The organism is Nocardioides marmoraquaticus (genome assembly GCF_054777915.1).
In genome coordinates this window covers 1-110,687 of the sequence record NZ_BAAHAA010000012.1, presented here as the reverse complement: position 1 = coordinate 110,687, position 110,687 = coordinate 1, and the positions used below count along the sequence as shown (strand labels likewise).

Annotated in this window: 106 protein-coding genes and 1 tRNA gene; 52 read left to right on the top strand and 55 right to left on the bottom strand. The window is 73.3% G+C overall.

What is annotated here, in order from left to right; translation table 11 throughout:
- Positions 1–105: 105 nt before the first annotated feature.
- Positions 106–1,392, bottom strand: a complete 1,287-nt coding sequence (locus tag ACYU8I_RS11110; protein WP_460840637.1) for a plasmid pRiA4b ORF-3 family protein — start codon at positions 1,390–1,392, stop codon at positions 106–108.
- Between the two features lie 30 nt (positions 1,393–1,422).
- Here ACYU8I_RS11110 and ACYU8I_RS11105 point away from each other — a divergent pair, with 30 nt between their 5' ends.
- On the top strand, positions 1,423–2,172 hold the full coding sequence (locus ACYU8I_RS11105) for an endonuclease/exonuclease/phosphatase family protein (protein WP_460840634.1): 750 nt from the start codon (positions 1,423–1,425) through the stop codon (positions 2,170–2,172).
- Between the two features lie 22 nt (positions 2,173–2,194).
- Positions 2,195–2,710: a hypothetical protein gene (locus ACYU8I_RS11100; RefSeq protein WP_460840632.1), complete on the top strand. Its 516-nt coding sequence runs from the start codon at positions 2,195–2,197 to the stop codon at positions 2,708–2,710.
- On the opposite strand, the gene ACYU8I_RS11095 is transcribed toward ACYU8I_RS11100, so the two are convergent.
- A complete protein-coding gene (locus ACYU8I_RS11095; protein WP_460840630.1) occupies positions 2,592–3,833 on the bottom strand; it encodes an SDR family oxidoreductase in 1,242 nt (413 codons plus the stop codon). The genes ACYU8I_RS11100 and ACYU8I_RS11095 overlap by 119 nt on opposite strands.
- Positions 3,834–3,884: 51 nt before the next feature.
- Here ACYU8I_RS11095 and ACYU8I_RS11090 point away from each other — a divergent pair, with 51 nt between their 5' ends.
- Positions 3,885–4,271, top strand: coding sequence for a hypothetical protein (locus ACYU8I_RS11090; RefSeq protein WP_460840628.1), 387 nt, complete (start codon positions 3,885–3,887; stop codon positions 4,269–4,271).
- Here the strand turns inward: ACYU8I_RS11090 and ACYU8I_RS11085 are convergent.
- Complete coding sequence (locus ACYU8I_RS11085; RefSeq protein ID WP_460840625.1) at positions 4,268–4,747, bottom strand: FBP domain-containing protein; 480 nt, start codon at positions 4,745–4,747, stop codon at positions 4,268–4,270. The genes ACYU8I_RS11090 and ACYU8I_RS11085 overlap by 4 nt on opposite strands.
- Positions 4,748–4,784: 37 nt before the next feature.
- Between ACYU8I_RS11085 and ACYU8I_RS11080 the strand changes: the two genes are divergently transcribed.
- Positions 4,785–5,348: a TetR/AcrR family transcriptional regulator gene (locus ACYU8I_RS11080; RefSeq protein WP_460840624.1), complete on the top strand. Its 564-nt coding sequence runs from the start codon at positions 4,785–4,787 to the stop codon at positions 5,346–5,348.
- A 4-nt stretch (positions 5,349–5,352) separates the two neighbouring features.
- The gene (locus tag ACYU8I_RS11075) at positions 5,353–5,829 is read left to right on the top strand and encodes a cupin domain-containing protein (protein ID WP_460840622.1); all 477 of its coding nucleotides are present in this window, start codon (positions 5,353–5,355) and stop codon (positions 5,827–5,829) included.
- Positions 5,830–5,841: 12 nt separating this feature from the next.
- On the opposite strand, the gene ACYU8I_RS11070 is transcribed toward ACYU8I_RS11075, so the two are convergent.
- Together ACYU8I_RS11070 and ACYU8I_RS11065 are read right to left on the bottom strand one after the other, a co-directional pair.
- Positions 5,842–7,407 carry a peptide chain release factor 3 gene (locus tag ACYU8I_RS11070; protein WP_460840620.1) on the bottom strand — a complete coding sequence of 522 codons (1,566 nt, stop codon included), beginning with the start codon at positions 7,405–7,407 and terminating at the stop codon, positions 5,842–5,844.
- A 136-nt stretch (positions 7,408–7,543) separates the two neighbouring features.
- On the bottom strand, positions 7,544–8,413 hold the full coding sequence (locus tag ACYU8I_RS11065; protein WP_460840619.1) for a nuclease-related domain-containing protein: 870 nt from the start codon (positions 8,411–8,413) through the stop codon (positions 7,544–7,546).
- A 141-nt stretch (positions 8,414–8,554) separates the two neighbouring features.
- Here ACYU8I_RS11065 and ACYU8I_RS11060 point away from each other — a divergent pair, with 141 nt between their 5' ends.
- Positions 8,555–9,343: a hypothetical protein gene (locus ACYU8I_RS11060; RefSeq protein WP_460840617.1), complete on the top strand. Its 789-nt coding sequence runs from the start codon at positions 8,555–8,557 to the stop codon at positions 9,341–9,343.
- 114 nt (positions 9,344–9,457) lie between these two features.
- Here the strand turns inward: ACYU8I_RS11060 and ACYU8I_RS11055 are convergent, their stop codons facing one another.
- Both ACYU8I_RS11055 and ACYU8I_RS11050 read right to left on the bottom strand, forming a co-directional pair.
- Positions 9,458–10,738 carry a cytochrome P450 gene (locus ACYU8I_RS11055; RefSeq protein WP_460840616.1) on the bottom strand — a complete coding sequence of 427 codons (1,281 nt, stop codon included), beginning with the start codon at positions 10,736–10,738 and terminating at the stop codon, positions 9,458–9,460.
- Between the two features lie 14 nt (positions 10,739–10,752).
- Positions 10,753–12,069: a cytochrome P450 gene (locus ACYU8I_RS11050; RefSeq protein ID WP_460840614.1), complete on the bottom strand. Its 1,317-nt coding sequence runs from the start codon at positions 12,067–12,069 to the stop codon at positions 10,753–10,755.
- A 62-nt stretch (positions 12,070–12,131) separates the two neighbouring features.
- Between ACYU8I_RS11050 and ACYU8I_RS11045 the strand changes: the two genes are divergently transcribed.
- On the top strand, positions 12,132–12,734 hold the full coding sequence (locus ACYU8I_RS11045; protein WP_460840612.1) for a TetR/AcrR family transcriptional regulator: 603 nt from the start codon (positions 12,132–12,134) through the stop codon (positions 12,732–12,734).
- A gap of 181 nt (positions 12,735–12,915) precedes the next feature.
- On the opposite strand, the gene ACYU8I_RS11040 is transcribed toward ACYU8I_RS11045, so the two are convergent.
- Positions 12,916–13,554: a phosphatase PAP2 family protein gene (locus tag ACYU8I_RS11040; protein ID WP_460840609.1), complete on the bottom strand. Its 639-nt coding sequence runs from the start codon at positions 13,552–13,554 to the stop codon at positions 12,916–12,918.
- A gap of 93 nt (positions 13,555–13,647) precedes the next feature.
- Between ACYU8I_RS11040 and ACYU8I_RS11035 the strand changes: the two genes are divergently transcribed.
- From ACYU8I_RS11035 to ACYU8I_RS11015, 5 genes are all read left to right on the top strand, one after another.
- A complete protein-coding gene (locus tag ACYU8I_RS11035; RefSeq protein ID WP_460840606.1) occupies positions 13,648–14,373 on the top strand; it encodes a sulfite exporter TauE/SafE family protein in 726 nt (241 codons plus the stop codon).
- A gap of 42 nt (positions 14,374–14,415) precedes the next feature.
- Positions 14,416–15,429 carry a zinc-binding alcohol dehydrogenase family protein gene (locus ACYU8I_RS11030; protein WP_460840603.1) on the top strand — a complete coding sequence of 338 codons (1,014 nt, stop codon included), beginning with the start codon at positions 14,416–14,418 and terminating at the stop codon, positions 15,427–15,429.
- On the top strand, positions 15,426–16,265 hold the full coding sequence (locus tag ACYU8I_RS11025; RefSeq protein WP_460840598.1) for a hypothetical protein: 840 nt from the start codon (positions 15,426–15,428) through the stop codon (positions 16,263–16,265). The genes ACYU8I_RS11030 and ACYU8I_RS11025 overlap by 4 nt, the downstream gene beginning before the upstream one ends.
- Before the next feature lie 324 nt (positions 16,266–16,589).
- Positions 16,590–16,928 (top strand): antibiotic biosynthesis monooxygenase family protein, encoded by a 339-nt coding sequence (locus ACYU8I_RS11020; protein WP_460840594.1) that lies wholly within the window; start codon positions 16,590–16,592, stop codon positions 16,926–16,928.
- Positions 16,883–17,347, top strand: a complete 465-nt coding sequence (locus tag ACYU8I_RS11015) for an EVE domain-containing protein (RefSeq protein WP_460840639.1) — start codon at positions 16,883–16,885, stop codon at positions 17,345–17,347. Before ACYU8I_RS11020 ends, ACYU8I_RS11015 begins: the two co-directional genes overlap by 46 nt.
- Here ACYU8I_RS11015 and ACYU8I_RS11010 read toward each other — a convergent pair.
- Positions 17,328–17,645, bottom strand: a complete 318-nt coding sequence (locus tag ACYU8I_RS11010) for a hypothetical protein (RefSeq protein WP_460840591.1) — start codon at positions 17,643–17,645, stop codon at positions 17,328–17,330. The two genes, ACYU8I_RS11015 and ACYU8I_RS11010, sit on opposite strands and share 20 nt — an antisense overlap.
- Before the next feature lie 263 nt (positions 17,646–17,908).
- On the opposite strand from ACYU8I_RS11010, the gene ACYU8I_RS11005 reads away from it, so the two are divergent.
- Entirely contained in the window at positions 17,909–18,703 is a 795-nt protein-coding gene (locus tag ACYU8I_RS11005) for a siderophore-interacting protein (protein ID WP_460840589.1), read from the top strand.
- Positions 18,704–18,710: 7 nt separating this feature from the next.
- Here the strand turns inward: ACYU8I_RS11005 and ACYU8I_RS11000 are convergent, their stop codons facing one another.
- Complete coding sequence (locus ACYU8I_RS11000; RefSeq protein WP_460840587.1) at positions 18,711–20,174, bottom strand: MDR family MFS transporter; 1,464 nt, start codon at positions 20,172–20,174, stop codon at positions 18,711–18,713.
- An 86-nt stretch (positions 20,175–20,260) separates the two neighbouring features.
- On the opposite strand from ACYU8I_RS11000, the gene ACYU8I_RS10995 reads away from it, so the two are divergent.
- A complete protein-coding gene (locus tag ACYU8I_RS10995; RefSeq protein ID WP_460840586.1) occupies positions 20,261–20,848 on the top strand; it encodes a TetR/AcrR family transcriptional regulator in 588 nt (195 codons plus the stop codon).
- A 125-nt stretch (positions 20,849–20,973) separates the two neighbouring features.
- On the top strand, positions 20,974–21,261 hold the full coding sequence (locus tag ACYU8I_RS10990; protein ID WP_460840584.1) for a DUF1540 domain-containing protein: 288 nt from the start codon (positions 20,974–20,976) through the stop codon (positions 21,259–21,261).
- A 189-nt stretch (positions 21,262–21,450) separates the two neighbouring features.
- On the opposite strand, the gene ACYU8I_RS10985 is transcribed toward ACYU8I_RS10990, so the two are convergent.
- Positions 21,451–22,641 (bottom strand): homogentisate 1,2-dioxygenase domain-containing protein, encoded by a 1,191-nt coding sequence (locus tag ACYU8I_RS10985; RefSeq protein ID WP_460840582.1) that lies wholly within the window; start codon positions 22,639–22,641, stop codon positions 21,451–21,453.
- Positions 22,642–22,717: 76 nt separating this feature from the next.
- Between ACYU8I_RS10985 and ACYU8I_RS10980 the strand changes: the two genes are divergently transcribed.
- The 5 genes from ACYU8I_RS10980 (at position 22,718) to ACYU8I_RS10960 (ending at position 28,684) form a co-directional block, all read left to right on the top strand.
- Positions 22,718–23,866, top strand: coding sequence for a fumarylacetoacetate hydrolase family protein (locus tag ACYU8I_RS10980; protein WP_460840580.1), 1,149 nt, complete (start codon positions 22,718–22,720; stop codon positions 23,864–23,866).
- Entirely contained in the window at positions 23,863–24,723 is an 861-nt protein-coding gene (locus tag ACYU8I_RS10975) for a deoxyribonuclease IV (RefSeq protein WP_460840577.1), read from the top strand. The genes ACYU8I_RS10980 and ACYU8I_RS10975 overlap by 4 nt, the downstream gene beginning before the upstream one ends.
- A 297-nt stretch (positions 24,724–25,020) precedes the next feature.
- Positions 25,021–25,338 carry a hypothetical protein gene (locus ACYU8I_RS10970; RefSeq protein ID WP_460840576.1) on the top strand — a complete coding sequence of 106 codons (318 nt, stop codon included), beginning with the start codon at positions 25,021–25,023 and terminating at the stop codon, positions 25,336–25,338.
- 38 nt (positions 25,339–25,376) lie between these two features.
- Positions 25,377–26,162 (top strand): HAD family hydrolase, encoded by a 786-nt coding sequence (locus ACYU8I_RS10965; protein ID WP_460840574.1) that lies wholly within the window; start codon positions 25,377–25,379, stop codon positions 26,160–26,162.
- Positions 26,159–28,684 (top strand): glycoside hydrolase family 65 protein, encoded by a 2,526-nt coding sequence (locus tag ACYU8I_RS10960; RefSeq protein WP_460840572.1) that lies wholly within the window; start codon positions 26,159–26,161, stop codon positions 28,682–28,684. The genes ACYU8I_RS10965 and ACYU8I_RS10960 overlap by 4 nt, the downstream gene beginning before the upstream one ends.
- Positions 28,685–29,182: 498 nt before the next feature.
- Here ACYU8I_RS10960 and ppc read toward each other — a convergent pair whose 3' ends face one another.
- Together ppc and ilvA are read right to left on the bottom strand one after the other, a co-directional pair.
- The gene (gene ppc / locus ACYU8I_RS10955; RefSeq protein WP_460840570.1) at positions 29,183–31,891 is read right to left on the bottom strand and encodes a phosphoenolpyruvate carboxylase; all 2,709 of its coding nucleotides are present in this window, start codon (positions 31,889–31,891) and stop codon (positions 29,183–29,185) included.
- A 117-nt stretch (positions 31,892–32,008) separates the two neighbouring features.
- Positions 32,009–33,268 carry a threonine ammonia-lyase IlvA gene (gene ilvA / locus ACYU8I_RS10950; RefSeq protein ID WP_460840569.1) on the bottom strand — a complete coding sequence of 420 codons (1,260 nt, stop codon included), beginning with the start codon at positions 33,266–33,268 and terminating at the stop codon, positions 32,009–32,011.
- A 156-nt stretch (positions 33,269–33,424) separates the two neighbouring features.
- On the opposite strand from ilvA, the gene ACYU8I_RS10945 reads away from it, so the two are divergent.
- The 3 genes from ACYU8I_RS10945 to ACYU8I_RS10935 are packed head-to-tail and all read left to right on the top strand — an operon-like array spanning position 33,425 to position 35,796.
- Positions 33,425–34,189, top strand: coding sequence for an ABC transporter ATP-binding protein (locus tag ACYU8I_RS10945; protein ID WP_460840567.1), 765 nt, complete (start codon positions 33,425–33,427; stop codon positions 34,187–34,189).
- Complete coding sequence (locus ACYU8I_RS10940; protein ID WP_460840565.1) at positions 34,186–34,950, top strand: ABC transporter permease; 765 nt, start codon at positions 34,186–34,188, stop codon at positions 34,948–34,950. Before ACYU8I_RS10945 ends, ACYU8I_RS10940 begins: the two co-directional genes overlap by 4 nt.
- Positions 34,951–34,995: 45 nt before the next feature.
- The gene (locus ACYU8I_RS10935) at positions 34,996–35,796 is read left to right on the top strand and encodes a MerR family transcriptional regulator (RefSeq protein WP_460840563.1); all 801 of its coding nucleotides are present in this window, start codon (positions 34,996–34,998) and stop codon (positions 35,794–35,796) included.
- Positions 35,797–35,812: 16 nt separating this feature from the next.
- Here ACYU8I_RS10935 and ACYU8I_RS10930 read toward each other — a convergent pair whose 3' ends face one another.
- From ACYU8I_RS10930 to ACYU8I_RS10910, 5 genes are read right to left on the bottom strand one after another with little or no spacing between them, the layout of a single operon-like run.
- Positions 35,813–38,182 (bottom strand): transketolase-like TK C-terminal-containing protein, encoded by a 2,370-nt coding sequence (locus ACYU8I_RS10930; RefSeq protein ID WP_460840560.1) that lies wholly within the window; start codon positions 38,180–38,182, stop codon positions 35,813–35,815.
- Positions 38,179–39,096, bottom strand: coding sequence for a hydroxymethylglutaryl-CoA lyase (locus ACYU8I_RS10925; protein WP_460840558.1), 918 nt, complete (start codon positions 39,094–39,096; stop codon positions 38,179–38,181). The genes ACYU8I_RS10930 and ACYU8I_RS10925 overlap by 4 nt, the downstream gene beginning before the upstream one ends.
- Before the next feature lie 48 nt (positions 39,097–39,144).
- Positions 39,145–39,783, bottom strand: a complete 639-nt coding sequence (locus ACYU8I_RS10920) for an HAD family hydrolase (protein ID WP_460840556.1) — start codon at positions 39,781–39,783, stop codon at positions 39,145–39,147.
- Positions 39,780–40,199 (bottom strand): PaaI family thioesterase, encoded by a 420-nt coding sequence (locus ACYU8I_RS10915; RefSeq protein WP_460840554.1) that lies wholly within the window; start codon positions 40,197–40,199, stop codon positions 39,780–39,782. Before ACYU8I_RS10915 ends, ACYU8I_RS10920 begins: the two co-directional genes overlap by 4 nt.
- Positions 40,200–40,224: 25 nt before the next feature.
- Positions 40,225–41,043 (bottom strand): sigma-70 family RNA polymerase sigma factor, encoded by an 819-nt coding sequence (locus ACYU8I_RS10910; RefSeq protein WP_460840551.1) that lies wholly within the window; start codon positions 41,041–41,043, stop codon positions 40,225–40,227.
- Between the two features lie 176 nt (positions 41,044–41,219).
- On the opposite strand from ACYU8I_RS10910, the gene ACYU8I_RS10905 reads away from it, so the two are divergent.
- Positions 41,220–41,771: a cysteine hydrolase family protein gene (locus tag ACYU8I_RS10905; protein ID WP_460840549.1), complete on the top strand. Its 552-nt coding sequence runs from the start codon at positions 41,220–41,222 to the stop codon at positions 41,769–41,771.
- Positions 41,772–42,151: 380 nt separating this feature from the next.
- Here the strand turns inward: ACYU8I_RS10905 and ppsA are convergent, their stop codons facing one another.
- The 6 genes from ppsA to ACYU8I_RS10875 all read right to left on the bottom strand — a co-directional run bounded on the left by ppsA (position 42,152) and on the right by ACYU8I_RS10875 (position 50,527).
- Complete coding sequence (gene ppsA, locus ACYU8I_RS10900; RefSeq protein ID WP_460840547.1) at positions 42,152–44,575, bottom strand: phosphoenolpyruvate synthase; 2,424 nt, start codon at positions 44,573–44,575, stop codon at positions 42,152–42,154.
- A 20-nt stretch (positions 44,576–44,595) separates the two neighbouring features.
- Entirely contained in the window at positions 44,596–45,453 is an 858-nt protein-coding gene (locus tag ACYU8I_RS10895) for a pyruvate, water dikinase regulatory protein (protein WP_460840545.1), read from the bottom strand.
- A 30-nt stretch (positions 45,454–45,483) separates the two neighbouring features.
- Positions 45,484–45,624 (bottom strand): hypothetical protein, encoded by a 141-nt coding sequence (locus ACYU8I_RS10890; RefSeq protein WP_460840544.1) that lies wholly within the window; start codon positions 45,622–45,624, stop codon positions 45,484–45,486.
- A 103-nt stretch (positions 45,625–45,727) separates the two neighbouring features.
- Complete coding sequence (locus tag ACYU8I_RS10885) at positions 45,728–47,737, bottom strand: ATP-binding protein (RefSeq protein WP_460840542.1); 2,010 nt, start codon at positions 47,735–47,737, stop codon at positions 45,728–45,730.
- 49 nt (positions 47,738–47,786) lie between these two features.
- Positions 47,787–48,818, bottom strand: coding sequence for an alcohol dehydrogenase catalytic domain-containing protein (locus ACYU8I_RS10880; protein WP_460840540.1), 1,032 nt, complete (start codon positions 48,816–48,818; stop codon positions 47,787–47,789).
- Positions 48,818–50,527 carry an alpha-glucosidase gene (locus tag ACYU8I_RS10875; RefSeq protein ID WP_460840537.1) on the bottom strand — a complete coding sequence of 570 codons (1,710 nt, stop codon included), beginning with the start codon at positions 50,525–50,527 and terminating at the stop codon, positions 48,818–48,820. Before ACYU8I_RS10875 ends, ACYU8I_RS10880 begins: the two co-directional genes overlap by 1 nt.
- Positions 50,528–51,086: 559 nt before the next feature.
- On the opposite strand from ACYU8I_RS10875, the gene ACYU8I_RS10870 reads away from it, so the two are divergent.
- The gene (locus ACYU8I_RS10870) at positions 51,087–52,391 is read left to right on the top strand and encodes an HNH endonuclease (RefSeq protein WP_460840535.1); all 1,305 of its coding nucleotides are present in this window, start codon (positions 51,087–51,089) and stop codon (positions 52,389–52,391) included.
- 56 nt (positions 52,392–52,447) lie between these two features.
- Here the strand turns inward: ACYU8I_RS10870 and hppD are convergent, their stop codons facing one another.
- On the bottom strand, positions 52,448–53,653 hold the full coding sequence (hppD, locus tag ACYU8I_RS10865) for a 4-hydroxyphenylpyruvate dioxygenase (protein WP_460840533.1): 1,206 nt from the start codon (positions 53,651–53,653) through the stop codon (positions 52,448–52,450).
- A gap of 119 nt (positions 53,654–53,772) precedes the next feature.
- On the opposite strand from hppD, the gene ACYU8I_RS10860 reads away from it, so the two are divergent.
- The 4 genes from ACYU8I_RS10860 to ACYU8I_RS10845 are packed head-to-tail and all read left to right on the top strand — an operon-like array spanning position 53,773 to position 58,672.
- On the top strand, positions 53,773–54,276 hold the full coding sequence (locus ACYU8I_RS10860; protein ID WP_460840531.1) for an Lrp/AsnC family transcriptional regulator: 504 nt from the start codon (positions 53,773–53,775) through the stop codon (positions 54,274–54,276).
- Positions 54,277–54,288: 12 nt separating this feature from the next.
- A complete protein-coding gene (locus ACYU8I_RS10855; protein ID WP_460840529.1) occupies positions 54,289–55,179 on the top strand; it encodes an alpha/beta hydrolase in 891 nt (296 codons plus the stop codon).
- Between the two features lie 29 nt (positions 55,180–55,208).
- Positions 55,209–57,485, top strand: a complete 2,277-nt coding sequence (gene treS, locus ACYU8I_RS10850) for a maltose alpha-D-glucosyltransferase (RefSeq protein ID WP_460840527.1) — start codon at positions 55,209–55,211, stop codon at positions 57,483–57,485.
- 23 nt (positions 57,486–57,508) lie between these two features.
- Positions 57,509–58,672, top strand: coding sequence for a Kelch repeat-containing protein (locus ACYU8I_RS10845; RefSeq protein WP_460840525.1), 1,164 nt, complete (start codon positions 57,509–57,511; stop codon positions 58,670–58,672).
- Between the two features lie 7 nt (positions 58,673–58,679).
- Here ACYU8I_RS10845 and ACYU8I_RS10840 read toward each other — a convergent pair whose 3' ends face one another.
- Complete coding sequence (locus ACYU8I_RS10840; protein WP_460840522.1) at positions 58,680–59,876, bottom strand: ROK family transcriptional regulator; 1,197 nt, start codon at positions 59,874–59,876, stop codon at positions 58,680–58,682.
- A 102-nt stretch (positions 59,877–59,978) separates the two neighbouring features.
- Here ACYU8I_RS10840 and zwf point away from each other — a divergent pair, with 102 nt between their 5' ends.
- The 7 genes from zwf to ACYU8I_RS10805 all read left to right on the top strand — a co-directional run bounded on the left by zwf (position 59,979) and on the right by ACYU8I_RS10805 (position 69,264).
- Positions 59,979–61,487 (top strand): glucose-6-phosphate dehydrogenase, encoded by a 1,509-nt coding sequence (zwf, locus tag ACYU8I_RS10835; protein WP_460840521.1) that lies wholly within the window; start codon positions 59,979–59,981, stop codon positions 61,485–61,487.
- Between the two features lie 8 nt (positions 61,488–61,495).
- Entirely contained in the window at positions 61,496–63,343 is a 1,848-nt protein-coding gene (gene edd / locus ACYU8I_RS10830) for a phosphogluconate dehydratase (RefSeq protein WP_460840518.1), read from the top strand.
- The gene (gene eda, locus ACYU8I_RS10825; protein ID WP_460840516.1) at positions 63,340–63,996 is read left to right on the top strand and encodes a bifunctional 4-hydroxy-2-oxoglutarate aldolase/2-dehydro-3-deoxy-phosphogluconate aldolase; all 657 of its coding nucleotides are present in this window, start codon (positions 63,340–63,342) and stop codon (positions 63,994–63,996) included. Before edd ends, eda begins: the two co-directional genes overlap by 4 nt.
- 229 nt (positions 63,997–64,225) lie before the next feature.
- Positions 64,226–65,404 carry an MFS transporter gene (locus ACYU8I_RS10820; RefSeq protein ID WP_460840515.1) on the top strand — a complete coding sequence of 393 codons (1,179 nt, stop codon included), beginning with the start codon at positions 64,226–64,228 and terminating at the stop codon, positions 65,402–65,404.
- Positions 65,401–65,991 (top strand): homocysteine S-methyltransferase family protein, encoded by a 591-nt coding sequence (locus ACYU8I_RS10815; protein ID WP_460840513.1) that lies wholly within the window; start codon positions 65,401–65,403, stop codon positions 65,989–65,991. Before ACYU8I_RS10820 ends, ACYU8I_RS10815 begins: the two co-directional genes overlap by 4 nt.
- Positions 65,988–67,592, top strand: a complete 1,605-nt coding sequence (locus ACYU8I_RS10810) for an amidohydrolase (protein ID WP_460840510.1) — start codon at positions 65,988–65,990, stop codon at positions 67,590–67,592. The genes ACYU8I_RS10815 and ACYU8I_RS10810 overlap by 4 nt, the downstream gene beginning before the upstream one ends.
- 73 nt (positions 67,593–67,665) lie before the next feature.
- On the top strand, positions 67,666–69,264 hold the full coding sequence (locus tag ACYU8I_RS10805; RefSeq protein ID WP_460840508.1) for a peroxidase family protein: 1,599 nt from the start codon (positions 67,666–67,668) through the stop codon (positions 69,262–69,264).
- Here the strand turns inward: ACYU8I_RS10805 and ACYU8I_RS10800 are convergent.
- Positions 69,224–70,126: a sulfite exporter TauE/SafE family protein gene (locus ACYU8I_RS10800; RefSeq protein WP_460840506.1), complete on the bottom strand. Its 903-nt coding sequence runs from the start codon at positions 70,124–70,126 to the stop codon at positions 69,224–69,226. The two genes, ACYU8I_RS10805 and ACYU8I_RS10800, sit on opposite strands and share 41 nt — an antisense overlap.
- Before the next feature lie 95 nt (positions 70,127–70,221).
- Between ACYU8I_RS10800 and ACYU8I_RS10795 the strand changes: the two genes are divergently transcribed.
- A complete protein-coding gene (locus ACYU8I_RS10795) occupies positions 70,222–71,718 on the top strand; it encodes an ABC1 kinase family protein (protein WP_460840504.1) in 1,497 nt (498 codons plus the stop codon).
- Here ACYU8I_RS10795 and ACYU8I_RS10790 read toward each other — a convergent pair.
- From ACYU8I_RS10790 to ACYU8I_RS10740, 11 genes are all read right to left on the bottom strand, one after another.
- On the bottom strand, positions 71,715–71,945 hold the full coding sequence (locus ACYU8I_RS10790) for a hypothetical protein (protein ID WP_460840502.1): 231 nt from the start codon (positions 71,943–71,945) through the stop codon (positions 71,715–71,717). The genes ACYU8I_RS10795 and ACYU8I_RS10790 overlap by 4 nt on opposite strands.
- On the bottom strand, positions 71,942–72,928 hold the full coding sequence (locus ACYU8I_RS10785) for an LLM class F420-dependent oxidoreductase (RefSeq protein ID WP_460840500.1): 987 nt from the start codon (positions 72,926–72,928) through the stop codon (positions 71,942–71,944). The genes ACYU8I_RS10790 and ACYU8I_RS10785 overlap by 4 nt, the downstream gene beginning before the upstream one ends.
- Positions 72,929–72,968: 40 nt before the next feature.
- Positions 72,969–73,697, bottom strand: coding sequence for a hypothetical protein (locus tag ACYU8I_RS10780; RefSeq protein WP_460840498.1), 729 nt, complete (start codon positions 73,695–73,697; stop codon positions 72,969–72,971).
- Positions 73,698–73,763: 66 nt separating this feature from the next.
- Positions 73,764–75,203 carry an ethanolamine permease gene (gene eat, locus ACYU8I_RS10775; RefSeq protein ID WP_460840496.1) on the bottom strand — a complete coding sequence of 480 codons (1,440 nt, stop codon included), beginning with the start codon at positions 75,201–75,203 and terminating at the stop codon, positions 73,764–73,766.
- 51 nt (positions 75,204–75,254) lie between these two features.
- A complete protein-coding gene (locus ACYU8I_RS10770; RefSeq protein WP_460840494.1) occupies positions 75,255–76,220 on the bottom strand; it encodes an NADPH:quinone oxidoreductase family protein in 966 nt (321 codons plus the stop codon).
- A 20-nt stretch (positions 76,221–76,240) separates the two neighbouring features.
- Positions 76,241–77,470: a M15 family metallopeptidase gene (locus ACYU8I_RS10765; RefSeq protein WP_460840492.1), complete on the bottom strand. Its 1,230-nt coding sequence runs from the start codon at positions 77,468–77,470 to the stop codon at positions 76,241–76,243.
- A 60-nt stretch (positions 77,471–77,530) separates the two neighbouring features.
- Positions 77,531–78,355, bottom strand: coding sequence for an ABC transporter permease (locus ACYU8I_RS10760; protein WP_460840490.1), 825 nt, complete (start codon positions 78,353–78,355; stop codon positions 77,531–77,533).
- Entirely contained in the window at positions 78,352–79,368 is a 1,017-nt protein-coding gene (locus ACYU8I_RS10755; RefSeq protein ID WP_460840488.1) for an ATP-binding cassette domain-containing protein, read from the bottom strand. Before ACYU8I_RS10755 ends, ACYU8I_RS10760 begins: the two co-directional genes overlap by 4 nt.
- Positions 79,369–79,443: 75 nt before the next feature.
- The gene (locus tag ACYU8I_RS10750; protein WP_460840485.1) at positions 79,444–80,226 is read right to left on the bottom strand and encodes a thioesterase family protein; all 783 of its coding nucleotides are present in this window, start codon (positions 80,224–80,226) and stop codon (positions 79,444–79,446) included.
- Entirely contained in the window at positions 80,223–80,804 is a 582-nt protein-coding gene (locus ACYU8I_RS10745) for a TetR family transcriptional regulator (protein WP_460840484.1), read from the bottom strand. The genes ACYU8I_RS10750 and ACYU8I_RS10745 overlap by 4 nt, the downstream gene beginning before the upstream one ends.
- 106 nt (positions 80,805–80,910) lie before the next feature.
- Positions 80,911–82,365, bottom strand: a complete 1,455-nt coding sequence (locus ACYU8I_RS10740) for a fatty acid desaturase (RefSeq protein ID WP_460840481.1) — start codon at positions 82,363–82,365, stop codon at positions 80,911–80,913.
- Between the two features lie 169 nt (positions 82,366–82,534).
- Here ACYU8I_RS10740 and ACYU8I_RS10735 point away from each other — a divergent pair, with 169 nt between their 5' ends.
- On the top strand, positions 82,535–83,356 hold the full coding sequence (locus ACYU8I_RS10735; RefSeq protein WP_460840479.1) for a phosphotransferase: 822 nt from the start codon (positions 82,535–82,537) through the stop codon (positions 83,354–83,356).
- A gap of 65 nt (positions 83,357–83,421) precedes the next feature.
- Here ACYU8I_RS10735 and ACYU8I_RS10730 read toward each other — a convergent pair whose 3' ends face one another.
- Positions 83,422–84,423 (bottom strand): alpha/beta hydrolase, encoded by a 1,002-nt coding sequence (locus ACYU8I_RS10730; protein WP_460840477.1) that lies wholly within the window; start codon positions 84,421–84,423, stop codon positions 83,422–83,424.
- Positions 84,420–85,913: a flavin-containing monooxygenase gene (locus ACYU8I_RS10725; RefSeq protein ID WP_460840475.1), complete on the bottom strand. Its 1,494-nt coding sequence runs from the start codon at positions 85,911–85,913 to the stop codon at positions 84,420–84,422. Before ACYU8I_RS10725 ends, ACYU8I_RS10730 begins: the two co-directional genes overlap by 4 nt.
- A gap of 77 nt (positions 85,914–85,990) precedes the next feature.
- Here ACYU8I_RS10725 and ppgK point away from each other — a divergent pair, with 77 nt between their 5' ends.
- The 3 genes from ppgK to ACYU8I_RS10710 all read left to right on the top strand — a co-directional run bounded on the left by ppgK (position 85,991) and on the right by ACYU8I_RS10710 (position 88,910).
- Positions 85,991–86,731, top strand: a complete 741-nt coding sequence (gene ppgK, locus ACYU8I_RS10720; RefSeq protein ID WP_460840473.1) for a polyphosphate--glucose phosphotransferase — start codon at positions 85,991–85,993, stop codon at positions 86,729–86,731.
- Positions 86,732–86,810: 79 nt separating this feature from the next.
- Positions 86,811–87,971, top strand: coding sequence for an acyl-CoA dehydrogenase family protein (locus ACYU8I_RS10715; RefSeq protein WP_460840472.1), 1,161 nt, complete (start codon positions 86,811–86,813; stop codon positions 87,969–87,971).
- A 21-nt stretch (positions 87,972–87,992) separates the two neighbouring features.
- Positions 87,993–88,910, top strand: coding sequence for an oxidoreductase (locus tag ACYU8I_RS10710; protein ID WP_460840469.1), 918 nt, complete (start codon positions 87,993–87,995; stop codon positions 88,908–88,910).
- Positions 88,911–88,920: 10 nt separating this feature from the next.
- Here ACYU8I_RS10710 and ACYU8I_RS10705 read toward each other — a convergent pair whose 3' ends face one another.
- Entirely contained in the window at positions 88,921–89,934 is a 1,014-nt protein-coding gene (locus ACYU8I_RS10705) for a DUF2235 domain-containing protein (RefSeq protein ID WP_460840466.1), read from the bottom strand.
- A gap of 61 nt (positions 89,935–89,995) precedes the next feature.
- Here ACYU8I_RS10705 and ACYU8I_RS10700 point away from each other — a divergent pair, with 61 nt between their 5' ends.
- Together ACYU8I_RS10700 and ACYU8I_RS10695 are read left to right on the top strand one after the other, a co-directional pair.
- Complete coding sequence (locus ACYU8I_RS10700; RefSeq protein WP_460840464.1) at positions 89,996–90,649, top strand: DUF3105 domain-containing protein; 654 nt, start codon at positions 89,996–89,998, stop codon at positions 90,647–90,649.
- A gap of 2 nt (positions 90,650–90,651) precedes the next feature.
- Complete coding sequence (locus tag ACYU8I_RS10695) at positions 90,652–91,263, top strand: DUF305 domain-containing protein (protein ID WP_460840461.1); 612 nt, start codon at positions 90,652–90,654, stop codon at positions 91,261–91,263.
- 4 nt (positions 91,264–91,267) lie between these two features.
- Here the strand turns inward: ACYU8I_RS10695 and ACYU8I_RS10690 are convergent, their stop codons facing one another.
- The 3 genes from ACYU8I_RS10690 to ACYU8I_RS10680 all read right to left on the bottom strand — a co-directional run bounded on the left by ACYU8I_RS10690 (position 91,268) and on the right by ACYU8I_RS10680 (position 92,958).
- Positions 91,268–91,711 carry an NUDIX domain-containing protein gene (locus ACYU8I_RS10690; protein WP_460840459.1) on the bottom strand — a complete coding sequence of 148 codons (444 nt, stop codon included), beginning with the start codon at positions 91,709–91,711 and terminating at the stop codon, positions 91,268–91,270.
- 23 nt (positions 91,712–91,734) lie between these two features.
- On the bottom strand, positions 91,735–92,754 hold the full coding sequence (locus tag ACYU8I_RS10685) for a DUF2235 domain-containing protein (protein WP_460840457.1): 1,020 nt from the start codon (positions 92,752–92,754) through the stop codon (positions 91,735–91,737).
- 120 nt (positions 92,755–92,874) lie between these two features.
- Positions 92,875–92,958, bottom strand: a tRNA-Leu gene (locus tag ACYU8I_RS10680).
- Positions 92,959–93,156: 198 nt separating this feature from the next.
- Here ACYU8I_RS10680 and ACYU8I_RS10675 point away from each other — a divergent pair.
- Genes ACYU8I_RS10675 through pknB form a run of 6 tightly spaced genes read left to right on the top strand, consistent with a single transcriptional unit; the run spans position 93,157 to position 100,481 of the window.
- Complete coding sequence (locus tag ACYU8I_RS10675; protein ID WP_460840454.1) at positions 93,157–93,876, top strand: FhaA domain-containing protein; 720 nt, start codon at positions 93,157–93,159, stop codon at positions 93,874–93,876.
- 4 nt (positions 93,877–93,880) lie between these two features.
- The gene (locus ACYU8I_RS10670; protein ID WP_460840452.1) at positions 93,881–94,360 is read left to right on the top strand and encodes an FHA domain-containing protein FhaB/FipA; all 480 of its coding nucleotides are present in this window, start codon (positions 93,881–93,883) and stop codon (positions 94,358–94,360) included.
- Positions 94,357–95,766 carry a PP2C family protein-serine/threonine phosphatase gene (locus tag ACYU8I_RS10665; RefSeq protein ID WP_460840450.1) on the top strand — a complete coding sequence of 470 codons (1,410 nt, stop codon included), beginning with the start codon at positions 94,357–94,359 and terminating at the stop codon, positions 95,764–95,766. The genes ACYU8I_RS10670 and ACYU8I_RS10665 overlap by 4 nt, the downstream gene beginning before the upstream one ends.
- Positions 95,763–97,169, top strand: coding sequence for an FtsW/RodA/SpoVE family cell cycle protein (locus ACYU8I_RS10660; RefSeq protein WP_460840447.1), 1,407 nt, complete (start codon positions 95,763–95,765; stop codon positions 97,167–97,169). Before ACYU8I_RS10665 ends, ACYU8I_RS10660 begins: the two co-directional genes overlap by 4 nt.
- Entirely contained in the window at positions 97,166–98,653 is a 1,488-nt protein-coding gene (locus tag ACYU8I_RS10655) for a peptidoglycan D,D-transpeptidase FtsI family protein (protein ID WP_460840445.1), read from the top strand. The genes ACYU8I_RS10660 and ACYU8I_RS10655 overlap by 4 nt, the downstream gene beginning before the upstream one ends.
- 25 nt (positions 98,654–98,678) lie before the next feature.
- Positions 98,679–100,481: a Stk1 family PASTA domain-containing Ser/Thr kinase gene (gene pknB / locus ACYU8I_RS10650; protein ID WP_460840443.1), complete on the top strand. Its 1,803-nt coding sequence runs from the start codon at positions 98,679–98,681 to the stop codon at positions 100,479–100,481.
- Here the strand turns inward: pknB and ACYU8I_RS10645 are convergent, their stop codons facing one another.
- Entirely contained in the window at positions 100,482–101,279 is a 798-nt protein-coding gene (locus ACYU8I_RS10645; RefSeq protein WP_460840440.1) for a DUF881 domain-containing protein, read from the bottom strand.
- A gap of 81 nt (positions 101,280–101,360) precedes the next feature.
- On the opposite strand from ACYU8I_RS10645, the gene ACYU8I_RS10640 reads away from it, so the two are divergent.
- On the top strand, positions 101,361–101,840 hold the full coding sequence (locus tag ACYU8I_RS10640; RefSeq protein WP_460840438.1) for a cell division protein CrgA: 480 nt from the start codon (positions 101,361–101,363) through the stop codon (positions 101,838–101,840).
- 79 nt (positions 101,841–101,919) lie between these two features.
- On the opposite strand, the gene ACYU8I_RS10635 is transcribed toward ACYU8I_RS10640, so the two are convergent.
- Together ACYU8I_RS10635 and ACYU8I_RS10630 are read right to left on the bottom strand one after the other, a co-directional pair.
- The gene (locus tag ACYU8I_RS10635) at positions 101,920–102,831 is read right to left on the bottom strand and encodes a rhomboid family intramembrane serine protease (RefSeq protein WP_460840436.1); all 912 of its coding nucleotides are present in this window, start codon (positions 102,829–102,831) and stop codon (positions 101,920–101,922) included.
- Positions 102,828–103,343, bottom strand: a complete 516-nt coding sequence (locus ACYU8I_RS10630) for a peptidylprolyl isomerase (protein WP_460840434.1) — start codon at positions 103,341–103,343, stop codon at positions 102,828–102,830. The genes ACYU8I_RS10635 and ACYU8I_RS10630 overlap by 4 nt, the downstream gene beginning before the upstream one ends.
- A 171-nt stretch (positions 103,344–103,514) precedes the next feature.
- Here ACYU8I_RS10630 and ACYU8I_RS10625 point away from each other — a divergent pair, with 171 nt between their 5' ends.
- On the top strand, positions 103,515–104,159 hold the full coding sequence (locus ACYU8I_RS10625; RefSeq protein WP_460840432.1) for a DLW-39 family protein: 645 nt from the start codon (positions 103,515–103,517) through the stop codon (positions 104,157–104,159).
- A gap of 3 nt (positions 104,160–104,162) precedes the next feature.
- On the opposite strand, the gene ACYU8I_RS10620 is transcribed toward ACYU8I_RS10625, so the two are convergent.
- Genes ACYU8I_RS10620 through ACYU8I_RS10605 form a run of 4 tightly spaced genes read right to left on the bottom strand, consistent with a single transcriptional unit; the run spans position 104,163 to position 106,453 of the window.
- Entirely contained in the window at positions 104,163–104,579 is a 417-nt protein-coding gene (locus ACYU8I_RS10620) for a DUF3817 domain-containing protein (RefSeq protein WP_460840430.1), read from the bottom strand.
- On the bottom strand, positions 104,576–105,337 hold the full coding sequence (locus tag ACYU8I_RS10615) for an SURF1 family protein (RefSeq protein ID WP_460840428.1): 762 nt from the start codon (positions 105,335–105,337) through the stop codon (positions 104,576–104,578). Before ACYU8I_RS10615 ends, ACYU8I_RS10620 begins: the two co-directional genes overlap by 4 nt.
- Before the next feature lie 23 nt (positions 105,338–105,360).
- Positions 105,361–105,813, bottom strand: coding sequence for a GNAT family N-acetyltransferase (locus ACYU8I_RS10610; protein ID WP_460840426.1), 453 nt, complete (start codon positions 105,811–105,813; stop codon positions 105,361–105,363).
- Between the two features lie 25 nt (positions 105,814–105,838).
- On the bottom strand, positions 105,839–106,453 hold the full coding sequence (locus ACYU8I_RS10605) for a hypothetical protein (RefSeq protein ID WP_460840423.1): 615 nt from the start codon (positions 106,451–106,453) through the stop codon (positions 105,839–105,841).
- A gap of 215 nt (positions 106,454–106,668) precedes the next feature.
- On the opposite strand from ACYU8I_RS10605, the gene ACYU8I_RS10600 reads away from it, so the two are divergent.
- Entirely contained in the window at positions 106,669–107,847 is a 1,179-nt protein-coding gene (locus ACYU8I_RS10600; protein WP_460840421.1) for a tyrosine-type recombinase/integrase, read from the top strand.
- 36 nt (positions 107,848–107,883) lie between these two features.
- On the opposite strand, the gene ACYU8I_RS10595 is transcribed toward ACYU8I_RS10600, so the two are convergent.
- The 4 genes from ACYU8I_RS10595 to ACYU8I_RS10580 all read right to left on the bottom strand — a co-directional run.
- Positions 107,884–108,075, bottom strand: a complete 192-nt coding sequence (locus ACYU8I_RS10595; RefSeq protein ID WP_460840419.1) for a helix-turn-helix domain-containing protein — start codon at positions 108,073–108,075, stop codon at positions 107,884–107,886.
- Positions 108,075–108,302, bottom strand: a complete 228-nt coding sequence (locus ACYU8I_RS10590; protein WP_460840417.1) for a hypothetical protein — start codon at positions 108,300–108,302, stop codon at positions 108,075–108,077. Before ACYU8I_RS10590 ends, ACYU8I_RS10595 begins: the two co-directional genes overlap by 1 nt.
- Before the next feature lie 154 nt (positions 108,303–108,456).
- On the bottom strand, positions 108,457–110,067 hold the full coding sequence (locus ACYU8I_RS10585) for a hypothetical protein (RefSeq protein WP_460840415.1): 1,611 nt from the start codon (positions 110,065–110,067) through the stop codon (positions 108,457–108,459).
- Positions 110,060–110,687: hypothetical protein (locus tag ACYU8I_RS10580; protein WP_460840413.1), on the bottom strand; the 628-nt coding region annotated here is incomplete at its 5' end. The genes ACYU8I_RS10580 and ACYU8I_RS10585, both read right to left, overlap by 8 nt.

Below are 110,687 nucleotides of genomic sequence, written 5' to 3'. Positions count from 1 at the left end.
ACCGCGACGACGTCGTCGCGGAACTCCTTGGGGTGGGGAGCGGGCATGGTCGACATCCTTCCAGCGGCGACAGATGTCGCCACAGATCAGATGACAATCGAACCTTCAGCAGTCCCGGACGACGTGGCTCAGGGCGAAGCGACTGATGGGTTCGCCGCCGTTCGACCAGCCGAACTCGCCGAGGATGCGCGCGATGCGGGCCAGCGGGAGCGCGCCGCCGGGGGCGGTGGCGGCGTACGCCAGGACGAGCAGCGACGCCTCGAGGGCGAACCGGTTGCTGTCGTCGGGACGCAGCCGGTCGGCGAGGTGGGCGCGGAGCGCGCCGGGGTCGCGGCGGGCGACGTCGCCGGCCCTGGTCAGCAGCAGCCGGCCCTTGCGCTTGCGCAGCAGGCCGAGCGTCTGCAGCGACTCGCGGAAGGCGAGCAGCGGCGGCAGGTGCACCTCACGCGTCCTCGCGCCCGGGTAGCCACGCACGCCCGGCACGAGGTCGGCGAGCGCCTCGACGTCGGCGGGCCGGAGGTAGCCGGCACCGGTCAGCGGGATGCCGTCGCCGTACGCGCGGTCGAGCAGCCAGCGGTGGGGCCGGTACGCCGCCGCGAGCGCCGCGTCGTCGGGGTCGGGGGCCGACGAGCCCAGAAGCCGCAGCGGCAGGTCGTCTCCCGACTCGGTGCGCAGCAGCCGCTGGCACAGCTCGGCGAGGAGCGGGTGGACGCCGCGGCGACGGAGGTCGAGGTACATCGAGCCCAGCGCCGCCTCAAGCTCGACCAGGTCGAAGCGCGCCGGGTCGGGCAGCACGCCGGCGAGGTCGACGGCGTCGGTCAGGCCGCCGCAGTCCTCCGGCGGCGCCGCGCGCGACCCGCCCGTCGCGACCACCAGCCGCGCGTCGTCAGGAGCGGGGCGCACCGCGACGACCCGCAGCGTCAGCTCGACCATGTCGCCGTAGTCGTAGACGTAGCGCAGCACGTCGCCCGCGTCGCGCACCACCTCGTCGAGCCGCACCCGCCACGCCCCGTCGCCGACGTCCTCCCCCTCGTCGACGTCGAACGGGCACAGGAACAGCTCGCCGCCTTGGTCGAACGGCCCGCCGCCGAGCGAGAAGCGGTGGAGGTGCCGGTCGGCCCAGCCGTACGCCGCCATCACCACCGCGTGCACGTCGGCCAGCACCAGGTCGGAGCGCAGCTCGACCTCGCGCCAGATCGGTGGCTCAGCGTGGTCGAGCTCGAGCCGCAGCGTCAGCAGCCGTACGTCGCGCAGCGGTGCCCGGCGCAGCCGCGGGCGCTCCGCAGCCTCACCCGGCCCGAGCAGCATCGAGGCGAGGTCGCGCAGCCCGACCAGCTCCTGGCCCGACGTCGCGGCGTGGAAGCGCCGCAACAGCTCGGCGTCGTCGCCCATGCCCGCACGCTAGCGGGGCACTGACCGGTCGTGAGCCTTCGCGTCGTCACCGCCAACGCCGCCTCGGGCCGGCTGCTCGACGGCACCCACGACCACGCGTCCTGGGTGTCGGCCGCGGCAGCCGTCGACGCCGACGTGTGGGCCGTGCAGGAGGTCGACCGGCTGCTCCCCCGCTCCGGCTCGGCCGACCAGGCGGCCGACCTGGGTGCGGCGCTCGGGTGCGAGGTGCGGTTCGCGGCGGCGGTCCACGGCTCGCCCGGGTCCCCCGAGGGCGTCGTCGCGGCCACGGGGGGCGACCCAGTGCAGGCGTCGTACGGCGTCGCCCTGGCCACGCGCCGCCCCGTGGTCGCCTGGCACGAGCTGCACCTCGAGCCGTCGAACGCGAAGCTCCCGGTGCCGACCGAGCCCGGGAAGGTGCTGTGGGTGCCTGACGAGCCGCGGGTCGCGCTGGCCGCGGTGCTCGACGACGTGACTGTGGTCAGCACGCACCTGTCGTTCGCCCCGACGCGGGCGGTCAAGCAGCTGCGCGAGGTGGTGCGGTGGGCGGCGCGGCTGCCCGGACCGACGGTGCTGCTGGGCGACCTCAACCTTCCCCGTCCCGTCGCGGCGGTGGCGTCGGGCCTGACCGCGGCGGCGGCCGGGGCGACGTACCCCTCGCCCTCGCCGAAGGTGCAGCTCGACCACGTGCTCGTCGGCCGCGGCCTGACGATCACGGAGGTCGCGACGCACCGGCTCGGCGGATCCGACCACCTCGCCGTGGCGGCGCACGTCGCTGACTGACGCGAGTGGGTATCGCCCTGCGGTGCAGTGGCGACGAGTGGTCTGGCAGGGGCTGACGGCGGGGACCGTCGGCGTGGTGGCGATGACGCTCGGCGAGCGGCTGGAGCAGGCGGTCACCGGGCGGCCCGACTCGTTCGTGCCCGCCCGCACCATGGAGCGCGTCGGCGGGATGCCCGAGACGGAGTCGCGCCGCGAGAACCTGCTGATGCACGCGGGTCAGGCGATTGTGCTCGGCGTGCTGCGCTCGGCCATGGCGCAGGCGGGGCTGCGCGGGCCGTGGTCGTCGGCGAAGTTCACCGTCGTGCGGCTCACCAACGACCAGCTGCTCGAGAACGCCACCGGCGTAGGCGCCCCGCCTCCCACCTGGCCCCGCGACGAGCTCGTGATCGACCTGCTGCACAAGTCGGTCTACGGGTTCGTCACCGGCTGGGTGGCCGACCGGCTCGCCGCGCGTGACGGGCTGGGCCCGGGTCAGCAGCACGCGGCGGTCGTGCCGGGACGGGTGAAGGGCGTCGGGCCGGTGCCGCGCCCTTCGTGACGCCCGCTCGTCCCTCGCGGGCTCCTCTGGGAGCGGGCGGGGCCGGGACGACCTTCTCGGCCTCGAGGGTGTCGAAGAGGTCGGTGAAGGCGTGCAGGGTGGAGCGGTACGCCGCGAACCCGCGCTCGCGGCTGCGGGTCATGTCGGTCAGGCACTCCATGTCGCGGCCGAGGTCGCCGTCGGTGTGCCACCACGACGCGACGCGCGACAGGTCGGCCTCGACGAGCCCCTCGCGCTCCGCAATGGCCGACCAGGTGCCGTCGGCGTCGTCCAGCGCGGCGACCTGCTCCTCGAGCGGGCGGGGGGCGTCGGCGTACCCCTCCCAGTCGACGCCGAGCCGCTCGGCCAGCCGGGGCCACAGCCAGCGCCACCGCACCACGTCACCGTTGGCGATGTTGTACGCCGTGTCGGCCGCCTCGGTCGTGGTCGCGGCCCACACCATCTGCTCGGCGTTGATGCCGGCGTCGGTCAGGTCGGTGACGCCGTTCCACTGCGTCTCCGAGCCCGGGAAGGTGAAGGGACGGCCGGTCTCGCGGCAGAGGGCGGCGTACGCGGCGAGGGTCTGCCCGATGTTCATCGCGTTGCCGACGGCGTGGCCGATGATCGTGTGCGCGCGGTGGACGCTCCAGGTGAACCCGTCGCGCTCGGCGGCGGCGAAGAGCTCGTCCTCCTGCGCGTAGTAGAAGTTGTCGTGCGGCAGCCGCTCCTCGTCCTCGTGGAACGGCGTGTCGGGCACCTCGCCCTGGCCGTAGGCCTCGAACGGCCCGAGGTAGTGCTTCAGCCCGGTCAGCAGCGCCACGTGCTGCACGCCCGTGCCGCTGACGGCGGCGAGCAGGTCGCGCACGAGGCCGCCGTTGACCTCGATGTTCTGCTCCTCGGTGTCCTGCCGGATCCAGGCGGTGACGAACACGTGCGTCGGCTCGTACGGCGCCAGCGCCTCGCGCAGCGCGTCGGCGTCGGTCAGGTCGGCCGAGACCGGCTCGACACCCTCCACCGGCACCCGGCCGCTGCGCGAGAGCCCGAGCACCCGCCACCCCTCGTCGACGAGCTGGTGGCAGAGCGCGGAGCCGGCGATGCCGGTGGCGCCGACGACGAGGGCGGTGCGGGGGTCTGGGGTGTCCACGCCCCTGGTTACCCCCCTGGCGCGACGTCAGGCGTGTGATGTGGTGGGCGCATGGTGACCTGGCTCGGTCCGCCCGACAGCCGGCTGCGGCGTACCCGGTCGGTGGTGGCGCTCGCGCTGGCCGTGCTGCTCGTTGTGGTGGTCGTCTGCCTCGCGCTCGGGCGGGTGCTGCCGGCCGTCTGGGCGGTCGCGTTCGGCGCGACGCTCGTGGCCGGCCACCTGCTGACCTGGCCGCGGGGGGAACCGGACGCCGACCTCACCTTCTCGGTCCCGGCCGCCGTGGCGACCGGCGTGACGGTGGGGGTGGCGAGCGGGTTCGCACTCGTGCTGCAGGGCGGCGAGACCGTCCAGGGCCTCGTCCAGTCCGCCGTCACGGTCGTCGTCGCGGTGCCCCTGCTCCTCGCGGTCACCTGGTGGCAGCGGCGACGTACGCCCTAGGCGCGCACGCGCTCGACGAACGCGAGCAGCCGCTCCCGCAGCTCGGGCACCCGGGTGTCGGGGCGGCCGGTGACCGAGACCTGGTGCTCCTTGCGCCTGGCCCGGGCGCGCTGCGCGCAGGCGAAGTCGGTGCAGACGTAGAGCCCGACGCTGTCGCCCGCCTTGCCGCGCGCCCCCGCCCGCGGCGCGACCACGAGGCGGGAGCCGTCGGGTGCGTCCTGGGTGCGGCACAGGTCGCACATCGTCTTCTTCGCCGAGGGCAGGCCCCCGGTCAGCCGCAGCTCCAGCGCGATGGTGGCGCCGACCAGCTCGGGGTCGGGCACGAGGTAGGCGCGCTGCGGCGCCTTCGGGTCCTCCCACGCGACGAGGTCGTCGGCCACCTCCGGCCACGTGGGCGGGAAGTTCGCCGCCGCTGCCCGGCTGCGCGTGCTGTTGACGAACGCCTTGCGGACGGTCGTCTCGTCCGGGACCTGCATGATGTCTCCTAACACTGTTAGGCGTTAGACTAACAGTGTGCCGCTGAGCCCTGACCGCGTCGTCGACGCCGCCGCCGACCTCGCCGACGAGATCGGCTTCGACGCCGTCTCCGTCAGCGAGCTCGCGCGCCGGCTCGGCGTACGCACCCCGAGCCTCTACTCGCACGTCGGCGGCTCCGAGGACCTGCTCACCCGCGTCGCGCTGGCCGCACTGGCCGAGATGGCCGACCTCGCGGCCGACGCCATGGCCGGTCGCAGCGGGTACGACGCCCTGGTCGCGCTGGCGGGCAGCTACCGGTCGTACGCCCGCGCCCACCCAGGCCGCTACTCGGCCAGTCGGCTGCGGCTGACCCCGTCGCAGGCCGCCGACAGCGCCGGCCCCCGCCACGCCGCCCTCGCCCGAGCCGTGCTGCACGGGTACGGCGTCGCCGGCGACGACGCGACCCACGCCGTACGACTCATCGGAGCGACCACCCACGGCTTCATCGCGCTCGAGTCGGCCGGCGGCTTCGACCACTCCACGCCCGGCTCCGAGGCCTCGTGGCAGCGCGCGCTCGAGGGGCTCGACCTGGTGCTGCGGGCGTGGGGTCACGCAGACTGACGCGATGTCGATGCCGCGCAGCTACCCGCCCCCGACGTACGACGGCGAGGTCAGCGCATGGTTTCGCGCGACCGACGCCGAGCCCGACGTCGTCTACCGCACCGGCGGGACGTGCGAGTACCTCGCGACGGGCGACCAGACCCGCGAGCGGTTCGGCCTCTACCGGTGGAACTTCGGCGACGACGAGACCGGCCCCGACGCCCACTTCCACCGCACCATCGCGGAGCAGTTCTACGTGCTGTCGGGCGAGGTCAGGCTGTACGACGGCCGCGGCTGGACGCCCGCCCGGGCGGGCGACTTCCTCTACGTGCCCGAAGGCGGCGTGCACGGCTTCCGCGGCGGCGACCGCGCGTCGATGCTGCTGATGTTCGCCCCCGGCGGCCCTCGCGAGGACTACTTCGAGACCCTCGCCCGCGGCGAGGAGATGACCGAGGAGCAGCGCGCGGCGTTCATGCTGCGCCACGACACGTACTGGGTGTGACGCCGACCCGCCTCACCCCGCGGCCAGGGCCTCGAGGGTGATCTCGGGGTGGTCGCGCTCGGTCTTGGTGGCGCGCCACTGGTCGGGGAAGAGGGCGAGCAGAGAGCCGTCGGCCCGCTCGAGCACCTCGACGCCGCGGATGGTGGCGAGCACGTCGAGGGCGTCCTTGTCGGTACGCCGCGCCAGCTGGAAGGGCAGCGGCGAGAGCCGGACCGGGCAGTTGAACTCCGCCTCCATCCGCGCCTGCACCACCTCGAACTGCATCGGCCCGACCGCGGCCAGCACCGGCGAGCGGTCGCCGCGGAGGTCGGAGCGGAGCACCTGGACGACGCCCTCCTGGTCGAGCTGGTCGATGCCCTTGCGGAACTGCTTGTCCTTGCTGATGTCGGTGGCCGTGCACGTCACGAAGTGCTCGGGCGCGAAGGTCGCGATGGGCGGGTAGGTGACGGGGTCGCCGACGTACACCGTGTCGCCCACGCGCAGCGCGTTGGCGTTGACCAGGCCGATGATGTCGCCCGGCGCGGCGGTCTCGACCGAGGAGAGCTCGCGACCGAAGACCGCCTGGGCGTACTTGGTCGCGAACGGCTTGCCGGTCGGCGCGTGCGTCACGACCATGCCGCGCTCGAAGGTGCCGGAGCAGACCCGGGCGTAGGCGAGGCGGTCGCGGTGGGCGGCGTTCATCCCCGACTGAACCTTGAAGACGAACGCGCTGAACTCGTCCTCCGGCGCGCGCGGCGGCCCGTCGACGGTCTCGAGTGCGTGAGGGGCGGGAGCCAGCTCGAGCAGGCGCTCCAGCAGCTGGGCGACGCCGAAGTTGAGCAGCGCGGAGGCGAACATGACCGGCGTCGTCCTGCCCGCGAGGAACGCCTCCTGGTCGTGGTCGGCGCCGTCGGCCGCGAGCAGCTCGTGGCCGTCGACCGCCATCGCCCAGTAGTCGCCCTCGACCTCGAGCGCCTCGTCGGAGCTCATCCGGCGCTCCGGCGCGATGGTCGCGCCGCCGGCGGTGCGGGTGTACTGCACGAACTCGCCGGTCGTGCGGTCGAGCACTCCCTTGAAGTCGCCCGACTCGCCGACCGGCCACGTGATCGGCGTCGGCCGCAGCCCGATCTGCTGCTCGATGAGGTCCATCAGCTCGAGCGGGTCGAGGCCCGGACGGTCCCACTTGTTGATGACGGTGATGACCGGGATGCCACGCAGCGCGCACACCTTGAACAGCTTGAGCGTCTGCGGCTCCATGCCCCGCGCCGCGTCGACGAGCATCACGGCCGAGTCGACGGCGGAGAGGACGCGGTAGGTGTCCTCCGAGAAGTCGCTGTGGCCCGGGGTGTCGACCAGGTTGACGACGTGGCCGTCGTACTCGAACTGCAGCGCCGCCGACGTGATCGAGATGCCGCGCTGCTGCTCCATCTCCATCCAGTCGGAGACGGTCCCCTTGCGCCCGGCCTTGCCGTGCACCGCCCCCGCCTCCTGGATCGCGCGCGCGTGCAGCGCGAGCGCCTCGGTGAGCGTCGACTTGCCGGCGTCGGGGTGGCTGATGACCGCGAAGGTGCGTCGTGGGCGGCGGTCGGGGGTGCTCATCTGCGTGCTCCTGGTGCTGGGCGTGGGCCGCCCGCCAGGGTACGGCGTCGAACGACGGGCACTTCGCCCGCGTACGCCGCCCTCCCCCGCGCCGGCACTGGGCCATGCTCGGCGGAGGTGCGAACTGCCAGTCGCCCTACGGCCGCCAGGTGGTGGAGCGGCGCGCGGCGCCGTAGATCGAGTCGATCCGCTCGTCGTCGAGGATCTCGCCGTGACGCAGCAACCAGGCCACCAGCTGGAGCCGAGGGACGACCTGCACGTCGACCGGTTGCGCCTTCACGACGACGTCGCGAGCGTTGACCGGCACGACGACGCCCTTGACCGGAACGGCATGCGCACACACCGCACCGAGCAGCCGGGCCGCCCGGTCGGCCTCGAACCGGGCGTTGCGCACGTAGGGCTGACGTTGACCGTTGACCATGACGGTGTTGCCGCCGACCCAGATCTCGGCTCCGCGGTGGTGCTTCGCGTTCAGCGTGAAGACTCCGCCCGGTCCGATGACCAGGTGGTCGATGTCGGAGCCCTGGCTCCCGACGTCGATGGCGTGCAGCACCCGCCACCGCCGATCCTTGCGGCAGAGCTTGGCCAGCTGGCCGCCGACCTTCTCCTCGCCGACGGCGCCTTGGCGCCACGTCGTGGCCTCGGTGCGCACGCCGAGCATCCGGCCGAGGGCGGTGCGCACCGGCGCTGCAGCCTGGAACGAGTCGGCGACCTTCCTGACCGACTCACCGGGACGGTTGCCGGCGAGGTCGACCCACGGACGCTCGACAGCCTCCTCCACCCGCGGCGGAGCTGCGGCCGCAGGTGCCGGCCGCCCTGCCCAGGCAGCCGCGGCTGTCACCACTTTCACGCGCCAGCGCTCCTCCGACGGGTGGGCCGTCTCGCTCGCGAGGTCCCAGTAGCCGAGGTCGGCACCGGCCGCGTCCTTGACGTAGAGCCGGTCGTGGCCGAAACGTCGCCACCGGACGACCGTGGTCCCACCTGACGGCACCGCCAGCTCGCTCATCCCGACCTCCCCCGTCGACGTGTCGAGGATGGGCGAACGGGGTGGGACGTGTCAGAAGAACCGACAATTCGCCTCACAACCCCAGCGGCGGGTCTCCGTCACGACCGGACGCGGCGGGCGGGCGGCTGGGAGGGTGGGCACGTGACGAAGACGTGGTGGATCGGGGCGATCCTGGCAGCGGTGTTCGTGCTCCTCGGCGGCATCTTCCTGGCGGTGTCGTTCACCCTGGGTGGCGAGGACCGGGCCACCATGCTTGTCGCCGGTGCCCTGTGCCTGCTGATCGGCCTCGGGATCGGGTCCGCGATCCCGGGGATCAAGCGCCAGCAGGACATCGGCGACGACGACGACGCGATGCGCGAGGTCGAGCCGCGGCCGGCGGGCGACGCCCCGAAGCCGTGGACCGAGGAGCAGCTGGCCGGCGATATCGCCGCCCGCGTCGTCGAGGCGCCGTACGTCGTGCTGCACGTGCCGGGCCGGATCCGCGTGCGGGCCGACCTCGCCGACGCACGGTTCCTCGGCCCGATGGGTGCCCGCGGCGTCAAGGAGGTGCGCACGCACGACGTCGTCTCGACGACGCAGGGCCAGGCCGCCGTGGTCGACCGCACCCTGTCGGTCTCGTGGTCGGCGGGCGTCGACGGCGCGCTGCGGCCCCGGGTCAGGGGCACGGCCAAGGCGTTCTCGGGCCAGGCGTTCGAGGTCAGCTTCCGCAAGGAGTACGGCGTGGGCGCCGACGGCTCCGTCGGCGAGCAGGTCGACTGGACCTTCGACCAACGCGAGCTGCAGCGGCCGGTGCGCGAGGCGTTGCAGGCGGCGGGCTGGAAGCGCACCTGGTCGGCCGAGGGCCGGCTCGGGCTGGTCATGGCGCTGGTGGGGGTCGGCTCCGCCGTGGCGGCAGGGGTGGCACTGCTCGTGCGGTGGCTCGTGGGCTGAGCCCTTCGAGACGGTTGCTGCGCAACCTCCTCAGGGAGCAGAGGAGACGGCTGCGTGCCTCCTCGCCCCGGTGGTCGAGGAAGGACGAGTCCTGTCACGAGACCCCGGGCCGGGTCAGGCGCGGACGCTGAGGCGCTGGAGGCCGCGGATGACCGTCGTCGAGCGGGGGACGGGGCGGCCGGCGAGGCGGAGGTCGGGGAAGCGCCTCAGCAGCATGCCGAGCGCGACCTCGCCCTCGAGCCGGGCGAGCGACGCACCGACGCAGTAGTGCGCGCCGCCGGAGAAGGCGAGCGTCTCGGGCTCGGGGCGCGCGACGTCGAAGGTGTCGGGGTCGTCGTGCTTCGCGGCGTCGCGCCCGGACGACCCGATCAGCACGAGCACGACCTGGTCGCGCTTGATGCGGTGGCCGGCGAGCTCGAGCGGCTCGTGGGCGACCCGGCCGGTCAGCTGCACGGGCGGGTCGTAGCGCAGGGTCTCGGCGACGAGCGCCGCCGGGTCACGCCGCGCCGCGGACAGCTGCTCGGGGTGGGCGAGCAGGTGGCGCAGCGCGTTGCCGATGAGGTTGGTGGTGGTCTCGAACCCGGCGAGCAGCAGCAGCTGGGCGAGCGAGACCACCTCGTCGGCGGTGGTCTCGACAGGCTCGACCAACGTGGGATCGACGAGGCGGCTGAGCAGGTCGTCGCCGGGCTCGCGACGGCGCTCGTCGAGCAGCCGGTCGAACAGCTCGCGCAGGTCGGCCTGGGCGGCGTACATCTTCTTGGCGTGACCGACCGACGACACCCCATCGAGCGCGGCGCCGAGGGTGCGGCCCCAGGCGGCGAGCCGCTGCTGGTCTGCCGGCGGGATCGCCATCAGATCACTGATCACGGCCACGGGCAGCGGGGTCGCGAAGTCGGTCATGAGGTCGGTCGTGCGGGAGAGGTCGAGCCGGTCGAGCAGCCGCGCGGCCGTCGCCTCGACGGTCGGCCGCATCGCCGCCACCCGCCGTGCCGAGAACGCCGGGGTGGCCAGGCGTCGCAACCGCGCGTGGTCGGGGTCGTCGAGGCCGAGCAGCGAGAGCTCGAGGGTGTTGACCTCGGCCTGGGGGTCCATGGGCCCGCCGGTGACGTCGAAGGGCTGCTGGCCGTTCGACAGCTGCACCCCGAACCGCCGGTCGCGCACCACCGCGTCGCAGGTCGCGAAGTCGGTCGCCACCCAGATCCCCGAGCGGCTCCACACCAGCGGCCCGCGGGCGCGCAGGGCGGCGTACGTCTCGTAGGGGTCGTAGCGCCACGGCGCCTGGAACAGCCGCGCCACCGGGTCGCCCAGCAGCGCGAGCCCGACCGTTCCGGCGCGCAGCAGCGCGAGCCGGCGGGCGAGGTCGAGGTCCTCGCGGGAGGGCAGCAGGCTCAGCACCCCTCCAGCATGGCTCAGGGGGCCAGGCGGGCGGGGAGGGCGGCGTACCCCCGCAGGATCCTGGTCGTACGCCGCTGTGCCCCGGGCTGCAGCGCGAGGTCGGGGTAGCGCTCGAGGAGCGTGCGCAGCCCGACCTCCCCCTCCATGCGGGCGAGCGCGGCGCCGAGGCAGTAGTGGCGACCCGACGAGAACGACACGTGCTGGTCGGCGTTGGCCCGGCCCACGTCGAAGCGGGCGGGGTCGTCGAAGACCTCGGGGTCGCGGTTGGCGCCGGCGAGCAGCGTCGTGACGACCGACCCGCGGGGGACCTCGCGGCCGCCGAGCTCGGTGTCGCGGGCGGCGGTGCGCCCGGTCAGCAGCACGGGCGGGTCGATGCGCAGCACCTCGTCGACGGCGTTGCCCCACAGGTCGGGCTCGGCCTGCAGCCGCTCGAGCTGCTCGGGGTGCTGGCGCAGCAGCGCGATGCCGTTGCCGAGCAGGTTGACGGTGGTCTCGAAGCCGGCCGCGAGCACCAGCCCGGCGGTGGCCTTGAGCTCGAGGTCGTCGAGCTCGACGCCGTCGTCGTCCTGGGCGGCGACGAGCTGGCTCAGCAGGTCGTCGCCGGGGTTGCGACGCACCTCGGCGAGGTGCTGGTCGAGCCACCGCTCGAAGGAGCGCAGCGACCGCTCGACCCGGCGGAACTCGCCCCAGCCCAGGCCCAGGTCCAGGCTCGGCGCTGCGCCCTCGCCGAACTCGAGCACCCGGCCGCGGTCCTTGTCGGGGACGCCCAGGATCTCGGCGATGACGGTGACCGGCAGCTGCGCGCAGTAGCGGTCGACCAGGTCGACGGGCTCGTTCGGGTCGAGCTCGGCGATGAGCTTGTCGGCGATCTCCTGGGTGCGCTCGCGCAGCTGCTGCACCGCCTTGACGCTGAAGACGCGGGTGACGAGCTTGCGGTAGCGGGTGTGCTCCGGCGGCTCGACCGCGAGCAGCGACGGCGGCGTGATCGGCCCGATCGGCACGTCGCGCTCGGCCCAGCGACGGATCGGCGTCAGCAGCCCCTGGCCGCCGAAGTCGATGCCCGCGCGCACGTCGGGGCTGGTCAGCACCTGCTTGACCACCGGGTGGCTCGCGGTGATGAAGGCGAAGGCCGAGCGGTGCAGCGGACCCTGCGCGCGGATCTCCTCGATGAGGTCCATCGGCAGCGAGCCGTCGGGGCTGGGCTGCGCTGTTGCCTCGATGAGGCGCGCCTGCAGGTCGCCGCGCCGGGCGCCGGCGCGGACGCCGTACCGCGGCAGGGCGTGCCCCAGGCCCCAGCGGGTCGCGGACGCGGCGTGGTCGAGCAGCTGCACGGTGGGCCTCCAGTCAGTTCGATACCGCACGGTATCCAATACTTGTGAGTATCGTCCCTCACGTGTCAACCCCCGCTGCCCGTCGCCGCCCGCCGCGGGCCGAGGTGCGCCGTACCCTCCTGGACGCCGCGGCCCAGGTCTTCGCCCGCCGCGGCATCGACGCCGCCTCGCTCGACGAGGTGGCGGCCGAGGCGGGGCTGACCAAGGGCGCGATCTACTCCAACTTCGCCGGCAAGGCCGACCTCGTCGAGGCGATGGTGGCCGAGAACCTCCGCACCAACCTCGACGTCGGCCTCGCCGCCGTCGAGTCGGGCGGGTCGATGGCCGAGCGGGCGCAGGCGCTGGGCGACGAGCTGAGCCGCAGCTACCTGCAGCAGCCCGAGTGGCACCTGCTCTTCGTCGACCTGTGGCAGCGCGCCGTGCGCGCCGAGCAGCGCGACGGCACCCTGCTCCGCCACCGCCAGGAGCTGCGCGACACCATCACCGCCGCCATCGTCGCCAACGCCGACGAGACCGGTACGACGCTCCCCCTCCCGCCCGAGCAGCTCGCGACCGTGCTCCTCGCGCTGTCGCACGGCTTCTCGATGGAGCAGCAGCTCGACCCCGCCCACGTCCCCGACGACCTGTTCGGTCGGGTGCTGGCGCTGCTCGTGCGGCCGGAGTAGCGGGCGGCAGGTACCGCCCCCTGAGGAGCCCGCGAGGGACGAGCGGGTGGCAGTACCGCCCCCTGAGGAGCCCGCGAGGGACGAGCGGGTGGCACGAAGGGGCGCGCCCTTCGTGGCTCGCTCCGCTCGCACCTCAGGGAGCGGAACAGGCTCGCTCGCACCTCAGGGGGCGGGTTCGGCCTCAGGCGGCGCGGGCGTAGGTGGGTTCGGGGGTGGGGCGGGCGAGGCCGGTGGCGAGCCAGGCGGAGGCGGCGACGCCGGTGGCGAGCAGGAGGGAGGCCACGACGTCGCTGGGGCGGTGCCACTGCAGGGCGACGGTCGCCATCCCCGCGAGCCAGCCGAGGGAGCCGGCGACGAGCCAGGCCCACGCGCGGCCGTGCAGGCCGAGGGCGACGACGAGGCCGGCGGCCAGGCCCGCGACGGCGGCGGTGTGGCCGCTTGGGAGGCTGTTGGAGCCGTACGCCGACGACACGTCGAGCAGGGCGGGCCGCACCAGCACCTCCTTCAGCACCTGGGCGCCCAGCACGGCGCCGACCACGGTCAGGCCGCCCGCCGCCGCGGCGCGGGGACCGCCGACCACGAGGCCGAGCAGCACCACGAGCACCGTGCCGAGCAGCACGCTGGTCGGGGAGACCAGGCCGAGCACCTCGGCGGGCAGCGTCGAGGAGCCGACCAGGTCACCCAGGCGCACCATCACGGCGGTGTCGAGCGCCTGACCTGCGGCAGTGCGCACCGCCGCGGCGTACGTCGCGACGAGCGCGGCGGCGCTGGCCACGGCGACGCCCAGGGCGACGCCGAGGCGGGTGGTCGTGCGCGACATGGGTCTCCCTCCCCGGTGCGAGCGTCCATGGTGCCGGGTGGACCTGAACGCAGCCCGAGAACGCGCCGAGAGCGTGCCGTGTGAGGGTGGGGCGTGCTCGACGTCGCCACCGGCTCCCTCGTCGCGATCGCGCTGGCGGTGCTGGTCGGGTCGCTCGTGCAGGGCGTGGTCGGGATCGGCCTCGGCCTGGTCGCCGCCCCCGTGATGACCCTGGTCGCGCCCCAGCTGATGCCCGGCACGATGCTGCTGCTCGTCTCGACGTACCCGCTGATCACGCTGGCCCGGGAGCGCGACGACATCGACTGGCGCAGCATCGGCTGGACCTTCCCCACCCGCGTGGTCGGTACGGCGGTCGGCGTCGGGCTCGTCGCCGTGGCCGACGACCGCCAGCTCGGCATCGCCGTCGGCCTCATGGTGCTGCTGGCGGTGCTGCTGAGCGCGCGCACCGTCGCGGTGCCCGTCAACCGCGGCACCCTCTCGCTCGCCGGCCTCGTCAGCGGCGTCACCGGCACCACCAGCTCGATCGGCGGGCCGCCCTTCGCGCTGCTGCTCTCGCACCGTCCGCCACGCCAGCTGCGCACCACCCTGGCCGTCTACTTCTGCCTCGGCTCGGCGATGAGCCTCGTCGGGCTCCTGACGACCGGCCAGCTCGGCTGGCAGCAGGTGCAGGTGGCCGCGCTGATGGTGCCGGTGCTGCTCGTCGGCACCACGCTGACCGGCGTGCTGCGCCGCGGCCTGAGCCCGGGCGTCGTACGGCCGCTCGTGCTGGTGGTCTGCGGCGCCTCCGCCCTCGTGCTGCTGGTGCGGTCGCTGGCGTAGGGGTACATCCTGGCCGCACCCGTCCCGTCCCCAGGAGGCTCCATGCGCGCGATCGGCTACCGCTCCCCCGGCGAGCCCGACGTCCTCGACGACGTCGAGCTGCCCGACCCCGAGCCGACCGGCCGCGACCTGCTCGTCGAGGTGCGCGCCATCTCCGTCAACCCTGTAGACACCAAGCAGCGGCGCAAGGCCGAGCCGCCGGAGGGCGCGACGCACAAGGTGCTGGGCTGGGACGTCAGCGGCGTGGTGCGCGCCGTCGGCCCCGACGTGACGGGCTTCGCCGAGGGTGACGAGGTCTGGTACGCCGGCTCGGTCACCCGCCCGGGCGGCAACAGCGAGCTGCACCTCGTCGACGAGCGGATCGTCGCGGCCAAGCCCGCGAGCCTCGACTTCGCGCAGGCGGCCGCGCTGCCGCTGACCTCGATCACGGCGTGGGAGATGCTCTTCGACCGCTTCGGCGTCGAGCGCGGTGGGGGCACCGGGCAGACCCTGCTCGTGGTGGGCGCCGGCGGCGGCGTCGGCTCGATCCTCGTGCAGCTCGCCGCCCGCCTGACCGGCCTGCGCGTGGTCGGCACCGCGTCACGCCCGGAGACCACCGCGTGGGTCGGCTCGCTCGGCGCCCACGACGTGGTCGACCACAGCAAGCCGCTCGGCCCGCAGCTCGAGGAGCTCGGCGTCACCGGGGTCGACCTCGTGGCCTGCCTGACCCACACCGACCAGCACTACGACCAGCTCTGCGAAGCGCTGGCCCCCCAGGGTGCGCTGTGCGTCATCGACGACCCCGGCACGCTCGACGCCAGCCCGCTGAAGCAGAAGAGCGGCACGCTGCACTGGGAGTTCATGTTCACGCGGTCGATGTTCGAGACCCCCGACATGGAGGAGCAGGGCCGGCTGCTCGCCGAGGTCGCCCGGCTCGTCGACGACGGCACGCTGCGCACCACCACCGACGACGTCTTCGGCGGGATCGACGCCGCCACGCTCCGTCGCGCCCACGAGCACGTCGAGTCGCACACCGCAGTGGGCAAGGTCGTGCTCGCGGGCTGGCCCGCTGCGTGAGGACCTTCTTCGCCTCCCTGCTCGCGCTCGTGGCCTGCCTGGTGCTGCCCGTCGCTGTGGTCGCGGCGTGGCTCGGGACGGTCGTCGACGACACCGACCGCTACGTCGAGACCGTCGGCCCGCTCGCCACCGACGCCCAGGTCGTCGACGCCCTCGAGCAGACGCTGACCGACCGCACGCTGAGCACCGTCGAGCAGAACCTCCCCCTCGACGCCGGCTCCGCCGACCTCCGCCCCGCCATCGCCGCGGGCGTCCGCACCGTCGTCACCAACCCCGAGTTCCGGCCCGCCTGGGAGGCCGCCAACGCCGACGCCCACCGCCAGCTGCTCGCCCAGCTGCGTGGCGGTGGCCGCGACGGTGACGTCGTGCTCGACCTCGGCTCCGTCGTCGACAGCGTGCTGCGGGAGGTCAGCGGGTCGCTGCCGATCCAGGTGTCGGCGCCCGAGGTCTCCGTACCGGTCACGGTGCTCCAGGGCGACCAGGTGCAGCAGGCACGCTCGGCGTACGACGTCCTCGACACGGCGCGGGTCTGGGCCCCCGCCGCGTGGCTGGTGCTCGTGGCGCTCGCGCTGCTGCTCTCGACCCGTCGCGGCGGCACGCTCGCCCTGGTCGGCGTCACCAGCGCCGTCACCCTCGGCGTCACCCTGCTCCTGCTCGGCTTCGCCCGCGACCGCGTCGTCGGCGCCGTCGCCGCCGCCGACCGCCCGCTGAGCGGAGCCGTCTGGGACGGCGTCACCGCCAGCCTCGACCTCCTCGTCCTCGTCGGCCTCGGCCTCGCCGCCCTCCTCGTCGTCCTCGGCCTCGCCGTCTCGTTCGCCTCGCGTCGCCGGGCCTAGCCGCGGCCGCCCCTTCGTGGCTCGCTGCGCTCGCACCTCAGGGACCGGCGGCGGGACGAAGCGGCGGCCCGCGCCCTCATCGGTCCACGCCTCGCAGGGTTCCCGACCGCCCGGACCTGCGAGGCGTGGACCGAACCACCGTCCCGTACGGTCGATGCGCCCTTCGTGACGCCCGCTCGTCCCTCGCGGGCTCCTCAGGGAGCGAGGAGTACGAGCGGGTGCGCCGGTCCCTGAGGTGCGAGCGGAGCGAGCCGGTGCCCCGCTCCCTGAGGTGCGAGCGGAGCGAGCCACGAAGGGTGCGCATCCCCCACCTAGGCTGACGCCATGAGCGTCATCAAGATCAACGCCATCACCGTGCCGGCGGGGTCCGGGGACGAGCTCGCGCACCGGTTCGCGGCGCGCGCGGGCGCGGTCGACGACGCGGACGGGTTCGAGGGCTTCGAGCTGCTCAAGCCGACCGACGACCGCGACCAGTGGCTGGTGATCACCCGCTGGCGCGACGAGGACGCCTTCCAGGGGTGGTTGTCCTCGCCCGGCTTCGCCGAGGGGCACCGTACGGCGGCCGAGCGCGCCGGCGGCGAGGCGCCGCAGCGGCCGGTCTCGACCCACAGCGAGGTCTGGAGCTACGAGGTCGCCGGCGGCTCGAAGCCCGAGCGGCCCTGACCCGCCACTGGGTTGTCCAGGGCAACCCCGCCCGCTGGGACGACCCCGGCCGGCTCTTCACCGACCCGATCACGCGCTGGTGCGTGACCGGCATCCAGCGGCGCATCGCCGCCGGTGACGAGGTGCTGGTCTGGATGGCGAACCGCGACCCTCGACGCCGCGGCGTCCACGCGGTCGCCACGGTGACGAGCGACCCGCACGTCGAGCCCGACGCCAAGCCCTGGGTCGACCTCGCGGTGTCGGCGTACGTCGTGCACGACCCGGTGTCGGTGCTCGAGCTGCGGGAGTCGGCGTTCGCCAGCCACCCGATCCTGCGGATGGCCCGCCGCACCGCCTACCCGTGCACGCCCGAGGAGTTCGCGGCGGCGCGCGAGCTCGTGCGGGAGCACGGGCCGACGCTCAGACCTCGATCCCCTTGACCCAGCGCTCGCCCTCGTCGCCGCCCCACGCGTCCCAGGCGACGCGGCCGGGCGAGGGGAAGCCGTCGTCGCCGTTCGTGAAGCCCTCGGCGTCCTTGTCGACGGAGTGCCGCTTGAAGTAGGCCTGCATCTTTGAGACGTCCTCGTCCGACAGGTCCTCGCCGTTGGCGAGCTGCTCCGCTCGGTGGCGGCCGGTGTCGGTGAAGCCCTTGCCGGCCTTGCCGTCCTCGATCCACTTCACGGCACGCTTGCCGTTCTCCTGGACGCCCTTGGGTGGTGTGTGCTTGCCCGATGCCATGAGGGCGCCGTACCCGGGTCCGGGGGGCCTCAGCCGGTGCTGCGGGTGGGCGCCCTTCGTGGCTCGCTGCGTTCGCACCTCCGGGAGCGGAGGTTCGAGCGGAAGGCCGAGGGAGCGGAAAGGCCGCGAGAACGGGCACTGGGATGGCGGTGCGGGCCCCGCCCGTACCCAGCCCAGGACGGGCGGGACCAGCACCGCGTACAATGTAGGTAAGGCTTGCCTAAGTGCGCAAGCCCCTTCTCGAGACTCAGCATCGGAGACCCATGCACGGCCGCGTTACCCGCACCTCCTGGCTCACCCCGAGCCTCGTCCGCATCGTCCTCGGCGGCGAGGGCCTCGAGGGGTTCACGATGCCCCCGAAGACCGACGCCTACGTCAACGTCGCGATCCCGCCGGCGGGGGCGCCGTACGGGCCGGTCTTCGACCCGAGGGCGGTGCGCGAGCAGCACGAGCGACGCTGGTGGCCGACCCGCCGGCGCTACACCGTGCGCTGGTGGGACCCCGAGGCGCAGGAGCTCGCCGTCGACTTCGTCGTGCACGGTGACGAGGGCGTCGCCGGGCCGTGGGCCGCGCGGGCCGAGGTGGGTGACGTGCTGGTCTTCGAGGGGCCCGGTGGTGGCTACCACCCGCGTCCCGACGCAGCGGCGTACCTCATGGTCGGCGACGAGTCGGCCCTCCCGGCGATCGCCGCCTCGATGGAGGCGGTGCCCGCGGGCAGGCGACTGGTCGTGCTGCTGCTGTGCGACGGCCCCGACTGCGAGGTCCCCCTGTCGACCGACGCCGAGCTCGACCTGCGCTGGCTGCACCGCGACGGCACCGCCCAGCGGCTGCTGCGCGAGCTCGAGACGGTCGAGCTGCCCGGGAGCGACGTGTGCGTCTTCGTGCACGGCGAGGCCGACGAGATCCGCGGCATCCGCCGCCACCTGCTGCTCGACCGCGGCCTGTCGCGGGCCGACATGTCGTGCTCGCCCTACTGGCGCCGCACCATGACCGACGAGGCGTGGCGCGAGATGAAGAAGGAGTACCTCATCTCGATGGAGGCCGACGTCCCGGCCTGAGCGGCGCTCAGGCGGCCCGCGCCGGCTCCTCGACGGGAGCCGGGCGTCGCACCAGCAGCGAGATCAGCACGACCGCCGCGGCGATGACCGCGCCCCAGCCGAGCGCGTCCTGCACGCCCATGGCGACGGCCGCCTCCGGCGACGCGCCGGTGGCGCCGGCCGCGGTCGCGCCCCGCGTCATCACCGTGATGAAGAGCGCGATGCCGGCCGCACCCGCGACCTGCTGCAGCGTCGAGACGATCGCGCTGCCGTGGCTGTAGAGCTGCTGCGGCAGCGAGCCCAGCGCCGAGGTCAGCAGCGGGGTGAACATCAGGGCGACGCCGATGCTGAGGCCCACGTGGGACGCGACGACGGTCCACACCGCGGTGTCGACGTCGAAGCGGCTCATCGAGAACAGGCCGAGCGTCACGATCACCGCGCCCGGCGTGACCAGCGGGCGGGGCCCCACCCGGTCGTAGAGCCGACCCACGAACGGCGCCATCAGGCCCATGGTGGCGCCGCCCGGCAGCAGCACGAGCCCCGTCCGCATGGTGCTCAGGTCGAGCGCGTCCTGCAGGTAGATCGGGATCAGCGTCAGCGAGCCGAACATCGCCATCATCGCGACGATGACGAGCCCGACGGCGACGGAGAACGAGCGCGAGCCGAAGGCGCGCAGGTCGAGCAGCGCCTCGTCACCGAGCCGCAGCTGGCGCCAGACGAAGACGACCAGGGCCAGGGCACCGACCACGAGCGGCACCGCGGGCGGCACCGGCGCGCCGCCCTCGACCGCCTCGCCGATCGACGACAGGCCGTAGATGACGCCGGCGAAGCCGATGGCCGAGAGCACGACCGAGACCGGGTCGACCTTGGTACGCCGCGTCTCCGCGACGTCGCGGACCCAGATCCGGCCGGCGACCAGCGCGAGCACGGCGATCGGCAGCACCAGCCAGAACATCCAGCGCCAGCTCAGCTGCTGCAGCACCACGCCGCCGACCGTGGGGCCGATGGCGGGGGCGACGGAGATGACGATCGAGATCGTGCCCATCATCCGGCCGCGCCGCTCGGCCGGCACGAGGTTGAGCACGGTGGTGATGAGCAGCGGCATCATCACCGCGGTGCCGGAGGCCTGCACCACGCGGCCTGCGACGAGCAGCCCGAAGCTCGGCGCAACCGCCGCGAGCAGCGTGCCGAGGGTGAACAGCGACATCGCGACCGTGAACAGCGTGCGCAGCCGGAACCGGCTGATGAGGAAGCCGGTCAACGGGATGACCACGGCCATCGTCAGCATGAAGCCGGTCGTGATCCACTGCGCCGTCGACGCCGTGATCCCGAAGTCGGTCATCAGGCGCGGCAGCGCGACGCTCATGATGGTCTCGTTCAGGATCACCACGAACGCCGACGCCACCAGCAGCCCGATCAGTCGAGCTCCTCCCGGGGGGAGGGTGGGGGTCGTCGCGGTCGTGGCGTCCGGGCGGGCGGGTGCCTGGGTCACGGTCGTCCTCGTTCTGATCGGAAACTTGTACGGCGTACAAGTTTGTATGGTGTCCAGAAATTCCCGGATCATGCGAGGTGTCCACCGTGGGTCTGCGCGAGGACAAGAAGGCCGCGGCCTGGCACGAGATCCGCGACGCCGCGTGGCGGCTCTTCGAGGAGCGCGGCTACGCCGAGGTCAGCGTCGAGCAGATCGCGGCGGCGGCCGGCGTCTCGCGGAGCACGTTCTTCAACTACTTCGCCGCCAAGGAGGCGGTCGTGCTCGACCCGTCGCCCGAGGAGCGCGAGCTCGTCGAGCTGCTGCTCGAGCAGCAGCCCGAGTCGGCGGGGCCGTGGGAGGCGGTCGTCGCCGTCGTGGAGGCCCTGGTCGACGAGACCCCCGAGCGCATCGTGCTGCGTCGCCGGCTCACCGCGAGCGAGCCGGCGCTCGAGCGGCGCGCGACCGAGATGGGTCGGGAGTTCGCCGACCTGCTGCGCGCGTGGCTGCGGACCCGGTTCCCCGACGACCGGCTCGGAGCCGACCTGGCCGTCGACGTCGCCCTCACCGCGGCGGGCACGGCGTGGTCGGCCTGGTCGACACCGCCCGACGGCGCGGGCGTGGCGGCGTACGTCGACCTGGTGCGGGAGTGCCTCGCACGGGCCGGCCGGCTCGCCTCCACGGCGGCACCGAGTTAGGCCAGCCTCACCTGAAAACCGCCTCTGACCTGCGGTTTAGGCAAGCCTTCTCTTGCTGGAACCATTCCCAGAAGTCGTGCATGGTGTTCTCAGACCGCGTTCCCCAGCCCTGCCGGAGGCCCCTGATGAGCACCATGTCGCTCCCCATCGTCAGCACCTGTAGCGCCACCAGCTGCGCCTACAACCACGACACCGACTGCCACGCCGGCGCCATCACCGTGACCGGTGACGCCTCGAGCTGCGGCACCTTCGTCGAGGCCGGCGACAAGGCCGGCACCGACTCCACCGCCTCGGTCGGCGCCTGCCACCGCAGCGAGTGCGTCTTCAACTCCGCGCTCGAGTGCACCGCCAAGGACGTCGCGATCGACTCCGCCGGCGACACCGCCACCTGCCAGACCTTCCAGGCCGCCTGAGCGACCTGACCGCGTCGGGCCCACCAGCCCGGGACCGACGCCCCCGAGAGCCGGACACCCCGCGTGGGTGGCCGGCTCTCGGCGCGTCCGGGGGTCCCTGTCGCTCCCTGAGGAGCCCGCGAGGGACGAGCGGGCGTCACGAAGGGGCCCGTCGAGGCTCGCTGCGCTCGCACCTCAGGGAGCGGGGGGCTACAGGGTGCGGCCGGCCCAGGTCCAGGCGTAGCCGGGGTCCTCGGTGGCCAGGGCGGCCTCGCCGAGCTCGAGGGGCTTGAAGGTGTCGACCATGACGGCCGACTCCTCGAAGTACTCCGCGCCGATGCTGGCCTCCACCGCCGCGGGCTGCGGGCCGTGGGCGTGGCCGCCGGGGTGCAGCGTGATCGAGCCGACGTCGATGCCGGAGCCCTTGCGGGCCTCGTAGTCGCCGTCGACGTAGAACATCACCTCGTCGGAGTCGACGTTGGAGTGGTAGTAGGGCACCGGGATCGCGCCCTCGGCGTAGTCGACCTTGCGGGGCAGGAAGTTGCAGATCACGAAGTTCCAGCCCTCGAAGACCTGGTGCACCGGCGGCGGCTGGTGCACCTTGCCGGTGATCGGCATGAAGTCGTCGACGTTGAACGTGTAGGGGTAGAGGCAGCCGTCCCAGCCGACCACGTCGAGCGGGTGGGTGGCGTACGTCAGCCGCGTGCCGACGAGGCCCGACGGCCCGTGGCCGCGGTGCTTGACCAGCACCTCGACGTCGGTGCCCTCCTCCACGAGCGGCTCGGTGGGGCCGTGCAGGTCTCGCTCGCAGTACGGCGCGTGCTCGAGCAGCTGCCCGTAGCGCGAGAGGTAGCGCTTGGGCGGCGCGACGTGGCTGTTGGCCTCGATCGGGTAGAGCCGGCTGACCTCGCCGTCGACGTCGCTCGGCACCCAGCGGTGCGTCGTGGCGCGTGGGACCACGACGTAGTCGCCGGCCCGGTAGTCGACCGAGCCGAAGACGGTCTCGACGGTGCCGCGACCGTCCTCGACGTACACCACCTCGTCGCCCACGGCGTTGCGGTAGTACGGCGACGGGGCGTCGGTCACGACGTAGGAGATCCGGACGTCGGCGTTGCCCAGCAGCAGCCGACGGCCGGTCACGGGGTCGCCGCCGGCGGGCAGGTCGTGCAGCGTCAGGTGGCGCGGCTTGAGCGGGTGGTTGGGCGTGGTGGTGAGGTCGGGCAGCTCCCAGACCTCGCTCGCGACCACGGCCGAGGGCACGCCGGAGTGGTAGAGCAGCGAGGAGTCGGACGAGAACCCCTCCTCGCCCATCAGCTCCTCGAAGCGCAGCCCGCCCGCCTCGTCGCGGAACGCCGTGTGCCGCCGCCGCGGCACCTCTCCGACCTGCCGGTAGTACGCCATGCCCGCCGCTCCTCGTCGCGTCGCGTGGTGAGGGTCACCACGCTACTGCCGGGTCACCGGTGGGTACCTTCTGCCGGTGACGACCTCGCCGCCGACCTGCTGGGTGCCCGGCGCCACGGGGTCGGGCTTCGACGTCGACCACCTGCCGATCGCCGAGGTGGCGTCGCTCGACCGCGACGACTGGTGGATCGGCGTACGGATCGGCGACCAGGTCCTCGACGTCGCCGCCGTGGTCGACCACCCGATGCTGCGCACCGCGCGCATCCACCTGCTGCTGGCGGCGGGCCCGCGCTGGTGGAACGAGCTGCGCGCCCGGCTCACCCTGATGCTCACCGACGAGTCGCAGCGCAGCAGCGTGGAGCCGCACCTGGTGCCGATCGAGACGGTCGAGCCCGACCTGCCGTTCGCGGTCGCCGACTACGTCGACTTCTACGCCTCCGAGCACCACGCGACCAACGTCGGGGGCCTCTTCCGACCCGACGGTGAGCCGCTGCCCGAGGCCTGGAAGCACCTGCCGATCGGCTACCACGGTCGGGCGGGCACCGTGGTCGCGAGCGGCACCGACGTACGTCGCCCGGTCGGCATCCGTGGGCCCGGCGACGTCGGGCCGACGCAGCGCCTCGACCTCGAGGCCGAGCTGGGCTTCGTGGTCGGCCGTCGTGCCGAGGAGCCCGTCGGCGTCGACGACCTCGCGCAGCACGTCTTCGGCGTGGTCGGTCTCAACGACTGGTCGGCGCGCGACCTGCAGGCCTTCGAGAGCCGCCCGCTCGGCCCGTTCCTCGGCAAGTCCTTCGCCACCAGCATCTCCTGCTGGATCACCCCGCTGGCCGCGCTCGACGCCGCCTGGGTGCCGCTGCCCGGCCAGGACCCCGAGCCCGCGGCCCACCTCGGGCCCGGCCGCACCCGGGGCCTCGACATCGCGGTCGAGGTGCTCGTCAACGGCCAGGTCGTCAGCCGGCCGTCGTACGCCGCGATGTACTGGTCGCCCGCGCAGATGCTCGCCCACCTGACCTCCAACGGGGCCACGCTCCGCACCGGCGACCTGCTCGGCTCCGGCACCATCTCCGACGCCGACGAGGTCGGCTGCCTGCTCGAGCTGACCCGCAACGAGGGCCCGTGGCTGGCCGACGGCGACCTGGTCGAGATCCGCTACACCGCGCCGTCGACCCGCGGCGGGCACCTCGAGATCGGCACCGTGTCGGGTCGGGTGCTCCCGGCTCGATGACGGTCAGGAACCCGGTCGGCTCGCACCTCGCGGTCAGTAGGGGCCTCGCGAAGGGTGCGCTGGCCACCGCCGTCGAGCGGGGCCACGAGACGCTGCAGGTCTTCGTCGGCAACCCGCGCGGCTGGGCGCTGTCGGCCGGCGACCCGACGGAGGACGCCGCCTTCCGCGACGGCGCCGCCGCAGCCGGCGTGCGGACGTTCGTGCACACGCCGTACCTGGTCAACCTCGGCTCGCCCACCGTCACCACCTACGAGCGCTCCGTCGCCTCGGTCGCCCACAACCTCGCTCGCGCCGCGGCGATCGGCGCCGAGGGGGTGGTCGTGCACACCGGGTCGGCGGTCGCCGACGGGAGCGTCGAGACCGCGATGCGGCAGGTGCGCGAGGGGTTGCTGCCGCTGCTCGACGCGCTGGGCGACACCGGACCCGACCTGCTCGTCGAGCCCACTGCCGGCCAGGGCCGCTCGCTGTGCGGCCGGGTCGAAGACCTCGAGGCCTACCTCGCCGCCCTCGACCACCACCCGCGGGTCGGCGTCTGCCTCGACACCTGCCACGTCTTCGCCGCCGGCGACCCCCTCGACGAGCCCGGCGGCACCACCGCCACCGTCGACCGGCTGGTCGAGGTCGGCGGGCACGAGCGGCTGCGGCTCGTGCACGCCAACGACTCCAAGGACGTGCGCGGCGCCCACCTCGACCGCCACGAGAAGCTCGGCCAGGGCCACATCGGCCTCGACGCCTTCGCCGAGCTCCTCGCCCACCCCGCCACCGAGGGCGTTCCCTTCGTGCTCGAGACCCCCGGCTGCTCCCGCGACGCCGACGACCCCGACGTCGAGATCCTCCGCCGGCTACGGGGCGACTGACGCGGGTCCGATCGAGGGGCGAGAGACCCCCGCACCACGGGCCTCCTCGGGGAGCGGAGCAAGAGCGCCCCCCCTGAGGTGCGAGCGCAGCGAGCCACGAAGGGGCGCCCCGCGCCGGCTGGCGCTCGCCGTCGCCGTGGTCCGGAGCCCCGATCTGCTGCTGTCGACGCGCCCGCCGTACGACCAGGGGGATGGAACCGCCGAAACGGGTGTACACAGGACACACGTCTCAATACCCGGCGTCCCTGGGTCAGCGCGGTTGAATGGGACACGACCCCCCGTCACTGGAGCACGCCCATGCCCGAGCGCCTCGTCCAGGCCCGCCTCGCCGCCTCGCCGGCGGCGGTGCTGGCCGCACTCACGGCACGGCTTCACGCCGAGGGCGACCAGCTCACCGGCATCTCCGGCTTCGGCTCGGAGGTCACGTGGAACGCCTTCGACGGCACCCTCGAGCTGGTCGAGCTCCGGGCCGAGATCACGCCCGACCCCGCCGAGCCGGGCGTGACGCTGCTCGTCGTACGCCGCTGCGACCCGGCGCTCGAGTCGGCGCTCGACCTGGCCGCCCGGCCCGCGGAGACCGACGCCGACGACGAGCACGCCCGCCGGACGGGTTGACACACGCCCGACACGTGCGGCCTCTAGGCTGGTGACCCGTGAGTGGACACTCGAGCAACCGGGTCGACTGGTCGTCCTACGAGGCCGTGCTCTTCGACCTCGACGGCGTCGTCACGCCGACCGCCGAGGTGCACATGCGCGCCTGGTCGGAGATGTTCAACGAGTTCTTGTCGGACTCCGCCGACGGCGGCGGTGACCGTGCGCCGTACACCGATGCCGACTACTTCGCGCACGTCGACGGCAAGCCCCGCTACGACGGCGTCCGCGACTTCCTCGGCTCGCGCGGCATCGACCTGCCGGAGGGCGACGACGCCGACTCCGGCGACCAGCCGACGGTCAAGGGGCTCGGCAACCGCAAGAACGACGCCTTCAACGAGGTGCTCGAGCGCGACGGCGTCGAGGCCTACCCCGGCTCGGTCGCGCTGCTCGACCACCTGCGCGACCTCGGCCTGCCGCTGGCCGTGGTGTCGTCGAGCGCCAACGCGCCGGCCGTGCTCGAGGCCGCCGGCCTCGCCGACCGGTTCCGCACCGTGGTCGACGGGGCCGTGGCGAAGGCCGAGGGCCTGCCCGGCAAGCCGGCCCCCGACACCTTCGTGCGCGCCGCCGAGGTCCTCGGCACCACCGCCGCCGGTGCCGTCGTGCTCGAGGACGCCGTCTCGGGCGTGCGGGCGGGCCGGGCGGGCGACTTCGCGCTGGTCGTGGGCGTCGACCGGGGCGCCGGCGAGCAGACGCTGACCGACGCCGGCGCCGACCTGGTCGTGCCCGACCTCGCCGACCTCGTGCCGTTGGTCGAGCCTGTCGAGACCAGCGAGCCCCCCGCGTGAACCGCCGCGGCTCGGTCGTCGACCCGCTCGACCGGGGACGCTTCCCGGCCGACCCGTGGCGGCTGGTCGAGACGTCGTACCGGCCCGACGACCTCGGCACCACCGAGACCCTCTTCTCGGTCGGCAACGGCTACCTCGGCATGCGCGCCAACCCCGAGGAGGGGCGCGACGCGATCGCGCACGGGACCTTCGTCAACGGCTTCCACGAGACCTGGCCGATCCGTCACGCCGAGGCCGCGTTCGGCTTCGCGCGCACCGGGCAGACCATCGTCAACGTCCCCGACGCCAAGCTGATGAAGGTCTACGTCGACGACGAGCCACTGATCCTCGGCACCGCCGACCTCCTCGACTACGAGCGCGTGCTCGACTTCCGCGAGGGCATCCTGCGCCGCCGGCTGGTCTGGCTGACCCCGTCGGGCAAGCGGGTGCAGGTCGAGTCGACCCGCATGGTGTCGATGACGCAGCGCCACCTCGCGCTGCTCACCCTCGAGGTCACCATGCTCGAGGGCGACGCCCCCGTGGTGATCTCCTCGCAGCTGCTCAACCGGCAGGACGGGCAGGACGAGTACCACACGCCGTACGAGGCGATGGGCGAGGGCACCGACCCGCGCAAGGCCGCCGCCTTCGACGAGCGGGTGCTGCTGCCGCGGCGCCACCAGGCCGACGAGCGCCGCTCGCTGCTCGGTTACCAGTGCGCCCGCTCGCACATGACGATCGCCGTCGCCTGCGACCACCGGCTGCACACCGACGACGACGTCGAGGTCGTGGTGCGCGAGGAGCAGGACCTCACCAAGACCGTCTTCCGCATCGAGGCCACCGAGGGCCGCACGCTGCGGCTCGAGAAGGCCGTCACTTACCACACCTCGCGCGGCGTGCCCGTGCGCGAGCTCGCCGACCGCTGCGAGCGCACCCTCGACCGGGTCGGCAAGCACGCGTTCGCGACGTACCACGACGAGCAGCGCGCCTGGTACGACGCGTTCTGGGCCGACAGCGACGTCGAGGTCGAGCACGACGACGTGCTGCAGCAGGCGATCCGCTTCAACCTGTTCACCCTCGCGCAGGCCAGCGCCCGCGCCGACCGCCAGGGCGTGCCGGCCAAGGGCGTCACCGGGTCGGGCTACGAGGGCCACTACTTCTGGGACACCGAGATCTACGTCGTCCCGTTCCTGTGCTTCACCCAGCCGCAGGTGGCCCGCAACCTGCTGCACTTCCGCACCCGGATGCTGCCCGCCGCCCGCACCCGCGCCCGCGAGATGGCCCAGAGCGGCGCGCTGTTCCCCTGGCGCACCATCAACGGCGAGGAGGCGTCGGCCTACTACGCCGCCGGCTCCGCCCAGATGCACATCGACGCCGACATCGCCTACGCGCTGATGCAGTACGTCGGCGCCACCAACGACGTCGGCTTCCTCGTGCGCGACGGGGTCGACCTGCTCGTCGAGACCGCTCGGATGTGGGCCGAGCTCGGCTTCTGGCGCACCAATGGCGGCGACCCAACGTTCCACATCCACGGTGTCACCGGGCCCGACGAGTACACCACCGTGGTGAACAACAATCTGTTCACCAACCTCATGGCCCGCTTCAACCTCGAGCGCGCCGCCCTGGTGTGCCGCCGCATCGAGCGCGACCAGCCCCGCGACTACAGCAAGCTCACCCACCGCCTCGGGCTGCTGCCCGGCGAGGTGGAGAGCTGGGAGCGGTGCGCGACCGGCATGACCGTGCCCTTCGACGAGGGCCTCGGCATCCACCCGCAGGACGACTTCTTCCTCGACCGCGAGGTGTGGGACCTCTCCCGCACGCCGCACGAGCTGCGGCCGCTGATGCTGCACTACCACCCGCTGGTGATCTACCGGTTCCAGGTGCTCAAGCAGGCCGACGTCGTGCTCGCGATGTTCCTGCAGAGCGACCGCTTCACGCCGGAGCAGAAGCGCGCCAACTTCGAGTACTACGACCCCATCACCACCGGCGACTCCACGCTCTCCGCGGTCGTGCAGTCGATCATGGCGGCCGAGGTCGGCTACCACGAGCTCGCCCTCGACTACTTCCGCCAGGCGCTCTTCGTCGACCTCGGCGACCTGCACGGCAACACCGTCGACGGCATGCACATCGCCAGCGCCGGCGGCGTGTGGAGCGCGCTGACCTTCGGGTTCGCCGGCATGAGCGACCGGGAGGGTCGGCTCTGCTTCGACCCCCGCCTGCCCGCCGAGTGGCCGCTGCTGCGCTTCCGGCTCGCCTGGCGCGGCTCGCGCATCACCGTCGAGCTCACCCAGGAGCAGATCACCTTCACCGTCACCGAGAAGGGCGAGGACGCCGTGCACGTACGGGTGCGCGGCGACCTGCACCACGTGCGCCTCGGCGAGCCGGTCACCGTGCCCCTCGACAGTCAGGGCCTGCGCCTGCCCGGCCTGCTCGGCGACCGCCCCCACCTCGGCGGCACCCGCGCCGACGGCACCAAGATCACCGCCGGCGTCCCCGAGCCCATGGTCTTCCAGGAGGACGTCCCCCCGGAGCTCGAGCTCTCGTAGCCCCCACCGGGTCTCGAGGCTCGTCGCAGCCGCTCCCCGAGGAGCCCGCGAGGGACGAGCGGGCGTCACGAAGGGGCGATCCACTGCTCCGTCCGACCACGCCGCCCCTTCGTGGCTCGCTCCGCTCGCACCTCAGGGAGCGGGCCACACCCCGCTCCCTGAGGAGCCCGCGAGGGACGAGCGGGCGTCACGAAGGGGCGGAGCCACGGCCGCGGATCCGGTCCGCCCGATGGCCGAGATCCGCGGCAACAACGCCAGCCGCCTGGACGACGCCGCCCCTTCGTGGCTCGCCGCGCTCGCACCTCAAGGCGGCGGGAGGTCGCCCCGCTCGCACCCCAAGGAGCGGGAGGACGCCCCGCTCGCACCTCGAGGAGCGGGAGGTCGCCGCGCTCGCACCTCAAGGCGGCGGGAGGTCGCCCCGCTCGCACCTCAAGGCGGCGGGAGGTCGCCCCGCTGGCACCTCAAGGAGCGGGAGGTCACCCCGTTCGCCACGCAGGATCAGCCCGTGTTGCGCATCCCCGCGGCGATCCCGTTGACGGTGAGCAGGAGCGCGCGCTGGAGGTCGTCGCCCTCCTCGCCGGCCCGCAGCCGGCGCAGCAGCTGCACCTGGAGCAGGTGGAGCGGCTCGAGGTAGTTCTCGCGCACCTCGAGCGTCTGCCGCAGCACCGGCTCGCGCTCGAGCAGCTCGGCGTCGCCGGTGACGGCGAGCACCTGGGCGACGGTGAGGTCGTACTCCTCGCGGATGGTCGCGAAGATCTCGCCGGTGCCCTCGGGCGCGAGCGCGGCGACGTACCGCTCGGCGACGTCCATGTCGGCCTTGAACAACGTCATCGCGACGTTGTCGAGGAAGGTGCGGAAGAACGGCCAGCCGGCGTACATCGCCCGCAGCTCCTCGCGACCGGCCTCCCCCACGGCTGCGAGGCCGCTGCCGACACCGAACCACCCCGGCACGATCTGCCGCGACTGCGTCCAGCCGAAGACCCACGGGATCGCGCGGAGGCCGTCGAGGCCGCCGTCCTGCGCGGGCCGCTTCGAGGGCCGCGAGCCGATGTGCATCGAGCCGAGCAGGTCGACGGGCGTGCAGGCGAGGAAGTACGCCGGCAGGTCGTCGCGGTCGACGAGCGCGCGGTAGCGGGTGTGCGCGGCGCCGGAGAGGGCGTCCATCAGCCCGTCCCAGCGCTCCGCCTGCTCCGGCGTGCGGCGGTCGGTGCGGTGCAGCAGGCTGGCCTCGAGGGTGGCGGCGACGAGCAGCTCGAGGTTCTCCCGGGCGAGCACGGGCAGGGCGTACTTGTCGCTGATCACCTCGCCCTGCTCGGTCAGCTTGACCTCGCCGTCGACGGTGCCGAAGGGCAGCGCCATGATCGCGTCGTACGTCGGCCCGCCGCCGCGCCCGACCGAGCCGCCGCGGCCGTGGAAGAACCGCAGCCGCACGCCGAAGCGCTGGGCGACGTCGCGGGCGCGGCGCTGCGCCCGCTGGATCTGCCACTGCGAGGTGGCGATGCCGCCGGACTTGTTGGAGTCGGAGTAGCCGAGCATGACCTCCTGCACGTCGCCGCGGGCGGCGAGCAGCGCGCGGTACGACGGGTCGGCGAACAGGCCCTCGAGGATGGGCTCGGCGCGCTCGAGCTCCTCGACGGTCTCGAGCAGCGGCACGAAGCCGATGCGCGCGACGCCCTCGGCGAGGTCGACCAGGCCGGCCTCGCGGGCCAGCACGACGGCGGCGAGCACGTCGTCGGCGTCGGTCGTCATCGAGATGATGTAGCTCTCGACGACGCGCTCGCCGTAGGTCTCGAGCGCCTCGCGCACCACCGCGAACACCTCGGCGGTGCGGCGGCCGTCGCCGTCGACCGGCGGCGGCTGCATCGACAGGGGCCGGTGCACGGCGAGCTCGTCGGAGAGCACCTTGGTGCGCTCGGGCTGGTCGAGCTCGGCGTACGGCGTCGCGCCCTTCCCGCGCACCCGGTCGAGCAGCTGACCGACGGCGTGGTGGTGCTTCTCGGCGTGCTCGCGCACGTCGAGCGTGGCCAGCGTCAGGCCGGTGGAGGCGACGGTGCGCACCAGCCGCTCCAGCTCACCGCCGGCCAGCAGCGCGCCCTGGTGCTCGAGCACCGAGCGGTGCAGCAGCTCGAGGTCGGCCAGCACGGCCGCGTCGTCGCGGTAGTCGCGTCCGGGCCGGTGGGGGGCGCCCGCCGCGATGCGCTCGGCGGTGAGCTTGAGCCGCACGTCGACGCAGGTCAGGAAGAGGCGGTAGGGCTCCTCGACGTTGAGCCGGCGGTAGCGCGGCTCGACCTCGGGCAGGCCGCCGAGCATCTCCTCGGTGCGGGCGAGCAGCTCCTCGGAGACCGTGGTCAGCCGCACGCTGACCGACAGCGTGCGCCGCAGCGCGTCGATCTTGCGGCGGATCACCGCGATGCCGTGCTGGGCCTGCAGCCGCAGCACCTCGCGGGTGGTCTCGGGGGTGACGTTGGGGTTGCCGTCCCGGTCGCCGCCCATCCAGGTGCCGAAGCGCAGCGGTCGGGTGTCGAGCGGCAGCCGGACCGGGTGGTCGGCGTCGTACTCCTCGAGCCGGTCGGCCAGCTCGTCGAGCACGTCGAGCACCGCCGCGGTGGTGAGCCCCTCGAGGTAGTAGACGCCGTTGCGGGCCTCGTCGACCGGGTCGGGCCGGTCGACCCGCAGCTCGTCGGTCTGCCACAGCAGGTCGACGGCGCCCTCGAGCGCGCGGGTGCGCCGCGGCGACTCCGGCTCGTCGAGCAGCGCGGCGACCGCCCGCAGCTTGTCGAGCGTCGTACGCCGCTGCACCTCCGTGGGGTGGGCGGTGAAGACCGAGCGCACGGCCACCTGGGCCACCGTCTGCTGCACGTCGTCGGGCGCGACGCCGCGCTCGCGCACCCGCCGCAGCGCCCCGGCCAGCGGCCCGCCGTGCTCCTCGCGGGCAGCGGCCAGGGTGCGGCCGCGGTGCTGCTGCTCGGTGACGTTGGCGAGGTGGAAGTACGCCGCGAACGCCCGCGCGAGCGTCGTGGCCGTCTCGAGGTCGAGCTCGGCGAGCTCGAGCGAGTCGTCCTTGGCGGCCAGCCGCACCTCCTCGACCAGGTCGAGCAGGTCCTGGCCGTGGGTGCGGGTCAGGGTCTCGCCGAGCATCGACGTGACGAGCCGGATGTCGCGGCGCAGCGGCGCCTCGGCGTCGGACGGCAGGGGTGCCTCGGACATGGGGGCCTCCCGGAGGGTGGGCAGCACGGACCTCAGGCGACGTCGTCGGCACCCGCGGGTGACAGGTTAGTGAGCGACCGACGGGTAGGCGAGTGCGAGCCTGGTCACCCCGGCGCCTCAGGTGAGGTAGCGGGTCAGCGGGGAGTCGGGCGGGAGCCGGTCGATCCGGGCCGGGGAGGCGGCGATGCGCTCGAGCAGCGGCTCGAGGTCGGCGGGGCTGGAGAGCTCGAGGCCGACCAGGGCGGGGCCGGTCTCGCGGTTGTTGCGCTTGACGTACTCGAAGAGCGTGATGTCGTCGTCGGGGCCGAGCACGTCGTCGAGGAAGGCGCGCAGGGCGCCCGGCTCCTGCGGGAAGTCGACGAGGAAGTAGTGCTTGAGGCCGGTGTGCACCAGCGACCGCTCGACGATCTCGGCGTACCGGCTGACGTCGTTGTTGCCGCCGGAGAGCACGCACAGCACGGTGCTGCCGGGCTCGAGGTCGAGCTGGTGCAGGGCCGCCGTGGCGAGCGCGCCGGCGGGCTCGGCGACGATGCCGTCGGACTGGTAGAGCTCGAGCATCTCGGTGCAGATCGCGCCCTCGTCGACCGCGACGACCTCGATGCCGGCGTCGCGCACGTGGGCGAAGGTCAGGTCGCCGACGCGGCGTACGGCGGCACCGTCGACGAAGGGGTCGACCTCGCCGAGCGTCACCGGGGCACCCACCTCGAGCGCCGCACCCATGGAGGCGGCGCCGGTCGGCTCGGCGCCGACGACCCGCACGTCGGGGCAGCGCTCGCGCACCCAGGCCAGCGTTCCCGCGACCAGGCCCCCGCCGCCGACGGGCACGACGATCACGTCGGGCTCGGCGCCGAGCTGGTCGAGCGCCTCGCGGATCGCGGTGCCCTGGCCCGCGACGGTGGCCGGGTGGTCGAAGGGCGGCACCAGCACGCGGCCGGTCTCCTCGGCGTGCGCGGCGGCCAGCGCCGCGGCGTCGTCGAAGGAGTCACCGGCGACGGCGACGTCGACGTCGTCGCCCCCGAGCTCCGCGACCCTGGCACGTTTCTGGCGCGGCGTCGTGCGCGGCAGGTAGATCCGGGCCTTGACGCCGAGGGCCGCGCAGGCGAAGGCGACCCCCTGGGCGTGGTTGCCGGCGCTCGCGCAGACGACGCCGCGCTCGCGATCCTCCGGCTCGAGCCGGGCCAGGAAGTACGAGGCGCCGCGGGACTTGTAGGAACGCACCGGCTGCAGGTCCTCGCGCTTGAGCAGCACCCGCACGCCGTGGGTGCGGGTGAGCCGGGCGTTGTCCTCCAGCGGCGTCGCCGGCACCGTGCCGACCAGCAGCGCCGCCGCGGCGTCGACGTCGGAGGCGGTCACGAGCTCGGGCACGGTCGTGATCATGCCTGGCTGGTGCCACGGCGCCGGCGCGCACCCCGGCCGGAACGGCGTCCAACCGTCCGGCAGCACGGCCGGCAGCACGGTCGGCTCCACGACGAGTCCGCCGAGCTCTGTCGACCGCTTGACCTTGACGCAGCGTCAACCTCCGACAGTGTCGTCATGACCACCTCAGCAGCGATCAGGACGCAGTGCCTGACGAAGTCCTACGGCGACACCGCGGTGCTCCGCGGCGTCGACCTGACCGTGTCGCGCGGCACGGTCCACGCCCTGCTCGGCAGCAACGGCGCCGGCAAGACCACCCTCGTCCGCATCCTCGCGACCCTGCTGGCGCCCGACGGCGGCAGCGCCGAGGTCGGGGGCCACGACGTCGTCACCGCCCCCCACGCCGTGCGCAGCAGCATCAGCCTCACCGGCCAGACGGCGGCGGTCGACGGCGTCCTCACCGGCCGGGAGAACCTCGCCCTGGTCGCCCGGCTGCGCCAGGTCGACGACCCCGCGGGGGTCGCCGACGACCTGCTGGAGCGCTTCGACCTCGCCGACGCCGGTCGCCGACGCGCTGCGACGTACTCGGGCGGCATGCGGCGCCGGCTCGACCTGGCGATGGGCCTGGTCGGCGACCCCGCGATCATCCTGCTCGACGAGCCGACGACGGGCCTGGACCCCCAGTCGCGACGCGAGGTGTGGCGCACGGTCACCGGCCTGGCCGAGAGCGGCACCACGGTGCTGCTCACCACGCAGTACCTCGAGGAGGCCGAGCAGGTCGCCGACCGGATCTCGATCCTCCACGAGGGCCGCGTGATCACCGAGGGCACGCTCGACGACCTCCGGTCGCTGCTCCCCTCGGCGCGGGTCGAGCACGTCGAGAAGCGCCCCAGCCTGGAGGATGTCTTCCTCGCGGTGGTCGGTCGGGGGGTGACCTCGTGACGACGTCGCTGCTCCTCGACAACTCGCGGGCCATGCTCGGACGCTCGATGCGTCACGTGCTGCGCAGCCCCGACACCATCGTGACCACGGCGCTCACGCCGGTCGCGATGATGCTGATGTTCGTCTACGTCCTCGGGGGCGCACTGGACGCAGGACCGGGCCGCTACGTCGACTACCTGCTTCCCGGCATCCTCGTCGTCACCATCGCCTCGGGCATCGCCTACACCGCCTACCGGCTGTTCCTCGACGTGTCCGGCGGCATCGTCGAGCGGTTCGCCTCGATGCCGGTGGCGCGCACCTCGTTGCTGTGGGGCCACGTGCTCACCTCGGTGCTGGCCAACTCAGTCTCGCTCGTGCTCGTCGTCGCCGTCGGCTTACTCGTCGGGTTCCGGCCCGAGGCCGATGCCGGGCAGTGGCTCGCCGTGGCCGGGCTGCTGCTCCTGCTGACCCTGGCGCTGACCTGGGTGGCGGTGATCCCCGGCCTGACCGCGAGCAGCGCCGACGGCGTCACCGGGTTCTCGACCCCGCTGGTCTTCCTGCCGTTCGTCAGCTCGGCCTTCGTCCCGACCGACGGCATGCCGGGACCGCTGCGCGCCTTCGCCGAGCACCAACCGGTCACCCCGGTCGTCGACACCCTGCGCGACCTGCTGGCGGGACGCTCGCCCGGGTCAGAGGCGGCCGTGGCGGTCGTGTGGCTGCTGGCACTGCTGGTCGTGGCGTGCGCTGTCGCCGTCCGGCTCTACCGTCGGAAGATGTCCTGAGCCGCGGCGAGGCCCGGCTCCCGCGCGAGAGGTGGTGACGAGGCAGTGCTGACGATCGGACAGCTCGCGGCCCATGCCGGCTGCACGACCCGGGCCGTGCGCCACTACCACGCGATCGGCCTGCTGTCGGAGCCGGACAAGGACCACTCCGGCTACCGGCGCTACGACGCCGGCGCGGTCGTCGAGCTGGTCAAGATCCGCGTGCTGGCCGAGGCCGGAGTGCCCCTCGGACGCGTCCACGAGCTGCTGCGGGCCGACACGCAGGCCTTCGAGGCTGCGGTCGACGAGATCGAGCGTCGTCTCGCCGCGGAGGTCGCGGAGCGACAGCGCCAGCGGCGCGCGATCGCCCGCCTCGCGTCCGGCGAGCGGCTCGTGCTGCCACCCGAGGTCGTCGACTACCTCGAGCGCGTCCGCGAGCTCGGGCTGTCGCCCCGCGTCGTCGAGGTCGAGCGCGACAGCTGGATCCTGGTCGCCGCCCGAGCGCCCGAGGCGGTGGGCACGATGATGGCGGTCAAGCGGCGCCAGATCGAGGACCCGGTGGTGCAGCAGCTGTACCGCGACCTCGAGGACCTCTTCACCTGCGGCCCCGACGACCCGAGGTTGCCGACGTACGCCGACATGGTGGTGCGCTTCATCGTCGAGCTCGGCCGCACCGCCGAGGAGGCGGTGGCCGACACCCCGGTCGACGACACGTGGCTCACCGACGACCTGGTGCAGCTGCTCGACGATGCCTTCGTCGCTGCCTTCCCCGCCGCGGCTCGGCTCCTCGAGCTGCTCGAGGAGCGCGGCTACACCGGCTGGACCAACATCCGGCCGATCGACGAGGGCTCCGGACGACCGGCCTGACCTGTGATGGACGGGCTCAGCCGCGACCCAGCAGGTCGAGCGCCGCCCCGGCCACCGAGCCCGCGTCGAGGCCGTGCAGGGCGTGGGCGTCGGCGAGGTCGGACGACTGCCCGAACTCGCTGACGCCGAGGCAGCGGATCCGGTCGCCGCGCGCGCCCGCCAGGAACGACAGCGTGTGCGGGTGGCCGTCGAGCACCGTCACCAGCGGCACCGGGTGCCGCGCCGGCAGCAGCAGGTCGAGCACGTCGGAGCCGCCCGCGGTGCGCGAGCCGCGCTGCTGGAAGGATCGGAACACCAGGTCGGGGCTGGTCAGGCAGACCACGCCGGCCACCACGCCCTGCTCCCCCAGCCACTCGGCCGCGGCCAGCACCTCCGGCATCGCCGCCCCCACCCCGACCAGGGTCACCTGCTCGGTCGCCGGGTCGTGGCTGGTCAGGCGGTAGCCGCCCGAGACGGCATGGCGGCGGCGACGCTCGCGCAGCGTGGCGTCCTCCGGCACCCGGGCGAGCGCGGGGTCGACGGGGCGGGTGGAGAGCCGGAAGTACGCCGAGTGGCCGCCCTCGCGACCGACGGAGTCCATCGCGTGCAGGAAGCACCACTCGAGGTCCTGCGCGAAGGCCGGCTCCCACGCGACGCAGCCGGGCTGCTCGAGCCCGATGCTCGGCGTCGTCACCGACTGGTGGGCCCCGCCCTCCGGCGAGAGCGTCACCCCCGACGGCGTGCCGACCAGGATCGACTGGCCGCCGGCGTACATCCCGAAGCTCCACGGCTCGAGCGCGCGCCCCACGAACGGGTCGTAGAAGGTGGCGATCGGGATCAGCCGCTCGCCCCAGCGCGACCAGGTCGCGCCGAGCTCGCCGAGCAGGCCGACGGTGTTGACCTCGGCGATGCCGAGCTCGATGTGCTGGCCGCTCTGCGACTCCGCCCAGCGCAGCACCCGCTCGGCGTCGTCGGCGAACCAGTCGTGCCGCTCGGTCACCGACCACACGCCGGTCTTGTTGATCCAGCCGCCGAGGTTGGTCGACGACGCGACATCGGGGCTGCAGGTCACGGTGCGCGCGGCCACCTCGGGGGCGTCGCGCACCAGGTCGGACAGCAACCGCCCGAGCACCGCCTGCGTCGAGACCGGCTTGCGGTGCGGGTGGCCCAGCTCGACCGGGACCGTCAGCCGGCCCGTCGGCGCCACCGGCGTACGACGCAGCGCCTCGCCGCGGGCGGCGCACAGCCGACCCGCCGGGCCGTCGGGGTCGAACCCGACCCACGGGTCGTCGAGGCTGGTGCCGCAGTCGTCGGCGAGCGCGAGCATCTGCGCCTCGTTGAGCAGCACGGAGTGGTTGTTCGGGTGGCCCTCGGTCGGCAGCCCGCGGCCCTTGACGGTGTAGGCGAAGACGACGGTGGGCCGGTGGTCGTCGACGCCGTCGGCGAAGGTGTCGACGAGCAGGCCGAGGTCGTGGCCGCCGAGGTCGCGCACGGCGGCGGCGAGGTGGGCCGGCGAGACCGACCGCAGCAGCTCCTGCAGCTCCTCGGACCCCGTCGAGCCCATGATGCGCTCGGCGATCTCGGCGGAGTCGACGCGGAGCATCCGCTGGTACTCCTCGTTGGGCATCGCCTCGAGGCGGCTCTTGAGCTCGGCGCCTCCCGGGCGGTCGAAGAGCGCGGAGATGAGCCGGCCCCACTTCAGCGTGACGACCTGCCAGCCGGCGGCCTCGAACATGCCGGCCAGGCGCTGGATCTGGATGTCGGGCACCACCCGGTCGAGGCTCTGCCGGTTGAGGTCGACCACCCACAGCAGCTCGCCGAGCGAGGCCACCTGCGGGTCGGCCACGGCCTCCCAGATCGCGCCCTCGTCGAGCTCGGCGTCGCCGAGCAGGCTGACGAAGCGGCCCGCGGGCGGCGCGTCGGGGAACTGGCTGCGCACGTAGCGGTGCGACATCGCCGCCCACAGCGCCGCCGTCGCCCCGATGCCGACCGAGCCGGTCGAGAAGTCGACGGTGTCGGGGTCCTTGGTGCGCGAGGGGTAGGACTGCAGCCCACCCTTCTGCCGCAGCGTCGTGAGGTACGCCGGGTCGAGGTCGCCGAGCAGGTAGTTGACCGCGTGCAGCACCGGGGAGGCGTGCGGCTTGACCGAGACCCGGTCGTGCGCCGTCAGCTCGGCGAACCACAGCGCGGTGCAGATGTCGACCATCGAGGCCGACGACGACTGGTGCCCGCCGACCTTGACCCCGCTGGGGTTCGGCCGCTGCCGGTTGGCCGCGTCGACGATCGCCGCCGACAGCCACAGCAGCCGCCGCGACACCTGCCGCAGCACCTCGACGTCCACGTCGCGGGCCGAGCGTCCGTCGACGCCGGCACGCCCCTGGGCGGTCGAGTCCACCTCGCTGCTCACGCCTGCCCCTCCCCGCGGAAGTCGCCGGCCCTGGCGAGCAGTCCCTGCACCGGGCTGTCGAGCTCGCCCGAGAGCCAGGTCGCGACCTCGGAGGCGGCCGCCAGGTCGAGCTCGGCGGGCCCGGCCATCGGCACGCCGCCGCGACGCAGCAGGTAGGCGAGGTCCTCCGTCGCGATGTTGCCGGTCGCGGCGGGCGCGAAGGGACAGCCGCCGAAGCCGCCGATCGAGGCGTCGAGCACCACGTCGGGACGCACGCTGGTCGCGGCCCAGGCATTGGCGTAGCCCGTGTTGCGGGTGTTGTGGAAGTGGAAGCGCAGCCGCGGCACCCGCTCGTCGACGAGCGCGCCGAGCTCGAGGACCTGCGGCGGCACCCCGACGCCGATGGTGTCGGCGATGGCGAGCTCGTCGACACCCAGGTCGCTGACCTGGTCGACCACCTGCGCGACCCGGTCGAGCGGCACCTCGCCCTCGAAGGGGCAGCCGAAGGCCACCGTCAACGTCACCGTCACCCTGCGGCCCGCGCCGCGGGCCACCTCGACGGCACCAGCGGCCTGCTCGAGCAGCGCCGCCGTCGGAGCGCCCTGGTTGCGACGGGCGAACTCGTCGGTCACCGGCACCACCATGTTGAGCTCGTGGCACGACGTCTCGACGGCACGCTCGGCGCCGCGGCGGTTGAGCACCAGCCCGATGAACGACACGCCCTCGCGCGGCGTGGCGTCGAGCCCGGCCATCACCTCCTCGGCGCCGGCCATCTGGGGCACGCGGTCGGGACGCACGAAGCTCACCGTCTCGATGCGGCGCACCCCCAGGTCGAGCAGCCGGTTGACCAGCCGCACCCGGGTCTCGACCGGCAGCGTGCGCGCCTCGTTCTGCAGCCCGTCGCGCGGACCGACCTCCACCAGCTCGACCGTCATGACCCCAGCCTCCCCGACGCCACCCGCCCGCGCCATCCGGGCCGGGCGTCAGCCCAGCAGCGCCACGACCTCGGCCGGGGTGCGGGCGACGGCGTCGGCGTGCTCGAGGTCGCGCCCGGCGTCGAAGAGGTGGCCCCAGCCCGCCGCCACGGCGTACGCCCCCGCCGCGGCGCCGGCGGCGACGTCGAGCGGGGAGTCGCCGACGTAGGCACACGAGGCCGGCGGCAGGCCCAGCCGCGCGGCGGCCTCGAGCACCCCGTCAGGCGCCGGCTTGGCGTGCTCGACCTCGTCGCCGCCCACGACCAGCTCGAAGCGGTCACGGAGGCCCGTGGCCGCGAGGATCGTCTCGGCGGCGGGACGGGAGTTGCCGGTGAAGACCGCGACCCGCAGGCCCCGGTCGACGAGCGCGACGAGCGCGTCGGCGACGCCGTCGTGCACCACGACGTCGTCACCGGACTCGGCGAGCACCCGGTGGTAGAGTTCCTCGTCGTCCTGCGTGCCGACGCGGTCCAGCATGATGCCGAGCATCTCCATCGGGCGCCCGACGCGGTAGAGCTCGACGACCCGCTCGGGCGTGACCGGCGGTCCGCCGAGGCGGCGTACGGTCTCGACGAAGGCGGCCGGCACCACGGCGGCGGAGTCGACCAGCGTGCCGTCCATGTCCCAGATGACGGCGTCGAGCCTCACCGGACGCTGTCGAGGTTCTGCAGCCGCACCTGACCGCGGGCGACGAGCTTGCCGCGCTCGTCGTGGGTCTCCACGACCCAGGTCTGCTGGCTGCGGCCCTGGTGCACGGGCGTCGCGACCGAGGTCAGGTCACCCTCGCGCACCGCGCGGTAGAAGTCGGTGGTGTTGCTGACCCCGACGACCTGGCCCCGCTCGCCCAGCCACACGGCCGCACCGACGCTGGCGAGCGTCTCGACGACGCTGCAGTGCACGCCGCCGTGGACGATCCCGTAGGGCTGGTGGTGCCTGGTCGCGGCCGTCCAGGTGCCGACGACCCGCTCGCCGGACACCTCGGTCATCTGCAGGCCGAGGTGCTCGACGAACGGGCCGCTGCTGTCCATGCCGGCGGGGAGACCCGCATCCGTGGAGTCGCTCATGGGGCCAGAGTCTGGCACCCGGGCGTCAGGCCGCCGTGTGGGTCCTGGTCGACGACTCCAGCGAGGCGCGCATCTGGCCGAGGATGCGGGCCAGCAGCCGCGAGACCTGCATCTGCGTGACCCCGATGCGCTCGGCGATCTCGCGCTGGGTCAGGCCCTCGTAGAAGCGCAGCGCCACGATGAGGCGGTCGCGCTCGGCCAGGTTGCGCAGCAGCGGCTGCACCGAGGCGCGGGCCTCGGCGGCGAGCATGCCGTCGTCGTCGGCCCCGAGGGTCGTGCCCAGCGGCGACAGGCCCTCGTCGGAGTCGCTGCCCACCGGGGCGTCGAGCGAGGTCGGGGCGAAGCAGCCGTCGGCCGCCATCGCCTCCCTGACGTCCTCGGCCGGCTCGCCGAGGTGCTCGGCCAGCTCGGCGATCGTGGGCGTGCGACCGAGCTCGGAGGTGAGGCTCTCGCGCGACTTGTTGGCGCGGGCCTGGATCTCCTGCACCCGACGGGTCGGGCGGACCATCCAGCCGTGGTCGCGGAAGTACTTGCGGACCTCGCCGCGCATGGTCGGCACGGCGTACGACAGGAAGTCGCTGCCGGCGCGCTCGGCGTCGTACTTCTGCGCCGCGCGGGTCAGGGCCAGGTAGGCCACCTGGCGCAGGTCGTCCTCGGGGATGCCGCGGCGGGCGAAGCGAGCCGCGACCCGCTCGGCGACGGGCATGTTGAGCCGGACGACCTCGTCGACCGCGGCCTCGCGGTCGACGGGGGAGAGCTCGGGGATGGCGGTGAAGAGCTCACGCGTGCGGTTGCGACGGTGGTCTTCGGAAGAGCGACGAGAAACGTTCACCAGGGTCTGCATCGGGATGTCTACCTGTCTGGAAGTGCGCCGCCCCCGGCCGTTTGTAGGACTGGGGTCGAAAGGAGCGATGGGTTGACCATGACAGAACTTCAACAAGGTGTCTAGGTCGGTGTTGAGGTTTTTGAGGTAGATGAAAGATGAACGACGCGGCAAGGCGCATCTGCGACGATCGGGGCGTGGCGACGACCGGCCTCCTCGCGATCGACCTGCAGCGGGTCTTCGCCGACCCCGACAGCCCGTGGCACGTCCCGGCGTTCACCCAGGTCAGCGCCGCGACCGAGCGGCTGCTCAGGGCGTACGGCGCCCGCGCGGTCGCGACCCGCTTCGTGCCGCACGACGACCCGACGGGGTCGTGGCGCGACTACTACGAGGCGTTCCCGTTCGCCCAGGACCCCGCCTCGCAGCACCTGTGGGAGCTCGTCCCCGAGGTGCTGCGGCACGACCCGGTCGTCGTCGACGCCCCCACGATGGGCAAGTGGACGACCGGGGCCCGCTCAGCGCTGGGTGACCCGTCGACGGTCGTGCTGTGCGGGGTCGCCACCGAGTGCTGCGTGCTCGCGACGGCCCTGGCCGCCAGCGACGCAGGCGTGCGCGTCCGCCTCGTCGCCGACGCCTGCGCCGGCGGCACGGCCGAGGTCCACGCCGCCACCCTCCAGGTCCTCGGCGCCTTCGCCCCCCAGGTGCAGGTCGTCACCCTCGACGAGGCGCTCGCCCTCTCCGCCCCCTGAGGTGAGACCGCGTCGCCCCCCCGCTCCCTGAGGCGCGACCGCGTCGCCCCACCGCTCCCTGAGGTGCGAGCGCGTCGCCCCACCGCTCCCTGAGGTGCGAGCGCAGCGAGCCACGAAGGGGCGGGTCCGGTGGTGCCGGCCGCCCCGGCGTGGGGCTCCGCCTCCGGCTGCGCGGGGCCCGGGACTCTCCGGGGGTCGCAACCACCCGCCTCGCTCGTCCCTCGCGAGCCGGGGGCCAGTCCCATCCACGCTCTCCCCGGAGGCCCCGGGCCCCGCTCCGCCTGCGGCGGAGGGGGCGCCGCGGTGGCCGGCGGGTCGGGCGGGTGGACGGCCCTTCGAGACGGTTGCTGCGCAACCTCCTCAGGGAGCGGCAGGAGGCCTCACCCCCCGGGCTGGACCTTGGCGAGGCGCAGCCAGGTGTCGACGACGGTGTCGGGGTTGAGGCTCATCGACTCGATGCCCTGCTCGAGCAGCCACTCGGCGAGGTCGGGGTGGTCGGAGGGGCCCTGGCCGCAGATGCCGACGTACTTGCCGGCGTCGCGGCACGCCTTGATGGCGCGCTCGAGCATGACCTTGACCGCCGGGTCGCGCTCGTCGAACGACGACGCCACCAGGCCGGAGTCGCGGTCGACGCCCAGGGTCAGCTGGGTGAGGTCGTTGGAGCCGATGGAGAAGCCGTCGAAGTGCTCGAGGAACTGCTCGGGGATCACGGCGTTGGACGGGACCTCGCACATCATCACGACCTGCAGGTCGTCCTTGCCGCGCTCGAGGCCGTGCTCGGCGAGGAGCGCGATGACGCCCTCGGCCTCGGCGACGGTGCGGACGAACGGGATCATGATCTTGACGTTGGTCAGGCCCATCTCCTCGCGCACGTGGCGCAGGGCGGCGGCCTCGAGGGCGAAGCACTCGGCGAAGTCCTCGGAGAGGTACCGCGAGGCGCCGCGGTAGCCGATCATCGGGTTCTCCTCGTCGGGCTCGAAGCGGGGCCCGCCGACGAGGTTGGCGTACTCGTTGGACTTGAAGTCGCTCATCCGCACGATGACGGGCTCGGGCGCGAAGGCCGCGGCGATGGTCGAGACGCCCTCGGCGACGCGCTTGACGAAGAAGTCGCGCGGCGAGTCGTACGCCGCGATCAGCTCCTCGACCTCGTCCTTCAGGTCGCCGGGCATCTCCGACCCGCCGGCCTCGAGCTCGAGCAGCGCGCGGGGGTGGATGCCGATCTGGCGGTTGATGATGAACTCGAGGCGGGCCAGGCCGACGCCCTTGTGCGGGAGCCGCGAGAAGGCGAAGGCCTGCTCGGGCGTGCCGACGTTCATCATGATCTTGACGCCGACCTCGGGCATGGAGTCGAGCTCGGTCCGCTCGACCTCGAAGTCGAGGACGCCGTCGTAGACCAGGCCGGTGTCGCCCTCGGCGCACGAGACGGTGACCTCGCGGCCGTCGGCGAGCTCCTTCGTGCCGCTCCGGGTGCCGACGACGGCGGGGATGCCGAGCTCGCGGGCGATGATCGCGGCGTGGCAGGTGCGGCCGCCGCGGTTGGTGACGATGGCGGAGGCGCGCTTCATGATCGGCTCCCAGTCGGGGTCGGTCATGTCGGCGACGAGCACCTCGCCGGGCTCGAACTCGTGCATCTGGTCGACCGAGGTCAGAACACGGACGGCGCCGGCGCCGATCTTCTGACCGATGGCGCGGCCCTCCACCACGACGTCGGCGCCCTGGGTCACCAAGCGGTCGATCTTGAAGCGCTCGAGCACCCCCGCGTTGCGCGACTGCACCGTCTCGGGGCGCGCCTGGAGGATGTAGAGCCTGCCGTCGACGCCGTCCTTGCCCCACTCGATGTCCATCGGGCGCCCGTAGTGCTTCTCGATGGTGACCGCGTGCCGGGCCAGCTCCTCGACGTCGTCGTCGGTGAGGCTCAGCAGCCGGCTCTGCTCGGGCTCGACGTCGACGAACTCGGTGGTGCGGCCGACGGTGGTGTCCTCGGTGTAGACCATCTTGGTGGCCTTGCCGCCGACGGTGCGCTTGAGGATGGCGGGGCGCCCGGCCTCGAGGGCCTGCTTGTAGACGTAGAACTCGTCGGGGTTGACCGCCCCCTGCACGACGCCCTCGCCGAGCCCCCAGGCCGAGGTGATGAAGACGGCGTCGCGGAAGCCCGACTCGGTGTCCATGGTGAACATGACGCCGGAGGAGCCGATGTCGGATCGCACCATCTTCTGCACGCCCGCCGAGATCCCGACCTCGGCGTGCTCGAAGCCGTGGTGCACGCGGTAGCTGATGGCGCGGTCGTTGTAGAGCGAGGCGTAGACCTCGCGGATCGACTGCAGCACCGCCTCGATGCCGCGGACGTTGAGGAAGGTCTCCTGCTGCCCGGCGAACGACGCGTCGGGGAGGTCCTCGGCGGTGGCCGAGGAGCGTACGGCGAACGACGGCTCCTGCTCGCCGCCGGCCGACTCCTGCACGAGCGTCTCGAACGCCTCGCGCACGGCCGACTCGAGGTCGTCGGGGAAGTCGTGGTCGTTGATCCAGCCCCGGATCTCGCGGCCCGCCTCGGCGAGCGCGCGGGTGTCGTCGACGTCGAGGCCCTCCATCCGCTCGACGATGCGCTGGCCGAGGCCGCCGGCCTCGAGGAAGCGCCCGAAGGCCTCGGCGGTGGTCGCGAACCCGCCCGGCACCGTGACGCCGAGGTCGGCCAGCTGGCTGACCATCTCGCCGAGGGAGGCGTTCTTGCCGCCGACCTGCTCGAGGTCGGACATGCCCAGGTCGGCGAACCAGCGGACGGCGTTCGGCGGGGCGATCTCGGACATGGGTCTCCTCGGGGCTGGTGTCAGGAACGGGGACGGGCGACGGGTGCGCGGCCGGAGCGGCGTACGAGGTGCTGGATGATCACGGCCGAGATCTCCTCCACCGAGCGGGAGGAGGTGTCGATGGTGGGGATCTCGTGCGTCGCGTAGATCTGGCCGGCGCGCCGCAGCTCCCAGCGGCACTGCTCGGGCGAGCAGTAGCGCGAGCCCGGACGGCGCTCGCCGCGCACGCGGCTGAGGCGGTCGACGTTGGTGACCAGCCCGAAGCACCGCTCGGCGTAGTCGCGCACGGGCGCGGGCAGCTCGTCGGTCTCGAGGTCCTCGTCGACGAGCGGGTAGTTGGCGACGAAGAGGCCGTGCTGCAGCGCGAGGTACATGCTGGTCGGCGTCTTGCCGCAGCGCGACGGCGCGAGCAGCACGACGTCGGCCTTGTCGAGCATCCGCAGGCTCTGGCCGTCGTCGTGCTCGATCGTGAACTCGATCGCGGCCATCCGGTTGTTGTAGCGCTTGATGTCGCCGACGCCGTGGAGTCGCGCGGGCTGCCGCATGCCGCGGCGCCCGAGGGCGGCCTCGACGGGGCCCATGTGCAGCTCGAAGAAGTCGATCAGCGGCGCCTTGGTCTTGTGCAGCTCCTCGCGCACGGAGTCCTCGGCGGCGGTGGTGAAGGCGAGCGGCGTGACGCCGGAGTCGACGACGGCGTCGATCTGCTCGACGACGGCGCGGGCGTCCTCGACGGAGGAGATGAAGGGGATGAGGGTGCGGTCGAAGGCCACGTCGGGGAACTGCAGCAGCAGGGCGTTGCCCATGGTCTCGGCGCTGATGCCGGTGCTGTCGGACAGGAAGAAGACCGGCACGACCTGCTGGTCAGCTGCTTCCGGCACCCGCACCCACCTCCCTGGTGTGCGCGAACGCTACCCCTCGGGGGTGACGGCGACCACTGCCCCGTCGTGAGGCGTACGTCGCACCGTGCGCACGCCGAGGGCGGCGACCGCGGCGACACCGCTCGAGATCAGCACCACGGCGTCGACCACCGACGCGATCTGGATGCGCACGGGTCCTCCGTCCGGGTCCCGGGCCGTCACGTGTGACGACCGACACGTCCTTCGTACCCCGAGCACCCCTGTCGACACGACCTGCCCCACCGGGACCGGGGGGTCAGCCGACCGCCGGCAGCCGCACCTCGAAGCGGGAGCCGCCGCCCGGCGCGCCCTCGAGCCGCACGCTGCCGCCGCAGCGCTCGACCGCCCGGCGCACGATGGCGAGGCCCAGGCCGGTGCCGCGGTAGGCCTCGCCGTGGGCCCGGTGGAAGGTGTCGAAGACCCGCTCGCGCTGCGCCTCCGGCACCCCGATGCCGTTGTCGGCGACACCGAGCACCAGGCACCCGTCCTCGACCCGGCCGTCGACGACCACCCGCGGTCGCACGCCCGGGCCGACGTACTTCACGGCGTTGCCGAGCAGGTTGTCGAGCACCTGCCGCAGCAGCACCGGGTCGGCACGGGCGGCCAGACCGGGCTCGACGGCGATGCGTGGTGCGGACTCGCCGGCGCGCAGCACCTCGGCGGCCGCCTCGGCGACGGCCGAGACGTCGACGGGCTCGAGCCGGACCTTGGCGTCGCGCACCACGGTGTAGTACAGCAGGTCGTCGAGCAGGCTCCGCATCTGCTCGGCCGACGCCGTCACCCGCTGGAGCATCCCCAGGCCGGCCTCGCGGTCGAGGGTGCCGTCGGCGAGGTCCTCCGCGAGCGCGTCGGTCCACCCGGTGATCACCGTCAGCGGCCGCTTCAGGTCGTGCGCGACCACGCCCGCGAACGTCGCGAGGGCGTCGCGGTCGTGGCGCAGCGCGGTCACGTCGCGGTAGGTGATCACCGCCTGGCGGACCTCGCCCACCTCGGTGTCGGGCAGGGGGCCGCCCGTCACCTCGAGGACGCGGGTCTCGGGATCGCCCGGGCGGCTGAGGAGGTAGTCCTGGGTGAAGCTCTCGCCGGCCACAGCACGGACGTAGGGCACGTCCTGCGCGGCCAGCGGCTGTCCATCGAGGGCGCTGAGCCCGTAGGCACGCCCGAGCGTCTCCGGGTCGAGCTCCGCGTCGACGTCGCGACCGAGGAGCCGCTCGCCGGCCGGGTTGGTGACCAGGACGCGTCCGTCGGCCGTGATGACGTTGAGGCCCTCCTGCAGGTGCTCGAGCACCGTGCCGAAGAGCCGGGCGCGTTCGGCGGTCTCGCGCTGCAGCTCGGCGAGCCCGGCCGTCGCCTCGTCGCGCTCGATCCGGCTGAAGGTCAGCACCAGTCCGGTCACGACCGTCATCACGACGAACAGCTGCGCGACCAGGGCGCGCTCGGGCAGGTCGGCGACGCCGGCGAACGGCCCGCGGCCGGCGATCGTGAAGACCATCGCGCCCGCGCCCAGCGCGAGCGCGTGCGTCGTGACGGCCAGCGGACCCAGCCTGACCGCCACCAGCACCGTCGTGAAGAGCAGCAGGAAGCTGACCGGCAGCACGTCGGCACGGCCGAAGACCAGCCCGAGCAGCGCCCCCGTGACCGCCCACAGCAGCGCGACCTCCCACCAGGAGCGGCGTACGACGGGTGCACGCGGCGCCGGCACGCCCCCCGTGACGACCGCCGCCCGGTGCAGGAGCAGCAGCCCGAGCAGCCCCAGCACCACGGTGCCGGCGCTGTTGCGTCCCCACCACACCACCAGGCTCGCGGGCGAGACCGGGACGGTCCCGACCACCAGGAGACCGAGCACGCCGAGCACCGCCCCCACCGCGGCCCCCGTCACCGCCGCGGCGACGAAGCACCCGAGGTCGCGCAGCGAGCTGACCGGGTCGGTGCCGCCGAAGAGGAAGAGCCCGGGGCGCAGCCGGCGCACCAGCGCGACCACGACGGCGACCTGGACCAGGGCGGAGACCATGAAGACCGTCGCCAGCGACGGTGGGGCGCCGGTGACGCTGTTGACACCGAAGATGCAGGCCGCGAGGACCACGACGTCGACGACCACGGTGCGGCGGGTCGCGCTGGCGAGCCACAGCATCGCGATGCCCGCGGCGGGCCACACCAGGCTCATCGCGCCGCCGTCGATGATCGTCAGCCGACCGGCGACCCCGGCGAGCAGGTAGAGCGGCACCCAGACCACGAGTCGTCGTGCGACCAGCGCCAGGTCACCCATGACGGCAGTATGAACTCGCGGGTCGCCCGGACACGGGGTTTTCGACGGCTTACGGCGTCAGCACGGTCACGCCCGGAGTCAGCGCCGGGGCGTCGAGCTCCCGCAGGGCGGCCGGGGCCTCCGCCAGGTCGCGGGTGCGGGTCACGAGCCGTGCCGGGTCGAGCCGACCGTCGGTGACGGCGGCGAGGAGGTCGACGTACCCCCCGGCGGGCATGCCGTGGGAGCCGAGCACCTCGAGCTCGCGGGCGACCACGACGTCCATCGGCAGCGACCGGGCGTGCTCGCCGAGCAGCAGGCCCACCTGCACGTGCCGGCCGCGCGGGCGCAGGCACGACACCGACGCTGCGGCGGTCACCGGGAGGCCGACGCACTCCAGCGAGACGTGGGCGCCACCGCCGCTGAGCTCGCGGACGTGCTCGGCGGGGTCGCCCTCGGCCGGGTCGACCACGACGTGCGCGCCGAGCGCCGCGGCCATCGCCCGGGCCTCCGACGAGGGGTCGACGGCAACCACCACGGCGCCCAGGGCCCGCGCGACCATGACCGCCGAGAGCCCGACGCCGCCGCAGCCGTGCACCGCCACCCAGTCGCCGGCGCGAGGGCGGCCGTGCACGTGCACCGCGCGGAAGGCGGTGGCGACCCGGCAACCCAGCGCGGCGGCGGCGACCGGGTCGACCGCCTCGGGCAGCCGCACCAGGTTGGCCTCGGCGGCCGGCACGGCGACCAGCTCGGCCCACGAGCCGTCGCGGGTGAAGCCGGGCTGCTGCTGGTCGGGGCAGACCTGCTGCTCGCCCGCCCGGCAGAAGGCGCAGCGCCCGCAGCCGAGCACGAACGGCACCACGACCCGCTCGCCGACCGACCAGCCGCTCACCGTGTCGCCGACCGCGGCGACGGTGCCGGCGTACTCGTGCCCGGGCACCATCGGCAGCGGCACCGGGTCGTAGCCGCGCCAGGCGTGCCAGTCGGAACGGCACACGCCCGTCGCCTCGACCTGCACCAGCACCCCGTCGGGCGGGCAGTCGGGGGCCGGGACCTCGACGACCTCGGGGTCCTCGCCGTACGCCGTGTAGCGGACGGCGCGCATCAGGAGCGCAACACCCGCGCCGCCCACGGTCCGAGCGGGGCGGTCGCGCTCGTCGCGCCGCCCTCGTTGTCGAGCACCACGGCCCCGACGTCGGCCAGCGGCACGCCCGCGGCGACCGGGTCGACCGTCTCGCCCGAGAGGTTGGCGACGACGGTGAGGGTCGCGCCCTGGTGACTGCGCGTGAAGGCCCACAGCTGCTCGTGCTCGGGCAGCAGCAGGGTGAAGTCGCCGTGCGCGACGACGGGGTCGTCGTGCCGCAGCGCGATCACGCGGCGGTAGTGCGCCAGCACCGAGGCGGTGTCGTCCTCCTGGGCGTCGACGGTGACGCCGCCGGCGTGGTCGGGGTTGACCGGCAGCCAGGGCTCGCCCGTGGTGAAGCCGGCGTGGGGCGAGTCGTCCCACTGCACCGGCGTGCGGGCGTTGTCGCGGCTCTTGCGTCGCAGTGCCGCCATCACCCGCTCGGGGTCGGCGCCCCCGGCCACCGCCTGGTGGAAGTGGTTGACAGACTCGAGGTCGCGGAAGTCGTCGACCGAGGCCCACGGGGCGTTGCCCATGCCGATCTCCTCGCCCTGGTAGACGAAGGCGGTGCCGCGGTGCAGGTGCAGCACGGTCGCGAGCGCGGTGGCCGACGCGACGCGGTGCTGGGGGCTGTCGTCGCCGTACCGGCTCACGACGCGGGGCTGGTCGTGGTTGCTCCAGTAGAGGCTGTTCCAGCCGACCCCCTCGAGCCCCTCCTGCCAGCCGGCCAGGGTCGCCTTCAGCGTCGGGAGCGGCACGGGCACGACGTCCCACTTGCCGCCCGGCCCGCCGTCGAGGTCGACGTGCTCGAAGGTGAAGACCATGTCGAGCTCGCCGCGGCGCGGGTCGGTGTAGAGCCGGCCGTGCTCGACCGTCGTCACGGGGGTCTCGCCGATCGTCACCGGGGTCTCGCCGAAGGCCGTCGTCCGGCCCTCGAACACCTCGCGCCGCATCTCGGCGAGGAACTCGTGCACGCGCGGGCCGTTGAGCGACTGGCTCGCCACGCCCCCGTCGAGCGCACCGGTCGGACCGTCCTGCGGCTCGCCGTCGACCAGGCGCTTGGAGATCATGTTGATGACGTCCATGCGGAAGCCGTCGACCCCGCGGTCGAGCCACCACCGCATCATCGCGTAGACGGCCTCGCGGACCTCGGGGTTCTCCCAGTTGAGGTCAGGCTGCTCGGGGGCGAACAGGTGGAGGTAGTACTCCCCCGTCGCCTCGTCGAGCGTCCAGGCCGGGCCGGAGAAGAACGACTGCCAGGTGGTCGGCTCCGCGCCCTCCCGTGGCGAGCGCCACCAGTACCAGTCGCGCTTGGGGTTGTCGGTGCTCGAGCGGCTCTCGACGAACCACGGGTGCTGGTCGCTGGTGTGGTTGACCACCAGGTCCATGACGATCCGGATGCCGCGGGCGTGCGCCTGCTCGATGAGCTCGTCCATCTGGGCGAGGTCGCCGAACTCCGGTGCGATCGACTGGTAGTCACTGATGTCGTAGCCCATGTCGACCATCGGCGAGGCGTAGACCGGGCTGAGCCACACGGCGTCCACGCCCAGCCGCTGCAGGTGGTCGAGGTGGGCGATGATCCCGCCGAGGTCACCCACCCCGTCGCCGTCGGAGTCGGCGAAGCTCCTCGGGTAGACCTGGTAGACCACGCCGCTGTGCCACCACGGGACCTGCTCGCTCGTCTCGCTCACCGCAGCACCCTAGGGGCCCGCCCACCCCCGACCACCCCGTGCTCCCTGCGCTCCTCGGCGAGGAGCTTCGAGACCCCGTCCGACGAACGCACCGCCTCTGTCCCCCAAGTACGTCGCGCAGCGACCGTCCCCTCGCTCCCTGAGGAGGTCGCACAGCGACCGTCTCGAAGGGCCGCGCCAGTTGTCTCGCCGGGTCTTAAGGCTCGACCACCGGAAGGCGCCGCATGGGTGGTCGAGGTGCGACGAGCCCCCGGGCGAGGAGCCTCGAGACCCCGTACGACGAACGCACCGCCCTTGCTCCCTGAGGAGGTCGCGCAGCGACCGGCCTCTTGCTCCCTGAGGAGGTCGCGCAGCGACCGTCTCGAAGGGCCGCGCCAGTCGTCTCGCCGGGTCTCGAGGCTCGTCGCTTGCGCTCCTCGCACCTCGACCACCGGAGCGCGGAACTGGGGTGGTCGAGGTGCGACGAGCCCCCGGGCGAGGAGCCTCGAGACCCCGCAACCCGCACGCGGCCCTGTGCACAACCCGCACCTTGTCAGCAGTGGCAGGTAGAATCGAACACATGATCGACACCCTCACCGACGCCGCCACCACCCTGGTGACGCGCCTCGGCACGGAGGACGTCGGCCACCTTCCACCCGAGGCACTTGTCGATCTGCTCGCTGCCTGCGAACGCCTCAAGGGTGCAGCCGCAGCGTGCCAGGCCAGGGCGACCGTCGCGTTCGCCGACCACGAACGCGCAGCCGGCCGGGGTGACGGGATCGCCGTGCAGGTGGGGCTCGCCACGAGACAGTCGCCGTTCAAGGCCCGCCGGTTCGTGGGGTTCGCCCACGCGCTGGCCGAGCTGCCCCACACCCACGACGCCCTCGCCGCCGGCGAGACCAGCGAGCTCCGGGCGTTCTCCATCGCGAGGGAGACCATGCTGCTCTCGCGTGAGGACCGCGCGGCAGTCGACGCCGAGCTCAGGCAGCGCCCCGGAGGGATCGGTGCCTTGTCCGACCGCGGGGCGGAGGCCGAGGCCCGGCTCATCGGGCAACGTCTCGACCCCGCCGCCGCGGTCCGCCGCAACGCGGCTGCGGTCACGCAACGCCGGGTCTCGGTGCGACCCGCCCCCGACGGCATGGCCCGGCTATCTGCGGTGCTGCCCGTCGTCGACGGGATCAGCGTGTGGGCCGAACTGTGCCGCACCGCCGACACCGCCCGCGCCCAGAGCGATGGACGAGCACGGGGTGAGGTGATGGCCGACGAGCTCGTCGCCCGCCTGCTCGGCCGGAAGCCGACGGAGTCGACGGTCGAGGTCACCCTCGTCATGACCGACGCCGCCCTGCTCGGGTCCGACGACCCGGCCGCGCACCACGAACCCGCGCAGGTCGTCACCGACACCGGCCTGCAGGCCACCATCCCCGCCGACCACGCCCGCGGCCTCGTCCGCGACGCCGCCGAGGTCTACCTGCGCCGGCTCTACACCGACCCCCAGCGCAGCGACCTCGTCGCCATGGACTCACGCCGGCGCACCTTCACCGGCCAGCTCCGCAAGCTCCTCGTCCTCAGAGACCAGAGATGCCGCACCCCCTGGTGCGACGCCCCCATCCGCCACCTCGACCACATCCTCCGAGCCACCGACCACGGCCCCACCACCGCCGCCAACGCCCAAGGCCTCTGCGAAGCCTGCAACCACGCCAAGGAAGCAGCCCACCTCCAGCAACAGGCAAGGTTCGACGGCAGCGTCCTCACCCTGACCCCCACCGGCCACACCTACCGCGGGCACCGACCCCAACCACCCGGCAGACCGCCCAGCCCACCACCCCCGACGAGAGCCGACCGGTCACACCTCGAGACCTGGCTCCGCTCCGAGCTGCCCGCGTGAGGCGCGCACAGGTCGCGCCGCTCGCCCCCCAGGACGTGCGGCGCGACCCGGCTGGATCAGAAGTTGCCGCGCTTGGCCTGCTCGCGCTCGATGGCCTCGAAGAGCGCCTTGAAGTTGCCCTTGCCGAAGCCCAGCGAGCCGTGGCGCTCGATCAGCTCGAAGAAGACCGTCGGCCGGTCACCGATGGGCTTGGTGAAGATCTGCAGCAGGTAGCCGTCCTCGTCGCGGTCGACGAGGATCCCGCGCGACTGCAGCTCTTCGATCGGCACCCGCACCTCGCCGATGCGGGCCCGCAGCTCGGGGTCCTCGTAGTACGAGTCCGGCGTCGCGAGGAACTCGATGCCCTCGGCACGGAGCGCGTCGACGGTGGTGAGGATGTCGTTGGTGGCGAGGGCGAGGTGCTGGGCGCCGGGGCCGCCGTAGAACTCGAGGTACTCGTCGATCTGGCTCTTCTTCTGCGCCACCGCCGGCTCGTTGAGCGGGAACTTCACCCGGTGGTTGCCGTTCGCGACGACCTTGCTCATCAGGGCCGAGTAGTCGGTGGCGATGTCGTCGCCGATGAACTCCGCCATGTCGGTGAACCCCATGACGCGGTGGTAGAAGCCGACCCACTCGTCCATCCGACCGAGCTCGACGTTGCCGACGACGTGGTCGAGCGCCTGGAACAACCGCTTCGGGGCGCCCTCGCGCTTGGCGTACGTCGACGTCCGCGCGACGTAGCCGGGGAGGTAGGGGCCGGTGTAGCGGCTGCGGTCGACCAGCGTGTGCCGGGTCTCGCCGTACGTCGCGATGGCCGCGAGGCGCACGGTGCCGTGCTCGTCGGTGACGTCGTGGGGCTCGACCAGCACGGTCGCCCCCGTGGAGCGGGCGTGGGCGATGCACTGGTCGACGTCGACGACCTCGAGGGCGATGTCGGTGACGCCGTCACCGTGGCGGGCGTGGTGGGCGATGACGTCGGAGTCGGGCGCGACCCCACCGTTGACGACGAATCGGACGCCGCCGCTGCGCAGCACGTAGGAGTGGTGGTCTCGGTTGCCGGTCTCGGGGCCGGAGTAGGCGACGAGCTCCATGCCGAACGCGGAGGTGAAGAAGTGGGCGGTCTGGGTGGCGTTGCCCACCGCCCAGACGACCGCGTCCCAGCCGACGACCGGGAACGGGTCGCTCTCCGGGTCGTGCTCGACCAGGCCGACCAGCTGCGTGAGCGTGTCGAGGTCGAGGTCGGCGAGCCGCTCGGCGTCGGTGAGGGTCTGCTCCAGCGTCATGGCGCGATGCTGGACCGACCGTGTCGCGGTGGGCAACCTGCGCGTGTCGTGGTGGTCAGGGTGCCGGTTCTGGCGCGGATCAACGCACGCGGACTGGTCGGTCTGACTAGCATCGACCCGTGGAGCCCCACCGCCTGGACACCCTCGACCTGGCCCTGCTGCAGGCCCTGGCCGACCACCCCCGCGTCGGCGACCTCGAGCTCTCGCGCGTGCTCTCGGTCGCCCGGGCCACCGTGCAGAGCCGGATCCGGCGCCTCGAGCAGGCAGGCGTGGTGCGCGGCTGGAGCCCGGCAGTCTCGCTCGAGGCGGCCGGCTTCGCGGTCAGCGCCTTCGTCAGCCTCGAGATCGCCCAAGGGGCGCTCGACTCCGTGCGCGAGGAGCTGCTCGCCATCGCGGGCGTCGTCGAGGCGTGGGTGACCACCGGCACCTCCGACGTGCTGTGCCGGGTCGTCGCCGAGCACCACGGCGGGCTGCAGCAGGTGCTGCTCGACCTCAACCGCTCCACCCGGGTGGTCCGCTCGACCAGCGTGATGGTGCTCTCCACCCTGATCGAGCGCCGCACGCTCCCCCTGCTCGCCACCACCGCAGCGGACAGAGGGTCGCGCTCGCCCGCCCATCGCTGAGAGGGTCCCGCCATGGCTCGGCGCGACATCACCATCCCTGCCGGCGACACCACCCTCGCGGCGTGGCACTACCCGGGCCGCGGCGACGCGGCGCCGGTGATCGTGATGGCGCACGGGCTGGGCGGGGTCAAGGAGATGCGGCTCGACGCCTTCGCCGAGCGGTTCCAGGCCGCGGGCTACGCCTGCCTGGTCTTCGACTACCGCTCCTTCGGCGCCAGCGGGGGCGAGCCGCGCCGCATCGTCAACGTGCGACGACAGCTCGACGACTGGCGCGCCGCCGTCGCCCGCGCCCGGACCCTGCCCGGGGTCGACCCGGAGCGGGTGGTGCTGTGGGGCACCTCGTTCAGCGGCGGCCACGTGCTCGTGGTCGGCGCCGAGGACCACCGGGTGGCCGCGGTCGTCTCGCAGTGCCCCTTCACCGACGGTCCCGCCTCGGGGCTCGCCATGTCCGCACGCACCACGGCGAGGTTGGCGCCGTACGTCGCCCGCGACCTGGTGCGTGCGGCCCGCGGCCGCGAGCCCGTGCGCGTGCCCGCTGCCGGTCCGGAGGGCAGCGCCGCGCTGATGACGGCGCCCGACGCCCTGCCCGGCTACGGCGCCCTGCGCGACGCCACCGGCCTGGCCGACCTGCGTGAGGACGTGGCCGCCCGCCTCGGCCTCGCGATCCTCGGCTACCGCCCGGGGCGGCGCGCCGCGGACGTGACGGTCCCCCTGTTCGCCGCCGTCTGCGCCGGCGACACGGTCGCGCCGTCCGGGCCCTCGCTGCGGCACCTGCGGCGGGCCCCGCGGGCCGAGGTGAAGCAGTACGACCACGGCCACTTCGAGATCTACCTCGGCGAGCCGTTCGAGGAGGTCGTCGCCGACGAGCTCGACTTCCTGGGCAGGCACGTCCCGGCGGTTTGACCACCGAGCACGGTGGCAACATGACACGCATGGCCGACCCCGTCCTGCCCCCCGACCCGGACGAGCCCGAGACGATCGTCGAGGAGGCCGTCGAGCACGAGCCCTCCGAGGTGACCTACGCCGAGCAGTTCTTCCCGGCCCGGCCCCGGGCGCTCCGCCCCCGCGCACGGCTGCGGCCGCAGGGCAGCCCGACCCAGGGCGAGGACCGCACCGGCGAGGCCGCCGGCACCAACCCGTTCTACGTCGCCTGGCTGCAGCGTGGCTCGATGCTGCGCGACGCCAACGCGCTCGCGGGCCAGTTCTCAGGGCGCGGCAGCATGTGGCAGCGGCCCTTCGCGACGCCCGACCCGCGCGAGGCGATCCGCACCGCCGGCGTGTGGTTCACGGCGTACCCGCTGTCGCTCTACACCAAGCCGGGCACGAGCTTCCTCGGCACGCTGGCCGACCCCGACCTGTGGAGCGTCTTCGAGACGATCGGCATCCAGGGGCTGCACACCGGGCCGGTGAAGCGGGCCGGCGGGCTCGCGGGGTGGGAGCCGACGCCGAGCGTCGACGGCCACTTCGACCGCATCAGCACCGAGATCGACGACGCCTTCGGCACCGAGGACGACTTCCGCACCATGTGCGAGGTGGCCACGCAGCACGGCGGCACGATCATCGACGACATCGTGCCGGGCCACACCGGCAAGGGCGCCGACTTCCGGCTCGCCGAGATGGGTGTCGACGACTACCCGGGCATCTACCACATGGTCGAGATCGAGCCCGACGACTGGCACCTGCTGCCCGAGGTGCGCCCGGGCCGCGACAGCGCCAACCTCGACGCCGAGACCGAGGACCAGCTCGCCAAGGCGGGCTACATCATCGGCCAGCTGCAGCGCGTCATCTTCTACGACCCGGGCGTCAAGGACACCAACTGGTCGGTGACCGCGCCGGTCGTCGGCCCCGACGGCGTCGAGCGCCGCTGGGTCTACCTGCACTACTTCAAGGAGGGCCAGCCCTCCATCAACTGGCTCGACCCCACCTTCGCCGGCATGCGGCTGGTGATGGGCGACGCGCTGCACTCGCTCGGCGACCTCGGCACCGGTGCGCTGCGCCTCGACGCCAACGGCTTCCTCGGCGTCGAGAAGAGCGTCGAGGGCCCGGCCTGGTCGGAGGGCCACCCGCTCTCCGAGGCGGCCAACCACCTGATCGCGAGCATGGTGCGCAAGGTCGGCGGCTTCACCTTCCAGGAGCTCAACCTCACCATCGACGACATCCGCGAGACCTCCGAGGCGGGCGCCGACCTGTCCTACGACTTCGTCAACCGCCCGGCCTACCACCACGCGCTGGCCTGCGCCGACACCGAGTTCCTGCGGCTGACGCTCAACCTGTCGCTCGAGCACGCGGTGCCGCCCATCGGCCTGGTGCACGCGCTGCAGAACCACGACGAGCTCACCTACGAGCTGGTGCACTTCGCGACCCGCCACAAGGACGACGAGTACACCTTCCGCGGCGAGACCATCCTCGGGGGCGACCTCGCCGAGACCGTGCGCGCCGACCTCGTCGAGCACCTCACCGGCCCGTCAGCGCCCTACAACGCCATCTTCACCACCAACGGCATCGCCTCGACCACGGCGAGCGTGATCGCGGCATCGCTCGGCGTCACCGACCTCGACGACATCGACGACGAGACGGCCGACGACATCAAGCAGGCCCACCTGCTGCTCGCGATGTTCAACGCCTGGCAGCCGGGGGTCTTCGCGCTCTCCGGGTGGGACCTCAGCGGCATGCTGCCGCTGCCCCGCGAGCAGGTGCGCCACCTCCTGGCCGGCGGCGACACCCGCTGGATCCACCGGGCGACCTACGACCTGATGGGCTACGAGCCCGACCCCGAGGCGAGCGTCACCCGGCGCGACCGGATGCCGCGCGGTCGCAGCCTGTACGGCGCGCTGCCCGACCAGCTGCGCGACCCCGAGTCGTTCGCCAGCCGGCTCTCGCAGGTGCTGGCCGTCCGCGACGCCTCCGGCGTGGCCACCGCGACCCAGGTCGACGTACCCCCCGTCAGCCACAAGGGCATGCTCGTCATGGTCCACCTCGTCGCCGACGGCGAGCACGCGGGCCACCACCAGGTCACCGTGCTCAACTTCTCGGCCGAGGACGTCATGGGCACGGTGCGCTCGGAGGAGCTCCCCGCCGGCGCGCTGGTGACCGACCTGGCCGACGGCCTCGAGGTCGGCACCGTCGACGAGCTGCAGAGCTTCATCGTCACGCTCGCGCCGTTCGAGGGCCTCTCGCTCGTCGTGGTGCCGCCGACCGAGGAGGACTGACCGCGGAACCCACCCGCGGGCCGGTGCGTCCCACAGGCGTGCGCCGTCTCCTCGTGGTCCTGCTCGCCCCCGCGCTGCTCGCGCCCCTGGCGGGGTGCGGCGACGCCCGGACGGCCACCGCGGGGACAGGCTGGGAGCGGCTGCCGGACCCGCCGCTGCCGCCGCGCCTCCACGGCGTCGTCGCCACCGTCGACGACCGCGTGGTCGCGCTCGGCGGCGACCAGGGGCCGCCGTGCCCGCCGGACGCCGACTGCGTCGATCGCTCCGACCACGCCGTCGACGGGGCGGCGTACGACCCGGCGACCGGGCGCTGGACCCCGATCGCCGACGCGCCGGAGCGCGTGACCGAGTACGCCGTCCACGCCGTCGTCGGCACCACGCTGCACGTCGTCGGCAAGGCCGGCGACCTGCTGTCGTACGACGCTCCGGCCGACCGCTGGAGCAGCCGGCCGTTCCCCGGCGGGGGCACCTGGTGGTCGCTCGCGCCCGCCGGCGACCGGCTGCTCGCGTACCCGGGGAGCAACGAGGCCGAGGGGCGGGACCTGCCCGACCTCGTGCTGGGCGACGACGGGTGGGAGGAGCTGCCGGAGCATCCGCTCGGTCGGCTCTTCGACCGCCAGCTGGTCGCCGCGGGCGACGACACCCTCGTGCTGCTCGGCAAGCGGATCCTGCCCGGCGGCGGCATCGAGGATCCCGCCCTGCTCCGCGGTGCGGTGCTGCGCGACGGGAGCTGGACCGAGCTGCCCAGCACGCGCCAGCTCGGGGGCAGTGGTTTCACGTGGACCGGTGAGCGGCTCGTCGACGCCACGACCGGGGGCGCCGACGGCGGCGAGACGGACAACTACGGCGAGGTGCTGCCCTTCGGCGGCACGCTCGACCCGGCGACCGGCACCTGGGGCCGGTTGCCCGACGTCCCCGACGAGCTCTCGGGCGGGTGGCCGGCGTACACCCGGCAGCCGAGGCCCGACACGGTCGTCGCCCGCGACGGCTGGGTCTACGACGACGCCTCCCGCACGTGGACCGAGGTGCCACGACCGGCCGGCGGCCCCGACGAGCCGGGGCCCGCCACGTGGCTCGGGCGCGACCTCGTCGTCGTGGGCGGACGCTCCGATCCGGACACCGTCGTCGTCGGCGAGATGACCGCCGAGGACACCTACGACCGCGGCGCGTGGGTGCTGCGGCGCTGAGACGACCTCAGCGGCCGGCGAGCACCCGGTCGACCGCGGCCGAGTCGAGCACGTTCGACAGCGCGAGGGCGGCGCAGCCGACCACGCCGGAGCGCTCGCCGTGCGTCAGCGGCACGATGGCGAGGTCGCGGGTGGACAGGGCGGTGGCGGTCGAGTAGAGCGACTCGCGCAGGCCGGCGACGAAGGGGTCGTAGGCGCCGGCGAGGTCGCCACCCACGACGACCACCTCGGGGTTGAGCAGGTTGACGGCGGCGGCGAGCACCTCGCCGATGCGGCGGCCGGCCGTGCGCACCAGCTGCCGGGCAGCACCCTCGCCCTGGGCGGCGAGCGCGACGAGGTCGCGCACGTGGCCGACCTCGATGCCGGTCTCGCGGGCGGCCTGCACCAGCGCCCAGCCCGACGCGACGGTCTCGAGGCACCCGGTGTCGCCGCAGCGGCACGGCAGCGAGTCGGCGGGCGCGGTCTTGGTGTGGCCGACCTCGCCGGCGGCACCGAGCGCGCCCCGCACGAGCTGGCCTCGCACCACGACCCCGACCCCGACGCCGGTCGAGGCCTTGACGAAGAGCAGCTGACGGTGCCGCTGCAGGTGGCCGCGCCGCTCCGACAGGGCCATGACGTTGGCGTCGTTGTCGATGAAGACGGGCGCGTCGGTGAGCGCGGCGACGTACGGCGACAGCGGGACGCCGTCCCAGCCGGTCATGATGGGCGAGTCGAGGCTGGCGCCCTTCTCGACGTCGACGGTGCCGGGGATCGACATGCCGACGCCCCGCACGTCGGCGGCGTCTCGACCCGCCTCGGCGAGCAGCTCGCCCATCAGGCCGACCGCCCGGGGCATCAGCTCCTCCGGGGTGGTGCCGACCTCCTGGTCGACGTCGCGGGCGAGGAGGATCTCGCCGTCGAGGTCGCACACCGCGAGCTGGGTGCGGCTGCGCCCGATGGCGGCGGCGAGCACGACGCCCGAGTCGCGGTCGAAGCGCAGCCGCAGCGGAGGACGGCCGGGGGCGCCGGGTCGGGGCTCGTCGGCCACCTCGCGCACCAGGCCCGAGTCGATGAGTGCCTGCACCCGCGCGGCCACGGCGGTGCGGGACAGGCCGGTCAGGCGGCCGATCTCGCTGCGGGTGTCGGCGCGGTCGTCGCGCACGAGCGAGAACACCTCGCCGGTGGTGGCTGGACCGCCCCAGGAGAGCTCGGGCACGAGGCCCATGACACCACCGTTCCTCTCGTCCACCCGTGGCTGGTCTATTTTTACCTCAGAAATGCATAACTGCGCTTGCTCACGTGCATAACCCTCCGTACCGTCGTCGCCATGACGTCCCCCGGATCCCCCCACGGCGCCGTGCCCGCGGCCGACGTCGTCGTCTTCGGCGGCACCGGTGACCTCGCCGTGCGCAAGCTGCTGCCCGCGCTCTACCAGCGCGACCGCGACGGCACCCTGCCCGCCGAGACGCGCATCGTCGCCACCTCCCGCGCCGGCCTCGACGACGCCGGCTACCGCGACAAGATCCGCGGCGAGCTGCCCCGCTTCGTCGCCGACGCCGACCTCGACCCGACCGCGCTCGAGCGCTTCCTGGCGCGGCTGTCCCACCTCAGCCTCGACATCGCAGCTTGTCCTGAGGAGCCGAGGGACGAGGCGTCACGAAGGGACTGGCAGCGGCTCGGCGAGCGCCTGCAGCACCCCGACGTCGTCCGCGTCTTCTACCTCGCGATCTCGCCGAGCCTGTTCGGCACCGTCGCGCAGCGCCTCGAGGCGCACGGCCTGGTGACCGACGCCTCCCGCCTCGTGCTGGAGAAGCCCATCGGCACCGACCTGGCCTCGGCGCAGGCGATCAACGACGCCGTCGGCGCGGTCTTCGCCGAGCACCAGATCTTCCGCATCGACCACTACCTCGGCAAGGAGAGCGTGCAGAACCTCCTGGTCACGCGCTTCGCCAACACCTTCCTCGAGCCGCTGTGGAACGCCGGCTCGATCGACCACGTGCAGATCACCGCCTCCGAGACGCTCGGCGTCGGCGGCCGCGCCGGCTACTACGACGGCTCGGGTGCGCTGCGCGACATGGTGCAGAACCACCTGCTCCAGCTGCTCTGCCTCGTCGCCATGGAGCCGCCGACCTACGTCGGCCGCGAGACCGTCCGCGACGAGAAGCTCAAGGTCCTGCAGGCCCTCAAGCCCCTCGTGGGCGCCGACGTCGACCAGCACGTGGTCGCCGGCCAGTACGGCGTCGGGCTCGTCGAGGGCGAGCCCGCGGCGTCGTACGCCGAGGAGCTCGAGCGCAGCTCGACGACGGAGACCTTCGTCGCCCTCAAGGCCGAGGTCGCCAACTGGCGCTGGGCCGGCGTGCCGTTCTACCTGCGCACCGGCAAGCGGCTCGAGCGCCGCGCGTCGGAGATCGTCGTGCAGTTCAAGGACGTGCCGCACCCGATGTTCCCGCACGCCGAGGGCGCCTCGGAGCCCAACCGGCTGGTGATCCGGCTGCAGCCCGAGGAGGGCATGCGCCTGCACCTGACCGCCAAGGAGCCCGGCCCCGGCGGCATCCGGCTGCGGCCGGTCTCGCTCGACCTCAACTACTCGAGCACCTTCGCCGAGCGATCGCCGGAGGCCTACGAGCGGCTCCTCGGCGACGTCATCCGCGGCAACCCGCAGCTGTTCATGCGTCGCGACGAGGTCGAGGCCGCCTGGCGGTGGGTGGAGCCGATCCACGAGCGCTGGGCCGAGACCCGCGCGACGCCGCGCCGCTACCCCGCCGGGACGTCCGGCCCCTACGCCGCCACCACGCTGATCGAGCGCGACGGGCGCTCCTGGCACGAGCACGAGTGAGGAACCCCATGGCACCGAAGCCCCACCCCGTCCTGGCCGAGGTCACGGCCCGGATCACCGAGCGCAGCCGCGACGAGCGGGCGGCGTACCTGCGCCGCCTCGACGCCGCCGCCTCCCGCGGCCCGATGCGCAGCAAGCTGGCCTGCGCCAACCTCGCGCACGGCTTCGCCGCCTCGGGCGAGGTCGACAAGGCCGCGCTGCGCGGCAAGGTCAAGCCCAACGTCGCGATCGTGTCGGCCTACAACGACATGCTCTCGGCGCACCAGCCCTTCGAGTCGTTCCCCGCGCAGCTCAAGCGCGCGGTGATCCGCTCCGGCGGCATCGCCCAGTTCGCCGGCGGCGTGCCCGCGATGTGCGACGGCATCACCCAGGGGCGCGACGGCATGCAGCTGTCGCTGTTCAGCCGCGACGTCATCGCGATGTCGACGGCGATCGCGCTCTCGCACGACATGTTCGACGCGACCCTGATGCTCGGCGTCTGCGACAAGATCGTGCCGGGCATGCTCATCGGTGCGCTGTCCTTCGGGCACCTGCCGGCCGTCTTCGTGCCCGCCGGCCCGATGACCTCCGGCCTCCCGAACTCCGAGAAGGCCCGCATCCGCCAGGCGTACGCCGCCGGCGAGCTCGGCCGCGAGGAGCTGCTCGAGGCCGAGTCGGCGTCGTACCACTCGGCCGGCACCTGCACCTTCTACGGCACCGCGAACTCCAACCAGCTGCTGATGGAGGTCATGGGCCTGCACCTGCCCGGCGCGAGCTTCGTCAACCCCGGCACCCCGCTGCGCGAGGCGCTGACCGACGCCGCCGCCGAGCGCGCCGTCGCCCTGACCGCCTGGGGCGAGAGCTTCACGCCGGTCGGCCGCGTGGTAGACGAGAAGGCGATCGTCAACGGCTGCGTCGCGCTGCTCGCCACCGGCGGCTCGACCAACCACACCATGCACCTCGTGGCCATCGCGAAGGCCGCCGGCATCACGCTGACCTGGGACGACCTCGCCGACCTGTCGGCGGTCGTGCCGCTGCTGGCGCGGGTCTACCCCAACGGCAAGGCCGACATCAACCACTTCCACGCCGCCGGCGGGCTCGGCTTCACCGTGCACACGCTGCTCAAGCACGGACTGCTCCACGACGACGTGCAGACCGTCGCCGGCCACGGCCTGTGGCGTTACACCAGCGAGGCCCGTCTCATCGGCGGCGAGCTGACCTGGGAGGAGGGCCCGAAGCGCTCGCTCGACACCGAGGTGCTGCGCGGCGCCGACGACCCGTTCGGCAGCGACGGCGGCCTGCGGATGCTCGAGGGCAACCTCGGCCGCTCGGTCATCAAGACCTCCGCGGTCAAGCCCGAGCACCGCCAGGTCAAGGCGCCCGCCCGGGTCTTCGACGACCAGGACGACTTCCTGCGCGCCTTCGAGGCCGACGACCTGCCGGGAGACTTCGTCGCGGTGATCCGCTTCCAGGGCCCGGCCGCCAACGGCATGCCCGAGCTGCACAAGCTCAACCCCGCCCTCGGGGTGCTGCAGGACCGCGGCCAGCGCGTCGCCGTCGTCACCGACGGCCGCATGAGCGGGGCCTCCGGCAAGGTGCCCGCCGCCATCCACCTCACCCCCGAGGCCTCCGTCGGCGGCCCGCTCGCCCGCGTGCGCGACGGCGACCTCATCACCCTCGACGCCGACGCCGGCCTGCTCGAGCTGAACCTCAACCAGGGCGAGCTCGACGCCCGGTCCGCCGACGCCGCCGACGACTCCTTCGTCTTCGGCACCGGCCGCGAGCTCTTCGCCGCGTTCCGCTCCGCCGTCGGCCCCGCCGACGAGGGCGCCTCGGTCTTCGGCGCCGCCTTCACCACCCGCCGGGAGGCACTGTGACCGCGACGATCGTCTCGACAGGCTCGACGAGCGAGGGCTCCGGCGGCCTCGTCGACCGCACCCCGGTCGTCCCCGTCGTCGTGCTGCACGACGTCGCCCAGGCCGTGCCCGTCGCCGAGGCGCTGCTCGAGGGCGGCGTACCCGTGATCGAGCTGACACTGCGCACCCCCGCCGCGCTCGCGTGCGCCGAGGCGATCGCCAGCGCGGTGCCCGACATCCTGCTGGGGCTCGGCACCGTGGTGACGCCCGCCAACGCCCGCGACGCGGCCAGCGCGGGCGCACAGTTCCTGGTCTCCCCCGGTACGACGGACACCCTCGCCGCCGCCATGCAGGCCACGGGCCTCCCGCACCTGCCCGGCGCGGCCACGGTGAGCGAGGTGCTGCGGCTGCTCGAGCTCGGCTACGAGGAGATGAAGTTCTTCCCCGCCGAGCAGTCCGGCGGTGCGTCCTTCCTGACGTCGCTCGGCGCCCCGGTGCCGCAGGCGCGGTTCTGCCCCACCGGCGGCATCACGCCCGCGACCGCCGCGTCGTACCTCGCGCTGCCCAACGTCGGCTGCGTCGGCGGCACCTGGATCACCCCCGCCGACGCCGTCGCCGACCGCGACTGGACCCGCATCACCCGCCTCGCCGCCGAGACCCTCGACCTGCGCTGACTCGCCCCGGGGCTCAGGCACCTCGACCACCAGGGGGATGGTCGAGGTGCCTGCGCCTGCCGAGGGATGGTCGAGCCGGGAGCCGCGGCGTACGGCAAGCCCGTTGACCCGGGGCGACCTGCGCGCCAGCCTGGGCGGCATGCGCGAGCCTTGACCCATCGACACCGACCCCCGACCGACCCGCTCCCTCGAGTGGCGCCTGCTCGCGTGGCAGGCGCTCGACGAGGCGATGCCGATCTTCCCGGTCTACGCCTTGCTGTTCGCCGACGCGGGGCTGTCGGTGGGCGAGATCTCGCTGCTCCTCGTGCTCTGGTCGGTGGTCGGGATCGTGCTCGAGGTGCCGTCGGGAGCGTGGGCCGACACGGTGTCGCGGCGGGCGCTGCTCGCCGCCGGCTCCGTGACGTACGGCGCGGCCTTCGCGACGTGGGTGCTGTTCCCCAGCCTGGCGGGGTTCGCGGTCGGGTTCTGCCTGTGGGGACTGTCGGGGGCGCTGACGTCGGGCACCTTCCAGGCCCTGGCGTACGACGAGCTGGCCGCGGCGGGCGCTCGTGACCGCTACGCGCGGGTGATCGGGCTGGGCCACGCACTGGCGATCGCGGCGATGACGCTGGCCACGCTGGCGGCCGCGCCGCTGCTCGCGATGGGCGGCTACGCGCTGGCCGGCTGGGTGAGCGTGGCGGTGTGCGCGGTGCAGCTGGGGGTGGTGCTGTCGCTGCCGGGCGCGCCGCGGGTGGTGTCGGCCGAGGACGTCGACGACCTCGACGAGGGTCCCCCGCCAGCGGCCACCGTCGCGCGCCCCGGGGCGTGGGCGCGCTGGCGCCACGCACTGCGCACGGGCCTGACGGAGGCGACGACGTCGGCGCTGGTGCGGGGCGCGGTGCTGGCGAGCGGGGCGGTGCTGGCGCTGCAGTTCCTCGACGAGTACTTCGGGCTGCTGCTGCGCGAGCAGGGCGCGGCGCTGGTGCTCGTGCCGCTGCTGCTGGGCGTGACCAGCGCGGGCGAGGTCGTCGGCGCCCTGGTCGCCTCGCGGGGCGCCGGGTGGTCGCCCGCTCGGGTCGGTGCGGTCGTCTCGGCCGCGGGAGCCCTGGTCGCCGTCGGTGCGTGGGTGGGCGACCCGCTGGTGGCCGCCCTGGTGCTGGCCGTCGGCTACGGCCTGGTGCAGCTCGCGGTCGTGACGACGGAGGTGCGGCTGCAGGACAGCATCGAGGCCGACGCCCGGGCCACCGTGATCTCGACGTCCAACGTGCTCGCCGAGGTCCTCTCGGTGGCGGCGTACGTCGCCGTCGCCGTGCTGGCCGCCGACAGCGTCGCCACCCCCGTGCTCGTGACGGGACTGCTCGCCGTCGCCCTCGGCGCGGTGGTCGCCCGCGTGCTGCCGGCCGCGCGTCCGGCAGGATCACCCGCGTGAGCACCCCCTTCGTCACCCGGCTGACGGGCGAGCTGCCGGTGCTGCTCGACGGCGGCATGTCCAACGCCCTGGAGGACGACGGCGCCGACCTCTCCGACGCCCTGTGGACCGCCCGCATCCTGCTGGAGGTGCTGGCGGCATCCGGCCCCGACGTGCTCGCGGTCGAGACGGTGCCCGACGTCGACGAGGCCGCGGTGCTCGTCGCCCTGCTCGACGAGCTCGGCCTCTCGGCCTGGCTGTCGTACGCCGTCTCCGGCGACCGCACCCGGGCGGGCCAGCCGCTCGACGAGGCGTACGCCGTCGCGGCCGGCAGCACCGCCGTGGTCGCCGCCGGGGTCAACTGCTCCGCCCCGGCCGACGTGGCCGCCGCCGTGGGTGCGGCCGTCACGGCGACGGGCAGGCCGGGGATCGCCTACCCCAACCGCGGCGAGGACTGGGACGCCCACGAGAAGCGCTGGCGAGGCACCGGCACCGGCGACCCCGCCGACGCCGAGGCGTGGGTCGCGGCCGGGGCCCGGCTCGTCGGTGGCTGCTGCCGCGTCGGGCCCGCCGACGTCAGCGCGCTGAGGGAGAGGATCACGGCGTGAGCCACGAGCCCTTCGCCGTCACCGGCGCCCGCGTCTTCGACGGCCACCGCTACCGCGGCGACGTGGGCCCGGTGCTCGTCGAGGCCGGCCGCGTCAGCGCGGTCGGCCGCGACGTGCCGGCCGGGTGGGGCACCGTCGAGGCCGCCGGGGCACTGCTGTCCCCCGGCTTCACCGACGCCCACGTCCACGTCGTGCAGGGCGGGCTCGAGCGCATCCGCTGCGACCTGTCCGGCCTCGAGGGCCGCGACGCCTACCTCGCGGCCGTGGCGTCGTACGCCGCGGCGAGTGACCGCGAGTGGGTGCTCGGCGGCGGCTGGGCGATGGCGGCCTTCCCGGGCGGCACCCCCACGGCCACCGACCTCGACACCGCGGTCGCCGACCGGCCGGTCTTCCTGGCCAACCGTGACCACCACGGCGCCTGGGTCAACAGCTGCGCGCTCGAGCTCGCCGGTATCCACGCGGGAACGCCCGACCCGGCCGACGGCCGCATCGAGCGCGACGCCGACGGCCACCCCACGGGCACGCTCCACGAGGGCGCGATGGCCCTCGTGACACGGCTGCTGCCCGCCACCACCGAGCAGGAGCACGACGCCGCCCTGCTCGCGGGCCAGTCCTACCTCCACTCGCTGGGCGTGGTGGGCTGGCAGGACGCCATCGTCGGGGCCTACTCGGGCATGGACGACTGCGGCCCGACGTACCTCCGCGCAGCCCAGCGCGGCACCCTGACGGGCCACGTCGTGGGTGCGCTGTGGTGGGACCGCGAGGCCGGGCTCGAGCAGCTGCCGTCGCTGCTCGAGCGGCGGGCGGCGTACACCCACGGCCGGTTCCGCGCGACGAGCGTCAAGATCATGCAGGACGGCGTGGCGGAGAACTTCACCGCGGCGATGACCGCGCCGTACCTCGACCGCTGCGGGCACCCGACGCGCAACGACGGGCTGTCGTTCGTCGACGCCGCGCTGCTGCGGCGCGCGGTGCCGGCGCTCGCGGCGGAGGGCTTCCAGGTGCACGTGCACGCCATCGGCGACCGCGGGGTGCGCGAGGCGCTCGACGCCCTCGAGCTCGCCGCGCCGGGCCGGCACCACGTGGCCCACCTGCAGGTGGTGCACCCCGACGACGTACGACGCTTCGCCGCGGCGGGGGTGGCGGCCAACTGCCAGGCGCTCTGGGCGTGCCTCGACGACCAGATGGTCGACCTGACGCTGCCGTTCCTCGGGCCCGAGCGGGCCGGCTGGCAGTACCCCTTCGGCGAACTGCACCGCGCCGGCACCCGCCTGGTGATGGGCTCCGACTGGCCGGTCTCGACGCCCGACCCGCTGACCGCCATCCACGTCGCGGTCAACCGCTGGGACCACGAGGAGCGGCAGGAGGAGCGCCGGCAGCCGTTCCTGCCCGAGCAGGCGCTCGACCTCGAGACCGCGTTCGCGGCGTACACCTCCGGGTCGGCGTGGGTCGACGGTCGCGAAGACGTCGCCGGCACCCTCGAGCCGGGCCGTGAGGCCGACCTGGTGCTGCTCGACCGCGACCCGTTCGCGGCCCCGGTCGACGAGGTCGGTGCCGCCCGCGTCGCCGCCACGTGGGTCGGGGGCGTGCCGGTGGCCTAGTGCGTCGCTCGCGCGCACTAGACCGCAGGCGCCCACCGTGGCGGTCCGGAACGGCCCGGAGTAGACCCGGGACATGGGACAGCACCACGGCTCGGAGACCTTCTTCGTCGAGGGCGAGGGCGTGCTGAGCACGCAGCTCGGCGGACGCACCGGCGACGAGGGCGACACCCTCGCGACGCGGCGGGGAGCCCGCCGGCTCGAGGCCCGCGAGACGCCGCCGTTCCGCTTCTCCCGCGTCGGCCCGAAGGGCCAGGCGCTCCCGCTCCCCCTCGCGCGCAAGCTGGCCCGGGGCATGACGGTCGGGGGCGGCGGCACCGCCGGGTCGGTGCCCGCGGGCTACACCTACCTCGGCCAGTTCGTCGACCACGACCTCACGCTCGACAAGACCGCGCTGATGCCGGTGGGCGAGGTCGACCCCGCGACGCTGCTGAGCGGCCGCTCGCCGTCGCTCGACCTCGACAACCTCTACGGCGCCGGCCCGGGGAGCGACGGCTCGGCGCGCTTCTACGAGGCCGACGGCCAGCACCTGCGCGTCGGCGACACGAAGAAGGAGGGCGACCTGGGCGTCAAGCCCGGTCACGACCTGCCCCGCGCGGGCGGCACCGGCCCGAACGCCCGCCGCGCCGACATCCCCGACCTGCGCAACGACGAGAACCTCGCCGTCGCCCAGACCCACCTCGCCTTCATCCGGTTCCACAACAGGGTGCTCGACGCGCTCCCGGCGAGCGTGCCGGAGGGCCAGCGGTTCCGCCGGGCACGGCGTCGTACGACGCTGCACTACCAGTGGCTGCTGCGCCACGACTACCTGCCGCGCATCGTCGACCCGGCCGTCCTCGACGACGTCTGGACCAACGGTCGCCGGCTCGTGGAACCCGACGCGACGGCCATCAGCGTGCCGACGATGCCGGTGGAGTTCTCGGTCGCGGCCTTCCGGATGGGCCACAGCATGATCCGTGACACCTACAACTGGAACGCCGTCTTCGCCGATGGCGCGGGCTCGCTGGGCCTGCTCTTCGAGTTCTCCGGCACCAGCGGCGGGCTGGGCGGCTCCAAGCGTCTGGTCAGCAGCTGGATCGCCGACTGGCGTCGGATGTACGACTTCCCGGCCGGCGGCAAGCCGGGGCTCGCCGCCCCGGGCAGCGGCGTCAACCGCGCCATGCGCATCGACACCCGGCTGACCGACCCGCTCGCCTCCCTGCCGCCGGGCAGCTTCGGCGGCAGCGACGACACCCCGCCGATGCAGCACAACCTCGCCTTCCGCAACCTCGTGCGGGGCAGCCAGGTGCGGCTCGCGTCGGGGCAGCAGATGGTGACCCGCCTGGCCGCGCGCGGCGTCGACGTGACGCCGCTGACCAAGGCGCAGGTCGTGAACGGCAAGAACGGCGCCCGGCTCGACCACCTCACCGACGACGAGCGCGCAGCCGTCGCCAGCCGTACGCCGCTGTGGTTCTACGTGCTGCGGGAGGCCGAGCTCAACGGCGGCAGGATGACCGGCGTCGGGGCGCGCCTGGTCGCCGAGACCTTCCACCGCACCATGGAGGGCAGCCGCCACAGCATCGTGCGCGAGCCGGGCTGGAAGCCCGACCTCGGCCCCCGCAAGGGCACCTTCGAGATGACCGACCTGCTGTTCTTCACCTTCGGGGGGAAGCCGGGCCTGGCTCCGGTCGGCTGACGGCCTGCTTCCGCTCCTGCTGCCAGGCCCGCCAGGCCACGCGTGAGACCAGGGCGAGCCAGGCCACGATGAGCACCGCGTCGAGCCAGCCGGGCAGACCGCCGAGGGCGGCGACGATGGTGACGGCGTTGACCAGCATCACCAGGCCGCCGACCATCGCGCCCATCGGCGCGTGGGGCAGCCGGCCGGCGAGCCGCGCGGCGATCGGCGCCGCGATGACGCCACCGGTGATGAGCCCGGCCACCGGCAGCCACGGGATGTCCTGGTGCGAGACGCCGAGCACGAACCCGGTCGAGACCGAGACCGCGACCACGAACTCGGCGGCGTTGACGGTGCCGACGACGCGCCGCGGCTCGTGCCGCGTGACGGTCATCAGGCTGGGGGTGACCACCGGTCCCCAGCCGCCACCCCCGGTCGCGTCGACGAAGCCGCCGAGCAGGCCGATGGGCGAGAGCCAGCGAGCGGAGTCACCGTTGGCCGGGGTCGGGATGAGACGCAGGCCGAAGCCGAAGCGCGCCAGGATCACCGCGCCGAAGAAGAGCAGGAGACCGGCCATCCAGCCCTGGGCCGCCTCGAGGCTGATCGAGGTGAGCACGACGGCGCCGAGGAAGCCGCCGACGGCACCCGGCAGCGCCACACGCAGCAGCACCCGGCGGTCGACGTTGCCCTCGCGCCAGTGCGAGAGACCCGAGACCAGGGTGGTCGGCAGCTTGGCCGCGTGCGTCGCGGCACTGGCGGTCGCGGGCGCGACGCCGAGGGCGAGCAGCACCGTGGCCGAGGTGACCCCGAAGCCCATGCCGAGCGTGCCGTCGACCATCTGCGCCAGGCCGCCCGCGAGGGCGAAGGCCGCTACCAGCCACATGGGCCGCCACCCTAGGGGATCGGGTGGGGCGCCGACCGGCAGGGATCGGGGTACTGTCGGTGCACACCTGTCCACTCACGACACCTGGAGCCCGCATGCAGCAGCAGGACGCCGCCTCGATCGCCCGGCTGCGCGAGCTGGTCGCCGCCTCGACGCGGGTCGCCGCGGTGCCGGGGCTGCACGAGCAGGCCCGGGCCTGGCAGCGCGAGCTCCCCGCCGTACGACGCGACCTCGACCGGCAGGCGCGGCTGCTGGCCCGGCCCCGGCTGTGGCCCGACACCCTCGGCTCGCTGGCCGGCACCGCGGGCCGCGTCGCCCTGACCGCGGCGCCCGACGCCCCGCTCGCCCTGCTGACCGCCGCGGCCTCGGCATCGGGCCTGCCGATCGCCCCGCCGTCTTCGTCGCGCGGCACCATCGAGCGGGCCGAGCGGCTGGTGCGCGCGAGCGGGCCGGCGTACGTCAAGCTCGGGCAGTTCATCGCCTCCTCCCAGGGCCTGCTGCCCGGCCCGTGGGTGGAGGCCTTCGCCTGGTGCCGCGACGACGCGCCGACGCTGCCGCCCGGCGTCGCTCGCGCCGTGGTCGAGCGCGAGCTGGGGCCCGACGCGCTGGTCGACCTCGACGACGAGCCGCTGGCCGCCGGCTCGATCGGGCAGGTGCACACCGCCCGCATGCCCGACGGCACCCGCGTCGTGGTCAAGGTGCGCCGACCGGGGCTGCGCCGCAGGTTCGAGCGCGACATCGAGACGCTCTCGCTCGTGGTCGCGGGCGCCGACCGGTGGGTGCCCGCCGTGCGCAGCGCCAACCTGCCGGGCTTCGTCGAGCTGTTCGCCCACCTGTCGCTGCACGAGCTCGACTTCCGCCTCGAGGCCCTCAACGCCGTCGAGGCCGCGGCCGTCGTCGAGCACGCCGGCATCGACACCGTCACGGTGCCGCTGCCCGTGCCGGGCCTCGTCACCGAGCGGGTGCTGGTGATGCCCTTCGTCGACGGGGTGCCCTACGACCAGGTGCAGGAGGTCGACGGCGAGCTGCTGCTGCACACCGCGATCCACGCGGTCCTCGCGAGCACGTTGCTGTACGGCGTCTCGCACGGCGACCTGCACGCCGGCAACGTGCTGGTGCCGGCGCCCGACCGCTTCAACCTGCTCGACTACGGCATCTGCGCGCGTCTCGGCGCCGACCAGCGCACGTCGCTGATCCGCTACCTGGCGGCGTTCGCCACCTCCGACAGCGACGGGCAGGTCGACGCCCTGGTCGCGTTCGGGGCCTTCGAGGGTGCCGACCTCACCCGGCTGCGGCGCGAGCTGCGCGAGGAGGTCGAGGCGCTGGAGCGCCGCGACGACGGCGAGGTGACGTACGACAAGCTGGGCGTCACCCTGGGTCGGCTGCTGCGGGTCTTCGCCGCCAACCGCTTCACGATGCCGGCCGAGCTGGTGCTGTTCTTCAAGAACCTGCTCTACCTGTCGTCGTTCGCCTCGGCCGTGGGGCCCGAGGTCGACCTGCTCGACGCCGTGGTCGGCGTCGTCCTCGAGCTGGCCGAGGCGCACCCCGAGGAGTTCGCCGCGGCCGAGCTCGAGGAAGCGGCTGCCGGCTAGAGCAGCTGGGCGACGTCCTCGCGGCCGCCGCGCGACTCGATGTGCCGCACCAGCCGCTCGCGGGCGTCGGCGTCGACCTGCACGCCCGCCTCGGCCAGCGCCTCGTCGAGCTCGGTGCCGATCGTCTCGGTGGTGGCGGTCTCCTCGTAGGAGTTGACCCGGTCGTAGACCGCCTGCACGACCTCGACCTTGGGGTCCTGGCCGTCGGTCGCGTTCTGCTCGCTCATGCGCTCGCCTTCCTCAGCTTGTCCAGCAACGTCGGCGCCACCTCGGTGAGGAAGCGCTCCTGAGTGTCCCCACCGACCTGCACGAGGGCCACGTCGGTGAAGCCGGCCTCCCAGAACGGCCGTACCGACTCGACGATGGCGTCGAGGTCGGGGCCGCAGGGGATGTTGTCGGCGACGTCCTCGGGTCGCACGAACTGGGTCGCTCCGGCGAAGCCCGCCGTGGTCGGGAGGTCGGCGTTGACCGCCCACCCGCCCGCGAACCAGCGGAACTGCTCGTGCGCCCGCTCGACGGCCGTCTGCTCGTCGGGGTCCCAGCAGATCGGGATCTGGCCGACGGCGCGGGCCCCGGAGCCGATCCGCGGGGCGCCGTCGACGCCATTCCAGCTCGAGACGAGGTCGGCGTCGGGCTCGGTGGCGACGAGGTGGTCGGCCAGCGGGGCGAAGGTCTCGATCGCCCGGTCACCACCGACGGCCACCCCGATGTCGACGCCCTGCTCGGGCAGGTCCCAGACCCGCGCCGAGTCGACGGTGAAGTAGTCGCCGCGGTGGTCGACCAGCTCACCGGTGTGCAGTGCGCGGATGATCTCGATGGCCTCGCGCAGCATCGCCTGGCGGTGCTGGATCGCGGGCCAGCCGCGGCCGACGACGTGCTCGTTGAGGTTCTCGCCGCTGCCGAGGCCCAGCGTGAAGCGACCCTCGGCCAGGATCTGCACCGTCGCCGCCTGCTGCGCCACGACCGCCGGGTGGTAGCGCATCGTCGGGCAGGTCACGTAGGTCATCAGCCGTGAGGTCTCGGTGGCGTGGGCGACCGCGCCCAGCACCGACCAGGCGTACGGCGCGTGCCCCTGCGCGCTGAGCCACGGCGAGTAGTGGTCGCTCATCACCTGCAGGTCGAAGCCCGCCCGCTCGGCGAGCACCGCGTGCTCGACGAGCTCGCGTGGGTCAGCCTGCTCCGTCATCAGGGTGTAGCCGAAGTCGGTCACGCCGTCGGCTGTACCCCCGCCGAGGGGGCCTGAGACGGGGTCAGGAGCGGCGGCTCTCCTGGAGCACCGCCGTCACGGCCTCGCGCACGTCGCGGCCGGCCTCGACCGCCTCGACGAAGTCGCAGCGCACGTCCCAGCGCGCGGCCCCGGCGTAGAGCCGCAGCGTCACGCCGAACCGGTCGAGACCCAGCGCGCACACCCGCACCGTGTCGTCGAGCTCGCCCAGCACCCGCTCCGCGAGCGCCCGGACGGCGGGGGTGTGGCCCTGCTGCAGGTGGGGCAGCCAGCGGTGCTCCTGGGCGACGAAGGGCTCGGGCGCAGCGCGGCCGAAGTCGCCGACCTCGACGTCGTGCCAGTCGAGCCCCCGCCCGGGAGCCGCGGCGGCGGCGAGGCGCACCTCGCGCGGCACGATGCGGGCCAGCGCCGGCTCGGGGGCCTCGGGGTCGACCCCGCGGAGGTGGTCGACGAGACCCTGCGCACGGGGGCCGTCGTACGGCAGCAGCGTGCCGACCAGGCGCAGGTGCCACCGGAGCCGGTCGGGCTGAGGGACCGTCGAGACGTCGGTGACGGAGACGGTCACGACCTCGCCCGTGCGGGCGCCCTCGGGGGCGGCGACGAGCAGCACGCCCCCGGGGAGCACGACGTGGCGATCGAGCAGCATGGGCTCGGCGTCGACCCGGTCGGTCTCGAGCCAGAGGTCCTGGGCCACCGCGAGGATGCTGCGGGCACGCTGCGCGGCGGAGACGTGGCTCGTCGTCGTGGGCTGCATTAGGCAAGCCTAACCTTCACAGGCGCATCCGGCGAGGGGTCCAGGATGTGACCCCCGCGGCACTCCCTACTTCAGGTCCGACTCCGCGTCGGCCAGCGCCGCGAACTCCTCCTCCGGGGCGCTCGCGACCAGGTGGTGGCGCGAGTAGAACCAGAAGTAGGCGAGCGCAGCAACGAAGACGACCGCCGTGATGCCGGCGGCGAGGATGTCGACGAAGAAGGTCGCGACGACCGCCACCACGCTCAGCACCAGCGCGATCCCGGTCGTCACCGTGCCGCCGGGCGTGCGGTAGGCGCGCTCGAGGTCGGGCTCCTTGCGCCGCAGCACGATGTGGCTGAGGTTGAGCAGCACGTAGGAGACGGTCGCGCCGAAGACCGCGATGTTGATGAGCAGCGCGCCGTCGTCGGTGGCCGCGGCGAGCACGAAGCCGATGGTGCCGGGCACGATGAGCGCGACCCACGGGGTGTTGCGCGAGCCGGTCAGCGACAGCACCCGCGGCAGGTAGCCGGCGCGCGACAGCGCGAACAGCTGGCGCGAGTAGGCGTAGATGATGGAGAAGAAGCTCGCGACGAGCCCGGCGAGGCCCGCCCAGTTGACGAAGTCGGCGAGCAACGAGCCCTCGCCCCGCACCGCGCGGATCGCCTCCGGCAGCGGGTTGTCGCTCGCCCGGATGGTCTCGGAGCCGGCGGCGCCCGGCAGCACGAAGAGGATGAGCACCGCGAAGACGAGCAGCGTCAGCATCGCCGCGATGATGCCCTTGGGCATGTCGCGCTTGGGGTCGCTGGTCTCCTCCGCGGCGAGCGGCACGCCCTCGACCGCGAGGAAGAACCAGATGCCGTAGACGAGGGCGGCCACGACACCGGCGAAGCCCATCGGCAGGAAGTCGCTGGCGCCCGCAGCCCCGGTGGGCGCGATGTCGAACATGTTGGAGGCCGAGAACGACGGCAGCAGCCCGACGATCGCGGCGACCAGCGCCACCACGGCGACCGCGGTGATGGCGAACATCAGCTTCAGTGCCTCGCCGACGCCGTAGAGGTGGATGCCGATGAAGACGAGGTAGGCGACGAGGTAGATGGTCCAGAGCGGCGCGCCGCCGAAGAGCCCGAGCGCCTGCACGTAGCCGCCGATGAACACCGAGATGGCGGCCGGTGCGACGGCGTACTCGATGAGGACGGCGGTGCCGGTGGCGAACCCGCCGAGCGGGCCCAGGGCGCGGCGGGCGAAGCCGTAGCCGGCGCCCGCGACCGGCAGGGCCGACGACATCTCGGCCAGCCCGAAGACCATGCAGGTGTACATCACGCCCATGAGGACGGTGGCGATCATCAGCCCGCCCCAGCCGCCCTCGTCGAGGCCGAAGTTCCAGCCGGCGAAGTCGCCCGAGATGACGTAGCTGACGCCGAGGCCGGCCAGCAGCACCCACCCGGCGGCACCGGCCTTGAGCTTGCGCTGGGCGAGGTAGTCGTCGCCCACCTGCTGGTAGTCGACCTGCTTCTTGTCGCTCGTCATGTGCTGACTGTCGAGCCACTACCCCCGGTGGTCAAGCACCGGAGCCTCGCCTCAGAGCAGGACGACCGACTTGCCCAGGGTTGCCCGGTCCTGCATCTCGGCCAGCGCCCGTGCTGCGTCGTCGAGGGCGTACGTCGCCCCGACCGGCGGGCGCACGGCACCGGACTCCACGAGCGGCAGCAGCTCGTCCCACTGCTCGCGCATGAAGCCCGGTCGCACCATCGCGAAGGCACCCCAGCCGACCCCGCGCACGTCGATGTTGTTGAGCAGCAGCCGGTTGACCCTGACCTCGGGGATGCCCCCGGCCGCGAAGCCCACCACCAGCAGCCGGCCGAGGGGGGCCAGGCACCGCAGCGAGTCGGTCATCAGGTCGCCGCCGACGACGTCCATCACGACGTCGACCCCGCGGCCGCCGGTGAGCTCCTCGACTGCCTCGCGGAAGCCGTCGACCCGCACCACGTCGTCGGCGCCGGCGTCGCGGGCCACCTGCTCCTTGGCGTCGCTCGAGACCACCGCGATGCTCCGGGCGCCGAGCCCCTTCGCCACCTGGATGGTCGCGGTGCCGACGCCGCCCGCCGCCCCGTGCACCAGCACGCTCTGGCCCTCGCGCAGGTCGCCGCGGCGCACCAGCGCGAAGTGGGCGGTCAGGTAGTTCATCGGCATCGCCGCGCCCTCGGCGAAGGACAGCGCGTCGGGCAGCGCGAAGACGGCGTCGGTGCCGACCGCGACGAGCTCGGCGCCCGCGCCGTGCGGCAGCACGGCGGCGACACGGTCACCCGGGGCGAGCCCGGAGCCCTCGGGGGCGCTGCGCACCGTGCCGGCCAGGTCGACGCCGAGGGTGAACGGCAGCTCGGGACGCAGCTGGTACTCCCCACGCGTGAGCAGCAGGTCGGGGAAGGCGAGCCCGACGGCCGCGACCTCGACCAGCACCTCGCCGTCGCCCGGCGTCGGCTCGGGCACGTCGAGGACCTCCACGGCCTCGGGTCCGTCGGTCCTGGTCACCCGCAGCGCTCGCATGCGCCGAACCTAGCGGCCCCTCAGCCGGCCTTGACCAGCCGGGCGAGCTCGAAGTGCATGGGGTCGGTGTAGCCCCAGTCGCCACCCCAGGCGAAGCCCCACCGCTTGAAGATGGCGACGACGGTGCGGTCCATCTTGCCTGCGATGCCGCGGTAGTTGTCGGCGGCGTTGAGGTCGATGGCGGTGCCGAAGGTGTGGAACGACAGCCCCCGCGACGGGTCGCGGCCGATGAAGCGCGGCACGTAGCAGCCGTCGTAGGTGTAGATGGCCTTGGACAGCCCGGCCGCCACCACGTCGTCGAGGGCGGCCCGCAGCTGCGGCAGCATCACGCGATGGCCGGTGACGTTGCCGATGATCGGCATCGCCATGCTCGTGATGTTGGCCCTGACCCACGCCGGGTCGGGGTTGACGGTGCCGTCGGAGTTGGCGGTGTAGCTGAAGGAGCCGACGGCCGCCGAGACCGAGCCGCCGACGAGGATCGCGGTCTGGGCGGCACCGAGGTCGAGGTCGGGGCCGAGGATCTGGACGCTGGCGTCGTCGCCCGCGATGCCGGTGAGCTTCTTGCGGATGCTCTGCGGCGACGGCGCGCCCATGCCCAGCAGCAGCGCGTTGCGCTGCGTCATGCCGAGCTGCTCGGCCCACCGGGTGTTGACGACGGCGTCGATGCGGCGGGCGACGGTGGGGGGCAGCAGCCCCGCGAAGGCGCCGATGTGGATCTTCTGCGCGTCGGCCTCGTTGCCGATGCGGAGGTTGCCGTCGGAGTCCTGCAGCTTGCGGCCCAGCGCGGGCTCGACCGCGATCTCGCCGCCGGCGACGCGGTCCCACACCTCCTGGGTCTGGGCGGTGCCCGGCTGGGTGAAGCGGCGGAAGCTCGCCGGGTCGACGGCGGCGTAGGTGACCTGCCGGTCGTCGACGTAGAACGAGCCCATCGACATGGGCTCCACGACGCTGACGTCCTCGATCGCCTGGATCTGCTCGATGGCCCCGTCGGGCAGCGACTCCTGGCCGTAGACGAGCACGTCGGAGGACAGCAGCGGACCCTTGAGCGGGCCGGGCGGGTCGACCGCGAGGTCGGCGTCGGCGGCCACCGGGCTCTGGGCCCCACCGGGGCTCGCGCCCGCGGTGGTGCGGCCCTCGCCCTCGGTGCGGGTCGCCGTGGCGCCGCAGGCGGCACTGAGGCCACCCAGCCCGATCAGGCCCAGGACGTGGCGACGGTGCGGCAGGTGGCGCGGTGCGTGCTCGTCGCACATCGCCCTCGACCTCCCCGTCGTGTAGACCTCGGAAAGCCTAACCGGGACCCCCCGGAGCGGTCAGGCGTTCTCGCGACGGAAGACGGCGGTGCCCCACCACAGCGCGAGCCCGAACAGCACGACCGACCACGAGACGCCCCAGAGCAGCGCGTTGCCCGCCCACTCGCCGGCGAAGCTGCCACGGACGGCGTCGACGATCCAGCGGAACGGCATGAAGTCGCTGGCCCGCTGCAGCCAGGCCGGCCCCAGCGTCATCGGCAGCAGGATGCCCGAGAGCAGCAGCACCGGCATCATCACGACGTTGATGACCGGGGCCATCACGTCCTCGCTCTTGGTGGTCAGCGCCAGCGCGTTGGACGCCGCCGCGCAGGCGCCGCCGACGAGCAGCGTGATGAGCACGCCGCTCACGACCCCGCCGACGGTGGCACGCATGCCCATCGCGATGCCGAGACCGACCAGGATCACCGCCTGCACGAACAGCTGCGAGACGTCGCGCAGGAGCCGGCCCACGAGGAGCGCGGTGCGGCTGGCCGGGGTCACCCGCTCGGCCTCGATGACGCCCTCGCGCCACTCGCCGATGAGACCGAAGCCGGCGAAGAACGCCCCGAACATGCCGAGCTGCACCAGCAGGCCCGGCACCAGGAAGGTGTAGGCGTTGACGTCGGTGCCGAAGCTGGCCACCAGCGGCTCGAGCAGCGGCCCGAACAGCACGAGGTAGAGCACCGGCTGCATGATGCCGATGAAGACCCACGCGGGGTTGCGGAGGTTCATCCGGATCTGGCGGCGGAAGACGATGCCGCTGTCGCGGGCGAACGACGCGACCGGCGAGCGCCGGGTGGGCGTGGCCGCCGCGAGCGTGGTCGGACGGGATCGGACGGCGGTCATCGGGTGGCTCCTTCGAGCTCGGGCTCGGCCTGGCCGGGCGGTTGCTCGGACTGCTGCTCCGCGTCGCGCAGCGAGCGTCCGGTGAGGGTGAGGAAGACGTCGTCGAGGGTCGGGCGCGAGACCTCGATCGCCTCGAGCACGACGTCGCGGCGGTCGAGCTCGCGCACCAGGCCCGGCACCGCGCGACCGGCGCGCGCCACCCGCCCGCTGACCCGCAGCCCGTCGACGTCGACGGGCCCGGCGATCGCGCCCAGGGCCGCGGCGACCTCGCCCACCCGGCCGGCGTCGGCCACCTCGAGCTCCACGAGGTCGCCGGCGACGGCGGCCTTGAGGTTCTCCGCGGTGTCGGAGGCCACGATGCGGCCCGTGTCGATGATGACGATGCGGTCGGAGAGCGCGTCGGCCTCGTCGAGGTAGTGGGTGGTGAGGAAGACGGTCGCCCCGCGCTCGGTGCGCAGCCGGCCGATGTGCTCCCACAGGTTGGCGCGCGCCTGCGGGTCGAGGCCGGTCGTGGGCTCGTCGAGGACGACCAGCGTCGGGTCGTGGATGAGGCCCATGACGATGTCGAGGCGACGCTTCTGCCCGCCCGACATCTGCTTGGGGGTGTGCTGCCACAGCCCGGGGAGGTCGAGCTGCTCGAACAGCTCCTGGCCCCGGCGCACCGCGTCGGCGCGCGACATGCCGTAGAGCTGGCCGTGGTCGCTGACCTCGTCGCCGGCCCGTGCCTGCGAGTAGGCGCCGCCGGCCTGGCTGACGTAGCCGATGCTGCGGCGCACCTGCACCGCCTCGCGGACCACGTCGAAGCCCGCCACCGTGGCGCTGCCCAAGGTCGGCCGCAGCAGCGTCGTCAGCATGCGCAGCGTCGTGGTCTTGCCCGCGCCGTTGGGCCCGAGGAACCCGACGACCTCGCCCTCGGCGACGTCGAGGTCGACGCCGTCGACGGCGCGGACCTCGGTCTTGCTGCGTCCCTGCTTGGTGGTGAAGGTCTGCACCAGACCCCTGGCCTCGATCATGCGCTGCTCCTCGTCTCTCGGGACAGCAGACCACCGGCCACCGACAAAGTCATCGGTGTTTCACGGGCGCTCCGATCACGGCCGCACCGTGAGCACCTGCGAGCTCACCCCGACCGGGCCCACGACGTCGTGCACGACGCTCGTGGTCAGGCCGGTGCCGTCGGCCCCGAAGGTCACCGACGTGTCCAGGCCCACCCAGCCGTCCCGCAGGTCGGGCTCCCGGTGCAGGTGGGCGGTGAGGTCGAGGTTGGGGAACGCGACGGCGCGCGGGTCGGCGCGCACCGTCATGCCGTTGGCCACGTCGAGCAGCCCGCACAGCCGGGCGCGCGGGCCGACCTCCTCGCCCGCCAGGAGCGGCAGCGGCGTACGGACCCAGATGCGGGCGCGGCCCGGCTCGACCTGCTCGCGGCGCAGCTCGATCGAGGCGATGAACCCGCCCGGCCACACCGTGGTGGGGTCCCACGGCCCGGTGTCGGCCGGTGGTGGCAGCGGCGCCGTGGGCGTGCCGGCGACCGCGGCCGAGTCGCCCGGTCGCAGCAGCCAGGCGCGGAGCACCACGGCGGCGCGGCTCCCCGACGACAGCGTCGCCTGCACCAGCTCGATGGTGCGCCCCGGCCGCAGCACCTCGAGGGACACCTCGACCTCGCCGACGGGCATCACGCCGAGGATGTCGTACGACGCCCGCCCCAGCACGAGGGCGTCGGCACCCCGGCGGTGCTCGGCGTCGCGCCCGACCAGGTGCGCGAGCAGCCCGAGCGACGGCGCCACGTGCTGCTCGTCGGTGCGCCACGCACCGCCGACGTGCTCGGTGGCCCGGAAGCGGTCGTCGCCGAGCCGCTCGAAGTAGGCGTGGGTCACTGACCCTCGAGCACCCGGGCGGCGATCCAGGCGATCGTCGCCGCGGTCTCCTGCGGCGTGCCCGAGGGCTGCATGATGTGGCTGAGCACGAGCCGGATGACCATCTCGATGAGCAGCTCGAGCCGGTCAGGCGGCAGCGGCACGTCGTAGCGGTCGACGTGCTCGCCGACGACCTGGCCGGCGGCGGTCAGCAGCATCGCGGACTGCGTCGTGAGCAGCGGCAGCAGCTCGGAGTCGGCGCCCTGGCTGCTGCGCACGACAGCGTGCAGCAGCGGGTCGGAGGTCGCGAGCTCGAGCACGTTGACGGCCGCGGCCTCGATGGCGGCCACGAGGTCGCGCGGGTTGTCGGCGAACGCGCTGTCGACGCGCTCGAGGAAGAGCTCGAGCTCGCGCATCACCATGGCCTCGGCGAGCTGCGGCTTGCCGCCGATCTCGTTGTAGACGGTCTGGCGGCTGACGCCGACGAGGTCGGCCAGCTTGGCCATCGTCAGGGCGTTCCAGCCGTGCTCGGTGGTGAAGCCCGCCGCCGCCTCGAGCAGCCGGTCGCGCTGGGAGACCGGGGCGAGGAGCGGGCGCATGGTGCCCAGCCTAAGCAGCCGACGAAGGCCGAGCCCGTCGAGACCCTTCACGGGTCCCGGCGGGCTCGGCCGGCGTCCGTCGATCACGCGGTGACCACCCGAAGCGTCACCGCACGAGACGGGCGGGGTCGACCGGGACGAAGTCGACCTTCTCCCGGACGCCGCAGTCGGGGCAGCACCAGGAGTCGGGGATCTCCGACCAGGCGGTGCCGGCGGCGAAGCCCTCGTGCTCGTCGCCCGCCTCGACCTCGTAGACGTACTCGCAGCCGGGGCACCGGGCGGCCAGCACCTCGCCGGCGAAGTCCTGCGCCGAGAGGTCCTCGAGCACCTCGGCCTGCGCGGGCGCCGCGGCGCCGTACCGGGCCAGCACCTTCTCGCGCTTCGGCGGGTGGATGTTGGCGCGGGTGACGTCGCCGTCGAAGTGGGCGAGCACGCGGGGGTCCATCACGCGGCGCCACACCGGGGGCACCAGGGCGAGCACGATCATGCCGGCGTACCCAGTGGGGAGCACCGGGCTCTCCTCGAAGTCGCGCAGCGCCTGGTAGCGACGGGTGGGGTTGGCGTGGTGGTCGCTGTGGCGCTGCAGGTGGTAGAGCAGCACGTTGGTCGCGATGTTGTTGGAGTTCCAGCTGTGGCTGGGGTCGACGCGCTCGTAGCGCTGGCGCTCGGCGTTGCCGACCTTCTGCCGGAGCATGCCGTAGTGCTCCATGTAGTTGACGACCTCGAGCAGCGAGAAGCCGACGACGGCCTGGAGCACGAGGAACGGCAGCACGTACGGGCCGAGCACCGCGACCATGACGCCGAAGAGCACCGCCGACATCACCCACGCGTTGAGCACGTCGTTGCCGGGCTGGAACGGGTGCTTGCCCTGGCGGGCGTAGCGCTTCTTCTCCAGGCTCCACGCGCTCCGGAAGGAGCCGGAGACCGTGCGGGGCCAGAACGCGTAGAAGGTCTCGCCGAGCCGGCTGCTCGCGGGGTCATCGGGGGTCGCGACGCGCACGTGGTGGCCGCGGTTGTGCTCGATGTAGAAGTGGCCGTAGAAGCTCTGCGCCAGCGCGATCTTGGACAGCCAGCGCTCGTGGCTCTCCTTCTTGTGACCGAGCTCGTGGGCGGTGTTGATGCCGATGCCGCCGATGCAGCCGATCGAGATCGCCGCCCCGACCTGGCCCCAGATGCTCAGCGGCTGAACGCCGAGCCACTCGGGCTTGGCGATCCAGGTCATGGCGACGACGAAGCCGGCGTACTGGATCGGCAGGTAGGCGTAGGTCACCCAGCGGTAGTAGCGGTCGTTCTCCAGCGCCTCGATGACGTCGTCGGGCGGGTTGGACCGGTCGAGCCCGGCGACGAGATCGATCGCGGGCACGATCACGAGGATCACCAGCGGCCCGATCCAGACCCAGAACGTCCAGCCGGTCAGCTGGTAGCCGGCGAAGGCCACCGCCGCCAGCGACGGGACCACGAGGCCGATCAGCCACAGGTAGCGCTTCTTGTCGGTCCAGGTCGCCTCGGAGCCCGCAGGCACCGTGGAGTTCGCGACCCGGTCGCTCGTCGTGCCGGCCATGACCACTCCTCTCGCTTGACATTCATCGGTGAGATGTCAAAGGAATGGACAGGACCGTAGCCTTTGTAAAGAGCGATTGACAACCGTCTCGCAGATCTAAAGTAGTGTGTCCCACGTCACCGTTTCAGCCCCGGTCGTGTGGTCGGACCGCCTCGTAAGCGGGGCGCCGGTGGTGGAGCTGCTCTGGGAGCTTGGCGACGCGCACGCCGTCCTGCGCGACCGCTTCGGACTCCCCGGAGCTGCTGCAGCGGAGTCGTGGGTCCGCTCGACCGTCGAGACGGCGTGGGGCGTCGACGCGGGAGCGCTCACGCGACTGGTCCTCAGCGACCGCAACGCGCTGGCCTGGACGACCGGACCCGAGGGCGACGGGCTGCTCGTCAAGCGGTGCGTCGACCCGAGCCGCTTCGCGCGCCTCGACGCCGTCGCCCGCTTGGTCGCGGCGGTGGCGCGCAGTGGCGTACCCGTGTCAGCACCGGTCATGGCGCTCGAAGGGTCGCCCCAGGTGTGCGTCGGCGACGCCCGGGTGGTCTCGTCCGAGCGCCTGCGCTCCTGGTCCTCCGTCGCGCGTCCTCACCTACCCCCGGGCGGCAGTCGGGCGCTCCACGACCTCGTCGGCCGGTTGCCCGACGATCCGCTCCCGGTGCAGCCGCTGCACGGTGACTACCGCGCGGCCAACGTGCTCTGCTCCGAGGGCCGGGTCGCCGCGGTCATCGACTTCGAGGAGGCTCACCTCGGCGCCTGGCTCGAGGAGGCCGCCCGCTCCGCCGTCGTGCTCGGCACCAGGTTCCGCGACTGGGGCCCGGTCGGTCCGGAGGTGCGCACCGCGTTCTGCGACGGCTACGCCTCGGGCCGCCCGCTCACCCGGCAGGACCACGCGTGGTGGGACGCCCTCGAGCTCTGGCACTCGCTGGCCATGGTCCCGGTGGGCGACGACCCCACCGGGTGGGGCGTCGCCGCCGAGGAGCAGCTGGCGGCCCACGAACGCGGCTGAGGCTGTCCCGGTGCCTCTGGTCCGCGGATCACTCGCACCAGGCACGAGCGATCCGCGGACGGGACTCAGGCGCCGACGAGACCCTGAGCGCGCAGCCAGGCGTCGACCGCGTCGTACGCCGCCTCGCGAGCGGGCTGGCGGGACAAGAAGACGTCGTGGCGGGCGCCCGGGACGGGCTTGACCCAGGTCTCGCCCCCGATGCACCCGGCCCACCGCTGGATCTGCTTGACGTCGAGGACGAGGTCGGCGGCGTCGGACTCCTCGGAGTAGCGCTGGGAGAAGCGGGTCGCGTCGGAGCGCAGCACCAGCGCGGGCACGTCGAGCTCGAGGCCGCGGTGGAAGCGGCTGTGACCGCGGCGCACGGCGTTGAGCCAGCCGACCGTGACGGGGAAGCCGTCGATGGGCTTGAGGGCGACGTCGAAGTCCCACTCGCCGGTGCCGGAGGTGTGCAGCGTCTTGCCGTAGACCCCGAGCGGCAGCGGCAGCACCCGGAAGGGCTGCACCTTGCCGAAGACGCGCAGCGCCTGGGTGATCGGGCCGCGCTGGGCGTCGCTGCCCTGCAGGTCGAACCACGGGCTGTTGAGCACCAGCCCGGCCACCCCGGCGTCGAGGCCACGGTCGACGCGGCGACGCAGCCACAGCGGGAGCATCAGGCCACCGGTGGAGTGGGCCGAGGCCACCACGGGCACGCCGGGGTGCTCCGCGCCGATCAGGTCGAGCGCGGCGTCGAGCTCCTCGTCGCACAGCGCGAGGTCGCTGACGAAGTGGGCCGTCTGCCCCTCGGCGCGGGCCCGGCCGCACTTGCGCAGGTCGAGGGCGTAGAACGCGAGCCCGCGCTCGGCGAAGAAGTCGGCCAGCGCGACCTGGAAGAAGTAGTCGGAGAACCCGTGCACGTAGAGCACGGCGCCGCTGACCTGCTCGCCCTCGCGCACCGTGCGGCGCACGAGCACGGCCTGCACCTCGCCCTCGCCGTCGGGGTCGGCGCCGAGCTCGAGCACCCGCTGCTCGTAGCCGTCACCGAGCAGGTCGGGGGCCCAGGAGTCCGACCAGGCGTCGGGCCGGCTCACGCGACCTCCTCCTGGTCGCGGCGCGAGCCGCGCAGCGACGCCGCCGGCACCAGGCGCAGCTCGCGGGCGACGTCGCCGCCCAGCGTCTGGCGCCGGTCGATCGGGTAGCTCTGCGTGATCAGCCACGGCTTGCGGTGCCCCTGCTGCGGCAGCTGGCCCTCGGCCCGCTTGATGTAGCCGGAGTCGAGGTCGAGCAGCGGCTTCGGGCGCAGCTCGCCGTCGGGCTCGGGCACGGCGTACGCCGCGTCGCGCTCGCGCATCAGGTTGAGCACCCGCGTGACGAGCACGTTGGTCACGTCGGCGCGCAGGGTCCACGAGGCGTTGGCGTAGCCGATGATGCGCGCGTAGTTGGGCAGGTTGGTCAGCATCGCGCCGCGCCACAGGAACTGCCGGCCGAGGTCGACCTCCTCGCCGTCGACGGAGATGTCCATGCCGCCGGCCACGTCGAAGCGCAGCCCGGTCGCCGTGACCACGACGTCGGCCTCGAGCAGCCGCCCCGACGACAGCCGCACGCCCTCGGGCACGAAGGTGTCGATGGTGTCGGTGACGACCTCGGCGTCGCCGCGCTTGATCGCGCGGAAGAGGTCGCCGTCGGGCACCACGCACAGCCGCTGGTCCCACGGGTCGTACGGCGGCGAGAAGGCGTCGCCGGCGCCCGCGTTGCCGAGGTGGCGGGCCACCCCGGAGGCGAGGATCTTCTTGCCGAGCTCGGGGAAGCGCCGCAGGAAGGCGTAGGTGCCGGCCTGGTAGGCGACGTTCTTGGCGCGGATCGCGCGGTAGGCGAGCATCTCGGGCAGCGCCTTCTGCAGCAGCCCGGCGATCTTGTCGTGCCGCGGCAGCGCGGCGACGTACGTCGGCGTGCGCTGCAGCATCGTGACGTGCTCGGCGTCGCCCGCGACCGACGGCACGATCGTCACGGCGGTGGCGCCCGAGCCGACCACGACGACCTTCTTCCCGGTGACGGAGAGGTCCTCGGGCCAGAACTGCGGGTGCACGACCTGCCCGGCGAAGTCGTCGATGCCGGTCAGCTGCGCGTCGTGCGGGTCGTCGTAGCTGTAGTAGCCGTGGGCGGCGACCACGAAGTCGCAGGTCAGCTCGCGTCGACCGGCCGCGGTGTCGAGGCCGAGGGTCCAGCGCCCCGTGCCGGTGTCGAAGTCGGCCGCGACGACCTTCACGCCGTACCGGACGTGCTGGTCGATGCCGAGCTCGGCGGCGGTGTCCTTGACGTACTGCAGGATCCCGGGGCCGTCGGCCAGCGCCTGGTTGCCCTTCCACGGCCGGAAGGTGAAGCCGAAGGTGAAGATGTCGGAGTCGGAGCGCACGCCGGGGTAGCGGAACAGGTCCCACGTGCCGCCCATCGACTCGCGCGACTCGAGGATCAGGTAGTCGCGGTCGGGACACTCGGTCTGCAACCGGTAGCCGGCACCGATGCCGGAGAGGCCGGCGCCGATCACCACGACGTCGGTGTGGTCGGGGAGTTCTGTGCTCACCCGATGCAGTGTGACCGACGTGGCTACCGCTGAGTAGGGCGACGGCCACATCGCTGCGTCCCGATAGGTTGTGGCGCATGACACAGCCCATCGGCATCGACTTCGGCGGCAGCGGCATCAAGGCCGCGCCGGTCGACCTCGCGACCGGCGAGTTCGCCGCCGAGCGCGAGCGGATCGAGACGCCCGAGGAGTCCACTCCGAAGGCCGTGGCCAAGGTGATGGCCGAGCTGCTGTCGCGCTTCGACGACGCGACGTCGCCCGTCGGCGTGACCATCCCCGGGGTGGTGCGCAACGGCGTGGTCGGCTCGGCCGCCAACATCGACAAGGGCTGGATCGGCACCGACGCCGACGACCTGCTCACCCAGAAGCTCGGCCGCGAGGTGCACTGCCTCAACGACGCCGACGCCGCCGGGCTGGCCGAGGCGCGGTACGGCGTCGCCCGCGGCCGCACCGGGCTGACCATCGTCACCACCCTCGGCACCGGCATCGGCTCGGCCTTCCTGCACGACGGCGTGCTGGTGCCGAACACCGAGCTGGGCCACCTCGAGATCGACGGTCACGACGCCGAGTCGAAGGCCGCCAACTCCGCCCGCAAGCGCGAGGACCTCTCGTGGGAGGAGTGGGCAGAGCGGCTGACGACCTACTACCAGACGGTCGAGAAGCTGTTCTCCCCCGACCTCATCGTCGTCGGCGGCGGCGTCAGCAAGCACGCGGCGGAGTTCATCCACCTCATCGAGATCCGGACCGAGATCATCTCGGCCACGCTGCGCAACACCGCCGGCATCGTCGGCGCCGCCTGCTTGGCGGCCGAGCGCTGACACCCCGGGCGGACGTCGGCGCCGTCGACGCACAGACGCCGCCTGGGGACGCCCTGCGATCCCGGCTACGGTCGGAGCCATGCCTGCGACCCGTGTGCTGCCCGACGAGGAGTCGACCGCGCTGCTCCGGCTGACGCGCGACCTGTGCGAGGGCGAGCTGCTCCCCCGGGTCGCCGAGGCGGAGGCCACCGAGACCTTCCCGCGCGAGGTGTTCCGCACCCTCGGCAAGGCCGGCCTCCTCGGGCTGCCGTACGACGAGGAGCTCGGGGGCGGCGGCGTGTCCTACGAGGTCTACCTGCAGGTGCTGGAGGAGATCGCCAGCGTGTGGGCCAGCGTCGGCGTGGGGGTCAGCGTGCACGCGCTGTCGTGCTTCGGCCTCGCCACCCGCGGCACCGACGAGCAGCGGCAGCGGTGGCTGCCCGAGATGCTCGGCGGCGAGCTGCTCGGGGCCTACTGCCTCTCCGAGCCGCAGGCGGGCTCCGACCCCAACGGCATGCGCACCCGGGCGGTGCGCGACGGCGACGACTACGTCGTCACCGGCACGAAGGCGTGGACCACCCACGGCGGCCACGCCGACTTCTACAAGCTCATGGCCCGCACCGACGCCGGCATCACCTGCTTCCTGGTGCCGGCCGACACACCGGGCCTCGAGGTCGACCCGCCCGAGCGCAAGATGGGCCTGACGGGCTCGGCCACGGCCACGATGCGCTTCGAGGCTGCCCGCGTCCCGGCGGAGCGCCGCCTCGGCGAGGAGGGCGACGGGCTCAAGATCGCGCTCGCCGGCCTCGACGCGGGCCGGCTCGGCATCGCCGCGGTCGCGGTGGGCCTCGCGCAGGGCGCGGTCGACCACGCTGTCGCCTACGCCCGGGAGCGCGAGCAGTTCGGCCGCCGCATCATCGACTTCCAGGGGCTGGCGTTCCTGCTGGCCGACATGGAGGCCGCGGTGCTGGGCGCGCGAGCGGCGTACCTGCACGCGGCGCGGCTCAAGGACCGCGGCCTGCCCTTCTCGCGCGAGGCCAGCGTGGCCAAGCTCGTCGCGACGGACGCCGCGATGAAGGTCACGACCGACGCGGTCCAGGTGCTGGGGGGGTACGGCTACACCAAGGACTTCCCGGTCGAGCGCTTCATGCGCGAGGCCAAGGTGATGCAGATCTTCGAGGGCACCAACCAGATCCAGCGGCTCGTCATCGCGCGCTCGCTGGCGAAGGGCGGCACCGGAGCCCTGCACACCGCCCCCTGACCACCCCTGACAGGAGCACCCGTGACCACTCCCGAGCTCGCCCGCTTCGGCCCCGACGACCTGCCCGACCTCACCGGCCGCCGCGTCGTCGTCACCGGCGCCAACTCCGGCATCGGCTTCCACGCCGCCCAGGCGCTCGCCGCCCACGGCGCCGAGGTGACGATCGCCTGCCGCAGCCTGGACAAGGGCCGCGAGGCGCAGGGAAGGATGAGCGGCACGGTCGACGTCGCCGAGCTCGACCTGGCCTCCCTGGCCTCCGTGGAGGCGTTCGCCGACGCGTGGTCGGGCCCGCTCGACCTCCTCGTCGGCAACGCCGGCGTGATGACCCCGCCGCGCTACCGCGAGACCGCCGACGGCTTCGAGCTGCAGTTCGGCACCAACCACCTCGGCCACGTCGCGCTCACCGCCCGGCTGCTGCCGCACCTGCGCGAGGCCGAGGCGCCGCGCGTCGTGGCCGTGTCGTCCATCGCCCACCACCGGGGCGACGCCAGCGTGCTCGGCGGCAACGAGGACGCCGGCAGCTACTCCGCGTCCAAGGCCTACGGCAACTCCAAGCTCGCCAACCTGCTCTTCGCCTTCGAGCTGCAGCGCCGCGCGGAGGCCGCAGGCGTGCCGCTGACGGTCACCGCCTGCCACCCCGGCGTGTCCAGCACCGGCCTCGTCAGCTCGCCCGACGGGCTCGGCGCGCTGCCGGTCGTCAAGCACGTCCTGCCCCTGGTCACCAAGGTGGCCGCGCAGTCGTCGGCGGCCGGGGCCAACCCGACGCTGTGGGCGGCCACCTACGCCGAGCCGGCGTCGTACACCGGACCGACGGGGGTGGGCGAGACCCGCGGCCGGCTGGGCCGCGCCCGGCTCAGCCGCGCCGCCCGCGACACCGACCTCGCCGCGCGGCTGTGGGAGGTCTCGGAGCAGAAGACGGGCGTGCCCTTCCGCTGGTGAGCCGGGCTCGCTAGAGCTCCAGCACCCGGCCGCCGCCCGCGAGGTAGGCGCGCAGGTTGGGCGGGTCGTAGCCGAGCCCGGCGTCGCGCAGCTCGACGGCGCTCTCGGCGACCGACTCCTCGGCGCGGTCGACGACGCCGATGCGGCGTACCAGCCGTGGCAGCAACCGGAACACCCCCGACGGCGACGGCCCCGGCACCACCCGCGACCACGCCGGGTCGCGCGGGTCGAGGTCGGCGGTGAGCTCGAGCCCCAGCGCGACGGCACGCGAGGCCATCCACCACAGCGTGAGCTCGGAGAGGCCGCTGGGGTCGTGGCCGCCGACGTCCTCGTGGGCCCCGGCGAACCACACCTGCTCGATGCGCTGCCCCGGCGCGTCGCGCTCGGACTGCCACAACGTCGGGCGGAAGGCACGGCGCCGCTCGTCGACCGCGACCACGTGCACCCCGTTGCGCACCCGCCGCGAGAGCTGCACGTCGTGGAAGGAGTAGCGCCGACGGACCCAGTGGCCCAGCCCCGGGACGACGACCGGGATGCCGAGGGCGCCGACGGTGTCCCAGACCCCGACCAGCTCGACGTCGGTCTCGACGGCGTAGCGCGCGCGCCACGCCACCGCCGCCGGGTCGTCCGGGTGCGTGTCGTCGCGGTAGAGGTCGTAGGCCTCCCGCACCCGGTCGCGGTGCTCGGGGCGCAGCACGCCCGCCATCCGGACCAGCCCGGCGACGCTGCGGGCGGTGTAGGCGCCGCGGCTGAACCCCAGCAGCTGGATCGCGTCGCCCGGCTCGAAGCCGTCGACGAGCCAGGCGTACGCCGCCATGACGTTCTGCGAGAGCCCGTAGCCCGTGAGCCCGCCGAGCAGCCGCTCGCCCCACCGGGTGCCGACCCCCGGCACGTAGTGCTTGCGCTGCTCGACCGGTCCGGTGCCGGGCACCGCGACCAGGTCGTGCAGCCGCAGCACGTTGGTGCGTCGGCCGATCCCGCGGGCGCTCCAGGTGCCGTCGCAGCTGACCACGAGTCGCTTCACGGGCTCATCGTGCCCGGATCAGCCGACAACCGTTCACCACCGGCCTGCCAGAATCCGGGCCATGGCCACAGGCTCGCGCAAGGACGCCGAACGCACCCGCCGCGAGCGGGCCGAGCAGGCCCGCAAGGCCACCCAGCGCGGTGAGCGCCGCCGCGGGCTGCTGATCTGGGGCGGCGTGGGCCTGGCGCTGGTGCTCATCGCCGGCGCCGTCGCCTGGGGCCTGCGCTCCCAGAGCCAGGAGCGGGCGGCGTTCGCCGACCGCGTCGAGGAGTACGACGAGGTCGACGGCGTGCACGTCACGTCGCCGGTCGAGTACGACGCCTCCCCGCCCGTCGGCGGCAAGCACAACCCGGCCTGGCTCAACTGCGGCGTCTACGACGAGCCGGTGCCCGACGAGAACGCCGTGCACTCCCTCGAGCACGGCGCCGTGTGGGTGACCTACGACCCCGACCTGCCGGCCGCCGACGTCGAGCGGCTCGAGTCGGTCATGCCGCCCACCTACGCCATCCTCTCGCCGTACGAGGGCGAGATGCCGGGCCCCGTCGTCGCCTCGTCCTGGGGTCGCCAGATCGTGCTCGAGGGTGCCGACGACCCGGCGCTCGAGCAGTACCTGCGCGAGTACTCCGGCAGCTCCGACGTGCCCGAGCCCGGCGCGCTGTGCACGTCGGGCACCGACGTCGCCACGCCGCTCGACGGCGAGCCGGTCGCCGGCTGATCGTGGCACGGCTCCGCGCACCCCTCCTCGTCGTCCTGGTCGCCGCCGCGATCGGGCTCGCCGTGCTCGCCGGGGCGCGGCTGGCCGGGCCCGACGCGCCGGCCGACGACAGCGTCGACGCCGGTTTCCTGCGCGACATGCAGGTCCACCACGCCCAGGCGGTCGAGATGTCGGTGCTGGTGCGCGACCGCACCGACGACGAGCGGGTGCGGGGCATGGCCCTCGACATCGCCCTCGGCCAGCAGCAGCAGATGGGCCAGATGTACGCCCTGCTCGGCTCCTGGGACCTCTCGCAGCAGCCCGCAGCCGGTGAGCAGATGGCCTGGATGTCGGGTCACTCGGGCCACAGCATGGCGATGGGGTCCGACGGCCTCATGCCCGGCATGGCCACCGACGACCAGCTCGACGAGCTCCGCGCCGCCTCCGGCGAGGAGGCCGAGCGCCTCTGGCTCGGGCTGATGATCACCCACCACGAGGCCGGGGTCGAGATGGCCGAGGCCGGCGAGGAGCTCGCCGACGACGACCAGGTGCGCCGCCTCGCCTCGTCGATGGCGATGGCGCAGACCGCCGAGACCCGCACGATGCAGGAGATGCTCGCCGACCGCACGCGGTGACGGCTCAGCGCAGCGACCCGACCAGCTCGGGCCAGTCGCGGGCGAGGTCGCGCTGCAGCCGGTCGCGCAGCGCCGACACCTCGTCGAGGGCGAGCCAGCGGTGCTCGGCGACCTCCCAGGAGCGGTGGTCGGGCAGCTCGGTGGTCGTGGTGGTGGCGAGCACGTAGGTGTAGCTCCACCGCGGGTGCACCAGCCCCGGTCGCGTGCCGGTGACGGTCACCTCGGCCGGGTCGAGGCCCACCTCCTCCGCCGCCTCGCGCAGCGCGCCCTGCTCGACGCTCTCGCCGCGCTCGAGCGCCCCTCCCGGCAGCGCCCAGGTGCCCGGGCTCAGCACCCGCCCCGACCGCAGCTGCAGCAGCACCCGGTCGTGGTCGGGCGTGGTCAGCAGCAGCCCGGCCGCGCCGTACCGACCCCAGTGGGTGTGGGAGCCGCAGCGCACGAAGGACATGGCGGGGTGGTACCCAGCCAGGGTCAGAGGTCGAGCACGGTGCCGCCGGCGTCGAGGTAGCGCCGCAGCTGGGGCGGGGCGTAGTCGGGGAACGACCGCCCGCGCTCGGCGGCGTACCGCGTCACCGACTCGGTGCGCCGGTCGACGGCGCCGATCTCGCGGTCGACGGCCCGCAGGAAGCGGAAGAGGGAGGAGCGGGAGTCGTGCACCCGACCGCGGGTCCAGGCGGGGTCGGGCGGTCCGGGCGGGACGGTGAGGGCGAGGCCGCACGAGGCCAGCCGGCTCGCCATCCACCACAGCGCGAGGTCGGCGAGGTCGCGGTCGGCGTACCCGCCGCCGACGTCGCTGTGGGCGCCGCTGAACCACACCTGCTCGACCCGTTGCGAGGCCGGGGCGTCGTCGCGCCGGGACCACAGGGTGGGCACGAAGCTGCCGCGGCGCTCGTCGATCGCGACGGCGTGGAAGGCGTTGTCGACCCACGACGACAGCTCGGTGTCGTGGAACTGGTAGCGCTGGTTGAGCCGACTCAGCAGCGGCACCGTCGTCGGCACGCCGAGCGCCCCGACGGTGTCCCAGACGCCGACGCACCGGACCCGGGTCTCGTGGGCGTGCGCCGCCCGGAAGGCGGTCGGCTCCGCGTCGGCCGGGCGCACGTCGTCGCGGCGGTAGAGCGCGTACGCCTCGTCGACCCGGCGCGCCTCGTCGCGGCGCAGCACGCCGGCCTTGCGGACCAGCCCGACCAGGCTGCGCGCGGTGAAGGCGCCGCGGCTGAAGCCGACGGCGTAGATCTCGTCGCCGGGCTCGAAGCTCTCGACCAGCCAGGCGTACGCCGCCCGCACGTTGCGCGAGAGCCCCGCACCGGTCAGGCCGCCCACGATCCGCTCGGCGCGCTTGGTGCCGACGCCGGCGAGGTAGTGACTGCGCTGCTCGGTGCCGTCGGGCCCGCGCGACGCGACCCGCGCGCACAGCCGCTGCACGTTGGTCGCCTGCCCCTCGCCCGCGGCGTTCCAGGTGCCGTCGCAGCACACCACCAGTCGCTTCACCAGCCGAGCGTCGCCCCTGGAGCCCCCGTGCGACAGAGCTCGCGCGGCGCGGTCCACACCACCCGGGAACGACGACAGCCGGGCGACCACGAGTGTCACCCGGCTGCGTCTCTGCTGGCGTGCGCGAGGGGGGAGTTGAACCCCCACGCCCTTTCGGGCACACGGACCTGAACCGTGCGCGTCTGCCTATTCCGCCACTCGCGCCAGAAGCGGGCCCACGGTATCCCACGGCGCGGACGCCGCCCAAACCGAGGGGTGTGTCCAGCCTGCCGCAGGGGGAACCGTCACCCCGCTACCATCCTCGTCAGCGCCGACCGGCGGGCTCGACCGTGCCCGTGAAGCCGGAGCGCGTCCCCGGGGAGACACCACGCACCAGCGAGACGTCCGAGGAGAGGAGGCGCCGTGAGCGGCCTGCAGCGCTTCGAGAACAAGCTCGAGCAGCTGATCTCCGGCGTCTTCGCGCGCACCTTCCGCAGCGCGGTGCAGCCCGTCGAGATCTCCAGCGCGCTGGCGCGCGAGGTCGACAACTCCGCGCAGATCCTCAGCCGCGACCGCCGCCTGGTGCCCAACGACTTCCACGTCGAGCTCTCCCCCGGCGACCACGAGCGGCTCGGCGACCTCGGCCCGCAGCTCAACCGGGAGCTGGTCGAGCTGCTGCGCGAGCACGCCGCGGGCCAGTCCTACGTCTTCACGGGCCCGGTGAGCATCACGCTCGAGGAGAGCGACGACCTCACCACCGGCCGCTTCCGGGTGCGCAGCAAGTCGCAGTCGAGCTCGAGCCTCGCCGGGGGCGACCCGACCGACACCCAGGTGCGGCGGGCCTCGGCGACCCTGGTGGTCAACGGCGAGGCGCTCCCGCTCAGCCCGCCCGGCATCGTCATCGGCCGCGGCAACGACGCCGACCTGCGCATCGACGACCCCGGCGTCTCGCGGCGCCACGCCGAGATCCGCGTCGAGGAGGCCCAGGTGCCCGGCGACGAGCCGCGCGTCTCGGTGCGCGACCTCGGCTCCACCAACGGCGTCGCGGTCAACGGCAAGCGCGTCGAGCAGGCCCGTCTCGTCGACGGCGCCGAGATCCGCATCGGCACCACCACCATGTCCCTGCGGCTGAGGCGAGGCTGAGCCCGTGTCCGAGCTGACCCTGGTGCTGATCCGGTTCGCCTACCTGGCGATCCTGTGGATCCTCGTGCTCTCGTGCATCTCGGTGATCCGCTCCGACATGTTCGGCGCCCGCGTCGCCCGCGAGACCGCCCGCGGTCGCGGGGAGCGCCGCCCCAAGGCCAAGCAACCCAAGCCCGGCAAGCCGCGTCGCGGCGCCCCGAGCGTGGTCACCATCGTCGAGGGCTCCAACGCCGGCGAGACGGTGTCGCTCGAGCAGGCCCCGCTGCTCATCGGCCGCGGCCACGACGCCGCCATCCGGCTCGACGACGACTACGTCTCCACCCGCCACGCGCGCATCGGCGTCTCCGGCGAGCAGTGGTACGTCGAGGACCTCGGCTCCACCAACGGCACCTACGTCGGCAGCAGCCGCATCACCCAGCCCACCGCGCTCCAGCTGGGCTCGCGCGTCCGCATCGGCAAGACGGTGCTGGAGCTGCGCAAGTGAGGCTCAGCTACGCCGCGCTCTCCGACGTCGGGCGGGTCCGTCGCGACAACCAGGACTCCGGGTACGCCGGCCCCCACCTGCTCGTCATCGCCGACGGTGTGGGCGGCTCGGCGCGCGGCGACGTCGCCAGCAGCCAGACCGTCGAGGTGCTGCGGCGCCTCGACACCGCCCCGGCCACCGACGCCGAGGAGGTGCTGACCGCGATCGCGGGGGCGATCCACCTGTGCCACGACCGCATCGCCGAGCTGGTCGCCGCGCAGCCCGAGCTCGACGGCACCAGCACCACCGTGACCGCCCTCGTCTTCGAGGGCGAGCGGATCGGCGTCGGCCACGTGGGCGACAGCCGCGGCTACCTGCTGCGCGACGGCACGCTGAGCCAGCTCACCACCGACCACACCTTCGTGCAGAGCCTCGTCGACGAGGGCCGCATCACCGAGGACGAGGCGCGCACCCACCCGCACCGCAACCTCATCCTGCGCGCCGTCGACGGGGTGCACGAGCCCGAGCCCGACGTCTTCACCCTCGACGTCGCCGTCGGCGACCGCATCCTGCTGTGCTCCGACGGCGCCTCCGGCGTGCTGACCAACGACCAGCTCGCGCGCCTCCTCGGCGAGGGCACCGTCGACCACGCCACCGTCACGCTCGTCAGCTCGGCCCTCGAGGCCGGCTCCACCGACAACGTCACCGTGGTGGTGGCCGACGTCGTGCCCGACGACCACGTCGTCGACGAGGAGACCTCGGCCGCGGCCCTGACCGGGCCCATGCTCGTGGGCGCGGCCGCCGAGGGTCCGCGCCGGGCGTCCGCGAGCGCCGTACCCCCCGACACCGGGCAGCTGCCCCAGTACGACGGTCGAGACGAGGGCTCGGCGCGGGGCGGCACCGGCAGCGCGGTCGACCCCGAGGAGGAGCGCTACGCCCCGCGCCCCCCGCGCCGCTTCCTGTGGCTGCGACGGGTCGCGCTGCTGCTCGTGCTGGTGATCGCCGTGGCCGTCATCGGTGCGGCCGCCTACCGCTGGAGCCAGCAGCAGTACTACGTCGGCACCGACGGCGGCACCGTGGTGATCTACCAGGGCGTCACGGCCGACGTGCCCGGCCTGACGATGCGCAGCGTCGTCGAGACCAGCGAGCTGCGCGTCGACGACCTGCCCGACTCCTTCGCCCGCCAGGTCGAGGAGGGCGTCGACGCCTCGAGCCTCGAGGACGCCCGCGACACGCTCGCGCGCTTCGAGGAGCGCGTCGAGTGCCCCGAGCCCGAGCCGAGCCCCAGCCCGAGCCCCAGCCCGAGCCCCAGCCCCTCCTCGCGCCCCGGCAACCGCGCCTCCGACGGCCCGACCGGCACCCCGTCGCCGTCCGCCTCGGCCGAGGCAGAGGCCGACCTGCCGCCGCAGTGCACGGGGGCCGGATGAGCAGCCCCAACCCGCAGGCCGGCTCCGCGCCGCGCGGCTTCGTGCACCGCAAGCGTCGTGGCGCCGAGCTCGTGCTGCTGCTGCTCAGCCTCGCGGTGGGCGTGGGCGGCTACCTCGCGGTGGGCCTCGGGGTCGACGGCGAGGTCCCGCTCGACCTGGTGACCTACGGCGGCTGGCTGGCGCTGCTGGTGCTCGCCTGCCACGTCGTCATCCGCGTGGTGGCGCCGTACGCCGACCCCGTCCTGCTGCCGGTCGTCTCGGCGCTCAACGGCCTCGGCCTGGCGATGATCCACCGCATCGACCTCGCCAACGAGGCCAAGGACGCGCCGTTCGGCCCCTTCGCCGGCACCCAGCTGATCTGGATGTCGCTGGGCGTCGGGCTCTTCGTCGGGGTGCTCGTGGTGCTGCGCGACCACCGGCGGCTGCAGTCGCTGACCTACACCGCCGGCCTCGCGGCCATCGTGCTGCTCCTGCTGCCCCTGGTGCCGGGCGTCGGGCGCACCATCAACGGCTCGCGCATCTGGATCGGTCTCGGCCCCTTCAGCTTCCAGCCGGGCGAGATCTCCAAGGTGCTGCTGGTCGTCGCCTTCGCCGGCTACCTGGTGGTCCACCGCGACGCCCTGGCGCTGGCCGGGCGCCGGCTGCTCTTCGTCGACCTGCCCCGCGGGCGCGACCTCGGCCCGATCCTCGCGATGTGGCTGGTCTCGCTCGGAATCCTCGTCTTCCAGCGCGACCTGGGCTCCTCGCTGCTGTTCTTCGGCCTGTTCCTCGTGATGCTCTACGTCGCCACCGAGCGACCCGGCTGGCTGATCGTCGGCGGCACGCTGTTCGCGTTCGGCGCCTACGCGGGGTTCCTGACCCAGAACCACGTGCAGGACCGCGTGGCGGCGTGGCTCGACCCGTTCGACCCCGACAGCAACGCCTTCCAGCTGGTGCAGGGCCTCTACGGCATGGCCTGGGGCGGGCTCGTCGGCCGCGGCCTGGGCCAGGGCCGGCCCGACATCACCCCGCTGTCGTGGAGCGACTTCATCATGCCGTCGATCGGCGAGGAGCTCGGCCTGACCGGCGTCATGGCGGTGCTCCTGCTGTACGGCGTCATCGTCGAGCGCGCCCTGCGCACCGCCCTGATCTGCCGCGACAACTTCGGCAAGCTGCTGGCGGTCGGCCTCGGCACCGTCGTCGCGCTGCAGGTCTTCGTCGTCGTCGGCGGCGTCACCCGGCTGATCCCGCTCACCGGCCTCACCACGCCCTTCCTGTCGCAGGGCGGCTCGAGCCTCGTCGCCAACTGGGTGATCATCGCGCTGCTGCTGCGGGTCTCCGACCAGGCCCGGCGCCCCCCGCCGGAGCTGCTGGCCAGCGACGACGACGACGCCGACGCCACGCAGGTGGTGAGGATGCGATGAACAAGCCGATCCGCACCATGGCCGTGCTGTGCCTGTTCCTGTTCCTGGCGCTGATGCTCAACGCCACCTACGTGCAGTACTGGCAGGCCGACAGCCTCAGCTCGCTCTCGGAGCACCCCGACAACGTGCGGGTGCGCGACGCGGAGTTCTCCCGCGAGCGCGGCTCGATCCTCGTCCGCGGCCAGGCGGTGGCCGAGAGCCGTCCGAGCGACGACGCCTACCAGTTCCAGCGGGTCTACCCCCGGCCCAACCAGTACTCCCACCTCGCGGGCTTCTTCAGCCGCGACTCCGGCATCGGCGGCGTCGAGGCGTCGTACAACTCCATCCTCTCGGGCAGCGACTCCCGTCTGTTCGGCTACCGCGTGGTCGACCTCGTCGACGACGAGTCGCCCCGCGGCGGCAGCGTCACCCTGACCGTCGACCCGCAGGCGCAGAAGGCGGCGTACGACGGCGTGCAGGCGCTGGGCGGCGACGTGCAGGCCGCGGTGGTCGCGATCGAGCCGAGCAGCGGCAAGCTGCTGGCGATGGTCTCGAGCCCGGGCTTCGACCCCAACCGGCTCTCCACCCACGACTTCGCCGACGCCAACGACTACCGCCAGAGCCTGCTCGACCGCGGCGACCGACCCCTCGACAACCGCGCCGTCGAGGAGGTGCTGCCGCCGGGCTCGACCTTCAAGCTCGTGACCGCAGCGGCCGCGCTCGAGTCGGGTGACTACGAGCCCGACACCCAGGTCGACGGCAACGCCACCCTCGACCTGCCGCAGACCAGCACCGACCTGGTCAACGAGAGCGGCGGCTCTTGCGGTGGCCCCACCATCACCATGACGCGCGCTCTCGAGGTCTCGTGCAACGTCAGCTTCGGCTCGATCGGGCTCGACCTCGGCGCCGACGCCCTGGCCGAGCAGGCCGAGAAGTTCGGCTTCGGCACCCGCACCTTCACCGACCTCGACGACGCGCTGACCCGTCAGGCGGTCAGCAGCTTCCCCGACGACGCCGACGCCCCGCAGACCGCGCTCTCGGCCATCGGCCAGTTCGACGTGCGGGCCACGCCGCTGCAGATGGCGATGGTGACCGCCGGCATCGCCAACGACGGCGTGGTGCGGCAGCCCTACCTGGTCGACGAGATCCTCTCGCCCAAGCTCGAGACCCTCGAGCGCACCGAGCCCGAGGACATGCCCGACCAGCCGGCGATGAGTCCCGAGAACGCCCGTGACCTGCGCGAGATGATGGTGTCGGTCGTGCGGAACGGCACGGGCGCGGCCGCCCAGATCGACGGCGTCGACGTCGGCGGCAAGACCGGCACCGCGCAGAGCGCGCCCGACCGGCCGCCGTACGCGTGGTTCGTGTCGTTCGCCCCGGCCGACACCCCGGCCGTCGCGGTCGCGGTGCTGGTGCAGGACGCCGGCGTCGAGCGCAACCAGATCTCCGGTGGCGGCCTGGCTGCGCCCATCGCGCGCGCCGTGATGCAGGCGGTCGTCGGTTGAGCAACTCCCGAGGAGGCAACGTCAGATGAGCGACCCGCACCTGATCGGCGGACGCTACGAGGTGGGCGAGCTGCTCGGCCGCGGCGGCATGGCCGAGGTCCGCAAGGGCCGCGACATCCGGCTCGGACGCACCGTCGCCATCAAGCGGCTGCGCACCGACCTCGCGAGCGACTCGACCTTCCAGGCCCGCTTCCGCCGCGAGGCGCAGTCGGCCGCCTCGCTCAACGACCCCTCGATCGTGTCGGTCTACGACACCGGCGAGGAGATGTCGACCGACGGCAGCAACGTCGCCCAGCCCTACATCGTCATGGAGCACGTCGCCGGGCGCACCCTGCGCGACGTGCTGCGCGAGGGCGGCGACCGCAAGATCCTCCCGGAGCGGGCCCTCGAGATCACCTCGGGCGTGCTGCGCGCCCTCGACTACAGCCACCGCGCCGGGATTATCCACCGCGACATCAAGCCCGGCAACGTCATGCTCACCCCCGCCGGCAACGTCAAGGTGATGGACTTCGGCATCGCCCGCGCCGTCTCCGACGCCTCCAGCACGATGACGCAGACCGCGGCCGTCGTCGGCACCGCGCAGTACCTCTCGCCCGAGCAGGCGCGCGGCGAGACCGTCGACTCCCGCTCCGACGTCTACTCGACCGGCTGCCTGCTCTATGAGCTGCTGACCGGCCGGCCGCCGTTCGTCGGCGACAGCCCGGTGGCCGTGGCCTACCAGCACGTGCGGGAGCAACCGCAGCCCCCCTCGAGCCTCGACGAGGACCTCACCCCCGAGATCGACGCCATCGTGATGAAGGCACTGGCCAAGGACCTCGGCGACCGCTACCCCAGCGCCGCGGCGATGAAGGACGACATCGACCGCTACCTCGAGGGCCGGCCGATCCAGGCGCCGGTCGGCGCGGCCGCCGCCGCGCCCGCCACCACCTTCCTGCCCGCGGCCGACCCGACCCGCGTGCAGCGCACCGAGACCCGCCACGAGGCCCCGCCGCCCGAGCAGGAGCGCAAGAAGCGCTGGCCCCTCGTGCTGGTGCTGCTCCTGCTGCTGGCGCTGCTGGCCGGCGCCCTGGTGCTCGGTCCGCGGCTGCTCGAGCAGGAGGCCGACCCGGTGCAGGTCCCGACGATCACCGGGCTGACGGAGCGGCAGGCGCAGCGTGCGCTGCGCAACGCCGGGCTCGAGGTCGGCTCGGTCGACCGGGTCGAGAGCGAGGACGTCGCCGAGGGCCGCGTGGTCTCCCAGGACCCCGCCGAGGGCGACGCGGTCGACCCCGGCACCGCGATCGACTTCGAGGTCTCGTCGGGCCCGGCGCAGGTCGAGCTGCCCGACGTGGTCGGCGACGACCGGTTCGACGCCCAGTCGACGCTGCAGGACGCCGACGTCCGGGTGCGCTTTGAGGAGCGCGCGTCCGACGAGGAGCAGGACCAGGTGCTCGAGATGCAGCCGCCCGCCGGCACCGCCGTCGACCCCGGCACCACGGTGACGCTGTTCTGGTCGTCCGGGCCGGCGCAGATCCCCGACGTGGTGGGCGAGACCGAGGACCGCGCTCGCCAGATCCTCGACGACGCCGGGTTCGACGTGCGCGTCGAGGAGGACCCCGACACCGAGGCCGAGGCCGGCACCGTGCTGTCGCAGGACCCCAGCGCCGGAGGCACCGCCAACCAGGGCACCACCATCACCATCGTGGTCTCGACCTTCGAGCCCGAGCCCACCGAGTCGCCGAGCCCGACCGACCCCACCGAGACCCCGGACGACGAGGGCGGGGACGGCGGTCCCGGACCCGGCGGACGCAGCGGACCGGGCGACGGCAACGACCCGGGAGACGACTAGCTAGCGCCGGCCGCCCGTCTCGGCGGGCACGGCGCGCGCGTGCCGCAGCTCGGCGCTGCCCGTGTAGGCCGGTGCGGAGACCTCGGTCTCGGTGCGCACGTCGTAGCCGAGGTCGTAGGCCCGCACGTAGCCGCGGTAGTTGCGCACGTAGACCGACTCGTCGAGCTCGCGCAGCAGCTCGCCAGGGTCGCCGATGGCGCTGATGACGTACGGCGGCGCGTAGGGCACGCCGTGCAGGACCACGGTGTTGCCGATGCACTTGATGCCGGTCGTCGAGACCACCCGCTGGCCCTGCAGCGTCATCGCCTCGGCGCCGCCGAGCCACAGCGCGTTGGCCACGGCCTGGAGGTCCTGCTGGTGCACCACGAGGTCCTCCGGCTCGACCGGGCCGCCGGGGTCGGCCCGCACCGCGGCGCGCACGTCGTCGGGGGCGTCGGTCAGCGTCACCGTGACGCCAGGGCCCTCGACCGCCGAGAAGCCGGCGGGGCCGCGCAGTCCGTCGACCTCGGTGCGCAGGCGGCGTACGTCGACGTCCCCCACGTCGCTGCCGAGCCGGTCGACGTCGCCCGAGAGTCGCTCGACCTGACCCTGGAGGTCGTCGGCGCGGGCCCGCTCCTGGCGCACCACGCCGTCGAGGCTCGAGACGCTGGAGGCGCGCAGGTCGAGCCCGTCGGAGTCGAGGGCGCTGGTGACGAAGAGCGACCCGGCCGCCACGAACCCCGCGACCGCCGCCAGCCGCCACGGCGCCGGGGCGTGGCGCCGCAGCTGCTCGAGGGCACGACGAGGCGGGCGCGACACGGTCTCCTCCACGGGTGGGCTGGGGTCCCCACTACGCTAACCGACCAGGTCAGCCATTCCCCGCCCCGACAGGAGCCCCGTGTGAAGCGCCGTGCCAAGGACCAGAAGATCCGCACCACGAGCGGCTACGAGACGTCGGTGGTCCGCACCGCGCTCGCCGTGCTGCTCGTCGTGGCTGGCATCGCGTGGATGGCCGTCTACGTCAACCTGGCCAAGGACGCCGCGCTCTACGTCGAGGTGCCGGGCGGCGAGTCGCAGCCGCCGTCCAACCCGATCCCGTTCATGGCCGACCTGGAGCGCTACAACTACCTGATCGGCTTCGTGCTGATCTACCTCGGCCTGATCGTGGCCGCCCACCGGCTCACCCCGCTCGGCCGCGGCCGCGGCGTCGTGGTCGGGATGCTCGGCAGCTTCCTGGTGGGCCTGGTCTGGATCGTCGTCTTCTACTTCATCGGTGCCGGTGGCCCGATCCCCGTCATGAAGGACCTCGACCAGTACAACCTGCTCGTCGGCGTCGGCTTCATGGCCGTGGGGTTCGCCTTCGCCACCAAGTGGGAGTAGCCGCGCACCGTTGCACGTGAATCCACACCTGGGGACAACCCTGTGGAGAACTACACCGGTGTAACTCGGTTGCGAAGGCTCACGACAGTGCGGCGATCCGCAGGCCGGTCGCCACGAGCACGACCGCCAGCACGAGCGCCACGGCACCCCACTGCACCAGGGCGCGCCGCTGCTTGGGTGCGTAGACGATCGCCGCTGCGATCGCCGCGCCCGTGACGAGCCCGCCGAGGTGACCCTGCCAGGAGATGCCCGGCACCGCGAACGTGATGACGAGGTTCAGGCCGAGCCAGACCAGGATCTGCTGCACCTGGCCGCGCACCTTCAGCGCCACCACGAGCAGCGCGCCGAAGAGCCCGAAGATCGCGCCGGACGCACCGATGGTCTGGCCGTTCGGGGCCGCCAGCCACATGACGGCGGCCGACCCGCCCAGCAGCGAGACCAGGTAGACCGCGAGGAACCGCGCCCGCCCGAGCACGCTCTCCAGGGTCGGGCCGAGGAAGTACAACGCCAGCATGTTGAACGCGATGTGGAGCAGGGCCACGTGGGTGAAGCCCGAGGTGACGAGCTGCCACACCGCGCCGCCCGAGACCCCCTGGACCTCGACCGGCCCCCCGGGGCCGATGCGGACGGCCGACTGCGGGAGCAGCGCGAGCAGGTCGACCAGGCTGCTGCGGCCGCGGCCGGTGAGGTAGACCGCGACGAAGACCGCCACGTTGAGCGCGATCAGCACGAAGCTGGTGAGCCGCGGGTCGCCCGAGCGCTTGCCGCCGTACGGCGTGAGGCCCTGGCGGGTGGAGCGGGCGCCGTCGCGGACGCACTCCGGGCACTGGAACCCGACCGAGGCCGGCTGCATGCAGTCGGGGCAGATCGGCCGGTCGCAGCGCTGGCAGCGGATGTAGGTCTCGCGGTCGGGATGGCGGTAGCAGACCGGCGGGGCGGAGGGTCCCCCGGTTTCTCCGGGGCGGCCACCCGCCCCACCGGGCACGGTCACGAGCGGTCGACCGTCACCTTCTCGATGACGACCGGGTCGACGGGGTTGTCGCGCCGGTCGGTCGGGGTGGTGGCGATGGCGTCGACGACGTCGCGGCTGGCCTGGTCGGCCACCTCGCCGAAGATGGTGTGCCGACGGTTGAGGTGCGGCGTCGGGGTCACCGTGACGAAGAACTGCGAGCCGTTGGTGCCCGGGCCGGCGTTGGCCATGGCCAGCAGGTAGGGGCGGTCGAAGGACAGCTCGGGGTGGAACTCGTCCTTGAAGGTGTAGCCGGGGCCGCCGGTGCCGGTGCCGAGCGGGCACCCGCCCTGGATCATGAAGTTGGGGATGACGCGGTGGAAGCCGAGGCCGTCGTAGTAGGGCTCGCCGCTGCGGCCGGCGTCGTCCTTGTAGTCCTTGGTGCCCTCCGCGAGCCCGGTGAAGTTCTCCACCGTCGCCGGGGCGTGGTTCGGGAAGAGGTTGATCACGATGTCGCCACGGTTGGTGGTCAGCGTGGCCTTGAGGTCGGACATGAGCGCCTTTCATCGGGTGGCGTTGGTCGTCGGTGATCCTCCCACGCGGCGCCAGGGCGGCCCGGTCGTGCCACCGGGGTACGAGCCGGGGACGTGGGTACAGACCCCAGGACCGACGGGCCCCGCCGGTCTCTCCACCGTGTTCCCACAGACGAAGGTAGGTTCTCGCCCATGTTCACCAAGAGCCGCAAGGACAAGCTCGTCGAGCAGGCGCAGGACCTGGCCCACGACCTCTCCGAGAGGATCGCCCCCGCCGTCGAGCGGGCCCGCGACGAGGTCGGCCCCCGGGTCGCCGACGCGCGCGACCAGCTGGCGCCCAAGGTCGCCGAGCTGCGCGACCAGATCGACGCCAGGGTGACGCCGACCCTCGAGCAGGCGCGCGACCGGGTGCAGAGCAACGTGCAGTCGTACGTCGCCGACGCCCGCGAGCAGGCGAGCTCGCTGCGCGACGAGGCCGAGCGCCGCGGAACCCTGGCCGCCGCCGCCCTCAAGGGCGAGGACGTCAAGAAGCCCGCCGGCAAGGGCAAGAAGCTGCTGCTGCTCGCCGCGGTCGTCGGCGCCGGTGTCGTGGTCGCCCGGCAGCTCGCCGGTGGCCAGCAGGACAACTGGCAGTCGTCCTACACCCCGTCGCCGGCTCCGACCCCGCGTCCGGCCCCGACCGGCTCGACCCCCGGCGAGTCGCTCGCCGACTCCGCCGAGCAGCCCCACCCGGTCACCACGCCCGACGACCCGGCCGAGACCGTCAACCTCGACACGTCCGCCGACGGCACCGACGCGACCAGCCCGTCGACCGGCGCCGACGACGCCACCAAGTAGCGCTCAGACCTCCGACCCGGCGTGCTCCTCGAGGGTGCGCCGGGTCGCTCTGCGCTCGGCCCAGAAGCTCAGCAGCGGCACCGTTCCGCACAGCAAGGTCACGAGGGTGAACCCGATCGGCCACACCGCCCGGCGCGAGAGCCAGAAGGCCATGAACAAGAACACCATGTAGAGCCAGCCGTGGGCGACGCCGAGGTACTCGGTGATCGCGTTGCCGAGCTCGTTGACGCCGCTGCCGGGCGTCACCCACATCGGGGTGGAGTCGAAGACGCCCCACATCGGGCTGCCGTCGAAGTTGGCCAGCGGCACCCCGACGAGCACCAGCACGACCAGCAGGACCCCCACCACGTTGGCCATCACCCGGTAGCCCCGCAGCGGGGTGGCGACGTCCTTCGGCAGGGTGGTGGAGGGGGCGTTCACACCCCCGAACCTACCGGGCTGTCCTCTGGCTCCCGAGCCTCGGCCAGCTCGTGCTCGCGCTCCAGCTCGTCGCGGCACCAGCGCCACCAGACGTAGCCCGCGAAGAGGCCGAAGACCCACCACTGCAGCGCGTAGAGCAGGTTCTTCAGCGACGTCACCGGCGAGATCGACGGGATCTGCGCCGGGGTGACGTCGGACAGTCCCGCGGTCGGGACGCGGCTCACGACGAACCCGCTGTAGAGGTCGTCGTCCACGTGCTCGGTCACGCTCGCGACCCGCATCTCGGGGATGACGTCGTCGGTGCGGTCGGGGTCGTTGAGGCTCGAGCCCTCCGACGGCTGCAGCCAGCCCTCGACGTCGACCCGGCCCGAGACCTCCGGGGCCGACGGCTCGGCCGACCAGCCCCGCACCACCGGCATGGCGCTGTCGGTGCCGTCGACCATCACCGGCGTCATCACCCAGTAGCCCCACTCGCCGTCGCGCGCCCGGTCGGAGACGTAGAGCGTGCTGTCGGGCAGCCACTCGCCGCCCAGCGTGACGGGGTGGCCCAGGTACTGCCCCGGGAAGGGGTCGTCGCCCCCCATCGCCCGGTCGAGCGCGACGGGCGTCGCGTCGCTGACGTCACGTGCCTCGCGCTCGCGCCCCGCCTGCCAGGCCGACAGCTGCCACAGCCCCAGCGCGATCGTCGCCGCCACCGCCACCACGACCAGCACGTGCGCCCCGAGCGCACGCGGACGCAGCAGGACGGGGATGTTCACCCCTCCAGGGTACGAAGCCGCCCTCAGGTCGCCTCGCGCCGCATCCACTGGTGGGGGATGCCGTCCTCGTCGTAGACCTCGCCGACCGGGGCGAAGCCGAGGCTGGCGTAGAAGCCGACCAGGTGGGCCTGGCCGCCGAGCTCGACGGCCAGCCCTGGGTGGTGCTCCTCGCAGACCGCCAGCGAGCGCTCCATCAGGACTCGCCCGAGGCCCCCGCGGGCTGCCGGCGACACCACGACGCGACCGATGCGGGGAGCGGCGTACCGCTCGTCGGGCGGCAGCACCCGGGCGTACGCCGCCAGCACCTCGCCGTCGCGGCCCAGCAGGTGGCGGACACCCGCTCGCAGGTCGGCGCCGTCAGGGTCGGCGTACGCGCACTGCTGCTCGACGACGAAGACGTCGGCCCGCAGGACCAGGGCGTCGTACAGGTCGCGCGCGCCGATGCTCTCGGCGGCCACGTCGTGCCAGGTGATCACCCGGGCAGCCTGCCAGGTAGGCGCCTCAGCGCAGCAGCGGCTCCACCGTCGCGAGCACCGCGTCGCCACCGCTCAGCGCCCCGGGCACGGCCAGGCCGGTGTCGCCGGCGCCGGGGGCGACGTCGGCCGGATCGTCGGTGAGCAGCACCTGGCGGCAGCCGTACTGCTCGGCGACGACCCCCACGACGCCGTCGCTGGTCGCGGCGAGCACGAGCACGCGCGGACCCATGTCCATGGTGCACATCTGGTCGGCGGGGGCCGGCCGGAGCCCGGCCAGGGTGTCGTCGAGCGACGCCAGCCGGTCGTCGGGCACCTCGACGGGGCCCACGGTGCGCTCCCAACCGGCGTCGGGGCTGCGGCCCTGCAGGTAGGAACACACCACCGCCGCCTCGACCCGCGGGAAGGTCGGCGTCGCCTGCGCCGGGTCGACGATCCCCGCCGCGTCGGCCAGGCGTCGGGGGCACTCGAGGGCGACCGGTGAGGCCTCGTCACGTGGCTCCGGCTCCGGGCTCGCGCTCCCGCTGCTGTCGGCGCTGCCCCCGCCGTCGGCAGCGGTCCCGGAACCGCCGGTGTCGCCGCAGGCCGAGAGCAGGACGGTCGCTGCGAGCGTGGCGAGGAGGACAGGTCCGCGAGATCCCATGCCGTTGGGACGCGCAGGGGCGTCCGACGGTTCCGGCCGGTCGAGCTCGGTGGAGCCTAGGGGACTCGAACCCCTAACCCCCTGCTTGCAAAGCATCACCCAGCGAGCGGCGATGAGAGCGCTGAGCACCACGAATGCGGTCAGGAGTGGTCAGAACTACCCCCAGTAGGCCATCCTTTCCCCCACCAGTCCCCCACAGAATGCGAGCAGCGGACATGGGCAAGCGACGCGGCTTTGGGGAGGTAGAACGCCGAACCAGCAGCTCGGGCAAGGCGGCTTACAGGGCCCGCTACGCAACCCTCAGCGGCGCCCGCTACTCCCGTACGTTCGGCGACAAGATGGCTGCCGAGGCATGGCTGGCCGCTGAACGCCTGCTCATCGACCGCGGCGAGTGGACACCGCCAAAGGCACGGGAGGACGCGGCCGCGCGACGAGAGGCGGCTGCCGCCATCAGCACCGTCGAAGCCTTCGCCGAGCGATACCTCACCGAGCGCCGCCTCCGGCCAAACACGGTGCGCGGGTACCGCCAGCTGCTCGACAGTCGCATCCTTCCCCGATTCGGATCAACGCCCCTTCGTGCCGTCGCCCTCTCTGACATCAAGGTCTGGCGTGCCTCGCTCGATCCGCACACCGAGGCGACGAACGCGGCCGCCTACCGATTGCTGCGCTCGCTGCTTCAGGCGGCCGAGGAGGAGGAACTGATCGACCGGGCACCCCCGAAGGTCCGAGGCGCCGGCGCGGCACGAGTTAAGCGCTTGGCCAGTCCGGCGACACTCGACGAACTCGACCAGATCATCGAAGCCATGCCGGACCGGCTGAAACTGCTGATCACCCTGGCCGCATTCGTGGGACTGCGTGAGGGCGAGCTGCTCGAACTGCGGCGATCCGACATCGACGGTGTCTCCGGACTCATCTCTGTGAGCCGCAAGGTGGATAAGGACATGATCCACGGTGCGGAGGGCGCCTGCCCGAACTGCGGACGCGCGGTAAGCGCCCCAAAGACCGCCAGCGGGACACGTGTCGTGCATGTGCCGCCACCGTTCCTGCCCCTGCTACAACGCCATCTGCTGGAGTTTGCCGCTCCAGGCTCCGAGGGGTTGGTCTTTCCCGGCGATCGCACCGATCACATGAGCGTGCGGTACCTGATGGATCGCTACCGCCCTGCTCGGGAGGCCGCTGGCCGTCCCGACCTCACGATCCATCACCTGCGGCACACCGCACTCACCATGGCTGGACAACACGGAGCGACCGCTGCTGAGCTGCAGGCCCGTGGTGGTCACGCATCACAGGCGGCGATGGCCATCTACCAGCACGGGACGCGAGACCGCGACAAACGCATCGCAGACGCGATTGGTGCCGCCTACGTAGCCTGGCGCGAGTCCGATCATCAGTAACTGGGTGTGACCCGCGCGTATCGCGCTACTCGCGGCTCAGCCGGCGGACGGCACCCGCTCGAGGGCGGACTCGAGGTCGGCGAGCCTGATACGGATGGCCCGATTACCACAATGGTAGGCCGGGATCGTCCCGTCGGCGATACGGCGCCGGATCGTCTTGACCGACAGCGAGAGCAGGTCAGCTGCCTCCTCGATGCTGAGGTACACCGGCAACAGACGCGCGGTCATCACGCACTCCCCCGCAGCGATCGAAAGGCAGGCGAGCCGACGAATCGCCTGGCCTCACCGGCGGTGATGTAGAGGCGACCGTTGCCATTGAATGGTGCCCACATCGGGCCGCTGCCGTCGTGCAGCCACCGCCGTACCGCCTGAAGCGGTACCTGGGTCAGGTCGCAGAACTCCTCGATCGTGAGCGGATACCGGTCGTCGATCTCGCTTGGAATGTCCTCGTACATGGTGTGGCCTCGCCCTCATGCGCAGTGGTCCGTCACTTGGGCTAAGGCCAACGACCCCCTTCTGGCGATCACCGAGCGTCAAGAACTTTCCGGAGTCAGGTCCAGCGGCGCGTCGACACTGCTCGCGATGTACCAAGGGGAGCGTTCCTGGTGCTCAGGGCGTCGGGGCCGAGGCCGACGGTTCTGGTGGATTCGCGAACCTTTGAGGTGGCCGATCCCGGCCGATCCCGGCCTCGGATCGCGTAATGTCCGTGCGGTCGAGGATGTCGAGGATAGTGGTCCTACTGGCGGCGCGAGCCGCACTGGCGGCTGCGGCCGCAGCCGCCCGGCGCAGCCCGTCTGCCACCGGTCGAGGCAGGGGCACAGTCCGTCCATTCAGGACGTCGGAGGGCAACACCCAGACGATGTCACTCTCCATCGCTCCGCGCGGCTGAGACGCTGTCGCCAGTTCGTGCTCGTTATGCGCGCGGATGGACAGCGCACGTGCCGGTCCCACCAGGTCTGGGTCCGCGGCCAGTTCGCGAACCTGATCCGCGACCTCGGCGGCGGATACGAGCGCGTCGTGGAGATGCCCCACGGCTAGCGCGACGTCCGCTCCGTAGATACGACCGAGCTCTGCCTGGTCGAGACGGCGGCTGATGTCGCCTAGCGCCGCCCGCAACTGCGCTGCTGCCGCTGCAAGCGGACGATCGGGACGAGCCCCTGGGGGTGTGAGATCGGCCCAACGGCCTGCCACGTGGTTCCAGGCGTTGCCGGTCGCCTCAAGGGCTGCGATGGCGTGACCGATGTCGTCACCGACCTCAGGCTCTCTACGTCGGAGCCCTTCGAGTATCGGGCTGGCCGTAGCAGCGATGAGGGCCTGGGTGCGGCTGGCGAGCAACAGGTTGTGCGGGCTGGGGTCGGCGGCGAGGGTCCGGTGGACCTGGATGTCCCAGCGGGCCAATGCGCGTTGCAGCCGGTCGGGTTCGTCCGGGGGCGGGATGGCCTCGCCGGCGAGCGCGGCGGCGACGCCGCCGTGGGTCTGTCGGACGTAGCGGCTGGCGATGCCTTCGCACACCCCGATGCGTTGAACCCACCTGCCGGTGGGTCCGACGGCGTACGGAAGGCCGGCGGACGCCAGCGGGAGTGGCTTGCGGTCCTCGCTGGGGTTGTCGTGGAGCCGGCGGCCGTACATCTGCAGCGAGCTGGTGGTGGCGTGGGCGGCCAGGTAGACGGTGTGCATCAGCCGCATCTGTGCTGCGGCGATGTCGGCGCGCACGTCTGGCCGGCGCACCGGGAGGTCGGCGCCGTGGCGCTCGAGCAGCTGGGCCACGCGGTGGAGGTGGCCGGAGATCTCGTCGACGACGTGGGAGCCCTGGCCGGGTGTTGGCCATCGGGCGGTCGCGAGGGTGCCGGCGATGCCGTCGGTGACGGCTTGGAGCCGGCTCATGGGGTCGGTGTCGTCGATCGGCGGCGGCTGGTCGGCGGCCGCGGCCATTGTGGTGTCGGGGCCGGTGGCCACGGCGCCTACTGCGTGCCAGGCGGTCGCCGCGGCGTCGACCAGGGTCGGCCAGCTGCGCACCAGCGCCGCGGCGTGGTCGGCGTCGAGGTCGAGGAGGAGGGTGCGGGCGAGGTGGTCGGCGTCGCGGAGCAGCTCGCCGACGCTGCGGCCGTCGTGCTGGGTGCCGGGGCCGGCCGTGGGGGCGTGCGCGAGCTGCGCCGGCCCGCGAGTCGTCTCGTCGGGCCGGCCAGGATGACCCCGAGGGTCCGGCCGACGTTCAGCCATGCCGGTGGACGTCCTCCAGCTGTGTGAACCGGGCGACGTCGCGGAACTCCCGGACCAGGTCGCACACCTCGAGGACCAGATCACTCAGGCCGGTCACGACGGTCGGGTCCACATCGCGGAGCCGGGTCTCGGCCGAGGCGACGAGCGCGGCGGGGTCGTTCTGCGCCGGCGGCCCGACCGGCGGCCAGCTCTGGGACATCACGTGGTTATCGGGCAGCAGTAGGGCTGCGTTGCCCTGGGCGAGGTAGACCCCGAGGCCGAGGTAGTGGAGCTCGGAGGTGACGCCCTCCCGGTCGCCGATCTCCCAGGAGGCGAGGGCTGCTTGGTGCAGCAGCAGCGTGACGTCCTCGAGCACGGCCGCGGCCTGGTCGACGACGGGCGGGTCGGCCGTTTCGGCCGCCTCAAGCAAGCTGCCGTCCAGCCCGGAGGAGGGGGCGTGCGACGAGGGTGCCTGCGGGTTCATGGGCGTCTCCTTCGGAGCCGGGCTCAGGGTGCGGTGCCTGGACGTTGTTGCGCTGGGGTGTTTGTCGCGTGCCGGGTTCAGTAGAGGCTCTGAAGTGACGCGCTGACGGTAGTGGGCGCGGGGCTGTGCCGGTAGTGCTCGTCCTCGAACTCGACCG

Coding starts and splice junctions, on each gene's coding strand:
- ACYU8I_RS11020 (WP_460840594.1), top strand. CDS start 16,590: ATGAGCGTCATCAAGATCAACGCCATCACCGTGCCGGCGGGGTCCGGG.
- ACYU8I_RS10630 (WP_460840434.1), bottom strand. CDS start 103,343: ATGTCCGACCTCAAGGCCACGCTGACCACCAACCGTGGCGACATCGTG.
- ACYU8I_RS10790 (WP_460840502.1), bottom strand. CDS start 71,945: ATGAGCGAGCAGAACGCGACCGACGGCCAGGACCCCAAGGTCGAGGTC.
- ACYU8I_RS10765 (WP_460840492.1), bottom strand. CDS start 77,470: ATGTGCGACGAGCACGCACCGCGCCACCTGCCGCACCGTCGCCACGTC.
- ACYU8I_RS10805 (WP_460840508.1), top strand. CDS start 67,666: ATGGGACAGCACCACGGCTCGGAGACCTTCTTCGTCGAGGGCGAGGGC.
- ACYU8I_RS10760 (WP_460840490.1), bottom strand. CDS start 78,355: ATGACCGCCGTCCGATCCCGTCCGACCACGCTCGCGGCGGCCACGCCC.
- ACYU8I_RS10990 (WP_460840584.1), top strand. CDS start 20,974: ATGAGCACCATGTCGCTCCCCATCGTCAGCACCTGTAGCGCCACCAGC.
- ACYU8I_RS10945 (WP_460840567.1), top strand. CDS start 33,425: ATGACCACCTCAGCAGCGATCAGGACGCAGTGCCTGACGAAGTCCTAC.
- ACYU8I_RS10925 (WP_460840558.1), bottom strand. CDS start 39,096: ATGACGGTCGAGCTGGTGGAGGTCGGTCCGCGCGACGGGCTGCAGAAC.
- ACYU8I_RS10660 (WP_460840447.1), top strand. CDS start 95,763: ATGAGCAGCCCCAACCCGCAGGCCGGCTCCGCGCCGCGCGGCTTCGTG.
- ACYU8I_RS10590 (WP_460840417.1), bottom strand. CDS start 108,302: ATGTACGAGGACATTCCAAGCGAGATCGACGACCGGTATCCGCTCACG.
- ACYU8I_RS11005 (WP_460840589.1), top strand. CDS start 17,909: ATGCACGGCCGCGTTACCCGCACCTCCTGGCTCACCCCGAGCCTCGTC.
- ACYU8I_RS10770 (WP_460840494.1), bottom strand. CDS start 76,220: ATGCGAGCGCTGCGGGTGACCAGGACCGACGGACCCGAGGCCGTGGAG.
- ACYU8I_RS10740 (WP_460840481.1), bottom strand. CDS start 82,365: ATGGCCGGCACGACGAGCGACCGGGTCGCGAACTCCACGGTGCCTGCG.
- ACYU8I_RS10975 (WP_460840577.1), top strand. CDS start 23,863: ATGACGGTCAGGAACCCGGTCGGCTCGCACCTCGCGGTCAGTAGGGGC.
- ACYU8I_RS10595 (WP_460840419.1), bottom strand. CDS start 108,075: ATGACCGCGCGTCTGTTGCCGGTGTACCTCAGCATCGAGGAGGCAGCT.
- ACYU8I_RS11110 (WP_460840637.1), bottom strand. CDS start 1,392: ATGGGCGACGACGCCGAGCTGTTGCGGCGCTTCCACGCCGCGACGTCG.
- ppsA (WP_460840547.1), bottom strand. CDS start 44,575: ATGTCCGAGATCGCCCCGCCGAACGCCGTCCGCTGGTTCGCCGACCTG.
- ACYU8I_RS10800 (WP_460840506.1), bottom strand. CDS start 70,126: ATGTGGCTGGTAGCGGCCTTCGCCCTCGCGGGCGGCCTGGCGCAGATG.
- pknB (WP_460840443.1), top strand. CDS start 98,679: ATGAGCGACCCGCACCTGATCGGCGGACGCTACGAGGTGGGCGAGCTG.
- ACYU8I_RS10600 (WP_460840421.1), top strand. CDS start 106,669: ATGGGCAAGCGACGCGGCTTTGGGGAGGTAGAACGCCGAACCAGCAGC.
- ACYU8I_RS10625 (WP_460840432.1), top strand. CDS start 103,515: ATGTTCACCAAGAGCCGCAAGGACAAGCTCGTCGAGCAGGCGCAGGAC.
- ACYU8I_RS11010 (WP_460840591.1), bottom strand. CDS start 17,645: ATGGCATCGGGCAAGCACACACCACCCAAGGGCGTCCAGGAGAACGGC.
- ACYU8I_RS10985 (WP_460840582.1), bottom strand. CDS start 22,641: ATGGCGTACTACCGGCAGGTCGGAGAGGTGCCGCGGCGGCGGCACACG.
- ppc (WP_460840570.1), bottom strand. CDS start 31,891: ATGTCCGAGGCACCCCTGCCGTCCGACGCCGAGGCGCCGCTGCGCCGC.
- ACYU8I_RS10855 (WP_460840529.1), top strand. CDS start 54,289: ATGGCTCGGCGCGACATCACCATCCCTGCCGGCGACACCACCCTCGCG.
- ACYU8I_RS11070 (WP_460840620.1), bottom strand. CDS start 7,407: ATGAGCACCCCCGACCGCCGCCCACGACGCACCTTCGCGGTCATCAGC.
- ACYU8I_RS10780 (WP_460840498.1), bottom strand. CDS start 73,697: ATGCAGCCCACGACGACGAGCCACGTCTCCGCCGCGCAGCGTGCCCGC.
- ACYU8I_RS10745 (WP_460840484.1), bottom strand. CDS start 80,804: ATGCGCCCGCTCCTCGCCCCGGTCTCCCAGCGCGACCGGCTGCTCGAG.
- ACYU8I_RS10585 (WP_460840415.1), bottom strand. CDS start 110,067: ATGGCTGAACGTCGGCCGGACCCTCGGGGTCATCCTGGCCGGCCCGAC.
- ACYU8I_RS10755 (WP_460840488.1), bottom strand. CDS start 79,368: ATGATCGAGGCCAGGGGTCTGGTGCAGACCTTCACCACCAAGCAGGGA.
- ACYU8I_RS10700 (WP_460840464.1), top strand. CDS start 89,996: ATGGCCACAGGCTCGCGCAAGGACGCCGAACGCACCCGCCGCGAGCGG.
- ACYU8I_RS10915 (WP_460840554.1), bottom strand. CDS start 40,199: ATGAGCGACTCCACGGATGCGGGTCTCCCCGCCGGCATGGACAGCAGC.
- ACYU8I_RS11075 (WP_460840622.1), top strand. CDS start 5,353: ATGTCGATGCCGCGCAGCTACCCGCCCCCGACGTACGACGGCGAGGTC.
- ACYU8I_RS10715 (WP_460840472.1), top strand. CDS start 86,811: ATGCCTGCGACCCGTGTGCTGCCCGACGAGGAGTCGACCGCGCTGCTC.
- zwf (WP_460840521.1), top strand. CDS start 59,979: ATGACGTCCCCCGGATCCCCCCACGGCGCCGTGCCCGCGGCCGACGTC.
- ACYU8I_RS10690 (WP_460840459.1), bottom strand. CDS start 91,711: ATGTCCTTCGTGCGCTGCGGCTCCCACACCCACTGGGGTCGGTACGGC.
- treS (WP_460840527.1), top strand. CDS start 55,209: ATGGCCGACCCCGTCCTGCCCCCCGACCCGGACGAGCCCGAGACGATC.
- ACYU8I_RS11030 (WP_460840603.1), top strand. CDS start 14,416: ATGCGCGCGATCGGCTACCGCTCCCCCGGCGAGCCCGACGTCCTCGAC.
- ACYU8I_RS10605 (WP_460840423.1), bottom strand. CDS start 106,453: ATGGGATCTCGCGGACCTGTCCTCCTCGCCACGCTCGCAGCGACCGTC.
- ppgK (WP_460840473.1), top strand. CDS start 85,991: ATGACACAGCCCATCGGCATCGACTTCGGCGGCAGCGGCATCAAGGCC.
- eat (WP_460840496.1), bottom strand. CDS start 75,203: ATGACGAGCGACAAGAAGCAGGTCGACTACCAGCAGGTGGGCGACGAC.
- ACYU8I_RS11085 (WP_460840625.1), bottom strand. CDS start 4,747: ATGCAGGTCCCGGACGAGACGACCGTCCGCAAGGCGTTCGTCAACAGC.
- ACYU8I_RS10840 (WP_460840522.1), bottom strand. CDS start 59,876: ATGGGCCTCGTGCCCGAGCTCTCCTGGGGCGGTCCAGCCACCACCGGC.
- ACYU8I_RS11090 (WP_460840628.1), top strand. CDS start 3,885: ATGGTGACCTGGCTCGGTCCGCCCGACAGCCGGCTGCGGCGTACCCGG.
- hppD (WP_460840533.1), bottom strand. CDS start 53,653: ATGACGCTGGAGCAGACCCTCACCGACGCCGAGCGGCTCGCCGACCTC.
- ACYU8I_RS10795 (WP_460840504.1), top strand. CDS start 70,222: ATGCAGCAGCAGGACGCCGCCTCGATCGCCCGGCTGCGCGAGCTGGTC.
- ACYU8I_RS11065 (WP_460840619.1), bottom strand. CDS start 8,413: ATGAGCGAGCTGGCGGTGCCGTCAGGTGGGACCACGGTCGTCCGGTGG.
- ACYU8I_RS10885 (WP_460840542.1), bottom strand. CDS start 47,737: ATGGGTGACCTGGCGCTGGTCGCACGACGACTCGTGGTCTGGGTGCCG.
- ACYU8I_RS10820 (WP_460840515.1), top strand. CDS start 64,226: ATGCCGATCTTCCCGGTCTACGCCTTGCTGTTCGCCGACGCGGGGCTG.
- ilvA (WP_460840569.1), bottom strand. CDS start 33,268: ATGATCACGACCGTGCCCGAGCTCGTGACCGCCTCCGACGTCGACGCC.
- ACYU8I_RS11040 (WP_460840609.1), bottom strand. CDS start 13,554: ATGTCGCGCACGACCACCCGCCTCGGCGTCGCCCTGGGCGTCGCCGTG.
- edd (WP_460840518.1), top strand. CDS start 61,496: ATGGCACCGAAGCCCCACCCCGTCCTGGCCGAGGTCACGGCCCGGATC.
- ACYU8I_RS10880 (WP_460840540.1), bottom strand. CDS start 48,818: ATGCGCGCCGTCCGCTACACGGCGTACGGCGAGGACCCCGAGGTCGTC.
- ACYU8I_RS10910 (WP_460840551.1), bottom strand. CDS start 41,043: ATGCAGACCCTGGTGAACGTTTCTCGTCGCTCTTCCGAAGACCACCGT.
- ACYU8I_RS10655 (WP_460840445.1), top strand. CDS start 97,166: ATGAACAAGCCGATCCGCACCATGGCCGTGCTGTGCCTGTTCCTGTTC.
- ACYU8I_RS10870 (WP_460840535.1), top strand. CDS start 51,087: ATGATCGACACCCTCACCGACGCCGCCACCACCCTGGTGACGCGCCTC.
- ACYU8I_RS10970 (WP_460840576.1), top strand. CDS start 25,021: ATGCCCGAGCGCCTCGTCCAGGCCCGCCTCGCCGCCTCGCCGGCGGCG.